We start from the raw sequence: 115,343 nt of genomic DNA, 5'->3' as shown, positions 1-115,343 counted from the left end.
TTAGGTGGTTCTCCTGCACGTATGCTGTTTATTCTCAATCGTATTGACGTTTTTCGAGCAGATAGAAACTGGCCAGAAACAGAAAATCGGTTTGTAGCAAAAGCTATACTTAGTATTAAAAAAGAATTGACAGAACAACTAAAAGAATACTCACAAGAAATTGAGAATTTAGAAGTAGTAAAACTGAGTACATGGCCTGCGTTATTATCGCTTCAAATTCAAAATTACGATGATAACTACAGTTTTGATGTTTGTAAAAAAGTACGTAACCATTTTTATGGATTAATTGAAGATATATTAGATGAACTGTCAGGTAAACCAGAAAAATGGTCTAGACACGACAGAAACAGAGTTGCTGAAGCATTATGGCAAAAATCCTATGCTGATGAATTTCAGAATAATTTAAGAAATCATATTAATCAACATTTTCCCCGGTTAGTAATTCCTCAAGCAATAGAACGTTTTAATATTGCTGCTGGTAATGCTATTACGGAGTGGGCTTTACAGACCACAAGTGCGATTTTGAATAGTTCAGAAGAAAAATATCAAGAGGAATGTGAAAAGATATCATCGATTCGGTCACAATTAGAACGTTTTCTACAGATCAGCAATACTAAATTAAGAGAGCCTTTTGAAAAAATAGATAAGAAAATTAAAGAAGCTATAGCTGATGAATCAGAAGATGATCTAGTACTATATTTAGAAAACATTATAGCAAGTCTTAATAAGATTGAGCCATACAATGAATTACAAGAAAAATTATATCCACTTTTTGGATGGCGAAATGGTATAGGCCGAGGAATCAACCAAGTATTAGAACCAGTCGCAAAGTCTTTAGATACTGGAAAAATCAGTCTAGATTCTCCCAATTTAAAAAAAGCAAATGTTTTAAATGTAAATTTGTTGGCAAATTGTTTAAGAAGACTAGTTAATTTAGGATACACAGGTTCTGTTGCTAAGGCAGGCAAAATAATGGAAGCTAGGACTGAAGATGAGAAACAAAGACTTAAACAATTAAATGAAGAATTAAACGAACTTGCAATTCACTTAAATCTAGTTATGGAAGATGTACTGAAGCAAATAGTTAATCAAGAATTAGATAGAATGTACCAGGCAGTAGTTGAGCTTTTTAAATGCCATTTATCTCATCTTGAAAAAGGTACAAATAATATTGCACCTAATATTGCTATCAAATTTCCTGATTCTAAACTTATAAAAGTTGATAGCAAACCAAAATTTAATTTAAGTTTTAAAGCTGGATTTGCAATTACACCAGGAACTTGGGAAGAAGAAATAGAAGTTTCAAAAACAAAAAGAACTTGGTATACATTGTGGATTTTTAAAAAAACATATTACGAAATTGAATATAAAACTCGTTCTAGTAATAATGCAGAAATCCCTAGCACAGAAAAGTTACTTGAGAATTGGCAATTTCAGCTTAAGCAAGAAGATAAATCAATAGTAAAAGAACTTTTACGATGGCTACTAGAACAAATTGATAGGTTAACAAAAAATGTAGATGAGGTTCAGGAAGAAGTTATTAATCGATATCAAGAAAGACTTGATACTGCAAACAGAGAGATTAGCATAGATTATGAGATGCAAAAAAATGTCTGGCAACCTATGCAAAAAAAATCTCAAAGCCTTGCACAAGAATTTTTTAAGTTGGAAGATTTTCTGAATTATGAATAACAAATTCAGACATTAAGCTTATTAACTAAATGTCTGAATTCATCGCAATCTATCTACCATAGTCCTTTAACTTTATTTTAATATTATTAGTTATGCTAATAATATTATGTTTTTTACTTAGCCTTATTAAGAGGAAAAATAGATGCCAGGAATTTTTGAAAATATAGGTCGTCAGCTTGACAATATAGGTCGTCAGATTATTAATAATGTTGTCACCCCAAAAGAACAAAAAATACAACCAAAGCCAGTAAATATGGCAACAAGTTCACAGCCTACAGTTATTTCCTCAAAACCTTTAGATAATTCTCCACAGAAATTGACTGTAGCTTTACATCTCGTTGTACCAGCCTTTGTAGTTAATAATATAAGAGAAAATGATTTAATCACAGCCTCTGATCTAGAGAAACTAATAGATAATGCACGATATTTCTTATGTACCAAATCTGCTGTTTCAGACTTAATAGAGGAGTCTTTGAAATTCACAGACGAGAATATTTTAACTATTCATGAACGAAGAGAAATTTACATCAGAGTTCATATCGCTGATGGACAAGAAATGCTGGATAAAAAAGTTCCATATATTTTAAAGCGAAATCTACCATCTCATGGTCAAGGTGTTGTCAGAAAAATAGCTTGTCTCGAAGATTTATCTGGCTTAGAAAAATTTAACCGTGTATAAGGAGCCTTTAAATGGATTGGAAAACAGCATCTTCTTATTATGAGGCTCGTTTAAGTGAAGCTCTAAACGTACAGCGATACGCGGTTAATTTAGCTAATTTACCTCAAGCCGAAATTCCATCTCAATTAAAAGCAATTCTGTTACAAGAAGCAGAACCAGCCCGTCGTCAACTTGAAAGGCTGAAAAAGCGAGAGTTTCGCATTGCAGTTGTAGGTTTAGAAAAAGCGGGAAAAAGTACTTTTATTAATGCCTGGTTAGAATGCGATTTACTTCCAGCCAAGGGAGGAAGGTGTACATTTACAACAACGCAAATTTATTCGGTTGAAAATGATACCGAGCAAAAGCTGGAAGTACAAGCGAAAACAGAAGAACAATTTATCAATTTATTGAAGGAACTTGAAACAGCAAAAGCCCAAGAAGATATCAAAACTATTCGAGAAAATGAAATTACTTTGCAGCAAGTAATAAGAGAAGGTAATCGTACTTTTCCATTTACTCGTTTAGACGATATTAGAGAATCACTCAAGAAATATGTAGCAGATGAAAAGTATGCTCATGCTGTTTTAGAAGCGAGACTTTATACTAACAAACTTGCCCAAGCTGAAGGTATTGTATTTTATGATGTTCCTGGTTTAGATTCAGGTTTGGCAAAGCACGTTGACGAAGCCAAGGAAATGCTGTCAGATTGCGATGCAGTAATATTAGTACAGCGTTTTACCAGCCTGAGAGAGAAAGAACTAGAAATCATCAGGTTTACAGAACTTGGTGACAAAAACATTACCGTTGCTGATAAACTCTTTGTGTTTTTAAGTCGTATTGACTCGTTAGCTACTCCAGAAGCACTTAAAACTCATATTGAAGAAGCATCTCAAGATTGGTTTAAACGTGCCAAACTTCCACCGGAACGTATTATATATGGTTCGGCGGGAGCATATCTAATTTTGAATGGATTAGCTGGAGAACAGACAAGGTTAGAGATTGGTGATACACACAATATTCAAGTCCAGTTAAAAAGATTAACTGGAATCATCGATGAGGAAACTTTAAATAAGAAAGGTACTGGAATTCCAGAAATAAAAGAAAAAATATTTAATTATATTAATACTGAACGTGTGTTCATCTTAAAAAAGAGATGTGAGGCTTCCATAAATACAATTTTAACTACCTCAGAAGAAATTTATAATTTAGTTAGCAAACGTTATCCTGAAAATCCTGAAGAAGCAAAACGATTTGAAGAAGACCGTAGACGAGTTTTGTTTAGCGAATGGTGGAATTATAAATGGGAAGAGAAGAAAGCTGACCTCCAAAAATTTTATGACTCTTCTGTTGCCAATAACTCTTTCGATAATTTAACCGCAAATTCTGCAACCAGCCTCGCCAAATTTAAAGAGAGATATCTACAAATTGTAGCTAGTGAAATCCAGAAACTTAAAGAAGAAGCATTTAGAAAAAAAGATATTATCTTTGCTGCCAACTCATTTCCACAGTTTGACCGCATGAAAGCTAATTTTGCTTGGCGGGAAGATTTATATGGCGACATTAGCAAGCTTTTATCTTCTATAGCCCGACAACTCGCTCTGGAATTGAAAGATGAGGCATTAAAATTAGTCGAATATATGACAAGCTTATTGTGGGGCAGTAAGCAAGTAAAAGAAAGATTAATTGATAAATCGGAAGAATACTTTTTATCTAAGCTAGAAAATAGCTTAAGTGTTCTATTTTTACGTTTTGCCCGTCCGGTTGCAGAAGTATTAATTCGCGCTCCGCTTAATAGCGATGCCCGCGATAAAATTGCTAAGAGTCTTGGTGTAGACATTGAAATAGTTGATAACTATTACATGGGTGAAGAAGTCGCTTTTCAAGTTCTCAAAAGATATGCAAAATATGGTTATAAATTACTCTATAATCCTGAAACGAGGCAACAAATTTTAGGTTTAACAGGAGTTGCAGCACCTATTATTAATGTTTTTACACAAACTACTATAGATATTTTCAGCGAATTTAAATCTCCCCAAGACGATGTAATATTTGAAGTTGAAAATGATATCAATGCTTTTGAAGAGTATTTGTATGCTGCAATTTTTGAAGCAGCAGGTTTTCAATCGTACTGCATTCAAGAACTAAAAGGATTGATTGATAGTTTTAGAGAAAAGCAAGGTACATGGACGGGGATTGCCCATAATGAATGGTTGCAAGAAAATCCACTTCTGTTAGCAGAGATACCACCAGAATTACGATCGCAAGAGTCTAACTTAGAAGTTAGCGATCGCTTGCGCCAATTATCTACTGCATTAAAAAAGACTCGGTTACAGGAAGTGCGTAGCCCGTCGTAGATATCGGATTCTGTGCTTGTTGAAATTTAACAGATCACATTGTTCGTTCCATCTCCAATCGCATCTAAAATTCACTTATCTTACGAGCTACTCTAATTCCTTCATCGCTAAGTCGTGGATGCGCTTCGAGTATTTGCTGAGGAGTTTCACCCGCAGCAAGTTTTTCGAGAATTAATTCAACTGTAATACGAGTTCCTGAAATGACAGGTTTGCCCATCATTATTTTTGGATCGGATACGATTTTTTGCATGAATTAGAATTATTTGGATGGATTAATATGAGGACATAAGAACGCAAGAACCAAGAAACACACTATGCGGATTACACCTGACGGTCAGATTACCATCCCTCCTGAAATCCGAGAGGTGCTAAACATTTCTGCTGACGTAGAATTAGCATTTGAAATCGAAGGCGATCGCCTCTACCTCAAGAAAATACAACCTACCGATAAAATCTCAACCTGGATTGACACCATGCGGGGTTGCGCTGCTGGAAACCTCACCACTGAGCAAATTATGACCCTCACCCGCAGCGACGAAAATTCATGACCGTCTTGGTAGACAGCAACGTTATCCTCGACATTCTTACCAACGATCCCAACTGGTTTGATTGGTCAGCTTTTCAACTGACAACCTATGCCCGTCAAGACCAACTTGCCATCAATCCCATCATCTACGCTGAGATTGCCATCGGCTTTCCCAGAGAACAGGAACTCATCACTGCATTACCGGAAGATATATTTCAACGTCTGCCTTTACCTTGGGATGCGGCATTCCTAGCAGGTCAAAGTTTTCTTAACTACCGTCGTCGTGGTGGCACCAGAACCTCCCCATTGCCTGATTTCTACATTGGTGCCCATGCTAGCACTGCTAATTTGCCTCTCATTACCCGTGATGTCAATCGCTATCGCACCTATTTTCCCAACGTTAGGCTCATTTCACCTGAATAGCCATTAAATTGAATGAGCAAACACATTAGTAGAACAAGGCAAAAGTAAATTCAATAATCAAATAGGCTATCACTTACCAGAACACAAGGCGCGATCGCTATTCATTACCTTTTGATTAGTCTGCAAATAATCATGGAGCAAATGGCAACCTTGCGCCAGTAATTTTTCTAGTTGGATATCTGCTAAATTCTGTAAAATCACCGTACCGTTAGCACTTCCCGCAGCTAAAGTTTTGCCGTCATGGCTAAAAGTGACACTGGTTAATTCATCCTTATAACCTTTCAAAGCAATCAGTAACGTCCCTTCTCGGTTCCAAAGCCTCACGTTGTCATCACTGCTGGCTACCAGAGTCTTGCCATCGGGGCTAAAACTGACACTGATGAAACTATCGCCATCTCCCGTGAGATTATTTAGTAATTCACCGTCTCGGCTCCAAATCTTCACTGTGCTATCAATACTAACTGAAGCAATGCTTTGACTATCAGGCGACCAAGCAACCCCATTTACTCGGCGGATATGACCAGTTAATGTGTATAGCAATTTACCATCTACACTCCAGATTTTCACGGTTTTGTCATCACTGGCTGAGGCTAGCAACTTGCCATCAGGACTAAAGCTGACCCAGTTCACCGCATCTTGATGTCCCTGCAAGGTGTTGAGAAGTTTACCGTCGCGACTCCAAAGTTTGACTGTTTTATCTTTACTAGCTGAAGCTATTACTTGACTATTAGGCGACCAAGCAACACCCAAGACGGCATCATTATGACCCTGTAAGGTGTTGAGTAATTGACCGTCATGACTCCAAAGTTTTACCGTTTTATCTTTACTAGCCGAAGCAATTACTTGACCGTCAGGGCTGAAACTAACGCCCCAAACTTGACCTTTATGCCCTGTGAATGTACGGATAAGTTTACCGTCTCGACTGAAAAGTTTTACAGTTTTATCTCGGCTTGCTGCTGCTAAGGTGCGATCGCCTGGGCTAAAACTAATGCTAGTTACCCAGTCATCATTATCAGCTTTGGGCTTTCGCAATAACACATCGTCCCAATGCCAAAGTTTAATAGTTTTGTCCCGACTGGCGGAAGCCAGGGTGCGACCGTCTGGGCTGAAACTGACGCTATTCACCCAATTATTATGTCCTTTTAGGGTTCCCAGCAACAGACCTTCAGAACTCCAAAGTTTGATTGTCTCATCGGTACTTGCAGAAGCGATCGTTTTGCCATCGGGGCTAAAACTGACGCTGGTAACTCCAGCACTATGCCCCGATAAGGTTCGCAGTAGCTTACCATTCAGATTCCACAGTTTGATTGTCTGGTCTAAACTAGCAGAAGCAATAGTTTGACCATCGGGCGACCAAACTACACTTAGGACTGCATCTTCATGTCCCTGGAAGGTTTTGAGTAATTTACCGTCCCGACTCCATAACTTCACTGTCTTGTCAGCACTCCCGGAAGCTAGGGTTTGACCATCGGTTGACCAAGCGACACCCAAAACTGCACCATTATGTCCCTGCAAGGTTTTGAGTAATTTACCGTCCCGACTCCACAGTTTCACTGTCTTGTCGGTACTTGCCGAAGCGATAATCTGACCATCAGGGTTAAAACTGACACTATTTACTACAGCTTGATGCCCTAATAGAGTCGCAAGCAATTGACCCTCTCGACTCCAAAGCTTCACCGTCTTGTCTTGACTGGCGGAAGCAAGGATTTGACTATCAGGGCTGAAACTGACGCTATTGACTACATCATCATGCCCCGACAAGGTTTTGACCAAGCTACCATCGGGATGCCAGAGTTTGATTGTATTATCCGCACTGGCTGAGGCAATTAAAGAGCGATCGCTGCTAAATGTAACACTATTCACCCCAGATATATGTCCTTCTAAGCGGTTATATTCTCTTACCCCCGAAACTGCTTGATAAAGCGCCGTCTGCACTTGCTCTCTTGTATAGGAATCTACCCAGACTGTTTGTTGTAATTTTATCCCTGCTTTTAAACCTTCCTTTAAGGCATCAATACCTTTTTGTGAGGCAAAGAGAGCTTCACTGGATACACTCAGGGTTTTAATTTCGCTATCTATTGCTGTGACTATGGAAACACTTAATCCTAATATGGCGAGAACAGAAGCAGTCAGGGCAATTTTCAGCGAACGATTTAATTTAGCTTCACTGAGCCTTTGTTGTTCTTGACTTTCTGCAAGTTTAGCTGTTAATTCTTTTTCTTTAAGTTCAGCTCGCAATTGCTCAATTTCTAACTGGCTTAATTCTTCCCGCTTTTGTAACTCCCGCAATTCTGTTAATAAATCTAATCCTTGTTGGGTATGAGGAACTACGAATTTAGAACGCTGTTTATTTTGGAGTTCGCTTTTAAGTCGCTCAATCTCAGCTTTACTTTGTTCTACTTTGTAGCGTAGTTGATTAAGTTGTACCTGTAAGCTCGATTCTTGTTGTTGCAGATAGCGAATCAAGTCTACTAAATAATCGTGAATCAGTTGATAGCGTTCTGGGACATCAGGAAAGAGAACTACTAAACCGGAACGCACTAAAATATCTAACACTAAATCTAATTTGCCAGCATCTTCTAATTCTGCTAGCTGTGTCGCCAACTCAGCACGAGTTTTAAAAGGTCGGTTGTTGCTTTCATCTGTTAATAAATATAAGACAAGTAAGGCGGCTCGTTCGTTTTCTGGGCCGCAATCTTTAATCAGTTCTTTAATATATCGCTCAATGAGTTTATTGGGTCTATATGGCTGATATTCTTCTAGTGTAGTAATGCGTTCATCTTGAATCTGCGCTCCCACAACTTGTAATTCAATGGGGCGGACTTCTCCAAATTCTGTTGATAAATCTTCGATTAAGGTATCAATTAAAGCCGGCTCTAAATTAAACTGCGATCGCTCGGTCAATTTTCGGATAATTGCTTTAGCATATTCTGGCGAAAAATTATTTAACTGGTAGCGGATATGCTTGTCGAGAATATTATTATTAATCGCTTCTAGTGCCGAAAGATGTTTAAAGTCTAATAACCGATGTAAATAATCTTCTCGCAAGGAAAGGATGACTTTAACAAAAGGTATATTGAGGCAATCACTAATAAATTTATCAAATTCTTGCTTTTGATTGCGATCGCTATAACCAAAGAAAAATTCTTCAAACTGGTCAAAAATCAAAACTGTGATCAGATGGTTGTCAGCATTTTCTTTTAGTTGTCGTAAAATTCTGAGGATGGTAATAGGTGTGTCAGAGTAGGGTAAAACTTCTGGTTCAATGGCTGCCTCTGGCTTAAGATCGGCATAAATGGCAAGGGATGCGTCACTAGACATCGCCTCACTTAAAGATTTCCCTAACTCCCGCACCCAATCGGTATAAACTTGCAATACCACAGGCACGGCTATTTGATCGCCAATGGCTCGATTTTGCAGTGCTGGAACTAAACCCGCCGTGACAGTGGAACTCTTACCCACCCCTGACTGTCCGTGAATCACCGTCAATTTTTGATCGGCGCGGCTAATTCTGCCAATTAAGTTATTAATATCACGCTCCCGACCAGAAGCAGCAATTTCTAAAGCAACGGTGCTACTTCCAGAAGGTGCCATCAATGCGGGGTTTGTCGCCTGTCTTTGGGGTTGCAAGCGTCCTGCGCCAATAAAAGCCCGAAAACCATACTGCTGTTCAACAGAACGCCGTTTCTGCCGAATGCAATAGGCTTCTAGATAGCGCCCTTCTTCAAAATATAGCGATCGCAGTGTCCGCAATAAGCGAATATAACGATGGGCATCGTATTGATGGGCACTGTTTTCTAAGGCTGCTGGTAGTTCTTTTGTTGCCTTATCTAAGTATTCATGAGCTACTACTAGTTCACCTAAATTTCGCTGTGCCTTCGCCAACACTAAATAGTAAATTTGCCCCAATAATAATGGAAATAAGCAGTTATAAGGGTCGTTGTGCTTTTGCGCTTCACCTAATTTCAGCAGTGATACATGTGCTAAAATACTCGCCTGTACCCACCGCGACTGCTGCACAGCCACTTGTGCTAGAAAACCGTAGTCACAAGCTAATTGGATTTGACTACCATAAGTTTGATGTAACTCCAAAGAATTTTGAGCAACTGTCTGCAACTCTTCCCACTCTTGGAGATATTGCAAAACCTCTGCAAGTTGATTAATAAATCCAGCCACTATATCTAAACGCCCAGCCACCTGCAAGATATTTAAGCACTGCTGAAAATAAGATTTAGCCGTATACCAATGGCGACGGTTTTCTGTTTGATTTTGCTCTGCAAAACGGCAATAACACAGCCCAATATAAAAGAGCAAAATTCCCTGTCGCAGCAGTAGGGGAGATGGAGGCGATGGAGGAGATGGGGAAGTAAAGGGAGCAGGGGGAGTCAACTCCTCATCTTCTCCAGTCTTTTTATTCAATTTTGAATTTTGAATTTTGAATTTTGAATTGATTTCCTCTATCTCCGCCAACTTTTGCCAAACTTGTAAGCTTTGCTGAAAATGGCTTAAAGCTTTATTAATGCGATCGCTAATATAATTATCTAGACCAAAAACAAATTCTAAACTAGCGTATAATTCTGGCTCTAAGGTAATACCACGATTGTGCAACTCTTTAATGGCAAAGTGGAGTTCATAGCTATGTTCCCAGACTTGCTCCACAGTGGAATAATGCTTTGCAACTTGCAGATTTTGATGTTGTGCAGCATCACTTAGTAACACCGTAGCAAATAAAGAGTCCGTTTCCTGTTGCAGAAATTGCAGCAGTGATTGAGTTGTCATTTCAAACCGAATCGGTGTCGCCGCCCAACTAGCAAAATCTGGTGCTAAACGGACTACCTTTTGCAATATTTCTTCATTCACCCACAAAATCATCGGAAATGGGTGACGTTTGCGAAATTCATCCCGAATATGATTAATAGACCTCAGTAAATCATCGATTCCATCTACTGACTCTAAACCCAAAATCATCAACGCCGATGGCGGATTAGCTTCGGTTAGCAATTCTAAATGAATACTTGTGTAAAGACTTCTAGCATTATGCGGCAGAACGACCTTTAAAATTTGGTGTACTCCTGAAGAGAGTTCTTCGAGTCGTTGCAGCATTCGCTCTTGCAAAGCTCGATAATTGCAGCACACCAAAACCAGAGAAAATTGACCACTAGAAAGGGTAATTGCTCTCCCTAAACTCCGCAAAGCCCGCTCATTAGCTGCTCTGACATCTACTTGTGGGTATCGTTCAACCATGATTTAAATTTTTCCGTCTCTGCTAAAACTGGGTTGACGGCAAACCAAGCTCCCTGATGATCGCGGTATTCAAATACAAATAGACTTCGCAATAGAGTGTAGTATTCTATATCACCTCTAACTCTCTGCTGCTGCACCACCTGAAAGATTAATTCCCACTCCTGGGGATCGATGGCGTTAGCTCGGTAATCTCGCTGTCTTTGAATCACCAATTCGACACACTCCCGCTCAAAGGGTGGATCTTGTTCTCGCAGACAGTCAAACAGCAACCCTAGTAAGTCGCGTACATGACCACCACTAATCAAGCACAATCGATCTAAGGTTTCTAGACTATCAAACACTTCTGTAATTAAGCCTAACCGATCGCTAGCTAAAATGTCTGGAAAAGCTCTAGCTAGTACCATTTGCCGTAACATTGTTAGCCCTTGCGGAAAAATCTCGCCAGAGCGCAGACGTACAGGTATCATCGGCAAAACTTTTGGTGCAACTCCACCCCCCAAACGATGTTGAAGTTCGGCGCTATCGTTGGAAAAAGTCAAGGCTAGGGGAATAGTGTAGACTACATGACAATTCAGTTTGCGTAATTGTTCACCACGCTGAATAAATAAATATTCTGGCAGCGATCGCCCCGATGGTAAAGGTCGAATTGCGACTCGATCCAAGTTATCAACAATCACTACCAGTCCTTTTTTCCCCCTGGCTTTCAGTTGCTTGATGGCAGGTTCTAGCAATTCTTGATTAATTGACTGTAAAATATTTGCTGTTCGCGGTTCTAGATAATCCCTTAGCCGCCGCCGCAATTGGGGACTTTCTTTAGTTTTAGCTGTAATTTTGGCAATTCCTACAGATAACTCTGCTTCTACCCCAAGTTCAATTGGTGTTTGCAGAAAATCGACAATTTCACCAAACAACTTGGTAAAATAGGTAGGTTTGAGCCTGATTTTCATCGCTTCTAAGCTTTCACTCACCTGTCCTGCGATCGCTAACAAAATATCAGTCACATCCACATCAGCCATTTCTAAGACGTGGGTAGACTCAAAGTAAACTACATGAAATTGCTCCACTTCTAATTCAGCTTGCAGCCGCAACAACTCCGTTGATTTTCCACAGCCGAGATGTCCGGTAAATAGCTGACAAGTTGGAGAATTGGGCGAGATTCGAGCGATCGTGCGCTGCAAAGCCTCGATGATTTTGCCACCACGCACCGCAGCAAAATCGATATAGTACCTGCGATCGCTAGAGTTTCCTATAATTAGAGGTCTGCTCGGATTGCAAGCCTGATAAAATCTTTCTAAATCTAGGAGCATAACTAATCAAGTTCACTCAGGAATGGGGATGAAAAAATTTACTAGATAAATATATTGATTTTAGGTAATTTATGCCTTATTTTAATCAAACTACTAACTAAACTAGCAGCATTCTGGATAATTGTTTATATCTATAGGAATCCGATAGCGAAGCGGTAGCGAGTCATCGAGCGTCTTTGATTACTGAACTTACTTGTATAGGGAGGAAACTCTTAACTGGGAAGAAGGGAATAGACGTGTACTGAGTTTTTTCACGTAATCAAATACTAGTCTTATCTGTTCGATATAGCATATATTAATGGTGATGTTTGAATTAAAGTAAGCAAAAATACTACTATAGCGATCCTAAATGAGTTGTGAAAATCGAGAGACTCAGATCCCCGACAACTTTTACGAAGTCGGGGATCTTATTGTTCACGAATGATTTAAGACTGCTATATAAGTATAAATAGCAAAAATATCTATTATCAGATAAGGTACTCTTATGAATATTAAAAATATCCAACACAAAAAAAGGTACTGTTAAGTACAATTTTGTCGCTCTTTTGAAGGGAACTTCTAAACAAAAGCAAATATACTAAGCGATTATAAATCGTGGCTACAAAAACCTACTCCTTTGGAGAACCCGGAGGGTAGACCGCCTACGCAAACTCAAATAATTTGAAACCCACAGAGGTGGGTTTATGTCTCGTATAGCAGCGACTTATAGCCGCCAGGGCTAATAATAATTTAGACTTTTCAAAATGTGGACAACTGCTGGAGAATATTCTGATTCTGGTATGGATTAATATGAGCAAAAATACCAAGAACTGATTCTCAAAAATCTCAGGCTTTTGGTTTGGAACTTATTCCTAAGCTGTTGCGCCTGCAAATTGCATCACAAGCATGATTCAAAACCTGTAAATCCTCTCCCTTGCTCCCTGCACCCCTGCCGCCTCAATGTGCAACTATAATCACAACAGCACATTTCTCACCCTACCGAATGTGTTTCGGGAAAAAACACCGTCAGCATTTTGATCGCACTTTGGAAAAAGAGCAGTGGCGAATTAGTGAGGTTTTGGCAAATACAAAAAATTTGCGATGGGCAAGCTATGAGCCAATCACTTAATGGTAATGGAGAATAGGTAAGAGCGATCGCTAAGTAAGCCACTATTACCGATTACCAGTTACCGATAATCAATTTATAACTCGCCATCGATCTTTGTAACCTTAATACTTCTTGGCAAGAGTTTTAGAGCCTGTATCAGTTTGCATAGATTGCTTGACAAGATCAGCCAGTTCGTCTAGCTGGCTAATTGCCTCCGCACCTTCTAGCTTCATTAATTCGCGGTCATCCCGCATTTCCGTCCAAGTGATCCCGTAATCGGACACTAAAAACCGAATTAGATGGTTATCACCCAAGCTAACCATAAATGATGCACTATTCATTTGGTCGCCACAGGTGTAGCAAGACGCAGGATACCCACGCCGCTCAAGTACAACCGCCAATGCTTGCAGGTTCATTACCAAGTCTTGGACGAATTGTCGATGTTGATGTGCTAGTCTCAGAAACACTTTTGTCCTCCAGACACCACAGTTATTTGAGTCTCTTTTATATTTTCTTTAGATTTTCTCATCCACTGGTATTGTAAACTATTCACTACAATTACCAGACAGATAATATTGAGTCGTTAATTGACTACCTTATTTAGGGTAGCGGATCGGGGTTTTGACGGCCGTATCAAACTATTCAGTTTGCAAATTCAAAATCTCGGACAGAATTGCTAAATTTAACTATATCTTTATACACTTCTGTCAGGGTAGATTCTTACAAGGAGCAATCCGCTTTAAGAGTAACTTAAATTTAGCACTAGTCAAGTACAGAAAAGCTACATATTTCGTTTTTATTGATGACATTTAGCCAAATTGACTGTAAGTAGAAGCCATGACATAGTTTTACGTTACTATAGTGTCTTTTACTCAGATGTTTGGTCTATTCTCTTTCTACCGTAGATTTTGGTATAGACAAATGATGAAGTATACCAAATTTATTCCTCCTGTATATATAAAGTTAAACAGATGACAGTACAAATTTAATATTACGTGATAATAGTAGGCTAACCGTAGCTCTTTACACAAACTTCACGTAATTGATAGACCAATAGGCTTGGGTTAGGGACTTCCAAATAAAAAAATATCCAACTATTTTTTGTGGGGTAGGCGTCTCGCCATTGGTGTCAAATTAACGTGAAAGCAAGCCTAGAACTAGCTTTTAGATTGCCTCGTTCCCAGTCTCCGACTGGGAATGCTTGTCTTTGAGGCTCCGCCTCTCTTTACTGGCAGCAGAGCCGCTTTTGAGTTGCATTTCCAGCCTCCGGCTGGAAACGAGGTTTGAAAAGGGTTTTAGCTTAAGTGTATTGATTGATAGACAAAACAAATCAACCCAACACTGACAATACCTAAACTCAGGAGAGCAATATTGTCATTTAGGCAATATTTTTAGCTATTTTGGGAATATAAACCGCCAATTTGACGATTTGGTGCAATCTTTCACCAAGAATTACTAATTACGTAGCTTGCTTCTTGTTGGAGGCGAGTATTACGAATTAGTAGACTACTTGCCACCAACCGAAAGCTGGGCCGATAAAACGTATAGTTGCCCATCCTACAACCATAATACCAATGCCTATCCAGGCACCACGAGTAGTCCAAGTGACAAATTGTTCGCCTTGAGTTTTTGTGATGGGAACCCAAGGCAAGATGCGAGCCTCTTGACCGTATGTTTCCTTCTGTGTGGTTTTACGACGTTTTGCTTCACCCATAATCAGCAACTCAAATTCTACTTAGGTTCTAAATTTATTTAGCCAGGAATCATCGCTACAGAGAAGCGATGAATCGCATATCTTCTATAAGCTGATAATAGTGCTTGCTTTGAAGCGATCGCATTTTGGTTGACAAAATTTAAATTGAGTATGGGGCCATTACTCAGCACTCATTACTCAGCACTCCTGAAGAGCATTGGTAACTGGACTTTAGGCAGAATTTTCCTCATCGGTATTAGAAAACAGACTGGGATCGAGATAGTTGATGCGTGCCAGAGGACTTAAAGCAGCGAGAATTTGAGCGCCGTAGCTGCGGTTAACTACACGACTATCAAGTAAAGCTACGATTCCTTGACTTTCTCGGACTGGAGCGATCGCACGTTGTAATTCATTTAAAGCTGCTGGCAACAAGTATAAACGGAACCAATCTTGATGCGATCGCTTATAAAGAGCTACCCTACCAGCTACCAGGGGATTTTCTAAAGATGGTAAGGGTAAAGTCGCAATGATTAACAGATGAGGCGCTGGCAAGACTCGTTGATGTTCTCGCCAAAATTCCCAACCGCTAATCAAAATACCATTTTCATCCAAACAAGTTTTTTCTACTTGCACCCGCGAACCAAACTCTGAAGCCAGAATTGTCGCAACTTGAGATTTTAGTGGTACATCCCCCACCAAGATAACCGTCAATCCTGGTACTGTCGCACTTAGACAAACCAGTGTGCGGACTTTGTGAATAAATGCCGCTTGAAACTCTGGTGTGTTGGGTAGAGGCAATTTATAAGGTACATAAAGTTGAATTGCTTCCGCTTGACTCTCCGAAGAGAACTTCAGGCAAGTTAAATCTTCCAAACCCAGGCGTTGCCGGAAAAGGGGAGCCTCAGTTTCCGGTTCGATGGCGCTACCAACTAAAACGACTGGTTGTCGCTGCCAAATTGGCGAGAGTATTTCGCCTAATTCCATTGGGGCGTAGTGCAAAGAAAATAAACCTTGTCGATGGGCAATAGTCGCCCAGAAGAGAGCAGGAGGGGCAGGGGAAGCAGGGGAAGCAGCTGGGGAAAGATTTTCTAGTTGTTGCCAGAATTGTTTCCAAGGTTCTGGCAGTGATTGTACTGACTCTAAAGCCAAATATAGACGACTCAAAATTTCTATTTCTGGCTGGGAAATTAGATAGCACTGATATGGATTAGCCGGATGCTGGAAAAGTTCGTGTGTTAGTTGTATCCGTGCTTCGCGAATTGCCTCAGCTTGGTTTGGGCAAGCCAGCATCAGTTGATCCCAATCATGGGGTTGAATATCTTGGGTAAGTTGATCGCGCACCCAATCTTCGAGATCGTCTACCCCATCAATAATTGTGGGAATACCTTGGGGAAAGCGATCGCCACCAGCCAATTGTCCTCTTAACCAAGCTTCTGGGGAGGTTAACAGTAGCCCTTGAAACTGGGCATCAGGCCAAGCGTCACCTGTTCTAATCGATTTATTGGTTGGTAGCCACTGCTGTAGGCGAGGAATTTCCACACGCAGCAGAAGTTGTTGCACTGCTTCTTGAGCAACAATAATTACAGGGCCATGCCACATTAGGGCTGATGCTACGAAACTAGTACGATACCGCCCTTGATAACCACAAACCGCCCCGACTTGAATTAGGGCGCTACGTCCCAGGCGCAAGGCGCGTGCTACCAACCGTGCCATCGTCAAATGATGGGGCCAGGAAGGGAACCCCGCTTGCGATCGCAAAAAGTTATGTAGTGACAAATGAACTTCTGCCTCAATCACACGCTTTCAATTCCATACAAAGTGACTTTTACTTCCAATTGCCCCATTTCTATTATCTTGTCATTTGTCCTTTGTCATTTGTGATCCAAAAATAATGACCAATGACCAATGACTAATGACAAATCACCCAATACCCTGAATTATGCCAACTTACACAGGAATTTCCAGCGAAGCCTTTAGGCATCCACTAGATCGCCAAGCCGAGCAAGCTTTACGAAATTTACCAGGATTTGATTTAATCGCTCGTAAATTTGTGGAATTTATCTACGAACGCCCTCAATTAGTCTATCTAATGGGTAACACCATCCAAGTCGGGCCGCGTCAATATTCCACTATTTACCAGATGTTTCGCGAATGCGTTCGGGATTTAGATATTTACCCAGAACCAGCACTGTTTGTCTCGCAAAATCCCGAAGCAAATAGCTATGCGTTGGGGCAAGAGAATCCTTACATAGTTATAAATACAGGGATATTAGACTTACTAGACGAAACCGAGATTCGGACGGTGCTAGCACATGAACTGGGGCATATTAAATGTGGTCATACTATTTTAATTCAAATGGCGATGTGGGCGATGAATGCTGCCTCTGCCTTGGGAGAAATGACCTTCGGCATCGGTAATATTGTCACCCAAGGCTTGATTTACGCCTTTTTTGAGTGGCGGCGCAAAGCCGAGTTATCGTCAGATCGTGCAGCGCTACTAGTGGTGGATGACTTGAATCCGGTGATGTCAACGATGATGAAACTCTCTGGCGGTAGTCACAAATATGCCAATGAGTGTAGTTTACAAGAGTTCATCAAGCAGTCAGAAAATTATCAGGCGTTAGATGAAGATGGACTGAATCAGATATATAAATTCTTGATCTACAATGGCGCTCAGGGTACGATGTTGAGCCATCCTTTCCCTGTTGAACGCTTACATTACTTACGGGCGTGGGCAGTATCCGAAGAATACCAGCAAATTCGCCGAGGAAATTATCAGCGATCGCCTGCTTCTGGATCGGTAAATGTTTCAGCGGAATCTTCCGAAAATCAAACAGAAACTTTACGCCGTCAAATTGAAGAATTACAACGGGAAATCGACAGAATCAGAAGGAATGAGTAGTTTTTAGTACTAAAGATGAATTTAGATCCCCGACAAATTTTACGAAGTCGGGGATCTGGGTGGCAACTTTTTACAGGAAATTAAAATCCTTAAGAGTTTAACCAAATAATTACTCCAGTTCCCAGTACACAAATAATTCCCGCCAAGCCAGCTAGGGGTTTTTTATTTTTACCAGTGAACCAGTCAGAGACAATACCAGTGTAAGTAATTAGCTCTGCTGTATCTATGGTAGCGATCGCCCATACCCATCCCGCGTGCAGTCCCCAAGCTAAACCCAAATTACCACTTGCGGCAAAGCGTGCCAACACCAGCACCATTCCCATCAGCCACAATCCAGGCAGTTGGGGTAAAGTTTCGCGTTGCTCCCAAACCAGATGTAACAAGGCAAAAATCAAGCTAGAAATTACTACTGCTACCCAAACTGGATAATCTTGTACTAATTCTGTGAACAGGAAACCGCGAAAAATTAACTCTTCTATCCCACCGACTAACAACGCTATCAAGAAAATCGGTAGCAATATGGGTAGTACTAACTTGAAATTCGTTTTTTCAAAAGAACACAAACCTAACCCTAATTGTCCACCAAATACAATAGCTAGGCTCCCGACTCCCAAAGCAAAACCTAGTGCTAAATAGCCAAGAGTTGAAAGATTGCCAACAAAGCCGTAATCTGAAAAAGATTTATTAGTCAGCCAAACAACTCCCCAAAGAATCAGAGGAGCTAATAGATAAAGTGACACCAATAATGGCATCTTCTGCTCTGGCTGCAAAGGTTTAAGGGGTTGCCAATTTAGCAATATTGCTGATACTGTTGCTACTGGCAACCAGCAAACTATCCAGCAAACAAAAAATGCCACTACTATAACTAGTGCTGGTGCATTTTCTATAAACGCCAGTAAGGCATTGACCGAAGACTCAAAGAAAGTTATCAAAATAAATAAAAAAAACACGATAGACTTCTTGCATTATAGATTTCTTGCTGATTAATCAAGACTCTACTAAATTTGGTTAATTCTGCAAGGGGTCTAATCGTATTTTTTACCTGGTTATCAGTTTGCTTTTGGGTTAGGGACAAGTTATCATCACCTGAAACTTATCCCTACCATCAGCAAATTTACTCTTCGTCTTCCAAATCTTCGTCTGATTCGTCAGAATCTATATCTTGTGAGGTTAGTTTTTTATCACTTTCACCGAGTTGAATCAGGTGAATATGTTTGTATCCCAGTCTAATTTCAAACTCATCTCCAGCCTTTAAGCCCATTGCTTTGGTATATGTAGCACCAATTACAATCTGGCCATTTTGATGGACACTAACCCGGTATGTCGGTTCGCGACCACGACCATCTTTCGGTGCTTCTGGACTTAGAGGAATTCCTCTAGCAGATAGCAAAGCGTCATAAAAATCAGTGAGATTGACACGAACCTGGTTATTCTTAGTAACAGTGTAATAGCCGCACTGTTTAGCTCTTTCTCGGCGTGGTAATGTGGAAAGTTCTTTTACTTTAGCAAGTAGTGCTTTTCCGGTTAATGGCGCGGTTGCAGTTTCAGTCATTATGCTCAAATTTTCCTTACTCTCTCCAAGCTGATAAACGATGTAGTCTTATGCCAGCATTTGACTTTTTAGCATTTGCATAGAGCTACTGAAGACCCTAGTGTAACGGGTGAATTCCTGCCGATAGGAGCCAAAAGCACTTCTATATATGGTTGTCCACAACCAACTAGAGGCTATAGTTGCCATAGACATTAATTTTGGTCATGTTACGGCACTTTTAACCATTATTCGCCATCAGAAAGAAAACTATTTTTTCCTTTGGCGCTACTGTAGCGGTGTAACTTTCAGCCACCTTTACAAATGGGGTAGGTTCTACTGCAAATAAGTCGTAGACCCAAAAAATTGCAGGTTTTTCACTTTCAGTGCTTGCCTTTCTTGCCAATAAACAAGTAGAGTTTTCTCTACTCGTCCTCTCAAGCTTAGGACAGCATAGTATTTCAATAGAGTCCTACGGGCATACACCCTTTTGTCCTGCCAGTAGAGACGCGAATTCTCTTGTCTCTACATTACGAATCAACAAAGCAGTAGTAACCGCGCTGATACGGCTATTGATTCTGGTTTTGTCACTTCGTAATTTTATATTAAATACTAGCATGGACTAATAATAGCAAAATAGTTGTTTAATTTTGAATTAAAGTTGCTGGTAAATTTTTATTTAAATTTCTGGACTTGAAAGTTGAAAAAGCAGTGACGATTTTCTTAACCCTTTATTGCAAGCCTGAGCATTGCCATCTAGATTTTATAAAAATTTATATAATTGAGACGAGCAGTTTTGACCAATGAGTTCAATCCAATATTTCTTGATTGAGAGCAAGCCAAAAACCAAAAAGTCTCGCGTATCAGGGTTTCGCGGTTCTCTAACTTTTCTTTGAAAGTGGTGAGGATTTTTTCTTGGTTTATTATCTTCAGGTCAAAAGTGGTAAGAGGATTTTGCACGTCTGTCTATGGGAAGAACAAATCTCTTAACATCTGCCTAGTGATTGATTGCCAGTACTATATATTAAACATGGGCTTTCACACTTCTATATAATCAAAAAATTCTGCCTTCGCTACCGCTTGGCAGAATTTTAGAGTCAGGACTGCTTGACTCTAGTTGACGTCAAGATGTGTTGCTCACCTGACATGCATTTCATTTGGATATGCTCGCTAGGTCAAAAATTAACCTAAGTTCCTTTTTAAGCAAACCCCTTTCCTTTATATTCCCAAACAGGTAAATTCAATGCACAGCGGCGATTACATTTTTGGCGTTTTAACTCAGAATTTGACAAAATTCTTGCTTAGAGGGCTGCTACAAGTAAAATTTTAATGGTTATCCTTAAACTAGAATCAGTTACCCTTTAATCGTCAGCCTATTAACATCAGAGTTTGAATTAAGGGCAAAAAAGTATAGCTTACTTTTTGCAACTACCTGCTTGACTCATGATTTTTGAGGCTGGCAAAGCAATTTTAAAATTTTGGTTAGTGGTTATGAAAGTTATTTTTAAGGTCATTCGACAGCAACAAAATTCCTCCCCTGTTGTACAAACCTACCTGCTAGAGGCAGAACCAGGTAATACAATCTTGGATTGCCTCAATCAGATTAAGTGGGAGCAAGATGGAACTTTGGCATTTCGCAAAAATTGCCGCAATACCATTTGTGGTAGCTGTGCTATCCGAATTAATGGGCGTTCGGCTTTAGCTTGTAAGGAAAATGTTGGCAGTGAACTTACCAGATTACAACAAATACCATCATCCCCAAGTAAAGTAAATGCGATTCCTGAAATCACGATCGCGCCTCTTGGCAATATGCCCGTGATTAAAGATTTGGTTGTAGATATGAGTAGTTTCTGGAATAATCTTGAGGCAGTTGCCCCTTATGTGAGTACAGCAGCACGACAAGTACCTGAAAGAGAGTTTTTGCAAACACCACAAGAGCGATCGCGCCTCGATCAAACTGGTAACTGTATTATGTGTGGTGCTTGTTATTCTGAATGCAACGCCCGTGAAGTTAATCCCGACTTTGTAGGGCCTCATGCCCTTGCCAAAGCTTACCGGATGGTAGCAGATTCCCGTGATAGCGATACCGAAAATCGTTTAGAAAGCTACAACGAAGGTACTAAAGGCGTATGGGGTTGCACCCGTTGTTTGTACTGCGATTCTGTTTGTCCAATGGAAGTTGCACCATTAGAACAAATCACCAAAGTTAAACAAGAAATTCTCACCCAGAAACAAAAGAGTGATAGTCGCTCAATTCGTCACCGAAAAGTATTGGTAGATTTAGTTAAAGAAGGTGGTTGGATTGATGAACGTCAATTTGGTGTACAAGTAGTCGGTAATTATTTTCGGGATTTAAAAGGATTACTCAGTCTTGCACCTCTAGGTTTGCGGATGATTCTCCGAGGTAAGTTTCCCCGATCATTTGAACCTTCAGAGGGGACAGAACAAGTGCGATCGCTCATTGAATCTGTGCAACAACAAGAGGGACTGGGTATTAGGGATTAGGGATTAGGGATTGAGGATTAGGGATTGGTATTAAAAGAATTCTTCCCAGTCCCCAATCTTCAACGCGGCTCTTGAGGTATATTCAACGGCTGTCCATAACGGTCATATACTAAAATATCCCACTGCCCATTATTACTAGACTCAAAGGCAATCCTGCTACCATCAGCGCTAATTGTAGGGTTGCGGACTTCCGCTTGCAGGTTATTAGTCAAATTCCGCGATTGACGTGTTTCCCGATCGTAGAGAAAAATAGCCGATCGCCCCTGACGGCTAGCACCAAAAACAATATAACGACCATCTTGGGAAACACTAGGATGATTTGCGATCGCATCAAAGGAATTTAAACCTGGTAAATCAACCAAATCACGAGTCACCGTATCAAACATATAAACATCTTGGCTACCCCGTCGGTCAGTAATAAAAACAATGTATCTCCCAGAAATTTGGGGGTTTAATTCCGACGATAAACTATTGAGACTCCGACCCCCCGGATCAAAGGGATAACTCAAAATTCGAGGGTAGCCAAAACACCCAGTCAATAAACTTAAACAGAAAAATACAGGTATAAAAAAAACACGTTTCATATAATTTAGTCATTAGTCATTAGTCAATAGTCTCACAACTCCTAACTCCTAACTCCTACGGAGGTGAACCTACGGTTGCACCGTTGGGAATATCTAACTCAATATTTGGCCCCCGATCTAGGACTTCAATATCCCACTGTCCACGGGTAGCGGTTTCAAAGACAATATAACGTCCATCTGGGCTGATATTTGGTTTTCTGACCCAGCCGCGATAAATTGGTGTGACAATTTGCGACTGTTGCGTAGCGCGATCGTAAAGTGCTACCACTGGTCTACCTTGGTCACTAGTAAGATAAGAAATATAACGCCCGGTGTAGCTCAAGCTAGGACTTTCGGCAATTGTCTCCTGTCGGTTTATTCCCGGTGTACTAATAAACAGCTGCCTCTCCAAATCGTACACTAGTAGTTGCTGATTACCATTCCGATTAGATACAAACGCTAAAAAGCGCCCATTTCCACTCAAAGCAGGTTGCTCCTCGGTGTAGCGACTGTTGAGGGAAGTAGGCCCTATAGAGATATCATTAGAACCACAAGATACAAGTAAACTTGTTAAACCAAAAACCAGGCTCCAATGAATTGGTCTTTGGAGCCAAAATGTCGGCGTAAATTTTTCCACCTCAACTGTTTTCCGTCGCCTCTAAATCTACTTCCACACCAAATGTTTTAAACATCGTCATCAAAATCGGTCAAATTATCTGGCCGCTCATTTGGTTTTTCAATTGGATTGTATGGCACATAATCAGTTGGGATCGCATCATCATCTTCGCGCGGTCTTCGAGGAGTTGAGTCAGTGGATGGACGACGCTTTCTCGGTCTGGGAGAAACATCATCTTCACGAATTTCGGGACGCTGGGGGCTATTATTACCGCGGCGAGAAGGTTTTCTGACTTCCCCACTCGAACTTTCCCAATCATCAACTTGCCTAGATGAAGAACCCCAATTTTCTTCTTCAGAACTTTCAGAAGGGCGATTCACAGGACGACCAGAAGTCCGCCGACGTGTTCTATCAGTTGGAGCCTGTCTTTCACTACTACTGCTGCTGCTGTTGCGGCGTTCTGTACGACGGGGGGGCTGCTCCTGGTAATAGTCATCACGTGTTGAAATCTCATCCCTACTACCCCGAATTCGGGGACGCACAGGGCGATCCTCTTCTTCATAAGGCAGTGGATCTAAGTCTGCATCCATTTCAGCTTGATACTTTCTGCGATCGTTGTATGAATAGCGATCGCTAACTGGTCGGTCTTCATCCACAATTGGAGTGTTGCGCTTTGCTTGTTGGGTGGCTATACTCCGCAGGCGAATACTTTCAACTGCAAAAAATACAGTTGTGCCAACTAAAAGTAATTGACCAAATTGTAGAATTGGGTCTAGCCGCCATCCTTGAAACACGAGAATAAAGCCACAAAGCAAGCCGACTGCCGCAAAAAAGATATCTTGATCCCGTGACAATTCTGGACGCACAGTGCGGAGAAAATACAGTGCTGCCCCAGCCACAGCCAGGAAAATTCCTAGAATACTGGCTGAGTTTGCTCCAAAATTTACCTGAGCCAGAAAACTGGCTGAGTTCAGCCCAAAATTTATCATTGCTGTTTTCCCAATATCAAATCTATGTTAGCGAGTCACAATTAAAATCACTACTGTAATTAGTCACGAAATATTGAAGCTTCAAAGCCTCTGGCAAAGAAGCTCTGAAGCTATTCACCGAAAAGTAAAAACACATACTTCTGTCATCTACAACCGCCACCAGCAGCATAAATTGCTGCTTTTAGTGCAATTAAGTAGATAGCTGACAGACAATCGATTATGAGAGTTAAATTAACTCTCATAAGCATTATGAACGCTGAATTTTATCCTTTTGGCTAACGAAAATTAGACCGACTGTAGCAGGTATTACCACAATTGCAGCACCCCAAGCCAGACTCCAAAGAAAATTTGCTAAAGAAGGCGTCATACTTCTAAACCTTTTTTTACACACTTCATCTTAATTTTAATAGTGTATTACTTTCTTGAGAAGCCTCTAACTCCGAACTGCCAAACTTGGTAACTGCTGTGAGGGAGTTTACTTTTCTATTCCAGAAGGAAGTGGCAGCATTTGGTTAAAATGATGATGAGAGTGCTTTACAAAGCTTCAAATTTTGTGGCGATGTCTACGACGGGCTACGTTTATGCAAAACGCAGCTTGCCGTTGCTCAAGTTTTTTCTTTCTTTACAGATAGATAGTAGCTGAAACCGATGACTGGTGTTAACCTGACTGCTTGGATTCTTGGCCCTGTGTTAGGGGTGATGACATTTTTATTTATATTTCGTATCATTCTCACTTGGTATCCGCAAGTGGATCTGAATCGTTTGCCTTTTAATTTAATATCTTGGCCCACTGAGCCATTTTTAATCCCGCTGCGAAAGCTAGTGCAACCTATAGGAGGTGTAGACATTACACCGATTATTTGGGTTGCTATCTTTAGCCTCCTGCGAGAAATCCTACTAGGTCAACAAGGATTGCTGACTATGCTATCTCGTGTGAATTAGGGATAGGGCATTGGGCAAAACAGTTCCAAGTTCCGAGTGCTGAGTAAAGAAGTGAGATTCCTAACTCAGCACTCTTGAAGGACATGGGGCATTAGTTACACCTCATCTCCCCCCACTTCCCAATCCCTACTCCCCAATCCCCTAACCGTTCATTTCCTGCACAAAATTTGTATAGACATTACCTTGCAAAAACTGTGGAGTTTCCATAATTTTTTGATGAAACCCGATGGTAGTGGGTAGTCCAGTGATGGCACATTCCCGCAGTGCGCGTTTCATCCGGTTAATAGCAGTGGGTCGGTCTGGGGCCCAAACAATTAACTTGCCAATCAAGGAATCATAGTAGGGCGGAATTTGGTAATCAGTGTAAACGTGAGAATCAATCCGAACACCAGGGCCTCCGGGGGGAAGATAGCCGCTGATCCGTCCAGGAGAAGGGCGAAAATCATGATCGGGGTCTTCAGCGTTGATTCGGCATTCGATCGAATGACCTCGTAATACTACTTGGTCTTGGGTGAGCTTGAGTCTTTCCCCTTGGGCAATACGGATTTGTTCAGCAACTAAATCTATCCCAGTAATCATCTCTGTTACAGGGTGTTCTACTTGAATCCGGGTGTTCATTTCCATAAAGTAGAATTTACCGGATCTATCCAAGAGAAACTCGATAGTACCCGCTCCACTGTAATTAATGAATTGGGCAGCTTTAACAGCAGCTTGTCCCATTTTCTCACGTAGGTCTTGGTCGAGAGCCGGACTTGGTGCTTCTTCTAGTAGCTTTTGATTCCGGCGCTGAATTGAGCAATCGCGTTCACCCAAGTGAATGACATTACCGTAGTTATCCGCCAAAATTTGAAATTCGATGTGGCGGGGACGTTCAATAAATTTTTCGATGTAAACGCCAGAATTACCAAAAGCTGCTCCTGCTTCCCCTTGGGCTGCGAGGAAAAGTTTGACAAACTCATCTTCAGAACGCACTAGGCGCATACCTCGTCCACCGCCACCGGCTGTAGCTTTAATCATCACTGGATAGCCGATATCCTTGGCGAATCCTAATCCTTCTTTCTCGGATTCTACCAATCCCTCACTACCTGGTACCGTAGGTACTCCAGCTTTTTGCATGGTTTCTTTGGCAGTGGATTTATCGCCCATCCGTCTCATAGCTTCTGGAGTTGGACCGATAAAAGCAATATGATGGTCGGCACAGATTTCTGCAAACCGGGCATTTTCTGCCAAAAAGCCATAGCCTGGATGAATGGCAGTCGCATTGCGCGTCAGTGCAGCGGCAATGATATTGGGAATATTCAAATAACTTTTACTGCTAGCAGGTTCGCCAATGCAAACCGCTTCATCAGCAAGTTGGACGTGGAGAGCATTACGGTCAACGGTGGAGTGAACCGCAACTGTGGCAATCCCCATTTCTTCACAGGCGCGGAGAATGCGAAGGGCGATTTCTCCCCGATTGGCAATTAATATTTTGTCAAACTTCATTTTTTAGTTTCGATATCATTACCAGTAGATTGACATTTTCTCTGATCCAACTTGAAACAACGCTTCCGCATTATTTCAAATTATTGCAGGAGATTCGCCACCCTGATTTTAAGCAAACGTAAGATTGCAGGCTTGTTGCCTTTAAGGGTCTTACTACACTAACAACATTGCTGCTGTAAGTCTTGGCTAGACTACCAAGCTGGGCTTTTGCAATTGCTGACGGCGGGCAGGTACGCGATGGCTACGCCCGCCGCAGGCATCGCACCGCCGCGAACACAGTCGCTCTACCCTTTTTAATATCACTTGTGCAGCTGCTAGATTTCTGTCAGTCTGATACCGCCTTGAAAAAATTTATATTTTTGAGCAACTGAATTTAGATATCACCTTACTATAATTATTTTCTTATGCTATAGTCTATCTTTAGACAAACCATGCGGATGTGGCGGAATTGGTATACGCGCACGCTTGAGGTGCGTGTGGCTTTGCCTTGCGAGTTCGAGTCTCGCCATCCGCATTTTAGCTTGTCTAACCATAGGGTCAATAGTCAAGGATCAAAAAACCTCAGACTATTGACCCTTAAATATAAGTTTTAGTTAGTACTGTAGTGATTGCCTGAAGCAATGAAGTGTTACTAGATACTAGTCAAGTTTACATTGTCAAAGTACTAGTTTTTTATAAGAAGAATTCAGGGTTGAATTCTGTACGACTGGATAATGAATATTGGTTAAAAGCGAGTGGAATAGTGGGCGTGTCGCCCGCCCAGTCTATAGGGCGGGCGACACGCCCACCCTACAATATTGGATAATTTATTTCTTGGAGTTCCCTTAAAACTCTATCCCTTTATAGGTGGAGTATTCTGAATTCTGAATTCTGTATTCTGACTCCTGATTTATGCTTTTATAGAGATACGTGAAGTTTTGTAAAAAGCATTGACTATTACTTTTACGCCCACAAACAACTTAACAGTGCCACCAGCTTGGCATCGCCTCGCTCCAATTTGGCAAGGAGGAGAGGAAATAATTCAACAAAGTTTACCTCACACTCAGCTAGCACCTGCTTGGCAACTAATGCTTTTGGGTGACGGCTCCCCAACACGTCACTTAGAATTGCTCACGGGTGAGCCTGTAGAAGTAGATGTTATTGATATGTCATTGATTGGTATGGACTTGGATGATGCTCCTGAGTTAATCCAAGCTGTCCCAGGGCCTCGACTGCGACGACAAGTATGGCTACGTACTGTTTCTGGTCAGCGATTAGCCTATGCTACTTCGTGGTGGGAAGCCAGTCATATCGATGAGTATTTGCAAAACCGTTCATTACCAATTTGGGCAAGTTTAGCTCGTCTTCGCACAGAGTTGTATCGGGATGTTCGAGGGATTTACTACGGTGATTCATCAGCACTACAGTCGGGTTTTGATGTAACTGGGCCTTTTTGGGGCCGCCACTACTTGTTTTGGCATCATGGACAGCCATTGACTTTAATTTATGAAGTTTTTTCGCCTTATTTAACCAAATATTTGGGGCCTATGCAGTTGAGTGCTGTTAATGCTGAGGCCTAGTATTATTTAAAAGTTTTTCATCCTTGGCAGTGTGCCCCAGGGCATGAGAACTTTGCACCAATTTCAATAACACTATTGTTGTAGGGTAGGCACTGTCTACAGTATTTAATTGATTTTTAATTTTTTATTTCTCAACAAATTACCAGTTGCTTCTCAGCAAAAATAACATCCATTCTGTATCATTTTGATGCCAATTCCCAAAAATGATCGTTTAACAACATATCTGACTTGGAAGATTGGTAATCGATGCGAAATCTCGAACACTGAATTGATATTGGTTAGATAAAGTTAATACAACGGGTGGAAGCTCTGTAAATAGAAGGTGGTGTGGATATAACTAACTTGCAGCAATGCCCAAGTTAGTTATATCCTCGAAGTGCTTGAAATGACGGATGTGAACTTTGGGAGACTTGCCGATAGAGGCAACCGTTTAAAGGAAGTATCCTGCGAAATTCAAGAAAGCGTGTTAAAAAAGGTAACTAACCACGAAAGAACTGCCTTTGAAACATTCGGGAAGGTTGATTACGGAAATATCATCAATTTTTAGGATGGAAAAATTTATGCAGTTAACTGCCCTAGATAACGAGAAATTTATTGGTTAATTTAACTAATCAAGTAAGTAATGAGTTTGCAAGTATGAGGTATAGGTTTCAATGGCACTACCTCTTGTGTCTGTTCGGATGAAAAAAAATAAGAAACCATCTCTGGTGCTGACGCTCTCGGCTGCTGGGTTATTGATTGGTGTGGGGAGTGCAGCATACTGGTTGTTAGCTCAGAGACGGCTATCTTCTAGCGATTTGCTAGTAGGGGCAAATATTATTCCTGGTGATGCCCTGTTTGCGGTTTCTTTAACAACAGATCCCCAGCAGTGGCAGAAGTTGCGGCAGTTTGGGACAAGAGAAACCCAAGTAGAACTGGACAAAAATTTAGTCCACTTACGCGATCGCTTTCTGACTAATAATGGTTATGACTTCCAAAAAGATATTGCTCCTTGGGTAGGCAATGACGTTACCATCGCAATCCTTGCCCCGGCAATCGGGAGCAAACCTACACCCAAGCCAGTTACTACCAATGAAGATGCTGGTAGCGATCAGCAGTCGATGGTAATGGTATTGCCAGTAAAAAACCCAGAAATCGCCAAAAGCATTTTGGCACAACCCAAAACCCTTAAACAAGGTAAATGGATTGACCGTACTTATCAAGGGTTCGCCATCAAACAAAGTGAGGGACAAGTAGGGGAAAACTTCTCAGCCGCATTACTAGATGGGCGTTTTTTAGTTATAACTGATAATCCTAAAGCTACAGAAAGAGCGATCGATGCCTACAAAAATAAAACATCCTTAGCGACAACAGGGGGCTTTGCCGAGAATTTCCCGAAAATTGCTGATTACCAACCCTTTGCCCAGTTTTATGTAAATGTGCCGACAGCAGCCAAAATAGCCGCAGCCTCTCCAAATCGCCCTTTACCTGCTCAAGTTTTGGCTCAACTGCAAAATAACCAAGGTTTAGCAGGGACAATTACCTTAGAGTCAGAAGGAATCCGCTTCAAGGGCGTTTCTTGGCTAAATCCAAATAGTCAAAGAGTGCTGGCGGTGGAAAACAAAGCTGGCAAAATGCAAAGCCGCCTACCAGCCGAAACCTTAATGATGCTTTCGGGGGGCAACTTACAGCAGTTGTGGGGAGACTATGTTTTAACATCCCAGGGAAATCCCCTCTCACCGATCACACCAGAACAGCTACGAGGTGGTGTAAAATCTCTTACCAATCTTGATTTAGATAAGGATTTACTCAGTTGGATGAAAGGTGAATTTTCTCTATCAGTGATTCCGACTACCCCAAAAGCAGGTTCACCAGATGATTTTCGTGCTGGCTTAGTGTTTATGGTAGAGGGGAGAAATCGCAACTCAGCTGAAGCATCCTTAAAACAGCTTGATGATGTGATGAGAAATCAATACCAGTTCCAAGTTCAACCGGGGAAAGTCGCTGGACAACCTGTTGTTAACTGGATTTCACCCTACGGTACTTTAACTGCTACCCACGGTTGGTTAGATGGAGATGTCGCCTTCTTGGTAGTGGGCGCTCCGATTACGGATAAAATTGTTCCTAAACCCAACAACACACTAGCTAACACTCTTCCCTTCCAACAAACAGTTCCTACAGAACCAAATCCGACAAATGGTCAATTTTTTCTGGATGTGGAAAAAACTGTGAAAAATTTTCCATTACCAACTCTAATTCCCAATCAACAAAGTTTGCTAGATGCAACACGCTCAATTGGGATGACATCTGCTGTCAGCGACAGTCGCAGTAGCACCTACGACATTTTTATCGCACTCAAAAAAGTTACTAATGCGACTGCTTTGCCTACTCCAGAAAGTAGATAAGGGACTGGGGACTGGGGATTGGGAAAGAAATTCTTTTAAGATTGGTTGGGATATGAATCCAGATACTTATCTTCGCCAGTCTCCAATGCCCAATGCCCCATTCTCTATTTCCCTTTAAACATATAGGATCAAAACAGTCAGAATCGATATTTTAAATTATCCACGGAGAGAAGACTTTATGAATCTGGTTGTACTCCAGAATTGGCTGGACAATGCCTCCTTTGCCATATTATTCCTGACAATGCTGGTGTATTGGGGAGGAGCGGCTTTTCCGAATCTGCCTTATTTAGCCGCTTTGGGGACAGCTGGGATGGCGATCGCTAATTTGTGTATAGCTACTCTATTAGGTGCAAGATGGATCGAAGCTGGTTACTTTCCCTTAAGTAATCTCTATGAATCTCTGTTTTTCTTAACTTGGGGAATTACCGCAGTCCATCTGATTGCCGAAAATAGTAGCCGTAGCCGCTTAGTAGGGGTTGCTACATCTCCGGTGGCAATGGCGATCGCAGCTTTTGCTACCATGACACTACCATCCCAGATGCAAGCGTCAGAACCTCTAGTACCTGCCTTAAAGTCAAATTGGCTGATGATGCATGTCAGCGTCATGATGTTGAGTTATTCTGCTTTAATGGTGGGTTCATTATTAGCGATCGCTTTTTTAATTGTCACTCGCGGTCAAAACATCCAACTACAAGGCAGTTCTGTTGGTACTGGCGGCTATCGCAGCAATGGCTACCGCTTGCACAAAGCCACTGAACTAATTTCTCAACCATCAGCCCCCGCTATCGAAAATAACGGCTTTGCTCGTTTTGAAAGTAGTAGCAACGGCAACGCGAACACCGCTGTTTTGGGTTTAGTCACAACAACCCCAATCCAAAATCCGAAATCCGAAATTCAAAATTCTGAACCCCTTTCACCCCAACGCCTTAGCCTTGCTGAAACCCTCGACAACATCAGCTATCGCATCATCGGACTAGGATTTCCTCTGCTGACAATTGGCATCATTGCTGGTGGTGTTTGGGCTAACGAAGCCTGGGGTTCTTACTGGAGTTGGGACCCGAAAGAAACTTGGGCATTAATCACCTGGTTAGTGTTCGCCGCCTACCTTCACGCCAGAATTACTCGCGGCTGGCAAGGGCGCAGTCCTGCAATTTTAGCCTCCGCCGGCTTGCTTGTCGTTTGGGTTTGCTATCTCGGTGTGAATCTTTTGGGTAAAGGTTTGCATTCTTACGGTTGGTTTTTCTAATCTAGCGGTTCCATACACTCTGACCTTACTTTCCTTTTAGGAGAGAGGCTTTCAATCTTACCCCCTTTTCCCTTGTACGGAAGGGAAAAGGGGGTTAATTCTGTATTGGACTCAACAGAAAACTGCCATAACCTTAAAATCATTATTTTATTTCGGATGAACTGTTAGATCTCTGGAAAATATAGATTTAGTGACAGGAGATTTTTATGGAAGATGGATTTGAGAGACTAAATCATGATGAAGTTGTGTCTATAGAACCAGACACTTTTAATAAGTTAAATATTGCTAAAACTTTTAAAGTTCGTGATTTGATTACAGCAATTAAGGAATATATTGGAGCAGAAGAGACAGATGAAGTAAATTTGTATACCCAAGGATTAAATTGTGAAGTTTTGCAATTTAGCACTCAGGGATGGAAAAAAGGAAAAGTTAGACTTGCTTTAGAATTTTGTTCTGATGAATCTGAGTCGCCACTTGATGAAATTTTTCAAAAACTCAAACAAGTGGAAAACTAATACTCAATGAGGATTTCTAAGTTCATTGATGAAACTAAGTTAACAGGATATTAACTTCAGAAAATATTTATGCTTCGAGGGTGGGTGTCTTACTCGCCCTTTTTTACTGGTATTGCTATAGTAACGGATAACACATTTAACTAAGTGCGATCGCATCTACTATCAACATGGATAAAGAGTCTCAAAATCGCTTAAAACACTTTGCTGCTTTAAAGTCCAAGTACCAGGCAACTCAATATCAAGATTCATCACCCGCTAGTCTCCTGTATCTCATACTGCGTAAAGTTGATTTAGGTATTGAACTCAGTGACTTAGAACTTAATTGGTTACAAGAGCATCAACTTTTTGAAACTATTGAAATTATCTGGCTACAACAATTTAAAATGGGAGAATTCAAAAGACTAGAAGCTGAATTTTCTCATCTTAAAGCTAAGTATAAAGTTGCCAAAAACTGGGAATCATCAGTAGGTAATGTTTTGTATCCGATACTTTGGAAACTTGACTCAGAAAATAGTTTGACTGATTCAGAAGTCAAATTATTGCAAGATAATAATCTTACTCAAACAGTTGCAATTGTTCAAGATATAAAACGCTTTGCTGATCTAAAAAATAAATATCAAGCCACCAAGTATCAAGATTCATCTCCTGACAGCCCACTGTATAAAATACTAAAAGAGCTAGACACAGAAATGAGTTTAAGTGATCATGAATATGAGTGGTTGCTAAATCATGAACTTTTTGAAGTTATAGAAATTTTTGAAAAACAAGAGTCTGCAAGACGGGCTAAAGTTACCCAGCTAAAGAATAAATATCAAGCAAGCCAACATCCAGATACGTCCTTATCAGGTCAACTATATCAAATACTCCAAAAAATTGATGCGGACAAAAAATTAATTTATTCAGAAATTTACTGGCTAGAACAGCAAGGACTTACCAATACAATTGCTATTGCTGAGGAACTTGAACGAAAACGAGAATTTATCGCATTCAAGGCAAAGTATAAAGCTAGCCAATATCAAGATTCATCACCTACTAGTTATTTATATACTATTCTTAAAAAACTTGATTCAGAAACTCATTTAAATGAGCAGGATATTAATTTTTTAAGACAGTCTCAACTACCTGAAACAATTGAAATTGCTAATGATAAATATGCTTCTATTTTGAAGTCAAAGATAATATCAGGAGTAGTTCTGAGCGATTTAGAAGTTGACTGGCTAAGAAATAATGAATATGAAGATATCATTATTTTAGCCCAGCACAAGCACTTTGCTGCACTCAAAAGAAAATATAGATTGGCAGCTCCTTCACTTCCATTAGAGCCATTTTACACGATCATGGTCAAGCTAGAGAAAAAAGAACGGCTAGATCCTAAGTTAGTTTTACAGCTTATGGAAGAGAATGAACTATATCGTGGTGGTGAAATTGCTCTTGCGTATTACAGACTAGAAGCAGAGTTTTACGAACAAGAACTTGGACGTACTGGACACAAGTGGAATATCCCCACAGCCAGTGGTTATTGGCGCAAAGCAAATGAACCTGAACAGGCTTTAAAACTTACTAACCTAGACTTAAATAGAATTAACGACAGTAATCTAAAATCAGCTATTTTAGTCACTAGAGGGGCAGCATTCCGAGATATACATAACTTAGATGATGCAGAAGCTTGTGCAAAGAAAGCTATGGAATATCAGCCTGATAGTCATCAACCTTACACCTTAATGGGTGCTATATGTTATGACCAACATAACTATGAAGAAGGGGATTATTGGTTTGAACAGGCCATTCAACGTGGGGCTGAAACTGAAGATATAGATGCTGAAAGAAAACGAGTAATTAAGACTACAAAAGATGAGAATAAACGACATGAAGCAGCAGAGTACTTGTTAAAAAAAGATTCACAACGATATGCTTGGGCTAAGTCTTATCTCAAAAAATCGTCAGACAATGGTAAATAAACTGGTTTGCATCACCAAACTACCAACATGACCAGATTTATTCACGACCAATTTGCCAAAGACTACCTCGAACAATTACTCACTCCTTACGGTGAAGTCCAAGCAGCTAGACGAGTCGCAGGAGAAGTTAGACAGATTGATGTTTATTTCATTCCCAAACCACAACCAAGGGACATACCAGAAACACTCGGATTATTAGGTCAAATTGTCACTACCCCTTCTCTACTTGAACCCTTTCGTAACGCAGCTTCAGCTACAGAAATTTGCGATTGTCTCTTAAAATTATTAGAGGTGCGTGGCGATTTACAACGACAAGCAAATCGGAATAAAACTCGTATTCTAGAATCTGATTTACCAAAGTTATGGATTCTTACCCCTACAGCATCAGCGCAACTCTTATCAGGATTTGGTGCTAACCCAAAAGATGACTACCTGCCTGGAATATACTTCATGCCAGAATATTTGCGTACCGCGATAGTAACAATTCATCAGTTGCCATCTATCTCAGAAACCTTATGGCTGAGAATCATCGGTAGGGGAAACGTTCAAAAGCAAGCAATTGACGAACTAGAAGCACTTACTCCTGATAATACTTTCCGAAAAGCAGCGTTAGAATTGCTGTACAACTTGCAACAAAACTTACAAGTCACTCAAAATAAAGACGAGGAAGATAGGGAATTACTTATGCGATTAGCACCACTTTACCAACAAGACCGCGAACAGGCTAAACAACAAGGAATTCAGCAGGGGGAACGCTTAGTGGTGGAAAACTTGCTTAAAGTTCGCTTTGGTGAAATAGATAATGAGCTTCAAGCAATTATTGAACCTTTATTATCGTTACCGCCAGAAGAGTTTACGCCTTTACTGTTGCAGTTGTCTCGTGAAGAATTAATTCATCGGTTTTGCTAGTGTTTATCACATATCCTTAAATGAGTTTTTATTTTGTCATGCTAATTGCATTTATAATCGGTCTTTTTTGATGCTTAATATAGATAAATTACAATTTTCACCGATTATTCTTGCTAAGACCGTGATACATTTTTAGATTCCCGACTGATTAAATAAGTCGGGAATCTTGTTGTTAAGCTGTTGTAGCGATCGCTCAACAGTGTAAAATGTCTCATGTAGAGTTGGATTAAACAGATAAGGGCGATCGCTGATGTATGATATGGCAACTTAATATGAATAATTAAACATGGATTTTCTGACAATTCTAGGATTAGCTGCCGCAACAATAACCACAATCTCTTTTTTGCCACAGATGTTTAAAACTTGGCAAACAAAATCAGCAAAAGATGTTTCTTTAGTGACGCTAATTACATTCATAACTGGTATCTTTTTGTGGTTAATTTATGGAATTTATCTACAATCTTTACCGATTATTCTTGCCAACAGCGTAACATTGGTTTTTAACTTAATTATTCTATGGCTTAAAATTAAATATAGATAAACTTGCATCTATAAACACCTGTGACATCATCTGTATTTGACTCTGAACGCCTTCTATTTAAACCCACCACCCCAGATATCAACGCAATTCCCATAATCTTCGCCTTTCCCAACGAGTACAGCGTAGGTATAACTAGTCTCGGCTATCAGGTGGTGTGGGCTACTTTTGCAATGCGTGATGATGTGCAGGTGAGTCGCCTGTTTACTGATATTCACGAACAAATCCCTAGAAAGCCGGAAATTGTGGGATTTTCGATTTCGTGGGAACTGGATTATGTGAATATTTTAAATTTGCTGGAATCTTTAGAAATTCCCATTCGAGGAACCTCTCGTGATGATTCTCATCCAATAGTTTTTGGTGGTGGCCCCGTTCTCACTGCTAACCCCGAACCTTTTGCAGATTTTTTTGATGTCATCTTACTGGGGGATGGCGAAAGCCTGTTAGGGAATTTTATTGAGGCTTACAAAGAAGTCAGAAATACCTCGAGACCAACTCAACTAAAAAGACTTGCACAAATACCAGGAATTTATGTACCCAGTTTGTATGAGGTGGAATATCACACAAGAGATGGTGAAGTAAAGTCAATTAAACCAATTTCTCCCGAAATTCCCGCAGTCGTGCAAAAGCAAACTTATCGGGGAAATACGCTATCAGCGTCAACTGTAGTCACCGAAAAAGCGGCATGGGAAAATATTTACATGGTGGAAGTGGTGAGAAGTTGTCCAGAAATGTGCCGCTTTTGTTTGGCGAGTTATCTCACACTGCCTTTTAGAACAGCGAGTCTGGAAGATTCATTAATTCCAGCGATCGCCAAAGGTTTAGAAGTCACAAATCGGTTAGGATTATTGGGGGCTTCTGTAACTCAACATCCAGAGTTTGAGGCGTTGCTAGATTATATTAGTCAGCCAAAATATGATGATGTCCGTCTCAGTATTGCCTCAGTGCGAACTAATACTGTAACAGTCCAGTTAGCAGAAACTTTGACCAAACGAGACACGCGATCGCTTACCATTGCAGTAGAGAGTGGTTCTGAGAAAATCCGCCAAATCGTCAACAAAAAGCTGCATAACGATGAAATTATTCAAGCGGCGATAAATGCCAAAGCTGGCGGATTAAAAAGCTTGAAACTCTACGGAATGGCAGGAATTCCTGGTGAAGAAGCAGAAGATTTAGAGCAAACCGTGGCGATGATGCGTAATATCAAAAAAGCTGCGCCGGGATTGCGCTTAACATTTGGATGCAGCACCTTTGTACCCAAAGCACACACACCGTTTCAATGGTTTGGGGTGAATCGCCAAGCCGAAAAGCGGTTGCAGTTTTTGCAAAAACAGCTAAAACCACAGGGGATAGAGTTTCGCCCAGAAAGTTATAATTGGTCGATTATACAGGCTTTGTTATCGAGAGGCGATCGCAGACTCTCCCAACTTCTTGAACTTACTCGTGACTTTGGCGATTCCTTGGGTAGCTACAAACGTGCTTTCAAGCAACTCAAAGGACAAATCCCAGACTTAGATTTCTACGTCCACGCCGAATGGTCAAGAGAACAAGTATTACCCTGGAGCCACTTGCAAGGGCCTCTGCCACAGTCTACACTACTAAAGCATTTGGCTGATGCTAAAAGTTATATCAATCCATCCCCAAAAGAATTACAGCCAGTATTGGGGACTAGGGACTGGGGACTGGGAACTGGGGAATAAAAACTAGGAATTAAAAGTTAATACCCAATACCCAATACCCAATACCCAATACCCAATACCCAATACCCAACACCCATGAATTGATGCAAAACACAGCCGAGTATTACTGCGCCTATTGCGGCGAACCGAACTTAACTTTTATTGATTTGAGTGCTGGAGGACAGCAATCTTACGTTGAAGATTGTCAAGTTTGTTGTAACCCAAATATTTTGTATGTGCGGGTTGATGAAGATACCCTAGATATCGAAATTGATACTGAATCCGAAAGTTGAATTTTAGGTTTTTCTTTCCATGCTGCACTTTAAACATTCCTCAATAATTAATGCCTCACCAGAAGTAGTTTGGAAATTTCACGAAAGGCCAGATATTCTACAACTGTTAAATCCACCTTGGCAGCCAGTCCAAGTAGTTCGTCGTGAGGGGGGATTGAAAGTAGGCGCTATCACCGAATTTCGCTTGTTTCTCGGCCCATTGCCCTTAACTTGGTTAGCGCGTCATACTGAATGTGAAAAATATCGTCTGTTTACCGACGAACAAATATCTGGCCCTTTCGAGTATTGGGTACATCGACATGAATTTGAACCAGAAAATGGCAAAACTAGACTAACTGATGCTATCTCCTTCTCTATGCCTGGTGGAGGAACAGTTGAATTTATCAGTGGTTGGCTAGTACAAGCGCAATTAGAAGCGATGTTTCGCTATCGGCACTACGTAACTAAACGTGAGTGTTAAAGTAATTGCCATTCATTCGTCCAGAATCATTCTCTTATAGTAAGCTACACCCGTAGGGGCAATACCCTGCGGGAGGCCACTATGTGTCTACATGAATTGCCCCTATACCTTGCGATATAATTTTGTACCGCATTTGAGTGTGAACCGCTATATAAGTTTGAAAAATACTATTATTTGCTCTTTTTTAGTTTGAGCAATAACACTCAGAAAATATTCTAACTTTCGTTAGATTTTTTTGACATTTGAAATACCATTTTGCTAATTTCAAAATATTTTCTTAAAATCTTGGAAATCTCATCCTTTAGAGGTTGTTTGAAAAGTCTAATTTATTACTCACCAGGCGACTGGAAGTCGCGGCTATACAAACAAAACCCACCTCCGTGGGTTAAAAACCCTTGATTTTCTCTTAGTCCACGTTCGCGTAGGGTTCCGCAGGAAAGGTGGACTAAGTTTTGTGTAGTAGCGAATTCTATTCGCCTAATATTTTTCTTTAATACTACAGATAGTCCTAATTTATAGGTTAAATCAGTAAAATAAGAAATGAATTTTACCTAAGTGACGCTTTAGAGTTGGGGTTTAATCCTCAGTCTGAACCTTAGACGCTTGGCGATGATTCAGTTTCTAGACTACATTAGTTTGGGATCTCAACGGCTACAGCATCATACAGGAATTACTCCACTTCATTACCTACTCTTGCTGCTAATGATGTTACCACCTTTTTCCCCGACCTCGGCTCTTTAAAAAGCCCCATATTACAAACACTAGTTTTTATAATTACCAACACTATCAGTACTATAACTTATATAATCAAACCGCCATACCAAAAAAAGTTGTTGGTATGGCGGTTGTATGTGTAATAATAGTTAAAGTATCTTAATATTTCTAAATATCTTAAAGTTTTGGCACTATCCAATGCAAAACACTGACCACTAATAGAGTTTTCTGACTGGTGGTTAGTGCTTTTTATGGTGACTATATTTTAGGAATTTTTACCTGAATACTAGGCGGAGTAATAGCGTGATTCAATTAGAACAACCACCCAGTCATCAAACAAAACTGACTCCAGTAGTGAAAAGTCAATCCCAGTTTAAAGGACTTTTCATTGCTATTGTCATTGTTAGTGTATGGGTTATTAGCTTGAGTTTATTACTTCCCCTTGACATCTCCAAGTCAAAACTTTGGATGCTATTGCCTAGCATAGCTTGGCAAACATTTTTATATACGGGATTATTTATTACATCTCATGATGCTATGCATGGGGTAGTGTTTCCCCAAAACAGCAAAATTAATCATATTATTGGGACATTAACCCTATCTCTTTATGGTCTTCTACCATATAAAAAATTATTAAAAAAGCATTGGTTACACCACCAAAATCCAGCAACTCAAAAAGACCCAGATTTTCATAATGGTAAATACAAAAACTTCCTCGCTTGGTATTTATATTTTATGAAAGGTTATTGGAGTTGGGGACAAATAATTGCCCTCATCATTATTTATAATTTTGTTAAAAATATACTCCATATCCCCAGTGATAATCTAAATTACTTTTGGGTGTATCCTTCACTTTTAAGTTCATTCCAATTATTTTATTTTGGTACTTTCCTCCCACATAGCGAACCAAAAGGAGGCTATATTCAGCCTCATTGTGCCCAAACGATTAGCCGTCCAATTTGGTGGTCATTTATTACGTGCTATCATTTCGGCTATCACGAGGAACATCATGAATATCCCCATATTCCTTGGTGGCAGTTACCAGAAATTTATAAAGGGACTTCCAAATAAAAAATATCCAATTAACTCTTTCTTATGGGGTGGGCGTCTCGCCCGCCATACAAACTGGGCGGGCAAGATGCCCACGATATTGGATAATTTATTTCTTGGAGTTCCCAAAGTAAAATAGCTCTTGTTTCTCTAATAAATAAGTGGGCGTGAATAATTAAAGGTTTCAGCCCTTAAAATAAATCTTGGGCTGCTTACTAAAAGCAAATTTATTCTGCTTATGCCAATTAATGATTCTCGTCTTGTCACCTATAGCCCTGCTTATACAATCGTTCCCACTTACGAATGCTTTAATCGCTGTAGTTACTGCAATTTTCGCAGTGAACCAGGTAAAAGTCCCTGGATGAGTCTTTCAGATGCAGAAAATATTTTCAAACCACTTCAAAACGAAAAAGTCTGTGAAATTCTCATACTTAGTGGTGAAGTGCATCCACATTCACCAAAGCGTCAGATGTGGTTTGAGCGGATTTATAATTTGTGTGAATTAGCGCTTTCAATGGGATTTTTACCTCATACAAATGCGGGGCCACTGAGTTTTGAGGAAATGCAAAAGCTCAAGCGTGTAAATGTTTCGATGGGGCTGATGTTGGAACAGTTAACGCCAACATTGTTAAATAGTGTACATCGCCACGCACCGAGTAAATTACCAGAAGTTCGTTTACAGCAATTGCAATGGGCGGGAGAGTTACAGATTCCTTTTACAACTGGGTTACTGTTGGGAATTGGGGAAACTGTAGATGATTGGTGGGAAACCTTGGAAGCTATATCTGATATGCACCAACGTTACCATCACATTCAAGAAGTTATCCTGCAACCTCATAGTCCAGGATATCAGCAAACTTTTGATGCACCACCTTTTGATCCCCATCAATTACCAGAAGTAATTTGTAGGGCGCGTCAGATTTTACCGCCAGATATTACGATTCAAATTCCGCCAAATTTAATTCCAGATGATCGATGGTTAATCGCTTGTATCGAAGCTGGTGCAAGAGATTTGGGTGGAATTGGGCCAAAAGATGAAGTCAATCCCGATTATCCTTATGTTCAGGAACAGGCATTAAGAAAAATTTTACAGCCTGCGGGGTGGGAATTAGTACCGCGATCGCCAGTTTATCCGCAATTTGATAGCTGGTTGTCGGGGGAATTACAAACAGCGGTGAAGCGATCGCGGAATGCTATGTTATTGGTTTAATAATTTGCTACGAACTTGTGCAAAGCTGTACTTAGTTTGGCTTTTAAAGTTGCTCAAGAAGGCGCGATCGCGTCAAAATAAGAGTTAAGACGCTGTAATCTAACTTAACGATGACCATAACGCAGCTTGAGCAAATTTCCCCTCAACCAACACCGCCAAATGAGCGGGGATATGAATATGATTTGGTAATTGTCGGCGGTGGGATTATTGGGTTAACTCTAGCCTCTGCTTTAAAAGATTCTGGCTTGAGTGTCTTGCTAATTGAAGCGAAAGTGGCATCAGCAGCAGTAGCCAAGGGACAAGCCTATGCAATTCACAAGCTTTCGTCGCTAATTTATGAAGGTATTGGCGTTTGGGAGAAAATGTTGCCGCAAATCGCTAAATATTGCCGAGTTCGTCTTTCTGATGCCGATTATCCCGATGTGGTGGAATTTACCACAGATGATATAAATACAGCAGAGTTGGGTTATGTAGCGGAACACCAAGCGCTGTTGCAGCCGTTGCAAGATTTTGTCCAAGATTGCCCAAATGTGACTTATCTCTGTCCGGCAGAAGTGGTAAATACGCAATATCAGCAGAATATAGTCGCCATTGATATAAAAGTTGCCGATCAGCTAAGGACAGTTCGCAGCAAATTAGTTGTCGCAGCAGATGGATCGCGATCGCCAATTCGCCAAGCAGCTGGCATCAAAACTTCCGGCTGGAAATATTGGCAATCTTGCATCGTCGCCTTTGTCAAACCAGAAAAATCCCACAATAACACCGCTTACGAAAGATTTTGGTCTAGCGGGCCCTTTGCGATTTTACCTTTACCGGGGAACCGTTGCCGCATCGTCTGGACAGCGCCCCATGAAGAAGCAAAAGCTTTGTGTGCTTTAAACAATGAGCAATTTTTGGCAGAACTAAGCCGTCGCTATGGCGATCAGATGGGGAAACTGGAATTACTAGGCGATCGCTTTGTTTTTCAAGTACAACTCATGCAAAGCGATCGCTACGTTCTCCCCCGACTAGCGTTAATTGGTGATGCGGCGCACAATTGCCATCCCGTCGGCGGACAAGGTTTAAATTTAGGTATCCGGGATGCAGCAGCTTTGGCGCAAGTAATTCAAGCCGCGCACAAAGCGGGTAAAGATATTGGCGATATTCAGATTCTCAAAGGTTATGAACGCTGGCGCAAGTTAGAAAATCTGACGATTTTAGGTTTCACCGACTTGTTAGATCGGATGTTCTCTAATAATTTCTTCCCTGTGGTAGTAGTTCGTCGTTTGGGTTTATGGTTTTTGCAGCGAGTACCTGTATTAAAAGTATTTATGCTCAAATTGATGATTGGCTTGAAGGGGCGGACTCCAGAATTAGCAAAACGATAAACTCCTGTGGGGAATTCAAATTTGCTTTCGTTTAAATCAAAAGACTTAGATACCCGACTTCTCTAAGAGGGTGTTTGAAAAGTAGCATATTACGTCTAATGGCAGTTTAATCAGGGTAAAAATCTTTAAATGGGATGATTTTGTAGTGATTGAAGTAACGGATACTGGCATTGGGATTATACCTGAAGATTTATCCTTAGTGTTTAATCGCTTTTGGCGAGCCGAAAAAGCCCGTTCTCGTCGTCAAGGTGGTTCGGGTTTAGGTTTAGCTATTGTCCAAGCTATTACTAATGCTATGGTTGTGAGATTTCTGTAACGAGTAAAGTCGGTGTAGGTAGCTATTTTCGGGTGAAGTTACCGATAGTTGAGTAATAACCGTAATTTCTTTACCAGTTCCTTACTTTCTTTGTTTTACTCTGTGGGTTGTGGAGAGGTAAATCGATTTTCCCTAATAACTCGGTATATCTAACCCTGTTGTTAGTTATGGCGATCGCAAGTATCGCCTAAATAAATACCTCTACACACCTAATTTTACTTCTGCACATATACTTTTGTTGGGTTGTGGTGTTATTTACTTGTTTCTGGGTGATGTTCAGGAATCGTGGTAGAAACACTGGGTTCGCTTTTTGTTTTGATGGAATTAGGTAACAGGTTTTGATGTTTTTTGTGTTTAGGTATTGCACTTGTAGGTAATTCTGAATTCGTTCAGGAAGTGAGAGTCTTCTCAATGCGACGATCTGGGATAAGCCAGATGATTGCAACTAAAACGTAAAATGCACAGGCCAACCATGAGTTCACAAAGGCAATTGGAATTGCCACAGCATAGAAAACTACTGATAGTTTCCCTTTGAAGTCATCACCGATTGCGATCGCGAGAGTTGAATCCTTTCCGTGGTGAGAAACGAGGGCACGGCTAAGAATGTAGTAGGCGATCGCAGTCAACAACAATACCGTCCCATAAAGGGCAACTGGCACGGCGGCAAAGTGATTCTCGCCCATCCAGCCAGTGACGAAGGGGACTAGCGACAACCAAAAGAGCAGATGCAGATTAGCCCAAAGTATACGCCCATTAACCTGTCGGACTGCTTGTAATAGGTGATGGTGATTGTTCCAGTAGATGCCAATATAAATAAAACTCAGCACATAGCTGAGAAATACCGGGATTAGCGGACGCAGCGCAGCTAAATCGAACCCATGCGGCACTTTGATTTCCAGCACCATAATAGTGATGATGATGGCAATCACCCCATCGCTGAATGCTTCTAATCTCCCTTTTCCCATGTACGCATTCCTTTTGTGTTTACTTGAGAGTAAGTTGTGACACTCTGTACTTTATCGTACCAAGTAGTTGTCATTGATAAAGATTCTCTGCACTATGGGCGCACTTTTTTAGGCTACTCCATACCCTGTATACGGACGCTTATACGGCGGATGTAAACCTAAAATAATATCCTCTTTCGGAACACCAATTTCTACTAATTCCCGCGCAACATCTACATCAGTCATATTGCGCTGAATCCAAATCTTTCCATCTTTAATATCTAAATGGATAATACAATTGTAGACTCGCTTCAGTCCCTCCCAGCCAACTTCTAAAAGCTGATAGTGGTCATGTTCTTGATCAAACACAAGTTGAGACTCAATGCCTGAACTGCCAACCTCAAAAGTAACGTGAGACGTTAATAATTGGCAGATGCTTTGGCGATAATGTTCTACTCTTTCCATTCGACAATCACCTCCTGGAGTGGAATAGGTCTTTGGCAGCCATTTTTCCTTATATTGAAGCGATCGCAAAATCAAAATCTTTAATTCTCACTCGCCAATTTCCGCCGTAATTCTCGAATAGCAGCGCTAGTATTGCGCTCGTAGGCAATAATTTTTAAACATTCTGTAACTAGCTATACTTCGAGGATAATAACTGTTAAGCGCTGCAACAAAAGCTTTATGGGAATTATAGGTGAGATTAAGCAGATTTCGGCATCAACGCTTGAATTATTGAAAGAAGATCCACTTCTTGTTGAGGTATTTCGTGATGCTCAATGGTTACCAGAATCCGCTCTTTGGCAACGAGAAACTTATGGGTTAGGATATGAAACAATCAAAAAAGAAGCGAGGGCGCGGTTTGATAAATTGCCTAAAAGTCAGGGTTTAAGTAGATTTATTCCTGGGAATCGCCGACAGTAGAAGAAGAATTATGATTGGCATCCCCAGGTGATGAAGTTGGAGAAATTCTTGATGGGTTATTAGAACTTTCACAAGAGGGGTTCCAGAATCGTTTCATCCGAGAATCACAGAAATCAGAACCAGTACCCTGGATTGACTGGTCTGAAGAAGAAATGTTGGATTGGATGACAGATTACTACAACCAGATTTTTGATTACTACCAGAGTGCTGTCAGGCAGCACAAGGCTCTCCTACTTTACCTTACTTAGTACATTCTATTACAGTAAAATATCTTACTTAAAATTATCAACCTGTATTTCGTCTTTCCCCGTCTCCAGTTGCCCCCGTTGCTTGCCATACTCTCGCAGCTGCTTCAAAAGTCCTTCTTGGGATGAGTTAGGGATAGATGGAATGGGACTTGGTTGAAGGTTGATGTCACTACTTGCAAAATTAGCAGGTGAGGGATTTGTTACGTAAACGGGTAGCGACTTGTCATTAAACATCGCCTGTTGGGTTGGTACTGGGGTAGGAATTAGATTCTTTGGTTTCCTCACAGCAGCTTTTACCGAATCTAGAGTAGTCGCAACCTGTACTTGTTGCTGCATCTGTTGTGTAGAAGAGACTAAACCACTTAAACCATTCACCAATTGCAGCAGATTTTTACGGAATTTAGGATCTCCTGTCAATTCATCTAAATCAGATGTAATTTTTTGGGTATTTTCAAAGGTTACTCGTGCTGAATCTAAAGTTTGTTGCAGCAGCACCACATTTTTTGGATCGTTTAAAGTTTTAGAAGCATCGCGTAAATTAGCTGAGGCTTGGGCTGCATTTGCGGATAGAGTTTCTAAATTGTTGAGTAATTCCCCTTGAGTCAATCGGTTGACAGATGGTGATAAGCTACTGACTGTAACACGCAGTTGGTTACTGGTTTCAGTGATATTGTTCAAAGCACCAACTAGCGTCGAACGATTTGTTGTCAACAAATTATCTAAGTTCTTTAGCAACTGATTAGCTTGAGTTGCAGTTGCACCGAATTTATTTACTGTTTGATTTGCGGATGTATTAAGTTGGTTTGTCGCCCGTTGCACAGAATTAGCCGTGGCGGAAAAAGTAGTAAGTTGTTGTTGTAAGCTTTTAGTTAAACCTCGGAGATCCTGGCTTAATTCTGTAAAACTGGATGCTGCGCCTGTTGTACTTTCTAGAACCCGATTGACATTTCTATAAAATTTTGGGTTATTGTATGCAGCAGCGAGGTCAGTTGAACTGCGAATTAGTTCATCAACACTGATGCCAACCTGACCTTGTAACCGAGAACCATTACAGACTATGAGACTATTATCACAACTTTTATCTAGGGGTTTAGCAAGCACAACCCCAGTAGGTAAGGTTGATTTTGGTTTGATGTCGATAATACTTTCGCTAATTAATCCGCTTTGATTAGCTTCCACCACTACATTCCGGGGGATAATTAGGTCAGTTTGGGCAATTTCAATCTCTACATCAATGGCATTTGGCCCTGGTCGAACCTGAGAAATAGTTCCTACCTTAACGCCACGATAGCGGACTGCTGCTCCCTTTTGCATGCCGCCAGCGTTGGCAAATTCCACAATAATTTTGTATGAACGGCCAGCAGCGGTGAATCTATTTAACCACAGAAAAAGTAATCCAAATACCCCTAGTCCTAGCAAGAGTAATAACCCTACAGAACCTTCTCTAAATGTTCGCATAGAAGCGAAGCGGCTTGTCATAAGACCTCGCATTTTTTTGCCTCCACCAACAACCAACAACTAATTAGGAGTTAGGAGTTAGGAGTTAAGAGTTAAGAGTTAGGAGTTAAGAGTTAGGAGTTGAATTTAACTTCTCACTCCCCATTTATTACTCATCACTTCTCATTACTCATTACTCATTACTCCTCATTACTCCTCACTTCTCACTTCTCACTTTTAAGTTTCTAGCCGGCAACTTTAATCGGGCCTTGAACACTTCCACTGATAAATTGTTTGATCAAAGGATTTTCTGTGTTGTATATTTCACTAACTGTACCCTGCCACTGCACTCTACCTTCATAGAGAAATATAAGTCTATCAGCTGTACGGCGGATAGTACTATCTTGGTGGGTAACAACGGCATAAGTACTACAAACTCCATGTAAACATTGCAAATGGCGGATTAAGTCTTCGATTACTGTTGAGGCGATGGGATCGAGTCCGGCTGTTGGTTCGTCGTACAATAGAACTTCTGGGCCTTCGGAGGGATTATCGGGGTTAGACATAATTGCACGAGCAAAACTTACCCGTTTTCGCATTCCCCCGGAAAGTTCGGCTGGGTAGAGGTGGCCTATTGCTGGCAAACCTACCATCTCTAGTTTTTCTTCTACCAAATTTCGGATGCGCGATCGCGGCAGCTTTGAATTTTGATAAAGTAGAAACCCTATATTCTCCTCCACCGTCAGCGAATCAAATAGTGCCGCCTGCTGAAACACCATACCAATGCCAACCTGCTGACCACCATCCTCAATCAAACCGTCTCGCCGCACTCCTTGGACATAAATTTCTCCTTCATCGGGACTAAGTAACCCCGCCATTACACGTAAAATTGTTGATTTCCCAGTCCCTGATGGGCCAATAATCCCCAGTGCTTCTCCTCGGTAAATGGTCAAGTCTACATTATCTAGAACTTTATGGCTACCAAAGGATTTAGAAACACCTTTCAGTTCAATCAATGGTTCACTCATTAGTTATTAGTCATTGGTCATTGGTCATTGGTCAGTAGAAAATAAACAAATGACTACTGAGAACTAACAAAGGATAAGTATGCCCAATAGTGATGTCATAGTTATTGGTAGGGCTTTGTATCTTACATTATAAGTACATGATTAGCATTCTGATCAGCAAACTTTATTTTTTTAGCATAATATTTAGTTCTTTGCGATATTTAACGTCCCAAAATACCTCAACACAAGCCTGATGAATACACCGTAGTAACTAAACATCTCAGTGATATGCAAATAATATTCCATCTATAGACATCAGCAAAGTCATTTAATCGTATCGATATACTACTTCATGTTAAAAATAATCAGATAAAAGCTACTATATAGAAAGCTAGTTAACAGGTTAATACAAGGCATAATAATCAAATTAAATTTGTGAATTTAGTCTTTATAAATTTTTAGTTTTAAGTCAACGTATGTGTTTTCACTAATGATTAACTATAACTAAAAAATAATTATTACTAACTAAATTTCTGAGAATATCAAGTTAAAAAAGACTACGGTATACTAAATGATATATAGAAGAAGATTCCTAACCTAAAATATAAAATAGTGTGTGTAATTGACAGAGTTATTAGATAATTTGAGAATTTGATAGCATTTACGTCAATATTTAGAATTGGCAAAATCTAAATTATTCACTAGTATTGTAATAATTGCTTTTAAAAATAATTATGAGTAGCCAATTAGAACAGTTTGCAAGCGATAATTCTTCTGGTATTTGTCCTGAAGCCCTGGAATATATGATTAGGGCAAATCAAGGTAGTGTTCCAGCTTATGGAAATGATGAATGGACTCAAAAAGCATCAGATTATTTTCGGAAACTCTTTGAAATTGATTGTGAAGTATTTTTTACCTTTAATGGTACAGCCGCAAATTCTTTATCTTTAGCTGCTCTTTGCCAGTCATATCACAGCGTCATTTGTCATGAGACATCTCACATAGAAACAGATGAATGTGGCGCACCTGAATTTGCATCTAATGGCTCTAAGCTGCTACTAGCTCAAGGTAAATATGGCAAATTAACATCAGAATCTATAGAGTCAATTGTCACGAGGCGCACTGATATTCATTATCCTAAACCTAAAGTTATTAGCATTACACAAGCAACTGAATTAGGAACTTTATATTCTATTGAAGAACTTTTAAGTATTAAAGAAGTTGCGAATAAGTATAACTTAAAAATTCACATGGATGGCGCTCGTTTCGCAAATGCAGTTGCCGCTATGAATAAAAGCCCTGCTGAAATTACCTGGAAAGCTGGAGTGGATGTATTGTGTTTTTGTGGCACAAAGAATGGAATGGCATTAGGTGAAGCTATTCTTTTTTTCAACAAAGCGCTAGCAGAGGATTTTGATTATCGATGTAAGCAAGCAGGTCAGTTAGCCTCAAAAATGCGGTTTATTTCTGCTCCCTGGTTGGGTTTATTAGAAACTGGTGCTTGGCTAAAAAATGCTAGACATGCTAATCAATCTGCTGAATATTTAGAAAATCAACTATTAAACATAGAAGGCGTTGATTTGATGTTTCCTAGAGAAGCCAACGCCGTATTTGTGAAATTACCTGAAGAAGTTATTCACAGTTTAAAAGCCAAGAATTGGCAGTTTTATACATTTATTGGTGTGGGAGGAGTACGTTTTATGTGTTCTTGGAACACTACTCAATCAAGGATTGATGAATTGATTGGTGATATTAAAAATGCAACTAAGTAAGTGAGCGCGAATAACTAAGGAACGAAACCCAACATTTTCATAGCTTTGTTGGGTTGCGCTTTGCTTCACCCAACCTACAATTTTTCATAAAGCCAAGCGTATTGAGTAATGTTTTTGAAACACTACTTAATAATCTCAATATTTTTACTTTGATTTACTCTTGTCCACTTATGTATTGACAAAACGAAATATAGAAAATCTAAAATAATGAAACAAGTACAGCAATCCCAAAACTGTCCCAACTTAAGCGGATGCAATTAGTCATAACTGACAATGCACCAATCCACCTACTTACTTGGCATAGAATTTCAACTGTAATTTTGATTGCTGCCACAATCCCAAATGCTTATTTTTAGCATTAGCTTCTGCAATTAAAAATTGGGTTTTACTCTCGTAGCAATTTTGTAAAGATTCTTGGTCAACGACGGCATTACCTGACTCTACCAAAAGGAGATTTACTGACCGATTATCCACAAACACTTCACCAGCCGGACGACCATTTTTGACTTGTTCTGTGCTTCTAATTACGATAGGGGTTTGAGATGGTAGTAGCTGTTTTAGCTTTTGTGTTGCTGCTAAACCATAGCGCTTGTCAGTTGCCTCTGGTGCATTAATACACGCTAGCTTGATTGTAGTTGTTTGTCCTGCTTCATCTTTAACCAAAATTGTGTTACCGTCTGCAACACCAACTACTGTACCTAACACCAACATTAGTTGAAGTAATTCCATCATTTTGTATGAAATATTTTATGCACAAATATAATTTTATTTCAGTATTTAGGTTGATGGTGTGATTTAACTCACAAGTTGTAAATAAAAATGAATGAATGAATGAATGAATGAATGAATGAATGAATGAATTAAAGTAATAAATATTATCATAAATACCTGGTATTTATATTAATCAAAACCTCATTGAATAACTACAGGTAATTGAACACTCACATTAGTTCCTGTCAAGAGGTCAGAAGAGATTAACAGTTTTCCATTATGAGCATTGACAATGCGTTTGGAAATAGCAAGTCCTAGTCCAGTGCCACAAGATTTTGTAGAAAAGAATGGTTGAAAAAGCTTGGTAAGAATTTCTGATGGAATTGGCTCACCGCTATTTTGGACATTAATGCAAACTTTATCTATATCCGAAAAATCTACTTTCCATTTAACGATATCTCCTGCTGTAACTGCTTCAAAAGCATTGCGGAGAATGTTGATAAATACTTGTTTAAGTTTATCCTTATCTCCTAAAATTTTTACCTTAGGCAATGCTGGAATAAATTCAATTTGACGTTCTAGAGCTTCTGGCATTTCACGAATGCCTACAAGTAACTCATCAATGAATTCATTCACATCTAATTCACAAAGTTGCAAAACTTGAGGCTTTGCATAAAGCAAGATTTCACTCAATAGACGTTCTAAACGACTAGCTTCGCCAAGCGCCAACTCTAATCGTTCTTGAGCAGATTCAGTCAAAATATTTTTTTGGAAATATTTTAATCCCATGATCATTGTAGTCAAGGGATTACGAATTTCATGCACAATCATAGCAGCAAATTCACCAATGGCTACAAGTCTTTCTTGTTCTAAAATCTTGGCTTGTGCTGTTTGTAATTCTGCGGTGCGTTTTTCTACCTCAGCCTCTAGAATATGATTAAATTGGCACTGTTGTTGATAGAGATGATAGTTATCAATTGCCGTTGCCGCTCGTTCAGCAAACAATTCTACAACTTGGATATCTTCTTTTGTAAAATCGCGTGGTAGATGATTAAAAGAACAGATAGTACCAATCACTTTATTTTCAGCAGTCCGCAATGGTGTTCCTAAATATGCACAATAACCTTCTGGAGCCTGTCCATACTCTGGGTGTTTCTGAGCATCTTTTACTGCTAACGATTGACCCATTTGGATAACAGTACCAGTTAATAAACCATGTAGTGAATAAATATGTTCGCCTTCGCCCATATCGAGACTACTAGCTAGAACAGTTTCAAATCCCTCTTGGCAAAAGGTAACAACTGTCCAATCAACTCCAATAAGTTCGCTGACTCCGCAGGCAATGTTGTGCAAATAGCTAACCAGTTCGCCAGTTCGATAGTTCAAAGAAGACAAACGTGCTATGATTTGGCGCTCACGCTGCCAAGTTTGCTTGTGTAACAACATTTCTTCATTACTGGTTTTGCTCATGGATGGATGCCTATTGCATGGGTTCTAAAAATAATTTCAAAAATCAACTAGATAGTTATTTAGTTACGCTTCAGAGGTTGTTTGAAAAGTCTAATTTATTACTAGCCCTGCCGATTATAAATCGCGGCTATACAGATAAAACCCTTGATTTTTCAAGCTTTCCACGGAGGTGGACTTGGTTTGTGTAGTAGCAAATTCTATCGCCTAATACTTTTCAAACATCCTCTCACTAGTTTGATAGAAAGATTCTACTAGAGACATATACGATTTGCCTACAGCAAAACTAAGAAATTTCACTTAACTAAAAAATGAATCATGGGGAGGAATATAGTAAAATTACTTGAAAAGTGCTGTATTGATTATGAATTAGTAACTCTTCGGTTGGCTAATGAGCGACAAATTATCTAATTCCTAAAAAACATCTCACAAGGAAATCACTATGACGGTCAATTTACAAGGAATATTACAGCAACCAGGACAAGGTTCTTCATACTGGGTACTTGGGGATTTGTATACCTTTAAGGCGGTAGGTGAAGAAACTGGCCAAGCTTATGCGCTAATTGAGATTACTGTTCAGCCACAAAACGGTACACCTGCCCACATTCATAGTCACGAAGATGAAGCTTTTTATATTCAAGAGGGAGAATTGGAATTTCAGCTTGATGAAAAGATTATCTTAGCAATTCCTGGAACCTTTCTTCACTCTCCTAAAGGTCAACTCCACAGGTTTACAAATATTGGTACAAAGCCAGCAAAATTACTTTGCTGGTTCACACCAGCAGGTTTAGAGAAGTTTTTTTTGGAAATAGGTGTGCCAGCTTCAGAGAGGACACAATTACCTAGCATTAATCCCGCAGACATCGAAAACGCTTTGGCTGCTGCTGCAAAATATGGTCTGGAAATTATTCCGCCATCTGCTGGCTGAATCTTTGCAGATATAAGCTGTTCCATATTGAAATTGCATCAGTTGGGCACTCATGTTGCCCACCCCACAAGAGTTAGTTTGATTCGATTATGTAATTTCTGACTTTTCATGTTATCTGGAAAAGTCCACCAAAAACCTAACCCCCTAACCCCCAACTCGTCGCGAGAAGGGGGAAAATTCAAAGTCTTTCTCCTTTTAGGAGAGAGAAATAGAAGTGAGGTTTTCCAGATTATCTAATTTAGATGTTTTTTACCTTAGTAATTCGATTTGATTCTTGAATCTACTTGTGGAGGGAGTGAGGAATGGAAAAGAAGGAGTCTTGTAGTACGATGATATTTAAGTCATAAGATTTTAGTTACTTGACTTTATAGAGATATTTAAAATTTTGTGTCAGCAATCTTCAATACTTTAAGACACTCTCGTATTTTAAGAGTTTTAACTCCAATTTCTAACTCCTAACTTTCTTTATATGTCAGAACAACAGCAGTGGACTATAACAGCAACCGAACAACCTCCAGAGTGGTTTATCGAAGCAGTGAAACAACATACACCTGCATCAAGTGGACTATATGCAGCACAGTTGTTGTGGCAACGGGGTATTAAAGATCGTCAACAATTAACAGCTTTTATCAACTATAAAGCTTATCAGCCAGCAAGTCCCTTTGAGTTTGGGCAAGAAATGCATTTAGCGATCGCACGCTTGCAACAAGCATATAATACGAAAGAAAAAATCGCCATTTGGGGAGACTTCGATGCCGATGGTATTACCGCCACATCGGTACTTTGGGATGGATTGGGGCAGTTTTTCGCTCAAAATACTCAGTTAATTTACTACATTCCCAATCGTCTGAAAGAATCCCACGGACTTAATAATCAAGGCATTGATAATTTAGCAAAACAAGGTTGCAAATTAATTGTGACTTGCGATACGGGTAGCACAAACCTTGAGGAAATTATCTATGGCAAACAGTTAGGTATAGATGTAATAGTTACAGATCATCACACCTTACCCACCGAACGCCCACCCGTCGCAGCGATTATCAATCCCCGCTATTTACCCAAGGAACATCAGTTATTTAATCTTTCTGGGGTGGCAGTAGCTTATAAGTTGGTGGAAGCAATATATCAAAGCTTGCCCAATGTTGCCAAATATCCCTTAGAAGATTTATTAGATTTAGTAGCAGTTGGATTAATTGCCGATTTAGTGCAGTTAAGTGGAGATTGCCGCTACTTGGCACAGATAGGAATTCAACGACTGCAAGAAGATTTTAAACAGCCAGCAGCCGCGCGGCGGCGGCCAGGGGTAGGGCGATTATTAGAATTGTGTCAGAAAAGTGGCGATCGCCCCACAGATATTTCTTTTGGTTTGGGCCCAAGAATTAATGCTGTTAGTCGTATCCAAGGTGATGCTAGTTTCTGCGTGGAATTATTAACTAGTCGGGATGTCAAACGTTGTAACGAACTAGCCGAAGTTACAGAACTCGCCAACGCCCGCCGTAAATCTTTACAAAAAGACGTGCAAGCACAAGTAGCGCAAAAACTCACCCAATTAGACTTATCAACCACCAGCGTCATTGTCCTAGAAGATGCCCAATGGCCTGCGGGTGTATTGGGCTTAGTTGCCGGACAGATAGCACAAGAAACAGGTCGCCCCACAATTTTGTTAAGTACAGAAGGGAGTGGGGAATCGGGAGTGGGGAGTGGGGAAGAAAATTCCGCCCCTACTCCCTACTCCCTACTCCCTACTCCCTTAGCAAGGGGTTCTGCCCGTTCGGTGAATTCTGTCGATTTATACCAACTGGTGAAAGACCAAGCACATTTGTTACACCGTTTTGGGGGACATCCCTTTGCAGCAGGTTTAAGTTTGTTGGTGGAGAACATTCCTTTATTTACAGCAGCGATTAATCAGCAGTTGCGGCAATCATTAGGGAGTACAACCCTAACGCCAACTGTGCAAGCAGACTTGACGGTAACAGTTGCAGACTTGGGGAAAGAGTTATTTTTAGAACTGAAACTGCTAGAACCTTGTGGAATGGGTAATCCTGTTCCGAAATTGCTAATTCAAAACTGCTGGTTTGAAAATGCTTGGCATCGCAATCAGCAAGATTGGCAAGGGAAAAAAGTACAGTACATTAAAGCTGAGTTTGATATTCGGGATGATTCTAGCAGAAGTGCTTTTCCTGGCTTATGGTGGGGACATTACAAAGATGAATTACCCATCGGAAGATGTGATTGCATAGCAGAACTAGACTACAACACCTTCAAAAAACGTTATGAAATTAGATTAATTGCCGTGCGTCCTTCTGCTAACTCAGCACTCAACGCTTCGCGATCGCTAACACCCTTGATCTTAGACTTGCGGAATCAGGAACACTCAGCACTTAGTACTCAGCACTCGCTCAACCCTAGCTATCCGCTGATTGAAGATTGTCCCACAAATTGGGATGATTTACGCATCTGGTTGCGGCGATGTTTGGCGATAAGCCGCTCTACGCCTGGGTTTGACAATCAGCAACAATTAGCGATCGCTTGGTCTAAACCAAACCACCAACCACCCAATCAAATTTGGCTGACTCTCGTAGGAATCGCCAAATATCTCAGTCGCACAAATCAACTAGTTACCCGCGTACAACTTTTAAAGAAAATCGGCATCAGCGACCAAACCTTACTTGTCGGCATCAAAGCTTTAAAATATTTCGGGTTCACAGTTAAACGACAAGACCATTATTTGCAAATCACTTGGCATCCAAGCGATAGTACCAAAAATCTTGCTGATGAAGCAGTTGCCCGATTTTTAGCTGCTGTCCGAGAAGAACAATTTCAGCAACAGTATTTTGCGGAAGTGCCTTTATCTACTATTGTTGCGATCGCCAGCTACGAGAATTAATCAGCTAAACCACATGTAGTAGTCTGCCAACCCAAAAATGCTGGGTGAGGGCTGGGGAAAGGGCAAAGGGCAAAGGATTTAAACCCTTTCCGCCTTCTCCCTTACCCTTTACCCCGCCAAGTTCACTTGGCGAACTTCTAGTTTGTACATCTGGAAGTCCCTTAGAACTCAGCACACTTCATGGCAATTCCAACGGGATGAGAAATTATTTTGTAAGACTTAATGTTTGAAAAGCTAATAATTAGTGTATCATGTTAACTGTAATTTGCCGTATACTTTCTTTGTATATATTATGCAAACCCTTAAGGTGCTGGCTTTGTTTATGCAATGACATACAGTAGTTTTCTTTTGCGTGAAATTCAAAGCTATAGGTTTGCAAGCAGGAAGCAGGAGACAGAGTAGAAACTGTTTATATCCGAAATTGGAGTCCTGCATTTTGTACCTCATTTACTTGCAAACTGCTATGAGAAGGAGTCAGAAGACAGAATTCAGAATACCCTATGCCTGGAGTCAGGGATAACAGCTACGGAAAGAATTTTTCTTCTCCACGATAGTTAGACGCTAACGCGAACGAGAGGCTGCACCAATGCAGCGAGTCTTACCTACGGCACACTTCTGGATTCTGGCTCCTGAATTCTGAATTCTTCTTCGGTAAATAATTCTGTATGCCCACTGAAAATTGCTTCCACAACCTGAGAAGTTTGACACGAGTATCTAAAAGCTTGATGGGATATCTGTAAAAACCGCTCACAGTAGCAAAGTATGAAGTTGACTGCGCCAAAAAGGAGGACAATTAATTGCTAACAACACATAGCGAAAATGAACTACAGTTGACTGCTGACGTGCTGGTAATTGGTGGTGGCCCTGCCGCTGCATGGGCAGCATGGGCAGCCGCATCCCAAGGTGTCAAAGTAATTATTGTTGATAAAGGTTTTCTCGGTACGAGTGGTGCTGCTGCTGCTAGTGGCAATGGTATCATGGCTCCTTCTCCAGAGAATTGGGATAAAGTTGTATCGGAGCGTTATCGCTCAGGAAAAAACCTAGCTAACTTACGTTGGATTGAGCGTGTTGTTGAAAAAACTTGGCTCAGTTTGCCCCTAGTGGAAGATTGGGGCTATCGTTTCCCTAAAGAAAATGGGGAATCTGTGCGCCAGAGTTATTATGGCCCTGAATATATGCGGGTACTTCGCAAAAATCTCTTGCGTGTTGGTGTTCAGATTCTCGACCAAAGTCCGGCGCTAGAGCTTTTATTGGCTGACGATGGCTCAGTAGCCGGAGCAAGAGGTGTACAACGGCAACATCATCGTACTTATACCGTTCGCGCTGGTGCAGTAGTCTTGGCGAATGGCGGTTGTGCATTCTTGAGTAAAGCATTAGGTTGCAATACCAATACAGGTGATGGATTGCTGATGGCGGTAGAAGCTGGCGGCGAACTCTCCAGTATGGAAGCTTCTAATCACTATGCCATCTCGACGGCTTTCAATGCCACAGTGACACGGGGGGTTCCCTTTGGTTGGGCTAGCTTTAGTGATGAAGCGGGTAACGATCTTGGTGGTTATGTCAATGGTCGTCGCGATCCATCGTTCCTTCCCAATGCACTCTTAAAAGGGCCCGTTTATGCTCGTTTGGATCGAGCTACACCTGAAGTCAAGGCAGTGATTGAGAAGTCCCATTTCATCTCTTATCTACCTTATAAAAAAGCTGATATTGATCCCTATACAGAACGAGTCCCTGTGACGCTGGTTTTAGAAGGTACTGTTCGTGGTACAGGTGGAATCCGTTTGACTGATGATAGTTGCGGTACGAAAGTACCCGGACTCTATGCCGCAGGGGATGCAGCCTCACGCGAGTTTTTAGCCGGTTTAGCTTCTGGTGGTGGTGGCCCCAATGCTGCTTGGGCGATTTCTACAGGTCAATGGGCTGGAGTCGGTGCAGCAGCTTTTGCCAAGAGTCTCGGCGCTCATGCAAATGAAAGGGTTGCACGTCCTACCGGTCAAGCCGGATTGCGATCGCCCCAGGTGGACAAAACGCCGTCTTCTGCTTCATTCGATAGCGAAGCGATCGTCCGTGGTGTTCAAAATGAGATGTTACCTCTAGAGAAAAATCACTTCCGTTCTGAACAGCAGCTTTTGGATTCTCTTTCTAAATTAGAAAAACTATGGGAGCAGGTACAGGCGAACCCGAAACAAGATACAGTGCGCGATGTGGAATTTTCTCGTCGAGCAGCGGCTCTAACAGCTGTAGCCCGATGGGGATATTTTAGCGCTTTACATCGCACGGAAACGCGTAGCGAACATATTCGCGTGGACTACCCCGAAACCGATCCAAATCAGCGTTATTACCAGGCAACAGGTGGCTTAGAAAAGCTATGGGTGAGGCGTGATTGGATTGCAGATGAAATTGCTACACCCCCAGTGCTAACCACTCAAACCACACCCTCTGTATCAAAATTGTAGTCGGAGCATTATCATGATTGAGCTTGTCAGCCATAAACTCTGTATAAATTGCAATATATGCGTCCAAGTTTGTCCTACCAATGTCTTTGACTCTGTACCTAACCAACCACCTGCGATCGCTAGGCAAGAAGACTGTCAAACTTGTTTTATGTGTGAAGCTTATTGTCCTGCCGATGCGCTCTATGTTGCGCCTGAATCTCATACCAATGTTGCAGTCAATGAGGATGATTTAATTGAACGTGGCATCATGGGTGAATATCGTCGCACCTTAGGTTGGGGATATGGCAGAAAAAACAATAGTGAATTGGATACTGCCCATAAACTGCGCCTACTGCCGCGCCCCTATCAAGCGTAGGCGCAACCCTTCGTAGACGCGGGCGACCAAAAAATCAAAAGAGACTGACAAATAAAAAATATCCAATTAACCCTTGTAGAGTGGGCGCTCGTGTTGCCCACCCCACAATATTGGATAATTTAACGTGAGTTCGACAGACCTCTCCCTGCCTTAAACTAAAGTTCAAGTCTGTCCCTCTCCGAGTCGGAGAGGGACAGGTTTTGCGTAGTAAAACCAGGGAGAGGTCTTTTGGGTGGACATGATATGACCAGTCGAACTCACATTAATTTATTTCTTGGAGTTCCCCAAGAATTACCTTAAACAGCAACTCTGGTGGTGTACGATCAGTTCTTTATGAATGCCAAGTAATCGATTGAACAACTGAATTTGCAAGCCTCTGTACACACCCCTTGACCGACGGTTCAGGAATAGTAATGTCGCAAACTTGCTTGTGAACTACTTCTGCAATGGTTTCCCAAGTAGTCCAACAAACCACTTCATGAACCTGTTGTAGAAGTACTGATTTTTCAAAATTATGGTTTTCGGTACGGTTTAACACAGATTCAAGATAAAGCTCAATCGCATCTATAGGATTTAACCGCCCATGCCGTTGAACTGATACAGGAGGTTCTGAACCTAGAACAAGCCATAGTATTGGCTCTTGGTTTCGATTTAACGCCTCTTGCATTACCAGTACAAACTCGCGGGAGAGTTGTTCTGGCTGAAACGAACTTGGTTTAATACGTTTTGCCTCAATCAGCCCAAAACAACTTGGTGTTTTGATTATTCCATCGGGCTGTACTGCAAGTTCTTTTTGATGCACTCTACCACTTGGGGTTAGGTAGAAGTTGCCTGGTAAAAGAGTAAACTCAGCTTGTTCAATCTCTCGCTGAAGTAGAGTACGCACTTTTGTAGCACCATACGATGCTTCAAGTACAGCACCCAAGAAAAATTGACGAGGAAGAAAGTCTAATGCAAGAAATACTTCAGCAGTGAGAATGTTTTCAAACCCTCGTCCACCATCTCGATATTTTTTAATCGTATTACCAACCCATGATAGTTCCTGTAAAAGCCGCCCCAGAACCCTAGAATTGCTAGTAAAATTCATTGCACCAACATGCCATCAATAGCCTTATGGCTTTGCATTTTAGGGTTCCCAAGCAGTAACATTTTCTAACATGACCGATGGGAGATGATTTTTAGGCGTTGCATAATAGAGGGATGAATCAATTCAAAATTCAAAATGACGTGAATGCTCTAAATCTTCTTACTTCCTATACATATCAGGGAATTTTGCTTGAAGTTTAGCCAGTTTCGGCAAGTCATTCACTACCACATAGCGATCGCTCGGATGATGCACTATATAATTCTGATGGTATGCCGCCGCCTGATAAAAACCTTTCAAAGGATCTAATTCCGTCACAATCGGCTTGTCGAAGACTCGCGATTTGTTGAGTTGAGCAATATATTCTTGTGCAGCCTGTTTCTGCTCATCGTTAGCAAAAAAGATCGCCGAACGATATTGCTTACCTGAGTCGGGGCCTTGTCGATTCAACTCTGTTGGGTCATGAGCTACCAAAAAGTAGACTTTTAGAAGCTGATTATATGATATTTTTGATGGGTCGTAGGTAATTTTCACCGATTCAGCATGATTGGTTAATCCAGCACTCACAATCGCGTAGTCTGCGGTTTTTGCATCACCCCCAGAAAAGCCAGAAACGACATCAGAAACACCTTTGAGATGCTCAAAAACTGCTTCCATTCCCCAGTAGCACCCACCAGCGAAAACTGCTACTTGCTTTCCCTTCGGTGCAACAGTCGAAATATCAGTGGCGGGAGCAGGAAGTATCACACGAGATGCACCGTATAAGAGTACAACAGTCAGCGAAAAGATGGAAAAATTGCGTAATAACTGGCGGGAGAGAGTAAAGTTATGAATTGACATGAGGTTGTGAACTACTTGATTTAATTGATGAAGTTAGGGTTTATTCAGCTATTTTGTCATTTAGATAGCGATCGCTTAAATATGGCCCCATCTGTGCCAATGGGCTATGTGATTTTGGGCTTCTGCTAATCTGATTTCTTCTAGGGTTGGAGTTGTCATCATCTCACCCTCTGGATATCTGCACTTTATTTTAATTAATTTGCTATATTGAGTATCACCTTTTTATCAAAGATGAGGCTGATATTTTGATTAAAATTTGCTAGGTAAATTGATAAATAAAAATTTAGGATAAACTCAGGAAAAATTTATATTAATTTTTACGTTCAAAATAAATGATTATTTTGATATTTTGACCCTGAAGAGTTTGAGGAAATATTTGATTTAAGGGTTCGTGACTTTGAACCTGGAAACGCGAACAGATCGTTAAGCGACAATAAATTATTTAAAGTAATATTTAAGACTGATATCTTTGTGAAAATTTGATGTTGGTATTCTGGCAAATCGAAAGGGGAATAATAAAGTGGTTAAATATGGTGAACGTTATATTTTTTCAGAAGAAGAATATCTAGAGGCGTTCCACTCAATTTATGAGGAATTAACTCTAGGACATAAAGCTATCTTGGATAAATTGTATCAGCATTGTTACTTTATGAAAGATAATCGCAGATTACGTACTTGGGAGTTATCTGAAGCTGCTGGATATAGTGGTGATTCTCCTGGGCAAATTGGTCATTTAGGTGCAATTTTTTGCAACTTTTTTGGAGTAAGAGATGATGAGTTTGCTCAACCAGCACTTGCAATAGTTAATTGGTTTGCAGATGAAACAAATGGGTATTGGTACATTGAGCTAATTCCTGAAGCAGCTAGGGCATTTAAGCGTTTTCGCCTCGAAACTATCTTATAAAACAGAATTCAGAATTCAGAATACTCTAACCATAAAGGGATAGACTTTTAAGGCGAGAAAATTAAAATAATTAAATTCATTTTTTAAAGTTTTCGATTTGCTGCTGAAAGTAGTCTCGCCAACTTGTAGGTAAAGCCTCAACTTGTACGGCGCGGTGTAAGAGTTCTAAGTCGTGTGTTTCCCGTGCATAAAGTCGGGTAATATCAGCAACAGTGACATTATTTAAGTCTCGACTGATTAACGACAAAGTATCACCATTTCCGACTTGACCCTCTTGCAGCACCGAAAAGTAGAAGCCCGTTAGGCGGCTATCTAAAAACTGTTTAACTATATCTCCCCGTCCAAACTTGATTAAGAGTTTATAACAAGGCATTCGAGGTTGAGTCACCATTACCTCTGCGCTACCAATCCGAAAGCGATCGCCAATATTAATCTCATCCTCTAACAGCCCAACTGTGGTAAGATTTTCACCAAACATTCCCCAGGGCAAATCCATATCGGGTAACTTGCGCCGCCAATAGTCGTAATGCTCCAATGGATAAGCGTAAACTGCTTTGTCTTTCCCCCCGTGGACACTCAAATCAGCTTGTCTATCCCCATCTAAGTTGAGCGTTCGCATCATCACTCGTCCCTCAACTGGTTCTTTAAAAATACCAGTTGTAACTGTTTTGCCCTTCCAAACTACTTCACGGGGAAGTCCTAAGTTGACTGAGATAACTTGCACAATTTAATATCTCCTCTATTGAAGAATTCAGAAGTCAGCCTAATTTTCCCTTTTTCTCTATTTATATTAAGTTAAATTTTGTCAAAATAAATTAGATGCGTTTCCTCTGAGTATATTTTGATTTGCCATTCTTAGGAATGGTACTATTTAACGTAAGTTCAACGGTATTAATTGACTGTGGTAACAGGTTAGGGGTTCAATTCAAAAATAGGCGATCGCGATCAAAACAACAACTATGAAATTTGCCCAAAATCTCATCCCTCACCAAGGCTTACTGAAAGCCTTGACTTTAGCTTTCCTCCTATTAGCATCTGTAATGCCACCAACTGTTTTAGCCAACGAGAGCGAAAAAACGACACTCAACAGCACAACCACACTCCAAACCATACTCAAAAGCAGTCATCGCTCAGAACAGAATCGCCTCCGAGACAAGTACCGCCACCCAGCCCAGACTCTCGAATTTTTCGGTCTGCGCCCAAATATGACCGTAGTTGAATTGTGGCCAGGGAACGGCTGGTATACTGAAATATTAGCCCCATTTCTAGTGCCCAAAGGACAACTCATAGTTACTAACTTGGCTAATAGCGCCAGTAAACCTGCTTTGGCTTTCCAAGAAAAACTAGCAGCTAATCCAGAGATTTTTGGTAAGGTCAAAGTAGCTCAAATCAATCCCCCAAATGAACTTACTCTAGCCCCAGACGACTCTGTGGACATAGTTGTTACCTTCCGCAATATTCACAACTGGGTTAAAGCTGGCTATGCCGAGCAGGTTTACGCGGCGGCTTATAAAGCACTTAAACCAGGGGGCATCTTGGGAGTGGAAGAACACCGCGCCCTTGCAGGGACTTCTTTAGAAGAGAGTGTTAAAACTGGCTATATGTCTGAAGATGGGGTAATTGCTGCTGTGGAGAAAGCCGGCTTCAAATTGGTGGGTAAATCAGAGATTAACGCCAACCCAAAAGATACCAAAGACTATCCAGGCGGAGTTTGGACACTACCTCCAACCTTGAGCCAAGGGCAAAAGGATAGACAACGCTTCCTCAACATTGGAGAGAGCGATCGCATGACTCTCAAGTTTATCAAACCCAAATGACAACCCTGTTAATAAAGGACTTCCAGAAATTAAATTATTCAATTTTGGGAGAGAAGATGATCGTTAGATTCTTCCTCCTCTGCGTCCCCTGCTCACCGAAACGATGGGATATTTTTTTAGTTGGAAGTCCCTAATTGCGTTCCTCACCACCATTCCATTAGATCAACGGTTAACAGTACTCATATCAGGGTAGCGTTCACCTGCGGCCACATTTTTTGGTGCAACTGCTTCAAGTCGATTCAAATCTTGTTCCGTCAGAGTAATTTCGGTAGCTGCAATATTCTCCTCTAAGTAAGTACGGCGCTTTGTACCCGGAATTGGTACTATATCTTCGCCTTGAGCCAAAAGCCATGCTAGTGCAAGCTGGCTAGAAGTTACTCCTTTTTCGGTGGCGATCGCCTTGACTTGCTCCACTAATTGCAAGTTCTTAGAGAAATTTTCGCCTTGAAAGCGGGGTGAATTTCTTCGATAGTCATCAGGTGCAAGATCGTCAGGACTGGTGATTGCACCTGATAAAAACCCTCTTCCTAATGGGCTATAGGAAACAAACCCAATTCCTAATTCCCGCACAGTAGGTAAAATTTCATCCTCTGGCTCTCGACTCCAAAGAGAGTATTCTGTTTGTAGTGCAGTAATGGGGTGAACTGCTTGCGCTCGTCGAATTGTAGCCGGCGCAGCTTCCGAAAGTCCTAAATAGCGCACTTTACCAAGCTTGACTAACTCTGCCATTGCCCCAACAGTATCTTCAATGGGTACAGTTGAATCTACCCGATGTTGATAATAGAGGTCAATAACTTCAACTCCCAAACGTTTTAGTGAGGCATCGCAAGCTTGATGGACATATTCTGGTCTGCCATTAACCCCTTTAAAACCACCATCTTCAGTGCGGACATTGCCAAACTTAGTTGCTAATACTACTTGATCTCGGCGATCTTTAATTGCTTTGCCTACTAATTGCTCGTTGGTAAAGGGCCCATACATATCAGCAGTGTCGAGGAAATTTACCCCAAGTTCTAATGCCCGATGAATTGTGGCGATCGCCTCAATTTCATCACGACCACTATAAAATTCAGACATTCCCATGCAACCAAGTCCAATGGTTGAAACTTCTAACCCTTGTTTGCCTAGTTTCCTGGTTGTCATAAAATAATACCCTAGTCAGTAATAGTTCTGTAGAATATTAGGTTTTTTCTATTCACCAAGTCATCTATTCTTAGAAGTATTTACTGAGAGACTTTATCCAATCTTGTGGGGTGGACATCTTGTCCGCCCTTGGCTATGGGCGGACAAGATGTCTACCACACAAGAAGTAATTGAGTATTTTATATTTCCCAGTCTCTAATCCCCAGTCCCTTTTTCAATACCATTAAAGCTAGCGGAGTCCACCTGCGATGTACAGTGTTTCGCCAGTAATCCAGGCGGAATCGGAAGACGCGAGGAAAACAACAGCAGGTGCAATGTCTTGTGGCTGTCCAATGCGACCAAGTGGGGTTTGCGCTTCAATCTGTTGGCGGCCTGGACTATCGGCTGTGGATATTCCTGCTGTGTGCGTACCCTCCGTTTCCACCATGCCAGGATTGATGGAATTGACGCGGATGTGGTGCGAACCCAATTCCTTGGCGAGAGACTTTGTTACAGCATCGACAGCAGCTTTAGTAGCGCTGTAGACCGAGGCATTTGCAGGCGTGAGGGTACTAACAACCGAACTGATGTTGATAATGCTGCCACCCTCTGAACCGAAGTGCTTGATGGCTTGTTGTGAGGTGAGAATTAATCCCAGCACATTGAGATCAAACTGCTTGTGGAAATGTTCTTCGGTGATGCTTTCGAGCGGGGAAAACTCGTAAATGCCAGCGTTATTGACCAAGATATCAAGCCTACCGAATGTCTCCTGCGTCTTTGCAAACAGACGTTCGATTTCTGTCTTTTGGCTAACATTTGCTTGCACTGCGATCGCCTTACCGCCATCACTGAGAATCTTGTCAACCAAGCGATCTGCTCCCTCTTTACTAGAGGCGTAGTTGACAACAACGGCTGCACCTTCAGCTGCTAGATCCAAGGCGATCGCAGCACCAATTCCTTTGGAAGCACCTGTGACAATTGCGACTTTTCCTTCTAGTTTTTTCATGGTTATGAGTTTCCTATGGTTGTTGAATTTGAAAAGCCATCCGTGGGCATCATCTCGAATGAGCAAAGATAAGGTAGTCCCAATGAAACGAGTTTCAATGGTAGGCTAGTCATGGTTATCCTCCTAGATAGCGATTACGCATCACTAATAGTCAGTTTGGCAACGAAATTTTTGGTGGATACTTGCACATTTTTCAGCAAGGGTGCAGTCCAAGAGGACAAATTCAGCTTGGAGACTGGAAATCGCTTGCTAATTTAATCTACCTGAAAATGAAGACCCCTTTTGACAAAGTTTTTCTGTCGTTACCAGGACTTACCTTAAAAGGGCTAGTCCTAGAGTCCTAATCCCCAGTCCCTAGCCCCCAGTCCCCAGTCCCTAATCTGTGAGAAATCTGGATATCTCCGCATGTGCCAACACCGCACCAGGTTCGCGCTGGAGAGCATTGTAATACTTTCTCTCGAAGGTATTGCCAGTCTCTAACGGTACAATCAATGTGCGGACATCAGCAATCAATTTTTGGAAATCGTCTAGCAATATTGGTTCATCTGCTTGGAGCATTTCATCAACTTGCACAACTATCTCAGAAATCTGATGTAGCCAAGCAAACTGTTCATGAGCGATAACTAGCTGAAGGAGTTCTCCGCTTGATACTCGTCCACTAACCTGTTCGTAGGCAATGCGTTCTGTCTCCAGCAACATCTTATGAAGGTGGAGTAGTTTGTTTCGTAAATCACGCAGATATTGATGTTGATGTATTCTTTGTAGAAGTGTGTTAGAAGTCAATTTTACCCATCCTCTCGTTACAATAGTCTTCAATGGCTTAAATAATTTCTAAGCATTGGGCATTGTTAACTCTTCTCCATACGCCATGCCCTTGGGAGCGGAGTTTTTTACCTATTTGGTTTCCTTGCTAAGAAGCATTATAGTCAACATATCTTTTTTAGCCGTTTTATCTTATATTAGATTAATCATATATTAGCATAAACTTATAAGAAGTACATAGTGCAGAACCAATCGAGAAAGTATCAATTATGGGAAAACCGTCTTCATGTCGCTAGCAAATGTAATTTTAGGTCTTCTTCAGCAGCAAGAAATGACGGGCTACGACCTCAAAACGAGCTGCTTTGATCAATGCATTGCCCATTTGTGGCCAGCAGATCAGGCACAAATTTACAGAACTCTCGATAAGCTAGTTGAGCAAGGCTGGATTACCTGTACCATTGAAATTCAGCACGATCGCCCCAACCGCAAAGTCTACAGTGTGACGGAGCCAGGAAAAGCCGAATTTAGCCGATGGCTGGGGATTCATCAGCCCTTACCGACTGTACGAGAACCAATGCTAGTCCAGTTACATTTTGCAGATCAGTTGTCGAATGAAACCATCATTCATCTACTTGAGGAACAATTAGCGGCTCGAAGCAAAAAGCTGGCTGAATGTGAAACCATCGATTTGCCATCACTTGATGATGAATCTGCCAACCGCGAACAGTTAATGCAAAGGCTGGTGCTGGAGTTGGTGATCCGAAGAGAAGAGACTTATATTGATTGGTTGAAGACAGCGATCGCACTTATCAGTCAGCAAAAGCCGTATCAAACCGCTTCGCAAAGTCATTAGTCCTTGGAGAACTAAAGTGCTTATTACAAACCCTCAAAATTAGCTTGACAAAGTACTACTTTGTTCTATCTTATTTCAGCAATCTTAGTCCACTGAGGGTAACTAACACTGTGGAACCTTCATGGCCAATAACGCCGATGGGTAGGTTAATATTTCCTAGAAAGTTGCCGACTAAAAGCAACAGAATGAAACCCAATGCCACTACTATATTTTGTTTGACGATGAGTTGCGATCGCCTACCCAAATGTATCGCTACAGCAATTTTTTCTAACTTGTCTGCCATCAGTACTATATCTGCGGTTTCCAATGCTACATCACTACCAGATATTCCCATCGCTATACCCACAGATGCTTGGGCTAAAGCTGGTGCATCATTAATTCCATCGCCCACCATTGCCACTGTTTGATATTGTTGCTGTAGACGGCGGATCACATCTAGCTTATCTTCTGGTAAAAGTTGGGCATAAACCCGATCGATTCCTACGGCTTTGGCGACACTATGAGCAGTTTCCTGATTATCGCCAGTTAACATAACAATTTGCTCAACTCCCAGTTTCTTCAATCGGCTAATGGTTGCCGCTGCTTGCGATCTGACTTGATCTGCGATCGCAATTACACCCATCACCTCTACTCCCTGTGCAACCCAAACCACAGTTTTACCCTGTTGCTCCCAAGATTGAGCGATTTCTTGCAATTCTTCAGGTAAATTTGTGACATATAGTTGCACAAAAACAGCATTCCCGACAATTACCTGTTGTTCTTGAGCAATTCCGACAATTCCCTGTCCAGGTAAGGCTTGCACTTTGATTGCACCAACCCAATTTAAATCACTAGCCGCCTGTACGATTGCCTTACCGATGGGATGTTCGGAAGATGATTCTACACTAGCAGCAGTTTTTAATACATCATCTCTAGTGTATTCACTAGCTGAAACTACCTGAAATACCTGCAACTGTCCTGTTGTGAGAGTACCAGTTTTATCAAATGCGATCGCTCGGACTTTGCCAATCTTCTCCAACTGCGCCCCATTTTTAAACAAAATCCCCTGTCTTGCACCATTGGCAATTCCCGAAAGCAGGGTGGGCATAATTGCAGCCATCAGCGCACAGGGAGAAGCCACCACCAGAAAAGTAAGGGCGCGATAAATTGTTGTTTCCCAATCCCAACCCCAAATAAATGGCGGTAAAGTTGCTAGTAATATCCCGACTACTACAATGACTTTGGCATATCTTTTCTCAAAGCGATCGATAAACTCTTGGGAAGGAGGTGCTTCTGTCTGCGCTTGTTCTACCAAGCGAATCACACGCTGAATCAAACTGCTTTGGGCTGGTTTGTGTACTTTAATCTGCAATGCGCCATAGCCGTTGAGTGTACCGGCAAATACTTCTGCACCGACTGTTTTCTCTACAGGTAAAGACTCGCCTGTGATTGCAGCTTGATTGAGAGTGCTGTAACCAGATAAAATTATTCCATCAGTAGGAATTAGCTCTCCAGGTTTGACAACAATTTCATCACCCACTTTTAGCTGACTGATAGGAATTTCCTCTTCCCTTCCTTGAAGTAAAACCCTTGCTGTATCTGGTGTCAAACTCATTAAACTGCGGATACTCCGCTCAGTTCGCGCCATCGCATAGCCTTCTAATGCGCCACTGATGGCAAAGATCAGAATCAAAATTGCCCCATCAATAATTAGATGATATTCTCTTCGCCATAAGCCGAGGCTAGCAGCACCAATAGCGGCGACAATCATCAGCAAATCTACATCGAGTTCTTTTTCTTTGAAGAGGGTGGTTAATCCTTCCCGCGCACTTTCGTAACCACCAATTACATAAGCAGCAGGTAGCAGCAGGAATGCCAATCCTAACCAACCGAGATGCAAGGCGAACCATCCGAGAAATAACAATAAGCCACACAAAAGGGCAGCTACGGTATCTGCGTGTTCTTTGGTGAATTGGCCCAAACGTTGGGGGTAGAGCATGAGAGGTGAATTAACAGGGACTCTCTCACGCTAAACCTTGACATCAATGTTAAGGTCAAGGCTTAACTTGAAAAATGCTCTAATAATGGGTAAGCAAAAGTTTAGTCTGTATCTAAAGCTCTAACAAGCAAAGTTGATGATCAAGCCCAAGATATTTCTAGAGATGTTGATATGGTTGCAGATAACTTAAGGATCGTACTTGATGAATCTATACGTAGAGTACTTGAAAATTTTCCCAACAGAGAACAATGAAGGATATGTCAATGTAGGCGATAATATTCTATATAAACCTCGTCTAAGTTGAGAACTGTAGTTTTTTACCAAAATTTTGCGATTGCTTCCTCCGTCGCAATGACACAACAGAATAATTCAAAACTCCAGGTTTCAACATGGACGAGGTTTAATAACAAACGTACTAATTTTATAGGAACCTTAATTAATATCGTACTTCGCTGTGATGAATCTTACTACTGCCTAGCAACTGAAGCTCTTCAACTTAAGAAGCGGTTATTTTAAAGAGGGAGATAGAGGAATGGCATACAAAATTTTTGATCTTGTTGGGAAATACGCCATCAGCGCTGAGAGTGGGCAGAAGGTATACGATCAGATTCATCCAGTTATGATTGCTGGCAACCCTGTAGAATTAGATTTTACTGGAGTTGAGGTCTTTGCTTCTCCTTTTTTCAACTTTGCGATCGGTCATCTTTTGAAGGATATTCCAGCAGATAAACTTAATCAGCTGGTTGAGTTTACCGCTATCAATTCTGAGGGGTGGAATGTTCTTGAGCGTGTGATTGCCAATGCGAAGCATTACTATTCTAATGAGCAATTTCGGAATGCGGTTGATGCAGTAATTACAGAGCAGGCTGCAACTTTTTAAAGCATGGTGGTCAATCTTAACATCCAAGCTGATATCATCGACATAAAAACTGATAATCCCCAACAGGGTGATATTTTTCTTGTAGATACCAACGTCTGGTTTTGGCAGACTTATACAAATGCTGGATTTGGTACTAAAACCTCCAAATTCAGCAATTACCTTAAATATATCAACCAAGCTCTTTTAAATGGAGCCACACTTACATATTCTGGGCTAATTTTGGCTGAACTGGCTCATATCATTGAAAAAACTGAATATGAGATTTATAAAAAATTGTATGGGTTTTTGCCACTTAAAGAATACCGCCATAATTATCCAAATGAACGAATGAATGTTGTTGCCGAAGTTCAGTCAGCTTGGAGTCAGGTTAAGGCGCTTGCTGTTCCTATTGATCTGACAGTAGATGATGCAACAACTGATGCAGCACTAAACAGATTCCAAACTCAAGCTGTTGATGGCTATGACTTACTACTTCTCGAAGCTATTAGCAGAGCAGGAGCAGGAAAAATTAAAATTATTACAGATGATATGGATTATGCTGTTGTTCCAGATATTCAGGTATTTACGACCAACAGCAACGTTATCCAAGAAGCTAATGTACAGAAAAAATTATTGGTTAGCAGATAGTTTAACTAAGCTAGGTTAAAAGTGTAGATACGCAGTGGCTTGTCGTCAGACATCGCCTTTCCTAAAAGCCCCCTCGACAATAATTAACTTTTATTAAGACGTAATTTGTGGAAATCAAAAGTAGCGAACTGACAATTAAGCAGTTAACGCACTTGGTAGGCGGTGGTTTAACTCCGCGGATGGTGCGACATTACCATCAATTGGGGCTGCTACCGCAACCAGTACGATCGCGTAGCAATTACCGTCTCTACAACCAAAAAGATGTCCTCCGGTTGCAACGGATTGTCGCACTGAAGCAGCAAGGGTTTCAGCTAAACCATATCCGCAATATTTTGGAAGTGGAGCCAGAAGCCGACACAACGGTTAACTTGATGGGACAACTCCAGCAGCAATATCGCGCGGTGATGCAACAAATTTCTCAACTGCGACAAACTGCATCAGCATTAGAAGGATTATTGGGGCGCGATCGCCATTGTCAAATTATCCAAGCAGAAGTTTTGGCACAACTGAAGTTACTCGATGTCGAAACTCAAGCCGGATTAGGGGGATTGGAAAATCTCTGGAGTGGGTTAGATGGCGAAATTCATACCCATTCAGAAGCTTTTACCGAATCGCTACAACGTTTACTACCTGATTTGTCTCAGCGTTCGGAAATTGAACAACATTTAATTTCTCAGATGGTTTTGGCTTGTGGCGATGTCAGTTTAGTGTCCTTTATTAAATTGAGTCGAGATGCGATCGCAGCTAGTCGAGAAGCCCTATCTTCAAGCTGTGAAATTGTTGTCGATACCCAAACGGTTGCTGCTGCTTTAGATCAAACCCGATTACTTCACTTGGGATGCCGCACCGAAATCTTAATTGATAACCCCCATATTACCACTGCCACAGAGGCAGAACTCGCCTTTTGGCAACATCAAGAATGGCGAGAAAAATTGCAGCAAGTAAGTAATGGTTGTGTGCTGGTAATTGGTTATGCTCCCTCAGTACTTCTGGAAGCTTGTGAAGCGATGTCTAACCAAAAAATTCAGCCTGCATTAGTAATTGGAATGCCCATTGGCTTTAGCCATGCTCCCGCTGCCAAGCGACAACTGATGCAACAACATATACCTTATATTACAGTTGCGGGGACTTTAGGAGGTGGCGCATTAGCCGCAACTGCCCTAAATGCCTTGGTTGAGTCACTAATTGATAAGCCAGATTGTCATTGTTATCTCAAATAAGTATTCATTTAAGATAGTCTCAATGAAACGAGTTTCAAAAGCCTTGCATGGAAATGTTCTAGGAACTAGAATTTTTACTCAGCACGGGCTAAACGCCCCGCTAACGCTAACAGCACTCATAACTCAGCACTACTGAAAATAATATTGTTAAATAATATTGAATTTGTTACACTTTACCAGTTTTAGTAATTCAATAATTCATAACTGTGGCCATAAGCTACCAAGTTGGTATAAGTTGCAATATAACTTAGAAAAATTTATAGTAAACAGACTTTGGCAATTAGAGTATAAATTATCATGCTATACAAGCTACAGCGAAGTATAAATCAGTACGAGTGCTTTGAAGTAATTAGAACTAAAGATAAGTCAGATGTATAATTAGCGCGTCTCCTCCATAATTCCTAACAAGATCGCGATTTAGGAATGGCAGGCTTTCTATTTTTTACTTTAATTAAGGGCTTATGTGGCAACAAGAAAAAAAAGATACTTCGATAGTCAGGCTGGTATTATGGGTTGCCTTAGCTACAACCCCGATGGCAGCAACTCTGGTATTATCAGCGCCAATACTGGCACAATCTACACCGCAAGCGACCTCTTTTCCACTGCCAAAAGCAGTGCAGAATGGCTCAAAAGTAAAGATTGACGGTTCTAGTAGCTTGAGTGCAATCAACCAAAGTCTGAAAAAAAGTTTTGAAAAACAGTTTGTCGGCACAAAGGTTGAAGTTGCTGCTAATGGTACTAGTACGGCACTGAAAAATTTGCTAGATGGCAAAATCGACATAGTAGCAATGGGGCGCGGCTTGACACCAGCCGAAAAAGCCCAAGGACTAGAACAAGTTCGCTTGCGCCGTGAGAAAATTGCGATCGTGGTTAGCGCAGATAATCCTTTCAAAGGAAGCTTGACTAGTAGGCAATTCGCCCGGATTTTCCGGGGACAAATTACCAATTGGTCACAACTGGGAGGGACTTCAGAGAAGATTCGGTTAATCGATCACCCGAACACAAGTGAAACTCGCAATACTTTTCGTACTTATCCAGCCTTCAAAACTGGTGAATTTGCAACAGGGGCTAATGCTACCCAACTAACTGAGGATAATACCGCAGAAATCATCAAACAACTGGGCAAAGACGGTATCAGCTATGTGTTAGCTAATCAGGTATCGAAGTTGAAAGGTGTGCGAGTTCTGCAATTACATCAAGCCTTACCAGAAGATGCGAAATATCCCTTCTCGCAACCTTTAGTCTACGTTTACAAAAAAAATCCCAGCTTAACTATAGTTGATTTTCTCGGCTATACTCTGGCTCCCCCAGGACAGCAGGCTATAGAACAAGCTAGAGTTTCTGAAGCAGAAGCGATCGCAGCCAGGGTATTACAACCTACTGCGTTCACAGCTTTACCCAATGCCCAGACGACACCAGCAGCTACGCCTTCCCCTAGTGCCACTACTTCTGTATTTGCCCAAAAGCCCTTTGTAGCTGCTCCAGCACAAAATAGTCCAAGTGTAAGCAAAGAAACACCCTTGTGGTTGCTGCTACCTTTGTTTTTTGTAACCGCCGCTGGAGGATTATTCTGGTGGGTTTTGGGGAGACGCCCATCCCCTACAGAGAAAACAGACAACTCGCCAGAATCAAATCCTGATTTACCGAACACAGAAAATGGAGAAGTGGCGGTGCTAAATGCCAGCACAACTTCCTCCCTCAATGGAGCGATACTTGAAGAACAGTCAGTGTCGCACTTTCAAGAGCAAGAAACCCCCGATCGCACTCCTTTCAACATCTATGCCCAAACACAATCTGAACTGACCCAGAATGCTACTCAGGGGACATCAAATTTAGTGCAAGAGGTAACTAATGGTACCTCAAACCATTACGAAGGCACATCGGGCAAAACTAATGTATCGGAAAATAACAACTTGGGAGCCGCAGCTTTAGGCGGTGGTGCGGCTCTGGCAACAGGTATCGGGGCAGCTACCTGGTCTACCTTTAACAACAGAGACACAGAAGCAGACTCTATCAATGAGACAATTGAAGTAAATAATTATACGGGGACAAATCATCATGAATCTGATGAAATTGAATGGGACATAGAAGCCCCCGCAGCTGTAGTAAATACTCCATATCCTCACCTGGCTAATATTCCAGAAGATACTTCTGATGTGGAACTGCCTTCATCGGAGGTGACAGCCTCACTCCCAGAATTACCAAATCTGCCAGAAATAACATCTGATTTTGGATATTGGGACACAGCAATTGAAGATGGAGGAGATGAGGAACTTCAAGCAGAGTTGAACTGGCTAGAGAGTATCACCTCAAATGAAGAAGATACAGCCCCAGTAGATGAATTGCCCTTACCAGAGTCTAGCGAAGCGACAACCGATGTCGAACCATCAGCGACACAAACATCTTCACTGTTAAATTTACCAGAAATACCAGAAGAAGATGCCTTTAACGTGGTGGCGGACGCGGCCGAACCGACTGTCGATTTACCAGAAGAAACATCTCCAGCAGAACCGACTGCTGGGGAAAATGTTGCAGAAGCGAACTCCACAGATTTTGCTACTGCTGCGGCTTTAGCAGCAGGCGTAGGGGTTGGAACCTGGGCTAGTACTTTGGCATTAGATGGCCAAGCCGAAATTGATACTCCGGTTGACAATGAGCCAATTGCGGCCGAAACAGCTATTGGTTTGGTAGATGCAGATGACGAGAGCAGTATTGTGCTGACCCCACATACTTATACATTGGCTCATGTCTCTTGGGAGATTTCCGAAGCCAAGAAAGCCTCGCTGCAACAACAGGGTGGCTCTCAATTGGTAGTGCGGCTTTACGATGTGACTGGCATTGACCTGAGTTATCAAAGTCCCAACCTTGTAAAGCAATACGAATCTGAAGAGACAGTATACGAAGGACTGGTGGATATTCCTGTCACCGATCGCGACTACATAGCTGAAATTGGCTATATCGCTTATGGCGAGTACTGGTTACTCATTGCTCGTTCCGCAGTTGTTCGTGTCTTCAATCCGATCCATCCAGATCCCATCGTTGCTGATGTGCCGATTCCTGATGAAACAGATATTGGCTTGGTAGATGTAGACGTAGATGAAGAGAGCAGTATTGTCCTCACACCCCGCACTCACCAATGGGCTGATGTCTCTTGGGAAATATCCGAAACCAAAAAAGCAGCACTACAACAACAGGGCGGCTCTCAATTGGTAGTGCGGCTTTATGATGTGACTGGAATAGACCTGAGTTATCAAAATCCTCAGTTTGTCCAGCAGTATGAATGTGAAGAGACAGCACAGGATCGCTTTGTGGAAATTCCCATCAGCGATCGCGATTACATAGCTGAAATTGGCTATGTCGCTGATGGCAATCGCTGGTTATTCATTGCTCGTTCTGCGATCGTTCGTGTTTTCAATCCTGTCCATCCAGATCCCACAACAGATTCTACAGTTTCTCCAGTTGAAAATGTCGCCTTAATAAGCGAAACCGCTATTGGCTGGGCAAATGTAGAAGCAGAGATCCCTAAAGAAGAGATCCCGGAAGAAGAGATCCCTGAAGAAGAAAGCAGTATTGTCCTCACACCCCGCACTCCCAAATGGGCTTATGTCTCTTGGCACATTTCCAAAACTCAGTCCGAAGCGCTGCAACAACAGGGTGCTTCACAATTGGTAGTGCGACTCTACGATGTAACTGGCATTGACTTGAGTTATCAAAGTCCCCAGTTGATACAGCAGTATGAATCTGAAGAGGTAGCACACGATCGCTTTGTGGCTATTCCCGTGAGCGATCGCGATTATATGGTTGAAATTGGCTATATTACTGATGGCGATCTTTGGTTACTCATCGCCCGTTCTGCTAATGTTCGGGTCTTCAGTCATCCCCACGGAGATTTCTGGTTTGTGGCTGATGCTGAGTTGATTATTCACGGAGCAACCCAACCAAATACAACCGTCAACATTGGTGGTCATACCATCAAAATCAAACCCGATGGTACTTTCCACTTACGTCTCCCCTTTTCAGATGGTTTAATGGACTATCTGATCACGGTAGCTGCTGATGGAGAATCCACAAAAACTATTCATAAGAAGTTCTCTCAGGAAACTTCTGAAAGCTAACAATTCGTGGGGAGCATATCTGTGTATTGGTGTCAACTTAAGCCCAAATTCTTTTAAAACCTCGTTTCCAGCCTCGTGGCTGGAAATGCTACTCCTAGCAGCTCTGCCGCGAGCCTTGAGGCGGAGCCTCTAGGACGACATTCCCAGTCGGAGACTGGGAACGAGATAAAGGGTTTGAAACCCAGGATCGGTAGTTTTTGTTTATATAGACGCGGTTTCTAACCGCCCGTTCCACTTGTAATGTCTGTATTCCACGCAATTGCAAAGCACCATAGTGTCATTTTAAGAGGAAATAGAGAGAGGGAATTTTATTGAGGAGGGTAGTTCTTGCTAAAGGCTAATGGGAACTCCTGCCTCCTGCAACTATTTTTTGACTGCAAAAATCTTCTCAATCACATCTTCTACTACCTTATCTGGCGTGGAAGCACCAGAAGTAATTCCCACAGAAATTTCTCCCTTTGGCAACCAGTTTTCTGTAGTTATTAATTGCCCATTTAATTGTCGATGTTCAATGGAATTTCCTGATTTCAAGCGTTCAACAGTATCAATGTGATAGGAAGGAATTTTCCGCTCAAAAGCAATTTGTTGCAACTGAGTAGTATTCGATGAATTAAACCCACCAATTACTACCATTAAATCTAAATTATCTTCCACTAACTCCAACATGGCATCTTGACGTTCTTGGGTAGCGTCACAAATGGTGTTGAAACTTTGGAAATGCTGATTTAACTCAATAGGGCCATATTTCTGCAACATAGTCCGCTCAAAAAGTTTACCGATTTCCTCAGTTTCACCTTTAAGCATAGTAGTTTGGTTGGCAATGCCAACTCTTGCTAAATCTTGATCGGGGTCAAATCCTGCTGAACAAGCTTTAGCAAATTTGGTCAAAAATTCTTCACGGTTCCCGCCATTGATAATATAGCTAGCAACATATTCTGCTTCTGGCAAATTTAACACTATTAAATACTTGCCAGCAAAGGAACTAGTCGCAACTGTTTCTTCATGTTTATATTTACCGTGAATAATGGAAGTATAATCAATTTTTTTGTGCTTTTCTACTGTATTCCAAACTTTAGATACCCAAGGACAAGTAGTATCAACAATTTTGCAGCCTTTATCGTGAAGTATCTGCATTTCTTGAACGCTAGCCCCAAAGGCGGGTAAGATGACGACATCACCAGTTCCAACAACAGAAAAGTCTTTATTCTTTCCTTCAACAGGGATGAATTTTACTTCCATTTCCTGCATCCGCTGATTTACAGAAGGGTTGTGGATAATCTCGTTAGTAATCCAAATTTGTTCTGTGGGGAAGTGCTGACGGGTTTCGTAAGCCATTGCTACAGCCCGTTCTACACCCCAGCAAAAGCCAAAGGCTTTTGCTAGTCGGATTGTCACATTGCCCCGTTGTAGAGTGTAATTGCGATCGCGAATTTCCTGAATCAAGTTACTCTGATACTCTGACTGCAACTGAGTAGCAACTTCTGCTTGATGACCAAAGCCCTTGCGATTGTAATTTTCTGAATGTTGGAGGCTGCGCTTAAAAGCTTTTGTATCCATGAGATTTGTCTATTTAAACCACTATTTCTTATTTTCTCGTGCCCAGACGCGATTTATACAGAGTTGTATTCAAAGATATTATCAGAGAGCGGGAAAGGCTTAAGGGGAGGGAGCTAAGGGATTTAATGCCCTTACCATTTTCACTTTAACCTTTTACCCTCTTTTTCTTGCTGGGGTTTTAATTCGATCTCGCTATAAATCTGCAATGCAGAACGCCAAACTATATAACCTTCAGGACTTAAGTGCAAGCCATCAGTAGTAAATTCGCGGCGGAGATTTCCTTGTTTGTTGGTAAACAGGGGATGTAAATCGAGATATTTGACACCTTTTTTGGTACAGATGCTTTGTAGTTGCTGATTCAACTCACGAATGCGACTATTGGCAACAGCCAACAGGTTTCCTCGTCCCTTCCAGGTTGCGTCCTCTGCCCCATGTGGCAAAATCGACTGAACAACAATTTGTGCTGTGGGATGCGTCTTTCGTAGGTAATTGATAATTTGCCGTTGATTATCTAAAATTTCTCCATCACTTATCCCCCGAATGAGGTCATTAATGCCAATCATCACAAAAATCACCTCTGGCTGGGTGCGATTAAATATTGTTAATCTTTTCAAGAGACCATTGCTGGTTTCGCCAGAAATTCCTTGATTGAGCCAACTTTTACCCTCAGGTAATAACTCAGGAGGAAACCACAAACTCAAAGAATCTCCCACCAGGATGCTTAAATGCGGAGGACGTTGGTCAGCAGCGACCTTGGCTTCTTGCTTGAGAATATCTACCCACTCCTGGTAAGTGAGTTGGTGACGGCGACCTAAATCAGGTGTAGCAATTGAGCGATCGCTATTTAGGTTGATTGGCTCTGGGGATGTTATTATCCCAAAAAAAGCGGCCAATCTCTGCTGTTGCCAAATTAGCAGAATGACCGCCAACACTAGGATGCCGTTGGTTAACAGCGAGAAAAATGCCCAGAGAGGAAAGGTTTTAAAAGAAGTAGACACGACTAGCGAAATTTACCAATTATTTGAATCAAATTTTAACGCTAGCGATCGCAAATTAGCCCAATTTTGGATTTTGAATTTTGGATTTTGGATTGAAAGAAAAATCTAAAATCTAAAATCCAAAATTGAATGACTCCCTACTGAGTCGGACGGTCGCCAAACTCGGAGTTGTAACCTTCTTCGCCGTGTTCGTTGATATCTAAACCTTGCAATTCTGCTTCCTCTTTAACTCGCAGCCCGACTGTAGCATCGATAACCTTGAGAATAATCCACGTACCAACACCTGCGATCACATAAGCAACGGCAATTGCTACTAGTTCAACTCCCAATTCACCCAAGTTACCACGCAGTACTCCTTCTTTACCTCCACCGTTAACTTGAGTCGTGGCAAAGACTGCGGTTAAAATTGCCCCCACTGTACCACCAACCCCATGCACGGGATAGGTATCTAAAGCATCGTCAATTTCTAGCTTGTGCTTGAAACTAATGGCATAGAAGCAAACAAAGGCGGTGATGAAACCAATTAAAATCGCTGATAGCGGTGTGACAAATCCAGCGGCAGGAGTGATGCCCACCAAACCAGCAACGGCTCCTGTTGCTGCTCCCACGGCGGTTGGTTTACCCCGCAAAGCTGCTTCCAAAATTAACCACATTAAAGCCGCTGCTGCCGCCGCCGCATTGGTGGCGACAAAGGCTGTGGTTGCCACATTTGTAACTACAGTGCCAGAAGTTCCACTAGCCGCTGATAGGGCACTACCGGCGTTGAAGCCGAACCAACCAAACCACAACAAACCAGCACCTAACAAAATAAATGGAACGTTGTGCGGCGGGCTAAGGCGATCGGGATGGGTTTTTCGTGGACCAAGGACGATCGCTGCTACTAGAGCTGAAACACCGGAACTAATATGAACTACTGTGCCACCTGCAAAGTCGAGGGCACCCAATCCACCATACAAACCTAAAAATCCACCTTTCGCCCATACCATGTGAGCTAGAGGGGCGTAAACAAAGGTTGACCACAGTAGGACAAACAGTGAATAGGCGCGGAAACTCATCCGTTCTGCGATCGCTCCAGAAATTAAGGCTGGGGTGATAATCGCAAACATGGCTTGATAGATCATGAATGCCTGGTGGGGTATCGTTCCGGCATAAGAGACGACTTCCGGCGGATTTGACCCTTTAAGATAATCGGTTATCTCTAATCCGACACCATTCAACCCAAGCCACTGTAATCCACCGATAAACGGTAAACCTGGCGCAAAAGAAAGACTATAGCCCCAGAGAATCCAGGTAACTCCCACAATCGCCATTAACACAAAGCTCATCATCAATGTGTTTAAGACGTTGCGCGATCGCACAAATCCACCATAGAAAAACGCCAATCCTGGTGTCATTAGTAGTACGAGCGCTGCTGAAATCAGCATAAACGCCGTATCTCCAGTATCAGCAGTAGGTGGAGCCGCAGCAGCAGCAGGGGCTTGGGCGAAAGCATCGCCCATCAACGGCCCTGCCAAAAACAGTAGGGTCATAGCCCCAATCATCACAAATTTCTTCAACACTTCTTTCTCTTCCTAAGCACCGATGATTTGTATACTTAACTACATTTGATTACTTTTAGTTACACATTTTTGTCTTTAAAGTTACTTAACCTGAATTTTCTGGAAATGTTAACAAAAATATAATCCTGATTGTAGTTGCCAAGCTCGAAATAAGGGTGTATCGATGCAATGATTGCATCTTTTTTTGAAGAATAGCATTTTATTCAAGCGCTACAAAATTCCAAATTTTTAGTTACTTATAGTTACTTACTGTTACAAACCAAAATAATTCTGAGAATTGACAAATATTGGAAATTATCGCCAGTATTTTCCGAAAATTTGCCCAAAAAATATCTCATAAGTTCTCTTCCTATCTCCCGTATAAACGCGTAGATATCTACTTGCCTGATTCTCATCGCTTAGTTACTAAAAAAACTTTTGCAATTTTGCGTGAGATGATCATCTGTTTTAAAGGGAACAATATAAAAGCTATTGGTCAAAAATAATATAGAAAATTTACTTAAGTTCTCGGAGCAAACATGATAATTAATACACTCCCTAAAGCTAGACATACTCCGATTAAGTCGTAACGGTCTGGAGTTACGCCGTCTACCTTCCAGCCCCAAAGCGTTGCCATTGCAATAAACACGCCACCGTAGGCCGCATATACTCTGCCAAAATTTGCCGGTTGGAGAGTTGCAAGAACCCCGTAGAAAGCCAAAGCAATTCCTCCCAATAGACCCCACCAAAAAGGCTTATCTTCGCGCAACCACAACCAGATCAGGTAGCCACCCCCAATTTCAAAGAAACCAGCCCACAAAAAATACAGTAGTGACTTAATCATTTGACCGATTTATTTAATAAGTCGAACTCAGTGAAATTACGCTAACGCTTTTAACTAAACTATTGTCATTAATTAAAGTAAGTTTGTTGACCAAATAGGGACTGGGGACTGGGGACTGGGGACTGGGTACTAAAGATTGGAAGAAATAAGATAAGGGTTCTTTTTTAAGAATTCCCCCCAATTCCAATCCTCATATACCCAATTCCCAATCCCTAATCCCCAGTCCCTAATCCCCAATCCCTAATCCCCAATACCCAATCCCCAGTCCCCAATCCCCAATTCCAATCCTCATATACCCAATCTCCAATCCCCAGTCCCCATCCCCAATCCCCAATCCCCAGTCCCCAATCCCCAGTCCCCAGTCCCCAGTCCCCAGTCCCCAATACCCAATCCCCAGAATGTAGATAAGGCTCACGGATGAAAGCACCATTACCTGATAACGAAGCAGAGAGAATTGAGACGCTTTTACAATATAAGATTCTGGATACGCCATCTGAAGCCGCCTTTGACGATCTTACCCGTTTAGCTTCGTATATTTGTCAGACTCCTATTGCCTTAATTAGTTTAATTGATACAAATCGCCAGTGGTTCAAGTCAAAAGTTGGAATGGATGCCCTAGAAACACACCGAGATTTGGCATTCTGTGCCCATGCCATACTCCAGCCTGACATTTTGGTTGTGCCTGATGCAACAGATGACGAACGATTCGCTACAAACCCACTGGTAATATCTGACCCAAATATTCGGTTTTATGCTGGTGTACCTCTGACTAACCCTGAGGGATACGCGCTAGGAACCCTGTGTGTAATTGACTACGTACCACGAGAACTTAATCCAGAACAACTGGAGGCATTGCGAACCTTAGGTCGTCATGTCATCAAGCAACTAGAATTACGCCGAAATTTAGCAAGTTTGGTACTTGTTACCAAGAAAGGCAAACAGGCGCAGAGGGTACGCAAGCAATTTTTCAAAAAGATTGCAGCCGGTTTGGCTTTGGCGTCGGCAATGGTAGTTATGATTGGCGTGGTTTCTTATCAAAATACAAGAGTATCTACTAATAATCGCAGTCTAATAAAAAAGACTTATACAAAAATCAACAGCCTAGAAAAACTACTGTCCCAGATCAAAGATGCCGAGACGGGACAAAGTAGTTATATCTTCACTGGGCAACAAATTTATCTAAAACCTTATCAAACAGCACTCGCTAACGTCGATCGAGAAATTGCCAACCTGAAGGATTTAACAGCAGATCAACCGAACCAACAAAAGCAGATTGCAACCCTTGAATTTCTCATCACGGCTAAACTTGCTGAACTAAAACAGACTATCAACTTGCGCCAGAACAAGGGATTAGAGACGGCGTTACTAGTACTACAGAAAAATAATCAGCAAAATCTCATGGACGATATCCGCAAGGCAATCAATGAGATGGTGGACGAGCAAAGGGGACAGCTTCAGCAGCAATTACAAACAGCAAAGGCTCGAATTCGCAACACAATTCTGATACTTGCGATCGCAATCTGCCTAAGTTTTATTGTTCTCGTTGTAGTGTATTACTTCATCTATCGTGAGGTTACAGAGCGGAAAAAAACAGAAGAAACCTTAAATCAAGAACGCAATTTTATCTCAACAGTCCTTGATACAGTCGGTATGTTGGTAATAGTTCTCGACACTCAAGGACAAATCGTTCGTTTCAATCAAGCTTGTGAGCAAATAACCGGTTACTCCTTCGATGAGGTGAGGGGTAGGTATTTCTGGAACTTATTCCTAATTCCTGAAGAGTTGGAGGCAGTCAAAGCAGTTTTTAAGCAATTGCTAACTGGTGAAGGCTTCCTGAAGTACGAAAACTATTGGGTAATGAAGGATGGTAGTCGGCGACTGATTGCCTGGTCGAATACCTTCTTAAAAGACTATGAAGGATCAGTGGAATATATTATTAGCACTGGCACTGACATCACCGATCGCAAACGCGCAGAACAGCATCTAACTGCCCAATATGCTACAACCCGCGTCTTAGCAGAGTCAGCCACGATGGGCGAAGCTACTCGCCAAATCTTGCAAGGAATCTGTGAGAGTTTGGCATGGGATTTGGGTGAAATTTGGATGGTCGATGAACAAGCAAACGTGCTGCGTTTTCTCGATATCTGGCATAAAGCATCCCTGGAAATGCAGGAGTTTGAATCACTGAAGCGGCAAACCACCTTTTCGCCAGGAGTGGGACTACCTGGCCAGGTTTGGGCTAGTTCTGAACCTGTTTGGATTGCTGATATTGTTAAAGATATTAACTTCCCTAACTTCAAAATCGCTGCTCAAGTAGGACTGCACGCAGCTTTTGGTTTTCCAATCCGCAGCGACCATAAAATCCTCGGTGTCATTACCTGCTTCAACCGTGAAATCCATCAGCCTGACCAAGATTTGGTCAAAACGATGAATTATATCGGTGAACAAGTGGGGCAATTTATCCAGCGTAAACTGGCTGAAGAAGAAATACAACGCCAAAATTTGCGATCGCAACTATTTACCGAAATTACCCTCAAAATTCGCCAGTCTTTGAAAATCGAAGAAATTCTCCAAATCACTGTCGAGGAGGTACAAAAGATTCTCCAGACTGACCGAGTTTTGATCTATCAGTTTTTACCAGATGAGTCTGGAACCACCGTTACTGAAGCAGTAGTTTCTGGCTTACCAGCGATCAAAGATCAAAACATTACTCCCCTTTATTTACAAGCGGAATATCTACAACAGTATTATCTACAGCAGTACCGTCAAGGACAGATTTTAGAGCTAAATAACTTGGATCTGCCGGAAGTTGAACAAAGCCATCTAGAACTCATACAACAGTTTGGGGTCAAAATCAATTTGGTTGTGCCCATTCTTGTCAAAGAAGAACTGCGCGGTTTGCTCATAGTTCATCAGTGTGACGATTCCCACCACTGGTCTAGCTTTGAAACTCATCTTTTGCGGCAAATAGCTGACCAAGTAGGTATTGCCTTAGTTCAAGCCCAACTATTAGCAGTAGAAACTCGTCAGCGCCAAGAACTGGAAATTGCCCGTCGTCAAGCAGAATTAGCTTCTCAGATGAAAAGTGCCTTTTTGGCAAATATCAGTCATGAAATTCGGACTCCGATGAATGCTGTATTGGGGATGACCAGCTTGGTATTAGATACTCCCTTAGATGCAGAACAGCGAGATTTTATTGAAACAATTCGCAGTAGTGGAGACGCACTTTTAAGTTTAATCAACGAAATTTTGGATCTTTCCAAACTTGAAGCTGGAGAGATGGCTCTCGAAACTCTAGATTTTGACCTATCCACTTGTGTAGAAGAAGTAGTGGAATTATTGGCTCCCTCAGCCCATAACAAGGGATTAGAAATTGCCGCACTGATTGAGCATAACGTCCCCACCCACCTCAAAGGAGATACGGGTAGGCTGCGGCAAATTCTGATGAACTTAATCAGCAATGCGATTAAGTTTACCAGTGCTGGCGAAGTATTAGTACAAGCCGAATTGCGTTCTTTTTCCTCGACTACAGCCACCATCCATTTTGACATCACAGATACAGGTCTTGGCATTAGCCCTGAAGACCAACGCAAACTCTTTACGCCATTTACTCAAGTGGATGCTTCTACCACTCGCAAATATGGGGGTACTGGTTTGGGATTAGCCATCTGTAAACAACTTGTAACCTTGATGGGAGGAGTGATTGGGGTAGAAAGTCAGGTAGGAAAAGGATCTAATTTTTGGTTTGAGGTACTTTTTACCAAGCAAGTTGAACCTGTTTTGCCAAAATACGAACGCCCACGTTTACACAATCGCCGCTTGTTAATAATAGATAACAACGCTACTAATTACAAAGTTATCTCCCATCAAGCTACTCATTGGGGAATGCAGGTAGATCATGTTGACAATATTTCTGCGGCCTTGAAAGTTATTCAACAAGCTGATGATCAAAGGAAACCATATCATATCGCCTTGATTGATATGCAAAAAACCCAAACTTATGGCATGAAAATCAAAGAACAAATTCAAGCTAATTCTGCACTTGCTGAGATCCCTTTGATTATGCTTGCCTCTACTAATCAACGGGATGAAATGCAGCAGGCACTCAAAATCGGATTTGCGGCTTATTTGGTCAAACCCATTAGAGCATCACGACTTCTCGATACCATCATGACTATTTTAGGAGTGCAGTCGGAATCAGAACAAGAGGCTACTAAAAAAATCCAGAGTACAGAAACTTTAGACATTCTTGCTTCCTCTTTCCCTAACCCTTCTACGAAATCCAAGTTAAGAATTCTCCTAGCGGAAGATAATTTGGTGAATCAGAAAGTAGCCTTGAAGCAGCTCCAGAGTTTGGGCTATAAAGCCGATGTCGTTGCCAATGGCAAGGAAGTTTTGCAGCTATTAGAAAAAATTCCTTACGATTTGATTCTTATGGATTGCCAAATGCCAATTCTTGATGGTTTGGAAACCACAAAAGAAATTCATCGTTGGCAAGAGGACGCCTTTGCCCTGGGTCATCGTCCTGTGGTGATTGCGATGACGGCGAATGTGATGAAAGAAGACGAACAAACGTGTCTCAATGCCGGAATGGACGACTATCTGAGTAAGCCAGTGTTTAAAGAAAAATTGGCTGCAACCTTAGAGCATTGGATAGGCGTGATTGCTTCCCAACAAGAGACAATTGTGGATGGACAAGTAGTTTCCAGCACAAACAACGGCATAGATGAGCTAGCAATTGATTGGGAACAGTTGCATCAGATATCGGGAAATGATCAAGAATTTGAACTAAATCTATTGCAATTATGCGTTGAAGATATTAAACCACGTTTAGAGATCATTGAAATAGCGATCGCACATCATGACTTTGAGCAAATAGCACGAGAAGCCCATCACCTTAAAGGTGCTAGTGCCAATATTGGAGCCACAGCTATGTATCTAGCCGCTAACAAACTAGAACAACTAGCTAACGATCAAGACCTGAGAGGCACTACCAACTTAATTTCAGAATTAAATGAATTTGTCAACCGCATTCAAGAATTTTTAACAAAATAGAATAAAGGCGTCATTTTAGGCGTTGATTAATGGTTGCTTTGATGGTAAGCAGATTGGCGCGGTACGGGGTTGGTCATTTATAAACCTTGCTACGATGTCCAATATCTACAATTTTTACCAATAAAACATCATCGAAAATATCGTATATAACTCGATAATCGCCTACTCTAACTCATCTAGGGTACTGTCATAAGCTTGATCTAACAGTACGTTGATTGTATTGATTAACTGTTCCCGTTCGTGTTTGGTTTTCATTTTTATACCTCTTCCAAATTTTCCAACAGTTTACTTATTTATTCCTTTAGTAGTGGTAGCAACAATGACGCTAGCTCAGAATTAGTTTTAAGAATAGTTCTTAAAGCTTGAATTTCTATGATTCATTATGACCATCTCAGCTTGCGAGATTTTTGAGCAGCGCCATCTTTCTCCCCACTCCCTACTCCCCAATATTCAACAATTTCGCCATCGCCAACCGTTGTAGTTTCCCGGTAGCACCACGAGGTAGTTGATCTAAAATGTGAACTTGTTTAGGAACCTTGAAGTCTGCCAGCATGGTTGAACAGTGAGTTAAAAGTTCTTTTTCGCTAACTTCTGCTTTCAGAACTACAGCAGCGTGGATATCTTCTCCTAAAGATTTGTGGGGGACAGCAAAAGCTAAGGCTTCGGCGACAGCGGGATGACGCAGTAAGACATCATCCACTTCTAACGGAGAAATTTTTTCCCCACCTCGGTTAATCAATTCTTTAATGCGTCCAGTCAGGCGGAGATAGCTGTCTTCGTCCACAGTACCCTGATCTCCTGTGCGGAACCAACCGTTTACAAAAGCAGTGGCATTAGCTTCTGGATTGTTTTCGTAGCCATCTATAACATTAGGTGCTTTTACCACCACTTCACCCAAGCTTCCCTGAGATAATAGGTTGCCTTCAGAGTCCATAATCCCTACTTCCACACCGAAGCCATAACCCACAGTACCCGGTTTCCTGACTTTTGGCGGTAGGGGATTAGTGGTCATTAAGTGAGATGCTTCAGTCATGCTATAAGCTTCTACCACCGGAGCATTCAGAGTAGCCTCTAGCTGTTCAATGATAACCGGGGGCAAGGAAGCGCTACTAGAGCGAATGAAACGAAAGCGATTAGCTTTGACAATTTCTATGTTGCGGCTAGCGCGTGCCAAAATTGTCTGATGCATAGTTGGCGCTGCGGAGTACCAGGTGGGTTTGTAGGTATCTACCAGTTTCCAAAACTCCAGGGCATTAAAACCATTGGGACAAACTAATGTACCGCCCGATGCCAGAGTTGCCAGCAAACAGCCCACCAATCCGTGAATATGGAACAGGGGCATTAGACAAAGTGTCGTATCTGCGGCTGTGAGTGAGTAAGCACCAATGAAGTTGTTGGCTGAAGCGATTAAGTTGCGATGACGAATTGGCACACGCTTGGGACGACTCGTAGTGCCGCTAGTATGGAGAATCATCGCTATATCATCAGACTGAGGCAAGGGAGCAGGGGGCGGGGAGCAGGGGGGAAGTTTCTCTTTGACTAATTCAAAGCTTAATGTGCCGTCAGTGTTTACCTTGGCATTAATCAGCATCATATCGGGTGTGACAGCAGCAATGGCTGTTTCTGGCTCCTCAGATAACGTAATCAGTGCTTTTGCTTGGGTATCTTGGTAATAAAAGGCAAATTCTTCTTGCTTGTATTTGGGATTTAAGGGTGCAGCAGTGCCACATAAAGCAGCAGCCAAAAAGGTAATCGCCATTGGTGAACCGTTACTCATCGCAATGGCAATACGTTCTCCCCGTTTCAATCTAAAGCTGTTGAGTTGGGATACTAGTCCAAGAACATTGTCGCGCAATTGCTGATAAGTTAGCGATCGCCCCTCAGGCGTAACTAGCGCTGGATGATTGTCTTCCCCTGCTAAAAGCTCAAATAAATTCATTTAAAACCTCCAGATTAATAAAATTGGGCATGGAGTAAAGAAATGAGATTCCCCACTCAGCACTCAACACTCAGCACTCTTGAGGGGCATTGGGCATTGGTAAAGAAACTCTTTTCTTATTTTTGAATTTTGAATTTTGAATTGTTAACCTCCTTATCCTCATTGTCCCACTTGTCCACATTTCTCATACCCCATGCCCAATTCCCAATTCAAATAAGTTGACGGCAAAAAACAAGAGCTAAAATTAAGTCAATAGTGTGGAGTGTGGCTGTCGTGACTAGAAATCAGAAAAATCTTTTTCAGCAACTAAACCCCATAGATAAAATATGGATCGTCGGAATTTTCTAAAGAATCTCACTTTAGCAGGATCTAGCTTTGCCTTAACTAGTTGTATTCAAGGCAGAAATTCCACCAAATCGCAGGGTGAGGCGTCTCCCTTAGCGTCGCCAGTGGCAGTAAATGAACCTCTCAAGGTGGGATTTGTCTATGTGGACTCTGTGGGTGATTTTGGCTGGACTTATGCCCATGATTTAGGTCGCAGAGACATGGAAGCCAATCTTCAAGATAAGGTAAAAACTACTTTTGTTGAAAATGTCAAAGAAGGTGCTGACGCTGAAAGGGTAATTCGCCAATTAGCATTAGATGGTAACAAGTTAATTTTTACAACTTCCTTTGGGTACATGAACCCAACAATTAAAGTTGCCAAAGACTTTAATGATGTTGTCTTTGAACACTGTACAGGATACAAACGTGCTAGCAATGTTGGCACTTATCTGGGACGCTTTGAAGAACCCCGTTACTTAACCGGTATGATTGCTGGCAAGATGACAAAATCAAATGTAGTTGGTTTTATTGGCGCATACCCAATTCCAGAAGTAATCCGGGGAATCAGTGCATTCACTCAAGGAGTACGGTTAACAAATCCCCAAGCAAAAGTTAAGGTACTTTGGGTGCAAAGTTGGTACGATCCAACGAAAGAAAGAGATGCGGCTCAAGCTTTGGTCAATTTAGGTGCAGATATATTAACACAACATACCGACTCTAGTGCTGTTGTCCAATTGGCTGAGGAAAAAGGTATTTATGCTTTTGGCTACAACACTGATATGAGTAAGTTTGGTCAAAAAGCCCACCTGACATCAGCTATTAATAAATGGGGCAAATTCTATACAGATAAAGCTTTAGCTGTAATGAGTAATACTTGGAAGTCTCAAAATATTTGGGATGGTATTGGTCAAGGAATGGTGGATATTTCCCCAATGAATGAGGCGATTCCGGCTGATGTGCAACAACTAGTGTATGCGAAGCGCGATGAGTTTATTGAGGGTACTGCACACCCTTTTAATGGCCCGGTGAAAGACCAAAAAGGGGTAGTGCGAGTGCCAAAGGGTAAGGTGTTGGATGATCGGGGACAATTAGCGATGGATTGGTATGTTGAGGGAATTGAAGGGTCAATTCCGAAAGGGAAATCTTAGCACTGCTACATAACAGGTTGAAGTAGCTGATTTTTTCTTGCGGGGGCGATCGCTCTACGTCATTACACAACCACATAATAGCGTAGGCGTAGCCCGTCGTAGACATCGCTTGCAATTTACACTTCTTTTCTAGAGCGATCTCCAGCTTGTGGTGAATCTGTTTGCGATCGTTCCCAGTGGTAAATGCGATCCGTCCCCCATCTCGCTTTTCGTATCGAAACATTAAGGAATATTGCATTTGTGCAGAAACCTGAAGGAAAAGCGCCAAATCAGTAGAAAGACCGTGGTAGTATGCTCTGGGTAAATGTGAAGATTGGGAGAAAGACCTTTGACACTACGGGTTGCTGTTATTGGGTCAGGCCCAGCTGGTTCATCTGCCGCTGAAACACTGGCCGCCTCTGGGATTGAAACCTACTTGTTTGAGCGGAAGCTAGACAATGCAAAGCCTTGTGGGGGCGCAATTCCCCTGTGTATGGTGAGTGAATTTGACTTACCACCAGAGATTATTGATCGCCGGGTACGGAAGATGAAAATGATTTCGCCTTCCAACCGCGAGGTTGATATCAATCTGGTAAATGAAGATGAATATATAGGAATGTGCCGCCGGGAAGTGCTGGATGGCTTTTTGCGCGATCGCGCGGCCAAACTAGGCGCAAATTTAATTAATGCCACTGTTCATAAACTCGATATACCAGGAAACAATACTGACCCTTATACCATTCATTACATTGACCATACAGAAGGGATATCACAGGGTATTGCTAAAACCCTGAAAGTGGATTTAATTATTGGGGCGGATGGGGCTAATTCTCGCGTTGCTAAAGAAATGGACGCTGGGGATTACAATTATGCGATCGCTTTCCAAGAGCGAATTCGCTTACCCGAAGACAAAATGGCCTACTATAACGACCTCGCCGAAATGTATGTCGGTAATGACGTTTCTACCGACTTCTACGCTTGGGTTTTCCCCAAATATGACCACGTAGCTGTCGGTACTGGCACGATGCATATTAATAAAGCCAGCATCAAACAGTTACAAGCTGGTATCCGCGCCCGTGCTTCCGAGAAGCTAGCTGGCGGTAAAATCATCAAAGTCGAAGCCCACCCCATTCCTGAACATCCTCGTCCCCGTCGTGTTGTTGGTCGCATCGCCTTGGTGGGAGATGCTGCTGGTTATGTTACCAAGTCTTCTGGTGAAGGTATTTATTTTGCCGCTAAATCTGGGCGAATGTGTGCCGAAACCATTGTGGAAACATCTAATGGTGGTAGCCGGATTCCTACAGAAGGTGACCTCAAGGTTTACCTGAAGCGTTGGGATAAAAGATACGGACTCACCTACAAGGTGCTGGACATTCTACAAACCGTATTCTATCGTTCCGATGCCACCCGCGAGGCATTTGTGGAAATGTGTGATGACCTTGATGTACAACGGCTAACATTCGATAGCTATTTGTATAAAACGGTTGTCCCAGCTAATCCCATCACCCAATTGAAGATTACTGCCAAAACTATTGGTAGTCTAATTCGGGGTAATGCCCTTGCACCTTAATTGAGGGCAAAGGACTGGGAATTTCAACAAATACATTACTCAATTTTGTGGGGTGGACATCCTGCACGCTCATGAATCAGGGCGGGCAAGATGCCCACCCCACAATATATATTTTTATCATTTGATAGTAATGGTTAGTGAGGAAGGCTAATCATGCAACTAAATCGATTCGACAACATTCAGGAATTCTGGCACTGCACTCAGGCTTACTTACTCCAGCATCAGGTAGAAAATAATGTTTTGCTCAGTATTTTGCATACCTTGTTGCATAACCCAGAACGTTATCTAAGTAAGCCTTATTTAGCAATTGTCCAAACAAGTGGCGAGATTCTGGCTGTTGCCATCCGCACCCCACCCCGAAAATTGATCCTATCCAAAGCCCAGAATATGGATGCTTTGCAGTTGATTGCTCAAGATTTGCGTCAAGAGCAACTGCCAGGAAGCATGGGACTGGCAACTGAAGCAGAAATATTCTCGCAGACTTGGCAAAGGCTGACAGGACAATTCTATCAACGGTCGGTGGTAATGAAAATTTACCAATTAACGGCAGTGCAAAGAGTCTCAACGGCCAGGGGATATCTCAGATTGGCAACAAAAAGCGATCGCTCTCTTTTGATCGAGTGGCTTTCTGCATTTTTATCTGAGATAGATCAGGCGGTGAGCGAAGATGTCGAACACCAAGTAGATAATCAGTTGAAAGAGCAGAATACTTATTTTTGGGTTGATAGCACGCCAGTTTCAGTTGCATCTAGCAAACAATTGTTAGCTACAATTGGTCGGATCAATTTAGCTTATACGCCACCAGAGTATCGTCGCCAAGGATATGCCACTGCCTGTGTCGCAGCGTTAAGCCAAAAACTGCTAGATCAGGGATGCCGCCATTGTTTCGTCATAGCAAATTTAGCCAATCCTACAGCTAATCATATTTATCGAGCGATTGGGTATTGCCCCATTTGCGATTGGCACGGATACTCATTCACCTCAAAGGAGTAAGGATAATAAAGCGATGCCTACGGCGGGCTACGCCTACGCTCCAGACTGTTAAAGTCAGAGTTTTGGCAAACCTCCTCTAATATCATGTCCGGTTGAACACTTGTCATGCTTGGGTGGAGGTTATACAAATTCACGAAATTATTGATACAAATCACTTCCTCTGCTTCCTCTGCTTGCCCATGTGTATCATTTTTTAAGTGAAATGGTATTAGGTATGCTGTATTCTGAACTTCAGCGATAAATTGCTTTTTGAATAAATGCTTAATTTTATTTCCTATTTGTTTTTGGCTCAAGCATCGCCTTCTCCTGCACCACAGGAAATTTTTATTCCCCAACAAACAAGACCTTTAACAGGACATCTTGACGAAGTACCAGTATTTAACAGTAATAACCCAGAAGTAGTTCAGAGTGAAGGAATTCTGCTATCTACATTTCCTCCTCAAGGCAAAAAAGTACCCAGCGCTCACCTGAACTTTCCATTTCAGGGACGGTTTGATTTATTTTCTCACCATATTGCTAGAGCGATTGAGACTCCCAATGATTTGCGGACTCTTTATTTGGGAGTGATTGTTTACAATCCTAGCGATCGCCCTGCAACTGTAAATATCTTGCAAGCAGCTAGTTATGTCAGTCAACCTGATGCACCTTTTGTCAAGCTTCCCCCCATGCAATCAAATAATTCGGGAGACATTTATGCTGGGCCAGGCGATCGCGTGATGAATGATGTGCTGCGAGTTAGACGGCAGTCAGGATGGCCAACCCAGTTGGTAATTCCAGCAAAACAAAGCCGGATGTTAATGAATCATCCCATTCCAGTGCGGACTTTAACGCCGCCATTGAATGGACGTTCTACTTTGTTACGTTTGTATAGCGATAATCCAGTTTATCTGGCCAACCTGGCCATGTTTGCTAAACCCAATCCCGATGGTAGTGAGCGATCGCCAACCTTAGAAGAATGGGAGAATTTATTAGAAAATGGTGATTTTGCAGGGCCCCGTGAATCTGCCCCCAGTCCTCCAGATAAACTTGCAGGGGCAACAGAAATTTACGGACGGGTAGCGGGGGTAGCTGTTGGCTCTCGTTGGCAAGCACAAGTTACCGACTCTAATAGTTTATACCTGACAATTCCCAAATCAGGACAGGCTTTTTCCTACGGTTTAAGCACCCTTTTAGCAGGCAAAATGGGTACTGGACAAAACCAAACTGCGAAACTAGTGGCGCGTTATCCTGGTACTGCTTACGAAGCTCATGGCAACTACGGCATTGAATACAATATCTCTCTACCATTATTCAACAATACGGATAAGCCGCAAACTGTAAATGTGCTTTTCCAAACGCCTATTAAAGAAGATGAGTTAAGTAAACCAGGACTGCGCTTTTTTTCACCACCTGAACCATCTGTCTTTTTCCGTGGTACTGTTCGTATTCGCTACAATGACGATAATGGTTTACCCAGAACCCAATACTGGCACTTAGTTCAACAACGAGGACAGATGGGAGAACCGCTTGCTCAATTAAAAATATCTCCTAGTCAGCGCCGACTCGTAGAAGTGGATTTTCTCTACCCACCTGATGCTACGCCCCCTCAAATGTTGACAATTCAAACTTTAGACCAAACTTAACAATTTAAAATTCCTAATGATGATCTTTGAGAGACGCTGCGCGTAGCTTAGGGACTGACAAATAAAAGGGAAAAGGTTAAAGGGGAAAGGAATGAACAAATCGCGCCACTTGCGGGCGAGGTTTTTACCTTCCTCATAAAATTTGGATTATTTCGCTTGACTTCGGGCAAGGTTTTTACCTTTCCCCCTTCCCCTTTCCCCCTTCCCCTTCTTCATAAACTGGGCGGGCAAGATGCCCACCCCACAATATTGGATAATTATTTCTTAGAGTTCTCTAATTCAAGCCGACGCATTCACAATGTAAACTGACGCATTCACAATGTAAGCTGACGCATTCACAATGCAAGCTGACGCATTCACAATGCAAGCTAACGCATTCACAATGTAAGCCGACGCATTCACAATGCAAGCCAATGCATTCACAATGCAAGCCGACGCATTCACAATGCAAGCCGACGCATTCACATTGTCGGGTATTGCTAAATTTAATTCGCTACGAATTAATCAAATGCTGTACTAAATATATAGGACTCATATTTGATTTTTTAACAAAACTCAGTACACCTTTATTCCTTCTTCCCAGTCCCTTACCTCTATGATTGATTCAGAAATCAAAGACGCTCGATAGCGCAGCGTTAGCGACGCAGGAGCGTCTGACTCGCTACCGCTTCGCTATCGGATTGCTATAGCTTTGCGTTCTTAGTCTTATGGAATACAGGTCTTTAGTTTAGTGCAATTTCTGATAAAACAGATGTTGTTCTTAATCTACTGGGGCAAAATAGAAAACATGACGATTGAATCCAATTCCTCTAATCTACCAACCCCAGAACCAGACCCCGAAAACGATTCGCAACCAAATGACTTTGACGGTAGTGCAACTGAGAAAAACCTTAATTCAGAAGTACTAGCGTCACAACAAGCACTAGCGGCGATCGCGTCTTTAAAATCTCCCCAATATACAACTGCGTTACAACAAGCTCGTTCTGAAGTCAAGCACCCCACTACCAAACAATTCACAGTTAAGCCCAGGGCATTGCTGATTACTCTAATTGCGATCGCCATCACCTTCATTGGAATTATCCTTAATAACTGGATCGTCGGCATTATCGGAACGCTGATCACTTTGCTGTTATCCGTGGCGATATTATTACCTTGGTTCCAAGAAGTTTTAGACGAGTGGTTTTCACTCCAAGAACGCACCCTGTTTGTAGCCTTTTTGGGACTATTAGTAGCCATCATCGGCTTGATCAGATTCACAGGTGTAGGCGATCGCTTACTTGTTTTAGGACGCCAAATTAACTGGGACATTTCTGGAACCCTAGCAGAATGGTTTGGCGCATTGGGGCAAATTCTGATTGCCATCATCGCCGTTTACGTGGCGTGGCGACAATATGTCATTTCCAAAGACTTGACAATTCAGCAAAACCTACTGACAGTTCAGCAAAATATTATCACCCAGCAACAGACCATTGATTCCTATTTTCAAGGCGTTTCCGACTTAGTATTAGACGAAGAAGGATTATTAGAAGATTGGCCCCAAGAAAGAGCGATCGCTGAAGGACGTACAGCAGCAATTTTAAGTAGTGTTGATGGGAGTGGGAAAGCGAAAATTCTCCGCTTTCTCTCACGTTCCAAGTTGTTATCACCTCTAAAACGCGATGGCCGATTAGGTCGAGCCATTCTTGACGGGAGTGGCGGATATGCAGAAGACCGTCTTGAAGGTGTGCGCGTCATCGATTTAGGCGTAATGCTAGCCGCAGCAGACCTTTCTGGCACTGATTTGCGTTGGACTGATTTGAGCGAAGCTAATCTTGTCCGCGCTAATCTGGCCGGTTGTGACTTAGTAAAAGCCAATCTCTCCCGCACAATTTTATATAATGCTAATCTCAGTGGTGCTGACCTGAACGGGATTCGCCTATTCTACGGTGTACTGGAAAAAGCATCACCCCGCAGTCGCACTGAACCACCAGATTATGAAATCGGCGAACACACTGGCGCTGTAGTGGAAAATGCCGATTTGACGAATGTACAACGGATGTCTGAGTCAGCACGTTGTTATTGTTGCACTTGGGGTGGTGAAAAAACCAGAGGTACTATTCCTGGTGGTTGTGAAGGTATTCCTAATAAGTTGGGAAGATAGTTATACCAAATTCAATACAGTTCAGAATGCAATACTTGTCGGTTAACGGGAAAAGGGGAATGGGAAAGGGGAAAGAAAAGTTTAGTAATTCTCGCCTTCAGGTAGAGTGAGGATTTCAACGCCATCTTCAGTTACAGCTAAGGTATGCTCACATTGAGCAGAAAGCTTGCGATCGCGCGTGACAGCAGTCCACTTATCGCTGAGAACTTCGACTTCGTAAGTACCTTCATTAATCATTGGCTCAATGGTAAAAACCATCCCTGGTCTGAGGCGTTTGCCCTTACCGCGTGTGCCATAGTGGGGAACATCGGGTGCAGTATGGAAAATGTTACTGATGCCGTGTCCAACGAAATCTCGCACCACAGAAAAGCCTTCTCCTTCAGCATATTCTTGAATGGCTGCACCAATGTCGCCAATGCGTGCCCCAGGTTTAACTTCAGCAATACCCAAGCGCAAACATTCTTCTGTCACCTCTACCAACTTCCTCGTTTTTGGAGAAGGAGTACCAACAAAAAATGTCTTAGATGTATCGCCGTGATAACCTTCAACAATCGGCGTGACATCAATATTAATGATGTCACCTTCTTTCAGGATTTGCTTGGCGTTGGGAATGCCATGACAAATTACCTCATTTACACTGGTGCAGATCGATTTCGGATAACCCTTATAGCCAAGGGGTGCGCTTTTTGCTCCATGCGCTTGTGTCCAGCGTTCGGCTTCATCATTTAGTTCAAGAGTGCTAACGCCTGGCTTCACAAATGGTTCGAGATGCTGGAGGAGTTTAGCTGCTAAACGCCCAGCTTGACGCATTTTCTCTATTTCTCGTTGGGATAAAATAACAATTAGTTCAGTTTTCATTAACTTTTATCTAGAAATCTTTCATAAACATAGTTAACCCTGTCTGTGCAGCTCTTTGGGCAGCATCAGCAACCTTTAGAGTATATAAGCTCTCCTCTGGGGTAACGTACAAAGGAGTGCCATCAAAAAGATGATCTAACACCATACTCGTGTCTTTGGCGAATAAACCCCGGCGAGGCCCAACCTCTATAGATGTTGTTTCTCCTGGCTGGATGAAAATTCCGGTGTCGCCATCAAAAATTAAACCACCTTTTTCACCGTGAACTTCAAACTTGCGTTCTGATTGCCAAAGACTTTCACCTTTGCCATAGACTACTTGGGCTAAAAGTCCACTGTTAAAGCACAGTTCACTAGTGCAGAAACAGGTTTGGTAATATTCCGGTTCTATTTCCCAATATCGCTGGTGACAGTTAACTGTAAATACTTTACCAAATAAATCTGTGAGACGATGTAGGCGAGACAAAGCACCAATTAAGGGAAAGCCGAAAAACTCGTGGTTATAAGTCCATTTGCGGGGTGCAGGATTTTGAGGATTGATGGTGCTGTAGCGAACATAAAACACTTCACCAATTTTGGCTAAGTTTTGCTTCAAGGCTTGATGCAAACCACCTAAAAGTTCCAGGTGTTCCACGTGCAGGAGTTTTTGTTGTGCTTTGGCTAAAGCAATCAGTTCTTCAGCTTCGACTACATCCAACGAAAGAGGATACTCTACAATCACATGTTTGTCGTTGATTAGTGCTGCACGAGCGATCGCACCATGATCTCGATTAATCGTAGAGATTGCCACTAGGTCTATATCTTCACGTTCTACTAGCTCTTGCCAAGAACTCAATGTTTCAATCTGGTACTCTTTAGCAAAGGCTTCGGTTTTTTCGCTTGTATGACCAACAACTGCGACTAAGTGCGATCGCTCATCGTGGAGCAATGCCTCAGCCCGAAACTTTGCCGCATACCCAGTACCGATCAAACCTACACGCACTTTTGCTTTTTCCGAAGCAGCTTTTGAATTATACATGATCCTCACTAGTTCTGTTTTTGATCGTCTCACGCTTCTAGTGGTAAGATTCTCTCTTCATGGGGTTCACCAGTCTAGACTCTACAACATTCGTCCGAACCCCTCAAGCAGGTATGAGACTTTATTTTCAAAAGAAAGCCCCCTTTTGAGAGCAGAGCTAACTTGATGCACAATACACAATATTTGTCAAATAATGAACAGAAAAATTTTGGAAAAAGTTACCGCGTCAGCTTGCTTTCGTCGGGGTATGCGATCGTGGTCTAAGGGACTGACAAATAACAAAATATCCAATTAACTCTTATGGGGTGGGCATCTTGCCCGCCCAGTTTATATGGCGGGCAAGATGCCCACTCCACAATATTGGATAATTACAATTTAGATAATTTATTTCTTGGAGTTCCCTAATTTCAGATTAGAAAATGAAACAGCCCCGCTTTTTACAGGAGTTACGGGATCTGTTCTGCGTAAGTCCGACAAAATCCAGGTAGCATTAATATTGCTCATGTCTTTTATATATAAAATAAATTTTTCTTATTGCAACCTGACTAAGGTCGAAAGTAACATAAATAAAACTTATCAGGATTAAGTAACTAAATTTCATTACTAATCGGGTTCAATTTCCAGTCACATCGTTTAATTTTTCTCGTAGTATCAGAATTGAAGCAAATTTAAACCAACGGCTAATCCCACAGAACAGCCGTGACCTTTGCCTTAAGATAACTTATACTGCCGTTTGCAAAAGAGAGGATTACTCAATGCCAAGTTATAAAGTCACACTAATCAACGAAGCCGAAGGACTGAACCAAACACTTGATGTTGATGATGATGTCTATATTCTAGACGCGGCTGAAGAAGCTGGTCTTGACCTGCCCTACTCTTGCCGCGCTGGTGCTTGCTCTACCTGTGCAGGTAAAATCATCAAAGGTACTGTCGATCAAGGCGATCAGTCATTCTTAGACGATGAGCAAATCGAAAAAGGATATGTACTGACTTGTGTCGCTTACCCAACCTCTGACGTAACAATCGAAACTCACAAAGAAGAAGACCTTTACTAAGAACTAAGCAACTCAACCATAAACCTCTTGCAAGAGTTACCAATGTTGACAAAATATAAGTATGGCATCTAGGGCCAACACACTTGCAATGCTGTGTGTATCTCTAAAAGCGACTTTGATAAAAAGCCTAGTTCAGTGTTGGGCAGGAACACAATGAAGAGTGCTGAGTAAAAAGACCACGCCAATTGCGGGTGGGGTATCAACCTCCTCCTGAAAAGAAAAGATTCCGCTTGACTTCGGGCGGGGCAAAAACCCAAGTGCAAAAGTACTGAGTACTTCTTAATTTACTCAGCACTCAGCACTCAGTACTCAGTAAGGAAATGTTGTGTTCCTGCTTAATTTTTTACAATCAGTATACTATGGGATTCCCTTGTACTTAGTGCTGAAACTCAGTGCGGATAGTTCACAGCTTAATTTCTTTACTGAGAATTTTAATCTGAGTACCAGGATAGTAGAATTGGAGAATTTTTGGACTTGTCCAACCTAGTTTTGCTAAATTTTGAGCGCCAGTTTGACTCAAGCCGACTCCATGTCCTAACCCACCACCAATAAAAGCATATCCCCAGAGTTCTGCCTTGCCTTTGTTTAGGGGTTCTATGTAAAAAAGCGTACTTACCGGAGCGGCAAAGGCGCTGCGAACTTCATCTTTATGCAGAACAAAGGTGCTGCGATCGGTTTTAACCGCAAGTTCAAGGATACGTCCACTCTGACTTCGCTTCACGACTGCCATAGCCTGAATGGTCTTAAATTTGGCATGGGGACTGTTTTTCACCTGCAAAAATTTCTGCAAATCCTTGATAATATCCTGTAAAGGGGTTTCCTTATGCCAACGAAACATATCCCACTTGCTTTCATTAAATCCTTGTTGCATATTGATAAATTTTTGGAAGTTCTTTTCATCTGCTAAACTCTGCTTAGATAAGTCCCAAAAATTAGTCGGAGCATCCAGTACAGGGCGGAGATAGGGACGATTGTCACCATTCCAGATATCGCTGAAGGAGGCGGTGACACCACCAGTAGTGGAAGAATACAAGGCGTCTACTAGTTCATTTTTATAAGTTAATACTTTACCCCTGGTTGAGGCGATCGCTTGGTCTGTTTTGGCAGCGGCTCCCTTCAGCCCATAATAAACTTGGCAGTGAGTATCAGCACACAACTGATAATTATCTGCGGCAAACCTGCGTAAATTTCTCAAGGCATAAGTCCGGGCGAGAATTGCTTGGGCTTCTAACGCCGCTGTTGGTGCATCCGTACCTATTTCATAAGGTACAACCCCACGCAAATAAGTTTCTAAGGGTACTTGATTAACTAGAGTGTATGTGCCATAAGCATTTGGCTGCAAATTCAATCGACCGGCATAAAGACGAGCAAACTCTTGTTTTTCGCTTTTATTCACCCTAATCAAGTTTTGCTCGGTGCTAATTTCCAAGTCATTTGGGCTATAGCGATTACCATCCACTACCCAACTGACTCGCGGCACTTGTTTTAAAACTTTAGTATCAAGATATACTTTCTCTTTGCTAGAAGCTTGAATGTTCTGCAATAACAAGCGTCGCAATAAAGGAGTGCTGTAAACATCTCGTTTCGCCCAAACCTGCCAGCGTTCTGGCTGGGCTATTTCCACTTCCATTCCCAGAGAACGCCATTTATTAGCACTGTCTTCCGCAGTTTCAAAAGTGCGGTATGTGCCCAAAACTACCACTTCTTCTACTGCTGACTGGGGCAAAGCTTCCATGACTGTTTCCAGCTTTACAGGGTTCTTAGTAAACAGGATTTGCTGCTTGTTGCCCACTTGAAATTTTAGCTTTAAGCGATCGCCTTTTATCGGTTCCAGTTGCAGCTTGGCTGTGGCTTCGGCGCCAAATCGCTGCACAATCCCAATTTTCAGTTCTATATCCTGGATATTGCTCTCAGGCCCTGATGCCGCAGTCAGTCCTAATAGACAAAATGTTGTCAGCAAAGTGTAGGGAAAACACCAAAATGAAAATTTCATGACCACCTGATAGCGTTCGCGCAGTGTCTCCAAGAGTTGCGATCGCGAGTAATCGTTCGCGTTGGCGGAGCCTCTTGTAGAGGGCATCTTCTGCCCCTTAATGTGTCGTTGGAGCTTATTTTCCAATTGCTTTGTAGCGCGGTTTTTTTGTCGCATGAATGCTCCAATGATACCATTACCAATTTTGCCCTAGATACTAGTTGCAAAACGAAGTCATAATGACTATGATTTATTTAGAGACAAAAAACAGAACTAGTTGGATAAACTCTTTATGGTTAGAGTCCAAGAAATTCCATTAAATCAGATAAAACGGCCATTGCCCCGTACAAACGATCCAAATAAAGTGCAAGCCTTAATGGAATCGATTGCGGAGATTGGGCAGCAAGAACCTATTGATGTCCTAGAAGTAGATGGACAATATTATGGCTTTTCTGGTTGCCATCGGTATGAAGCTTGCCAGCGTTTAGGCAAAGAAACCGTTTTAGCGAGAGTTCGTAAAGCACCCCGTAGCGTTTTGAAGATGCACTTGGCATAGACAATGGGGATTGGGGACTGGGGACTGGGGACTAGGAATCAAGGGCTTAATTTTCTTGCCAATTCCCAATCCCCAATTACATATAACCTAATTAGGAGAAAATTATGTCATCGAAAGTAACAGTTAAAAATGTAAATATCGGCATTGACGAGGCGAGTAGGGCTAAAATTGCTGACGGTTTATCTCATCTGTTGGCTGATACTTATACACTGTATCTGAAAACTCATAATTTTCATTGGAATGTAACGGGGCCGATGTTTCAAACGTTGCATCTGATGTTTGAGGCTCAGTATACAGAATTAGCCTTAGCAGTGGATTTAATAGCCGAGAGAATTAGAGCGCTTGGCTATCCCGCACCAGGAACCTACAGCGAATACGCCAAACTGAGTTCGATTCCAGAAACTCCTGGAGTTCCTAAAGCTGTGGAAATGATTCGCTTGCTAGTGGAAGGACAAGAAGCCGTAGTCAGAACTGCACGGTCTATTTTCCCTGTGCTAGAAGAAGTTAACGACGAACCTACCGCCGATTTATTGACTCAGCGGATGCAGGTACACGAAAAGACAGCTTGGATGTTGAGAAGTTTACTGGAAGAATAGGAATTAGGGGCTGGGGACTAGGGACTGGGTACTAGGGATTGGGTACTAACAAATAAAGACTTAATTTTTTTGCCAATCCCCAGTCCCCAGTCCCCAGTCACCAGTCCCCAATCCCCAATCCCCAATCCCCAATCCCCAATGCCCCATTCCCAAAAGTTGCAAGATTTAATGCAACAGGTAGGTATTTCTAGTTTTAAAGCGCTGAGTCGCGCTGCTGGTGTCTCAGAGCGTCAAATTTTGCGATTACGTCAGGGAAAACTAGAGCAGATGCGGGTAGATGTGCTGCTCAAGCTGTCGTCAGTGCTACAGATGTCATTAAGTGAATTAATCACAACTTTTTCAACCGTAGAGTTGTTACAAGAGAAAACAGCACCTACCCAGGAATTGTTACAAGAAATTACAGATTTAAGAAGAGAGTACGATCGCTCTCAACTTCAATTAGAACAACAGCGAGAAATATTACTACAAGAACTCCAGCAGTCGACCTTGCAACTGCTGGAGTCTTTATTATTGCAATGGCCAACAGCAGCACAGAAAGCGCAGGAGAATCCACAGCTAGCAGCAGTTAAAATAGTCCCATTGGTACAGAAACCCCTGGAAAAGCTTTTGCAAGCGTGGGGAGTGGAAGCGATCGCGCCCGTAGGAGCAGAATTACCTTATAACCCTCAACTTCACCAATTGATGGAGGGAACTGCACAACCTGGAGAAACAGTCAAAGTACGCTACACTGGCTACCTTCAAGGTCAGAAGTTGCTTTACAGAGCTAAAGTGAGTCCTGTTTGAGGTAGTTATAGATCGCGATTAATCGCGTCTCTACAGGATTTGTGTTATCTGTTGAGAAATATATAGATATTGGGAATACTAAAAACAGCAGGGGCGATCGCCTTAGAGAACTTCTGTTAGACAGATGGTGTAGATTCAAGCTTGCTTGGCGCTGTTGAAATCAAAGCTATTGGCTCTAGAGGGGTAATCCAGAGGTAAATTATTTCAATAATGTAAGTAATTGGACATAAATAAACGTAGATCCTAGTTACTATCATAAATACTCAGTAGTCAACAAAGGATTATATCTACATAATGATTATGATGTGAAACCTTGATAGTTGAGTATTTTTGCTTATAGTTTGAATTGGGCGATCGGGACTGGAAAAATTTTGTGGGTGATGCAGTTCCGTTTACCCAAGCAAAGGAACACTGCTGCTAGAATCGGTTTAACTGCGCGTAGGCGTAGCTCAAACTAGGCATTGCTCCAACTCATTGAATTTTGAATTGTTTAATGACGGCTATCATCATGAGATTTATTGGAAAATTTTACTTTTAGCAAAAATATTTAGTAAATAATCTGAAAAGCAGCAACCTCAGCTTGTAGATACAGTATATATTTACATCCATGATATGCGGGTAAGTTGGTGTTAAAAATTAACATAGTATGCCGAAAAATAAAATCAGCAAACAGCTTACAAATCTGTCGTTCCAACCGTTATACAAAACTAAATATACATGAATTTTACTATGCTGACTTACTTGTATAGTCTATTCATAACTAGTATATTCCTAGTAAAAAAGCGATATTGAATGTAAAACAATATTATTTTTAGTATTATAAAAAAGTAGATTAAAATACTTATATTTAATCTTTATCTACTGCTGATTAGTTATCAATGATTACTCAATATGTAATCTTATATTTTATTTTACAAGCATTTTTAAATGTTCTATAATGGCGAAATCAGAGAATTATTTACACAAATCAGAGTGACATAATTATGAGAGAACATGTAAAAGTTATTAAGCTAAGTGGTAATTTGAACGCCACAACTTCACAAGAATTTCGACAAAACATCACTGATATTCTAGAGAAGGGTGCGAAAATCGTGTTAGTTGATTTTAAAGACGTAACGTTTATGGATAGTTCAGGTTTGGGAGCTTTAGTATTAGCTTTTAAAACCTTGCGTGCAGCAGATACTAAACTTGTTCTCTGCTCAATTAATGAGCAAGTCAGGATATTATTTGAACTGACTAATATGGATAAAGTATTTGAAATATTCCCTAGTCAAGATGCCTTTAATCAAGTTTTAGTTTCCAATACTTAATTAATCGAACTTCATTTGCAAAATAGATAAATCATCATCAAAAGCATCTTTGGAGTTTAGAGCAATTAAATAACTCAGTACGCGATCGAGTTGGCTATCAAATGGGTCTTGTAAGCTAACTAATAGCTGAATAAAAGCATCCAAACTCCAAAGTGTGCCATCTGATTTAGTGATTTCATAAGCACCATCACTAAAAATATAAAGGGTACTAAAGTTTTCAATATTGCAAGAGGCATCAACATATTTTGCCTCTGGAAACATCCCAACTGGCATACCGGGAGTTTTCAAGAGTTTAACTTCAGATATCCTTGGAGATGTGCCGGTTACTAAAACTGCTGGTGGATGACCTGCACTAGCATAAATTAACTGGCGGTTGATTCGGTTGTAAACTCCATACCAAATCGTAAAGTATTTATCATTTTGATAATTCATTTGAAAAGTATCATTCAAAGCCTTTAATACATCACTAGGCTGATAGTAATTCAGACCTTTGAGCGCACGGGAACGCAGCAAATTCAGCACTGAAACAGAGGGAAGAGTAGCTTTCAATCCATGTCCGGCGGTATCGAGTAAGTAAATTGCCAGATAATCATCATCGAGCCAATAGTAATCGAAACAGTCACCGCCGAGTTGTCGCGAGGGAATGAACCGGAAATTTATCTTAAAGGGTTCGGTCATGGAAAAAGGTAGCAGCGATCGCACATAGTCTGCTGCTTCTGACATTTCTGATTCTAAAAGCAACTTTTGATCCTGCAAATCTCTACTCAACTGATGTAGGCGTAATCCTGCTCTTACCCGTGCTTGTAATTCATTATGCTCAATAGGTTTGGAAATAAAATCATCAGCACCAGCATCTAGACCTTTGACGCAATCAGCAACAGAATCTAAGGATGTTAATAAAATAAAGAATGTGGTGGAAAATTTTGGGTCTGTCTTAATGCGCTGACAAACTTCCAGTCCAGTCAAACCCGGCATGATCCAATCACAAATAATTAGTGCTGGACGATAAGCTAGTGCTTTTTCTATTCCTTCATCGCCGCTACTGGCAGTCACTACCTCATAACCTTGTTTTTCCAAAATCCTTTTTAGGAGTATTTTTATTGAATAGTCGTCATCAATTATTAGTATTTGAAACATATAAAATTGCAGGAAACACTCATTAATAATTTGCTGTCGAAATAGAAAATAAAAATATGCTATGAGCTAATAAGCTAGTAATATCAATATGGGAATGCTACTATAGCACTTATTGTTTGTATGCAATAGACTTTAACCTCACTTCCATTCCTCTCTCTTAAAAGCATAGAGGCTTTGAATCTTTATCCCCAACCCTAGTAAGGAGTTGGGGGTTATGTTTCTATTAAACTCAAGCCAGAAGTATTGGAAATAGTTTTTATTTACCTATAGCAATCCGATAGCGAAGCGGTAGCGAGTCAGACGCTCCTGCGTCGCTAACGCTGCGCTATCGAGGTTCAAAAATCAAATATGAGTCCTATATAGAATTTATGACTGTCAAACAGTCATAAATTCTATGGTGCTGCCAAAGGATTTAGCCATAAGAGGATGTTGCTTTTTAGCTGGTTTAAGTCGCGGTATGCTTCTTGCTTAAACCATTGTCCTAAAGCGTCAAAGGGGGTGAAAGATGTTCCAGTTTGCCATTTAATATCTTGACCTAGAGGTGTTGTGTGAGTTCCTGGTAACGTTTGTGCTGTCACCATCTCATCAAAACGTTCTTGTAAGATTTTGGTTAAGGCTGCCGATTGATCAATGTTGTCATTACTAAATTTTATTAATAAATTGCGCCGGATATTGTAACGCTCTTGGACAAGCTTGTTAGTTTCTAACGGTGAGGGAGTAAACTCGATGGCAAAAGTAGAATTAAATTGTTCTACTAGAGGGATAGCTTCTTTAGCGGCGTAGTTGTTGAAGGATATTAAAATATTGCCTGCGCGTTCTACTTTAAAGAGGCTACCAATCAACAAGTGGAGTTTACAGCCCATACTGTGTCCAACGCCGTAGATGGGGAAGTAAAGCTTACGTAATGCCCCAGAATCCTGTAAGCGTTCGAGGGTACGGTCAAAGTTTAACAGTACGGATTTGGCGATCGCAGTATGATCCAATGTATTCACGAAGGGCGTAGCAATTACAACATAACCTTTACTTGCCAGTTGTTCGAGTAACCAGCGATAAGTAATGTGCGGTGCAGTGGCGACAAATGCACCTCCTAAAAAATGAACGATACCTATGGGATTTCGGGGAATGATTACCCAGTTCCCTCTAATTTCTTTCCAGTCCATGTAGATAAGCGATCGCTTTATGAATATTCTTTATGTTAGATCGGTGATTGCAACCCTGGGAAGGATTCTGGTAAAAGCCATTGATCATGTCTGGTGAGTAGGTTGGAAACTAACCCACCTGAGTGCTTTCTGAATTTCCATTACAAAACCTAATTACGTTAGCGAGTATTCGTACCCCTACGGAGAAGCAAGCTACGTGCAGCGTCTCTTAGAGAGCCTGATTACGAATTATCTTAACGCTGAGTCTCTAATCTTTTCATTTCGTGTTGCACATCTAATGCAATTTGTAATGCTTCATTGAGTAACCTTCCATGTTCAGTAGCTTGTTCAGTTACTTGCATAGCTGTTAAAGTCGCTAAATTGTTGACGAATAGTTCTGTATTACTCAGAATAAAGTTCTTATTTTCCCTCAAAATTCTTTCTGTCTTCAAAGCGCGAACTAAATCAGCTTTGGTGAGTTTAAGCGCTTCAATCACACCTTCTCTTTCCTTTATAACCACTTCTGGATTACCAGCTTCTTCGATTTGGTCATTGATATCTATTACTCTAATAATAGTATTATATCTATTAACCTCATTTAACAGGATGTGAAGAGATTTTGTCATATTCTTTTTGACAACTTTACTTCTGCTTTTCCAGATTAAATATAAGATACTTTGTGTAAATCCGCCAACCCAAAGACCTAAGATAATTAATAATACCCAAGATGGAATTGTTATCCACGTCACAAAAATTTTAACAATTAAATCAAATAAAATATATACAAAAACAAATGTAGAAAATCCGATAAAAACTACAGTTGCCCCCTCAGAGCTTTTCAGCTTTTGTATATATATACTTGCGAATCTATTTAGAGTTTTTGTAATGATTAAAAGTTCCTCATTAACAGGTAAATTAGTCAGTTTTTGCAAATCATCTTGACTAATTTCCAAGCCCTTTAAATCATCCTGCACAGCTTTTTAACCCTTGCCAGAATAGTTATTTAGTCTAATATAGCAATCAAATTTCTAGAATGCTGGCATTTTGTCCGAACTTTTTCACGCGAGTTAATAACTGGTAGGCAATATCAAGATTTTTTGTACAATATGATACTTTTTTGCTAAGACAACTATTTATAACATAGCAATCTTGAATCATTTGTGATAAATAAGATCCCCGACTTCTTAAAGAAGTCGGGGATCTGCAAGTTGCAATTATGACAAATCAAATAGTATTACTATGTAATAGTAAGGAGGAAATTTATTTAGTGATAAATAATTATGCCTCACTTGTTACACTAATCTTTGCTTGGAAGAAGATTGTTTATGTTTGGAAATACCACGCTGAGGATTTAAAAATGGGGGGATGGGACAGTCTAACGTCATAGCGATCGCTCTGAGTAAATCTGCCTCTGAGGGAGTAACTTTATTATCTAATAGTACCGTGTGGGCACAAGCATCAACAATAGCTTGCTTGAGTTTAGGAGTAGCAAGACGGAGATCCCCCTGCCCCTTTTCCTCTTGCTGACTCAATCCACCTTCTGGAGTCGATAATTATGCAATCATTTTGCAGTAAAATTAATCGTCAAGATAGAGGAGGGCTTTGAGATGACTCGTGTCATCATTGTGCGCCACGGTCAAAGTGGTTATAATACCGAGCGGCGTATCCAAGGACGCACTGATGCGTCAACATTAACCGAAAAAGGTCGTAACGATGCCAGTAAAGTAGGCAAAGCCCTCAGCAATATCTTATTTAATGCAATTTATAGCAGTCCTTTGCAACGAGCAAAGCACACGGCAGATATTATCCATAGTGAGTTAGCTAATCATGCTGAACAATCTGCTGCAATCCAAGTTTCTAATTTACTGTTAGAAATCGACCTGCCTTTATGGGAAGCACTGCTGACTTCTGAAGTCAAGCAGAAATTTGCCGAAGACTACCGCACTTGGCATCAACGCCCAGACGAACTGCGGATGCTGCTTAATGATGCCCAAGGGACAAGAGAACATTTTCCCGTTCTTGCTTTATACGAACAAGCAAAGCAGTTTTGGCAAGAAACTTTGTCTCACCATCAAGGCGAAACTATTCTGATTGTGGGACATAACGGAATTAATCGCGCCCTGATTAGCACAGCACTAGGAATTTCTCCCAGTCGCTATCACTCAATACAGCAATCTAACTGTGGCATCACTGTATTAAACTTTGCTGGAGGGTTGGGCGAACCAGTCCAGCTAGAATCCTTAAATCAGACGCAACACACCGGGGAATCTTTACCCTCATTGCGACCAGATCATCAAGGAGTACGATTGTTGCTGGTGCGTCACGGCGAAACCGACTGGAATCGCCAAACTAGGTTTCAAGGACAAATTGATGTCCCTCTCAACGACAACGGTAGACAACAGTCGCAAAAAGCAGGCGAATTTCTCCAAGAGGTAGCAATTGATTTTGCGGTAAGTAGCACAATGTTACGCCCTAAAGAAACAGCAGAGATTATTTTAAAACAACATCCGAATGTAAAGTTAGAGTTGCAAGATGGTTTAAGAGAAATCAGTCATGGACTTTGGGAAGGAAAATTAGAAACAGAGATAGAGCAAGAGTTTCCAGGAGAGTTGCAACGTTGGCGGTTAGTACCAGCCGAAGTGCAAATGCCCGAAGGAGAAAATTTGCAACAGGTGTGGGAACGCAGTGTTGTTGCTTGGCAATCAATTGTACAAGCCGCATTAAATAATGAATTCAAAACTGTTTTAGTAGTAGCTCATGACGCTACTAACAAAACTTTGCTTTGTCATATTCTGGGCTTATCGCTGGAAAATTTCTGGAATTTTCGCCAGGGTAATGGCGCAGTCAGCGTTATTGACTATCCTTCTGGAATCGATGGTTTACCAGTCTTGCAAGCGATGAACATCACCACTCACTTGGGTGGAGGCGTACTAGATAAAACAGCGGCGGGGGCGTTGTGATTGAGTGCTGAGTGAGGAGTGCTGAGTGCTGAGTGAGGAGTGAGGAGTTAGGAGTTAGGAGTGAGGAGTTAAGTTAAAAGTGAAAATTTATGAGTTATGAATAAAGTTAAAAATGATGGGTAAGGAACAAATAACTGGTAAACCTTAACTCATAACTTGTAAGGGAACTCCAAGAAATAAATTATCCAATATTGTGGGGTGGGCGACACGAGAGCCATACAAACTGGGCAGGCAAGATGCCCACCCCACAAGAGTTAATTGAATACTTTTTTATTTGGAAGTCCCTAACTTCTAACTCCTAACTTTATTTTTAACTCTTAACTAAAAAAAATTATGATGGAACTGCTGCAAAAAGTACGGGTGATTGATCCGATTTCTGAAATCGATGAACTTTTTGATGTACTGATTACTAATGGTTATATCAAAGCAGTAGCTTCACACATTTCTGATATTAGTTCCGATACTAAAATTAGAGACTGTCAGGGATTAGTTCTTGGCCCTGGGTTGGTGGATTTGTACAGCCACTCAGGTGAACCTGGTTTTGAAGAACGGGAAACTATTTCGTCTTTTTTACAAGCTGCTGCTGCTGGGGGCTTTACCAGAGTTAGCATTTTACCCGATACATCCCCAGCTATTGATAACCCTGCACTTGTGGCACAGTTGCAGCAGAAGAGAGCAGAGGAGCGGAGGGGCAGAGGGGCAGAGGGGAATTTATCTCCCCTGCACCCCGGCTCCCCTGCTCCCCTACTTCATATCTGGGGTGCTATCACCCTAGATGTTGCTGGGAAGCAAATGACGGAATTGGCAGATTTAGCGGCGGCTGGTGTTGTTGGTTTTACAGATGGTAAGCCGTTAGAAAATTTGGCGTTGGTGCGAGGAGTGTTAGAGTATCTCCAGCCGTTGGGGAAACCAGTAGCGTTTTGGCCTAGCGATCGCCAATTAACAGCAAATGGTGTAATGAGAGAAGGCTCAAATGCTCTCCGTTTCGGTTTACCTCCAATACCCGCCAGCGCTGAAACAACTGCGATCGCAGCTTTGTTAGAATTAGTTGCAGCAATCGGTACACCAATCCATATTATGCGCGTTTCCACCGCTCGCAGCGTGGAATTAATCGCCTCAGCGAAGGCGGCTGGTTTACCAATTACCGCCAGCACCACCTGGATGCACCTTTTACTAGATACAAAAGCAGTTAAGAGTTATCACACTAGCTTGCATTTAGACCCGCCTTTAGGTAATCCTGGTGATGTGGTGGCGTTGCGTGCCGGAGTACGTACAGGTGTGATTGATGCGATCGCTATTGACCACACACCCTACAGTTACGAAGAAAAAGTCCAAGCCTTTGCCGAAGCACCAGCCGGGGCGATTGGTTTGGAGTTAGCATTACCTTTGCTGTGGCAATATCTCGTTGAAACTGAAGAATTTACAGCTTTAGAATTATGGCGGGCATTGAGTACCAGTCCAGCAGAGTGTTTAGGGCAGAAAGTAAGTGCGATTCTACCTCATCAACCAGCAGAACTTACTTTATTTAATCCCCAGCAAACCTGGAAAGTCGAACGGAAAAGTCTTTATACACTTTCACAAAATACACCTTGGTTAGGACAACAGTTAAAGGGTCATGTTGTGCAAACTTGGTGCTGAAATAATTTGTAATTCGTAATGACGCCCTAAAAGCGTAGCTTGCTTCCCTGTAAGGGTACGCGGACTCGCTTTGTGCGTCGCTAACGTAATTTGTAATTCGTAATTTTACTTTTATGACTCCAGTAGAATAGAAATAAAGCTTATAATACATTACGCTGATTAAGCAGAATTGCCCATGACCACTTCTAAACGCCAATATCACATCACTACTTTCGGTTGTCAGATGAATAAAGCTGACTCAGAGCGCATGGCTGGCGTTTTGGAAGATATGGGCTTTGAATGGTCTGAAGACCCGAATCATGCAGATGTGATTCTCTACAATACCTGCACAATTCGGGATAACGCGGAACAAAAGGTATATTCTTACCTGGGCAGACAAGCAAAGCGCAAACATGAACAGCCAGATTTAACCCTCATTGTGGCTGGTTGTGTTGCCCAGCAAGAAGGAGAAGCGCTGTTACGACGAGTGCCAGAATTAGATTTGGTAATGGGGCCACAACATGCCAACCGTCTGAAAGATTTGTTGGAGTCGGTGTTTGAAGGCAACCAAGTTGTCGCAACTGAGCCAGTTCACATTATTGAAGATATTACCCAGCCGCGACGAGATAGCAAAGTAACTGCTTGGGTAAATGTGATTTACGGCTGTAATGAACGCTGTACCTATTGCGTAGTTCCCAATGTGCGCGGTGTCGAACAATCTCGCACACCGTCAGCTATCCGGGCTGAAATGGCAGAATTGGGACGGCAAGGTTATAAAGAAATTACTCTACTCGGTCAAAATATTGATGCTTACGGCAGAGATTTACCCGGAGTGACAGCAGAAGGTAGGCATCTGAACAACTTTACAGATTTGCTTTATTACGTCCATGATGTGCCAGGGATTGAAAGGCTAAGATTTGCGACTAGTCACCCCCGTTATTTTACTGAGAGATTAATTCAGGCTTGTGCTGAATTGCCCAAGGTGTGTAAACACTTCCACATTCCCTTTCAATCTGGGGATAATGAACTTTTAAAGGCGATGGCACGGGGTTATACCCATGAGAAATATCGCCGGATTATCGATACCATTCGGCGGTATATGCCAGATGCTTCCATTAGTGCCGATGCCATTGTTGGTTTTCCTGGGGAGACAGAAGCACAGTTTGAAAATACCCTCAAACTGGTGGAAGATATTGGCTTTGATATGTTGAATACGGCAGCATATTCGCCGCGTCCAGGGACACCAGCCGCTTTCTGGGACAATCAGCTGAGTGAAGAAATAAAAAGCGATCGCCTCCAACGCCTCAATCATTTAGGAAACTTGAAAGTAGCAGAGCGATCGCAACGTTACTTTGGACGCATTGAAGAAGTTTTAGTAGAAGACCAAAATCCTAAAGATCAAACCCAGGTGATGGGACGCACTGGTGGTAATCGTTTGACCTTTTTTAGCGGCAACATCAAAGAACTCCAAGGGCAATTAGTGAAGGTAAAAATTACCGAAGTTCGCCCTTTTAGTTTGACGGGTGAACCAGTTGAAGTGAGGCAAACCGTTTTGCAGCCATAACTAGTTGTTAAGATTGGCAAATATCCCTAGTACAACACGGCGTTAATAAACCACCGATTTAAAATAGCCAGAAAGCTCACAAAATAAGCATTCTTTCTTTTTACTTTTGCCTTTTTACTTTTGCCTTCTTGTACTAGTAGTCTGTCAAATTCATTTTGACGGTTAGAGAGACGCGATAAATCGCCGTCTCTACAAGGAATTTATCGATCAATTATTTGTTGATAGACTACTAGATTTACCAGCATCAACATTAATACTCCAATTGTAAAAGGCGATCGCCTACGACGGGCTATGCTGACGCACCTTCGTTGATGAGAGAAAAACGATGTCTGATAACAAGCTGCTTCTCTACGAGATACTTTGCAGGAGTATGCATCTACGCGGATAATCAGGTCATCACCACAAGATTGAAAAATGCAATTATAGCTAGTGTTATCCTAAGAAATATTAGGAATTAACAATTACTTAGGCAAATGAGTATCACCGTTAATGTTTCTGAAGTAACTGCCAAGTTTTCTGAATTGCTGAGTCAGGTATTACTTGGTGAAGAGGTGGTGATCGCACAGAAGGGTATTCCAGTTGCACGCCTAGTTGCTCTCACAGATACAGCCTCACCTCGAATTCCCGGATTGGATAAAGGTAAAGTTATTATTGCACCAGATTTTGACGAGCCTTTACCAGAAGATATCCTAAATGATTTTGACAGTTCTAATCTAGTTTAGCGATGAGAGCTTTACTGGATACCCATGCATTTCTTTGGTGGGTAACAGATGACCCTCAGTTATCTTCCACCAGTCGCAGTATAATTGCTGATTCAGGTAATATTTTATTTCTGAGCGTGGCAAGTGTTTGGGAAATTGTCATCAAGACTAAATCGGGTAAGTTAACTTTACCTGAACCGGTAGAAGAATATATTCCCAACCGACTAGCACTGAACCGCTTCGAGAGTCTAGACATTCAAATGACACACACTCTACAGGTTGCCACTTTGCCAAACATTCACCGAGATCCGTTTGACCGGATTCTGATTGCCCAAAGTCAAGTAGAGAATTTGCCAATTGTGACCATAGACCAGAAAATTGTACAGTATTCTATCGAGACTATCTGGTAATCAAAGCTTAGAAATAGCGATCGCACCTTTGTTGATGAGAGAATAGTGATGTTGAACGACAAGCTAAAGAAGTATCTACGTATCTACTCAGGGATTTGCACAATACGAGCGATAGCAGCTTGAATTTTAGAAAAGCAAACAGAATGTTGTGGGTGATTGACAATTAATGCCGGAACTAAGACAAAAGTATCAAACAAGACTTTCATCAAGCTATTTGACCTTGAATGCGTTCTTCTCTCAACTCATCTATAAAGGCATTAACATCAAAGTTTTCTGGTAATTCTGCTTCTATAACTAAAATCCCTTCTTTTCGATAAATGTTTGGTTGGTTAAGGGGCGGTACATTAGCTATCTCAGAGTTTTGTTGAGTATGTTCTTCAGTGACTTGTTGACTCAGCGTATCAATTTTTTCTGCAATAGCTTGCAAAACAAACTGCTCAGTCGAAATTCCCTGACTACTTGCCCATTTTTCAATCTTTTGTTGGAGTTGGGGAGGAAAGTTCATAGACGTAAATACAATTAATACTCCAATTGTAAAAGGCGATGTCTACAACGTGTTATACTTAAACACCTTTGTTGATGAGAGAATAGCGATCGCAGACAAATACCTAATTTTGCCTATTTTTTGCTAATTAGTCTATTAATTCTCCTGTTTGTCGTAAGACTTGTTCATAAAGACTGCGACTCACCCAATATTGAGCAGTATTAATCATGGCATCTAGTAGGGGTTGCACTTGTGTAATTATCTTTCTATTTTTTGCTAATAAGAGAATACCTAGAGTCCCAATGGCTTGTAATCCTAAACTTTGAGCTACTTGGCGTGCTTCACGTTCATCTAACAAAATTTGCCATTCTTCAGTTTCTAGTGCTAAGGCAATTGCTTCACGTTCACCGTTATCTAATTCTGACGGTATATTGAGTGTTATTGTTGAAACTGAGACAACTTGCAGCCATCTGTCAGCAACCGCTTGCAATACAAATTCCGATCCTGGGAAACCTGCAACAGTCGTTTCATCATAGACAGCTTGAGGAATAACAATGTGCCTAAATGCAGCCTGCAAGATATCAAGGCGATTAATAGCTGCAAAATTTATCAAAGGCGTAGCGTTACAAACAACGGTCACAATTTCTAAAAACCTGCTTCAATTATCTCAATATCTTGAATTAAATCTGCTTCATTGTAATGACGCTCAATTTTGTTTTGTCCTAATAGTTTCTGAAATTCCCATGCAGATAAGTTAGCTAGGTGACGTGCTTGACTAAAGGTAAAAATATTCTGTGCGTACAGTTGTAAAGCTAATTCTTGGAGGATAGCTTCTTCACCTTGATTTAATGAATCGGGCGATATTTGCAACTTGATGGGTTGGATAAATTGGCTCATTACCAACTCGCCTTAAGTAGGGTTTACTAGTCTGATCGTAAAAGTCACAGTCAAGCGATCGCACTGGTCATACTTGCAGTATTTTTCTTAGAGTAGCACAGGACTGATTTAACAGCGATCGCTCCACTAATGCAATCATACAAGCGATCGCTAATCTATATTATTCCTGTTCTAAAATCCTTTCTATATATTTCCCTGCATACAGAATCCGCACAACTTCAATGCTTTCATCTCGCTCAAAGTAAAAAATTAGGTACTTTTTAAATCCTTTAACAGCCCATTTACGTAAACCTTGTAAACGAAGATTCTCTAGGGGATAACGGCTACCCATTCCAAGCATTCTTGCTAACTGTGCAACAGTTTCTCTTACAGAGTCAAAAAATAAAAGTGCCGTGTCGGGGTTTTCTTGGGCAATGTAAGCAAAATACTCATCAATATCTAAACTGGCTTTGGGTGTAATGACTATCCGCTTTGTCATTATTTCTCTTAATGCATCTGGTCGATCAAATGTGTGCGTTTTTGCTGCCACCATTCATCATTAACTTCTATTGCCTCTCCACTTTCAAGTCCTGCAATTAAAAGTTCTTCTATATGTTCTTGCATCTTGCGTTTTTGGTCTTGAGCGATCAATTCTTGTAGATATTCGCTAACTGAACCGTAGCCACCTTGAGCCACTTGTTCTTCAATAAAGGCTTTCATCGACTCAGGCAAGAAAATATTAATGTTACTCATAACCTTGGCAGCGAGGTTAAACTATTTTTTCCATGTTATCAAGATTGTTAGGCGTTGTCTTTGCGGAAACGTTTAGCGATCGCACCTTGGTTGATGAGAGAATAGCGATACCTTTGGCAACGTCTTCTCTACGAGACGCTGCGCGTAGCTTGCTTGCACGAAAGTGGTACGACAATCGCTCTAAACTACTAAATTGCAATCTCTATCGCCTGGACTCGCTCTTTTAATTACGAATTAATTTTTTAGCCAATCGCCACAATAGATAAAAAGGTAAAATAAATATTGCTAACAAGATTTGCACAAACTGACCGAACCGACGTTTCCAGATAGCACGGGGAGTAGACTGGCGTTGCAGGATTGCTAGATTTTTACGAATTGTCGCTGTAGTGGGATGATTAACGCCTAAAATGCGATCGCACATTGCCAAAGCATCACTGTATAGTGGTTCGGCATCGCTGTACCTACCTTGGCTTTTGTAGAGGAAAGCTAAATTGTTCAAGCTACTAGCCACATCAGGATGGTCGCCAGCAAACAGGCGCTTTCTCATTGCCAAAGCATCACTGTATAGTGGTTCGGCATCGCTGTACCTCCCTTGGCTTTTGTAGAGTAAAGCTAAATTGTTCAAGCTAGTAGCCACATTGGGATGGTCGCCAGCAAACAGGCGCTTTGTCATTACCAAAGCATCACTGTATAGTAGTTCGGCATCGCTGTACCTCCCTTGGCTTTTGTAGAGTAAAGCTAAATTGTTCAAGCTAGTAGCCACATCAGGATGGTCGCCAGCAAACAGGCGCTTT

Annotated in this window: 102 protein-coding genes and 1 tRNA gene (1 of these 103 running past the window's edge); 54 read left to right on the top strand and 49 right to left on the bottom strand. The window is 41.5% G+C overall.

From position 1 onward, the window contains the following. The 3 genes from V7L07_RS06530 to V7L07_RS06520 form a co-directional block, all read left to right on the top strand. On the top strand, positions 1-1,692 hold the 3' portion of the coding sequence (locus V7L07_RS06530; RefSeq protein WP_335056105.1) for a dynamin family protein. It extends 714 nt beyond the left edge of the window; the window shows 1,692 of its 2,406 coding nt (coding positions 715-2,406); its start codon lies beyond the left edge, outside the window; the stop codon is at positions 1,690-1,692. A gap of 142 nt (positions 1,693-1,834) precedes the next feature. Beyond that, positions 1,835-2,371 carry a hypothetical protein gene (locus V7L07_RS06525; RefSeq protein WP_335056103.1) on the top strand — a complete coding sequence of 179 codons (537 nt, stop codon included), beginning with the start codon at positions 1,835-1,837 and terminating at the stop codon, positions 2,369-2,371. Positions 2,372-2,382: 11 nt separating this feature from the next. Continuing rightward, on the top strand, positions 2,383-4,704 hold the full coding sequence (locus tag V7L07_RS06520) for a dynamin family protein (protein WP_335056101.1): 2,322 nt from the start codon (positions 2,383-2,385) through the stop codon (positions 4,702-4,704). Between the two features lie 64 nt (positions 4,705-4,768). Here the strand turns inward: V7L07_RS06520 and V7L07_RS06515 are convergent, their stop codons facing one another. After that, complete coding sequence (locus V7L07_RS06515) at positions 4,769-4,954, bottom strand: DUF433 domain-containing protein (RefSeq protein WP_334708290.1); 186 nt, start codon at positions 4,952-4,954, stop codon at positions 4,769-4,771. Positions 4,955-5,018: 64 nt separating this feature from the next. On the opposite strand from V7L07_RS06515, the gene V7L07_RS06510 reads away from it, so the two are divergent. After that, on the top strand, positions 5,019-5,252 hold the full coding sequence (locus V7L07_RS06510; RefSeq protein WP_335056099.1) for an AbrB/MazE/SpoVT family DNA-binding domain-containing protein: 234 nt from the start codon (positions 5,019-5,021) through the stop codon (positions 5,250-5,252). After that, complete coding sequence (locus V7L07_RS06505; RefSeq protein ID WP_335056097.1) at positions 5,249-5,653, top strand: type II toxin-antitoxin system VapC family toxin; 405 nt, start codon at positions 5,249-5,251, stop codon at positions 5,651-5,653. Before V7L07_RS06510 ends, V7L07_RS06505 begins: the two co-directional genes overlap by 4 nt. Positions 5,654-5,722: 69 nt before the next feature. On the opposite strand, the gene V7L07_RS06500 is transcribed toward V7L07_RS06505, so the two are convergent. The 6 genes from V7L07_RS06500 to V7L07_RS06475 form a co-directional block, all read right to left on the bottom strand. Then, positions 5,723-10,897 (bottom strand): nSTAND1 domain-containing NTPase, encoded by a 5,175-nt coding sequence (locus tag V7L07_RS06500; RefSeq protein ID WP_335056095.1) that lies wholly within the window; start codon positions 10,895-10,897, stop codon positions 5,723-5,725. Then, entirely contained in the window at positions 10,873-12,204 is a 1,332-nt protein-coding gene (locus tag V7L07_RS06495) for a P-loop NTPase fold protein (protein ID WP_335056093.1), read from the bottom strand. Before V7L07_RS06495 ends, V7L07_RS06500 begins: the two co-directional genes overlap by 25 nt. A 1,209-nt stretch (positions 12,205-13,413) precedes the next feature. Next, positions 13,414-13,758 (bottom strand): DUF1815 family protein, encoded by a 345-nt coding sequence (locus tag V7L07_RS06490; RefSeq protein WP_118162512.1) that lies wholly within the window; start codon positions 13,756-13,758, stop codon positions 13,414-13,416. Positions 13,759-14,789: 1,031 nt separating this feature from the next. Next, positions 14,790-15,005, bottom strand: coding sequence for a DUF2839 domain-containing protein (locus tag V7L07_RS06485; RefSeq protein ID WP_179066914.1), 216 nt, complete (start codon positions 15,003-15,005; stop codon positions 14,790-14,792). 38 nt (positions 15,006-15,043) lie between these two features. Continuing rightward, positions 15,044-15,175, bottom strand: a complete 132-nt coding sequence (locus V7L07_RS06480) for a hypothetical protein (protein ID WP_335056090.1) — start codon at positions 15,173-15,175, stop codon at positions 15,044-15,046. Between the two features lie 40 nt (positions 15,176-15,215). After that, positions 15,216-16,781, bottom strand: coding sequence for an ATP-dependent DNA helicase (locus V7L07_RS06475; RefSeq protein WP_335056088.1), 1,566 nt, complete (start codon positions 16,779-16,781; stop codon positions 15,216-15,218). Positions 16,782-16,923: 142 nt separating this feature from the next. On the opposite strand from V7L07_RS06475, the gene V7L07_RS06470 reads away from it, so the two are divergent. Next, on the top strand, positions 16,924-17,886 hold the full coding sequence (locus V7L07_RS06470; protein ID WP_335056086.1) for a M48 family metallopeptidase: 963 nt from the start codon (positions 16,924-16,926) through the stop codon (positions 17,884-17,886). Between the two features lie 89 nt (positions 17,887-17,975). Here V7L07_RS06470 and V7L07_RS06465 read toward each other — a convergent pair whose 3' ends face one another. Next, the gene (locus V7L07_RS06465) at positions 17,976-18,836 is read right to left on the bottom strand and encodes a CPBP family intramembrane glutamic endopeptidase (protein ID WP_335056085.1); all 861 of its coding nucleotides are present in this window, start codon (positions 18,834-18,836) and stop codon (positions 17,976-17,978) included. Positions 18,837-19,000: 164 nt separating this feature from the next. Next, on the bottom strand, positions 19,001-19,438 hold the full coding sequence (locus V7L07_RS06460; RefSeq protein WP_094350106.1) for an AbrB family transcriptional regulator: 438 nt from the start codon (positions 19,436-19,438) through the stop codon (positions 19,001-19,003). A 1,467-nt stretch (positions 19,439-20,905) separates the two neighbouring features. On the opposite strand from V7L07_RS06460, the gene V7L07_RS06455 reads away from it, so the two are divergent. Continuing rightward, entirely contained in the window at positions 20,906-21,919 is a 1,014-nt protein-coding gene (locus V7L07_RS06455) for a succinate dehydrogenase/fumarate reductase iron-sulfur subunit (RefSeq protein WP_335056083.1), read from the top strand. A gap of 59 nt (positions 21,920-21,978) precedes the next feature. Here the strand turns inward: V7L07_RS06455 and V7L07_RS06450 are convergent, their stop codons facing one another. From V7L07_RS06450 to psbX, 4 genes are all read right to left on the bottom strand, one after another. Further along, positions 21,979-22,503, bottom strand: coding sequence for a TolB family protein (locus V7L07_RS06450; protein ID WP_334696049.1), 525 nt, complete (start codon positions 22,501-22,503; stop codon positions 21,979-21,981). Positions 22,504-22,558: 55 nt separating this feature from the next. Beyond that, positions 22,559-23,119, bottom strand: coding sequence for a TolB family protein (locus V7L07_RS06445; protein WP_335056080.1), 561 nt, complete (start codon positions 23,117-23,119; stop codon positions 22,559-22,561). Positions 23,120-23,166: 47 nt separating this feature from the next. Further along, positions 23,167-24,087 carry a Ycf66 family protein gene (locus tag V7L07_RS06440; RefSeq protein WP_335056078.1) on the bottom strand — a complete coding sequence of 307 codons (921 nt, stop codon included), beginning with the start codon at positions 24,085-24,087 and terminating at the stop codon, positions 23,167-23,169. A 247-nt stretch (positions 24,088-24,334) separates the two neighbouring features. Further along, positions 24,335-24,454: a photosystem II reaction center X protein gene (gene psbX, locus V7L07_RS06435; RefSeq protein WP_087543624.1), complete on the bottom strand. Its 120-nt coding sequence runs from the start codon at positions 24,452-24,454 to the stop codon at positions 24,335-24,337. A 281-nt stretch (positions 24,455-24,735) separates the two neighbouring features. On the opposite strand from psbX, the gene V7L07_RS06430 reads away from it, so the two are divergent. Beyond that, positions 24,736-25,029 (top strand): YggT family protein, encoded by a 294-nt coding sequence (locus tag V7L07_RS06430; protein WP_335056074.1) that lies wholly within the window; start codon positions 24,736-24,738, stop codon positions 25,027-25,029. A gap of 141 nt (positions 25,030-25,170) precedes the next feature. Here the strand turns inward: V7L07_RS06430 and accC are convergent, their stop codons facing one another. Then, positions 25,171-26,514 carry an acetyl-CoA carboxylase biotin carboxylase subunit gene (gene accC / locus V7L07_RS06425; RefSeq protein WP_335056072.1) on the bottom strand — a complete coding sequence of 448 codons (1,344 nt, stop codon included), beginning with the start codon at positions 26,512-26,514 and terminating at the stop codon, positions 25,171-25,173. Positions 26,515-26,947: 433 nt separating this feature from the next. On the opposite strand from accC, the gene V7L07_RS06420 reads away from it, so the two are divergent. The 7 genes from V7L07_RS06420 (at position 26,948) to V7L07_RS06390 (ending at position 35,085) form a co-directional block, all read left to right on the top strand. Then, positions 26,948-27,028 (top strand) — tRNA-Leu (locus tag V7L07_RS06420). A gap of 415 nt (positions 27,029-27,443) precedes the next feature. Further along, entirely contained in the window at positions 27,444-28,073 is a 630-nt protein-coding gene (locus V7L07_RS06415; protein WP_335056070.1) for a chorismate lyase, read from the top strand. 653 nt (positions 28,074-28,726) lie between these two features. Further along, positions 28,727-30,457: a DUF3352 domain-containing protein gene (locus V7L07_RS06410; RefSeq protein WP_335056068.1), complete on the top strand. Its 1,731-nt coding sequence runs from the start codon at positions 28,727-28,729 to the stop codon at positions 30,455-30,457. Positions 30,458-30,635: 178 nt separating this feature from the next. Beyond that, on the top strand, positions 30,636-31,703 hold the full coding sequence (gene ccsB / locus V7L07_RS06405) for a c-type cytochrome biogenesis protein CcsB (protein WP_335056066.1): 1,068 nt from the start codon (positions 30,636-30,638) through the stop codon (positions 31,701-31,703). Between the two features lie 206 nt (positions 31,704-31,909). Beyond that, entirely contained in the window at positions 31,910-32,218 is a 309-nt protein-coding gene (locus tag V7L07_RS06400; RefSeq protein WP_179066929.1) for a KGK domain-containing protein, read from the top strand. 167 nt (positions 32,219-32,385) lie between these two features. Continuing rightward, positions 32,386-34,176, top strand: a complete 1,791-nt coding sequence (locus V7L07_RS06395; protein ID WP_335056064.1) for a hypothetical protein — start codon at positions 32,386-32,388, stop codon at positions 34,174-34,176. 27 nt (positions 34,177-34,203) lie between these two features. Beyond that, positions 34,204-35,085, top strand: coding sequence for a hypothetical protein (locus V7L07_RS06390; RefSeq protein WP_335056062.1), 882 nt, complete (start codon positions 34,204-34,206; stop codon positions 35,083-35,085). Between the two features lie 113 nt (positions 35,086-35,198). On the opposite strand, the gene V7L07_RS06385 is transcribed toward V7L07_RS06390, so the two are convergent. Next, the gene (locus tag V7L07_RS06385; RefSeq protein ID WP_179063518.1) at positions 35,199-35,435 is read right to left on the bottom strand and encodes a hypothetical protein; all 237 of its coding nucleotides are present in this window, start codon (positions 35,433-35,435) and stop codon (positions 35,199-35,201) included. Between V7L07_RS06385 and V7L07_RS06380 the strand changes: the two genes are divergently transcribed. The 8 genes from V7L07_RS06380 (at position 35,372) to V7L07_RS06345 (ending at position 42,712) form a co-directional block, all read left to right on the top strand. Beyond that, positions 35,372-35,626: a SemiSWEET transporter gene (locus V7L07_RS06380; protein ID WP_179066932.1), complete on the top strand. Its 255-nt coding sequence runs from the start codon at positions 35,372-35,374 to the stop codon at positions 35,624-35,626. The genes V7L07_RS06385 and V7L07_RS06380 overlap by 64 nt on opposite strands. A 20-nt stretch (positions 35,627-35,646) precedes the next feature. Continuing rightward, entirely contained in the window at positions 35,647-37,323 is a 1,677-nt protein-coding gene (locus tag V7L07_RS06375) for a B12-binding domain-containing radical SAM protein (RefSeq protein ID WP_335056059.1), read from the top strand. 83 nt (positions 37,324-37,406) lie between these two features. Beyond that, entirely contained in the window at positions 37,407-37,595 is a 189-nt protein-coding gene (locus V7L07_RS06370) for a CPXCG motif-containing cysteine-rich protein (protein WP_012411100.1), read from the top strand. A 19-nt stretch (positions 37,596-37,614) separates the two neighbouring features. Then, positions 37,615-38,055 (top strand): SRPBCC family protein, encoded by a 441-nt coding sequence (locus V7L07_RS06365; protein ID WP_335056057.1) that lies wholly within the window; start codon positions 37,615-37,617, stop codon positions 38,053-38,055. 1,017 nt (positions 38,056-39,072) lie between these two features. Then, positions 39,073-39,840, top strand: a complete 768-nt coding sequence (gene crtW / locus V7L07_RS06360) for a beta-carotene ketolase CrtW (protein WP_335056055.1) — start codon at positions 39,073-39,075, stop codon at positions 39,838-39,840. Between the two features lie 217 nt (positions 39,841-40,057). Further along, a complete protein-coding gene (cofG, locus tag V7L07_RS06355; RefSeq protein WP_335056053.1) occupies positions 40,058-41,029 on the top strand; it encodes a 7,8-didemethyl-8-hydroxy-5-deazariboflavin synthase subunit CofG in 972 nt (323 codons plus the stop codon). A gap of 110 nt (positions 41,030-41,139) precedes the next feature. After that, a complete protein-coding gene (locus tag V7L07_RS06350; protein ID WP_335056051.1) occupies positions 41,140-42,396 on the top strand; it encodes an FAD-dependent hydroxylase in 1,257 nt (418 codons plus the stop codon). Between the two features lie 145 nt (positions 42,397-42,541). Further along, positions 42,542-42,712, top strand: coding sequence for an ATP-binding protein (locus V7L07_RS06345; RefSeq protein ID WP_335056049.1), 171 nt, complete (start codon positions 42,542-42,544; stop codon positions 42,710-42,712). Between the two features lie 389 nt (positions 42,713-43,101). Here V7L07_RS06345 and V7L07_RS06340 read toward each other — a convergent pair whose 3' ends face one another. Both V7L07_RS06340 and V7L07_RS06335 read right to left on the bottom strand, forming a co-directional pair. Then, a complete protein-coding gene (locus V7L07_RS06340; RefSeq protein ID WP_335056047.1) occupies positions 43,102-43,677 on the bottom strand; it encodes a TMEM175 family protein in 576 nt (191 codons plus the stop codon). 108 nt (positions 43,678-43,785) lie between these two features. Then, positions 43,786-44,121 carry a XisI protein gene (locus V7L07_RS06335; protein WP_335056045.1) on the bottom strand — a complete coding sequence of 112 codons (336 nt, stop codon included), beginning with the start codon at positions 44,119-44,121 and terminating at the stop codon, positions 43,786-43,788. 219 nt (positions 44,122-44,340) lie between these two features. Between V7L07_RS06335 and V7L07_RS06330 the strand changes: the two genes are divergently transcribed. After that, positions 44,341-44,580 (top strand): hypothetical protein, encoded by a 240-nt coding sequence (locus V7L07_RS06330; protein ID WP_335056043.1) that lies wholly within the window; start codon positions 44,341-44,343, stop codon positions 44,578-44,580. 14 nt (positions 44,581-44,594) lie between these two features. Further along, on the top strand, positions 44,595-44,828 hold the full coding sequence (locus tag V7L07_RS06325; protein WP_335056041.1) for a hypothetical protein: 234 nt from the start codon (positions 44,595-44,597) through the stop codon (positions 44,826-44,828). A 24-nt stretch (positions 44,829-44,852) separates the two neighbouring features. Here V7L07_RS06325 and V7L07_RS06320 read toward each other — a convergent pair whose 3' ends face one another. Both V7L07_RS06320 and V7L07_RS06315 read right to left on the bottom strand, forming a co-directional pair. Further along, complete coding sequence (locus tag V7L07_RS06320; RefSeq protein ID WP_335056039.1) at positions 44,853-46,319, bottom strand: MlaD family protein; 1,467 nt, start codon at positions 46,317-46,319, stop codon at positions 44,853-44,855. Between the two features lie 191 nt (positions 46,320-46,510). Next, positions 46,511-47,293 (bottom strand): ABC transporter ATP-binding protein, encoded by a 783-nt coding sequence (locus V7L07_RS06315; protein ID WP_335056037.1) that lies wholly within the window; start codon positions 47,291-47,293, stop codon positions 46,511-46,513. Between the two features lie 713 nt (positions 47,294-48,006). On the opposite strand from V7L07_RS06315, the gene V7L07_RS06310 reads away from it, so the two are divergent. After that, a complete protein-coding gene (locus V7L07_RS06310) occupies positions 48,007-49,044 on the top strand; it encodes a threonine aldolase family protein (RefSeq protein WP_335056035.1) in 1,038 nt (345 codons plus the stop codon). 291 nt (positions 49,045-49,335) lie between these two features. On the opposite strand, the gene V7L07_RS06305 is transcribed toward V7L07_RS06310, so the two are convergent. Together V7L07_RS06305 and V7L07_RS06300 are read right to left on the bottom strand one after the other, a co-directional pair. Further along, entirely contained in the window at positions 49,336-49,776 is a 441-nt protein-coding gene (locus tag V7L07_RS06305; protein ID WP_335056033.1) for a thermonuclease family protein, read from the bottom strand. A gap of 180 nt (positions 49,777-49,956) precedes the next feature. Then, positions 49,957-51,225, bottom strand: coding sequence for a GAF domain-containing sensor histidine kinase (locus V7L07_RS06300; protein WP_335056031.1), 1,269 nt, complete (start codon positions 51,223-51,225; stop codon positions 49,957-49,959). Positions 51,226-51,664: 439 nt separating this feature from the next. Between V7L07_RS06300 and V7L07_RS06295 the strand changes: the two genes are divergently transcribed. From V7L07_RS06295 to V7L07_RS06280, 4 genes are all read left to right on the top strand, one after another. Continuing rightward, positions 51,665-52,150, top strand: coding sequence for a cupin domain-containing protein (locus V7L07_RS06295; RefSeq protein WP_335056029.1), 486 nt, complete (start codon positions 51,665-51,667; stop codon positions 52,148-52,150). Positions 52,151-52,619: 469 nt separating this feature from the next. Then, entirely contained in the window at positions 52,620-55,037 is a 2,418-nt protein-coding gene (locus V7L07_RS06290; protein ID WP_335056027.1) for a single-stranded-DNA-specific exonuclease RecJ, read from the top strand. A gap of 797 nt (positions 55,038-55,834) precedes the next feature. Next, positions 55,835-57,493, top strand: coding sequence for an FAD-binding protein (locus tag V7L07_RS06285; RefSeq protein WP_335056025.1), 1,659 nt, complete (start codon positions 55,835-55,837; stop codon positions 57,491-57,493). A 13-nt stretch (positions 57,494-57,506) separates the two neighbouring features. After that, positions 57,507-57,848: a 4Fe-4S binding protein gene (locus tag V7L07_RS06280; RefSeq protein ID WP_335056023.1), complete on the top strand. Its 342-nt coding sequence runs from the start codon at positions 57,507-57,509 to the stop codon at positions 57,846-57,848. Positions 57,849-58,179: 331 nt separating this feature from the next. On the opposite strand, the gene V7L07_RS06275 is transcribed toward V7L07_RS06280, so the two are convergent. Next, the gene (locus V7L07_RS06275) at positions 58,180-58,935 is read right to left on the bottom strand and encodes a hypothetical protein (RefSeq protein WP_335056021.1); all 756 of its coding nucleotides are present in this window, start codon (positions 58,933-58,935) and stop codon (positions 58,180-58,182) included. A gap of 159 nt (positions 58,936-59,094) precedes the next feature. Beyond that, positions 59,095-59,772, bottom strand: coding sequence for a peptide-methionine (S)-S-oxide reductase MsrA (gene msrA / locus V7L07_RS06270; RefSeq protein ID WP_335056020.1), 678 nt, complete (start codon positions 59,770-59,772; stop codon positions 59,095-59,097). Between the two features lie 520 nt (positions 59,773-60,292). Here msrA and V7L07_RS06265 point away from each other — a divergent pair. Next, positions 60,293-60,676 (top strand): hypothetical protein, encoded by a 384-nt coding sequence (locus tag V7L07_RS06265; RefSeq protein WP_335056018.1) that lies wholly within the window; start codon positions 60,293-60,295, stop codon positions 60,674-60,676. A 76-nt stretch (positions 60,677-60,752) separates the two neighbouring features. Here V7L07_RS06265 and V7L07_RS06260 read toward each other — a convergent pair whose 3' ends face one another. Next, positions 60,753-61,400, bottom strand: coding sequence for an MOSC domain-containing protein (locus tag V7L07_RS06260; protein WP_335056016.1), 648 nt, complete (start codon positions 61,398-61,400; stop codon positions 60,753-60,755). Positions 61,401-61,635: 235 nt separating this feature from the next. Between V7L07_RS06260 and V7L07_RS06255 the strand changes: the two genes are divergently transcribed. Beyond that, positions 61,636-62,493, top strand: a complete 858-nt coding sequence (locus V7L07_RS06255) for a class I SAM-dependent methyltransferase (protein ID WP_335056014.1) — start codon at positions 61,636-61,638, stop codon at positions 62,491-62,493. A 162-nt stretch (positions 62,494-62,655) separates the two neighbouring features. Here the strand turns inward: V7L07_RS06255 and V7L07_RS06250 are convergent, their stop codons facing one another. The 3 genes from V7L07_RS06250 to V7L07_RS06240 all read right to left on the bottom strand — a co-directional run bounded on the left by V7L07_RS06250 (position 62,656) and on the right by V7L07_RS06240 (position 65,320). After that, positions 62,656-63,636 carry an aldo/keto reductase gene (locus V7L07_RS06250; RefSeq protein ID WP_335056012.1) on the bottom strand — a complete coding sequence of 327 codons (981 nt, stop codon included), beginning with the start codon at positions 63,634-63,636 and terminating at the stop codon, positions 62,656-62,658. A 229-nt stretch (positions 63,637-63,865) separates the two neighbouring features. Beyond that, positions 63,866-64,621: an SDR family NAD(P)-dependent oxidoreductase gene (locus V7L07_RS06245; protein ID WP_335056010.1), complete on the bottom strand. Its 756-nt coding sequence runs from the start codon at positions 64,619-64,621 to the stop codon at positions 63,866-63,868. Positions 64,622-64,996: 375 nt separating this feature from the next. Beyond that, the gene (locus V7L07_RS06240; RefSeq protein WP_218651831.1) at positions 64,997-65,320 is read right to left on the bottom strand and encodes a hypothetical protein; all 324 of its coding nucleotides are present in this window, start codon (positions 65,318-65,320) and stop codon (positions 64,997-64,999) included. A gap of 349 nt (positions 65,321-65,669) precedes the next feature. Between V7L07_RS06240 and V7L07_RS06235 the strand changes: the two genes are divergently transcribed. Continuing rightward, the gene (locus V7L07_RS06235) at positions 65,670-66,236 is read left to right on the top strand and encodes a PadR family transcriptional regulator (protein WP_335056008.1); all 567 of its coding nucleotides are present in this window, start codon (positions 65,670-65,672) and stop codon (positions 66,234-66,236) included. A gap of 70 nt (positions 66,237-66,306) precedes the next feature. Here V7L07_RS06235 and V7L07_RS06230 read toward each other — a convergent pair whose 3' ends face one another. Beyond that, positions 66,307-68,214 carry a heavy metal translocating P-type ATPase gene (locus tag V7L07_RS06230; protein WP_335056006.1) on the bottom strand — a complete coding sequence of 636 codons (1,908 nt, stop codon included), beginning with the start codon at positions 68,212-68,214 and terminating at the stop codon, positions 66,307-66,309. Positions 68,215-68,746: 532 nt separating this feature from the next. Here V7L07_RS06230 and V7L07_RS06225 point away from each other — a divergent pair. The 4 genes from V7L07_RS06225 (at position 68,747) to V7L07_RS06210 (ending at position 75,056) form a co-directional block, all read left to right on the top strand. After that, positions 68,747-69,094 carry an STAS-like domain-containing protein gene (locus V7L07_RS06225; RefSeq protein ID WP_335056004.1) on the top strand — a complete coding sequence of 116 codons (348 nt, stop codon included), beginning with the start codon at positions 68,747-68,749 and terminating at the stop codon, positions 69,092-69,094. Positions 69,095-69,097: 3 nt separating this feature from the next. Beyond that, entirely contained in the window at positions 69,098-69,721 is a 624-nt protein-coding gene (locus tag V7L07_RS06220; RefSeq protein WP_335056002.1) for a hypothetical protein, read from the top strand. A gap of 113 nt (positions 69,722-69,834) precedes the next feature. Further along, positions 69,835-70,941, top strand: coding sequence for a precorrin-8X methylmutase (locus V7L07_RS06215; RefSeq protein ID WP_335056415.1), 1,107 nt, complete (start codon positions 69,835-69,837; stop codon positions 70,939-70,941). 461 nt (positions 70,942-71,402) lie between these two features. Further along, complete coding sequence (locus V7L07_RS06210) at positions 71,403-75,056, top strand: DUF4912 domain-containing protein (protein ID WP_335056000.1); 3,654 nt, start codon at positions 71,403-71,405, stop codon at positions 75,054-75,056. A 363-nt stretch (positions 75,057-75,419) separates the two neighbouring features. Here V7L07_RS06210 and V7L07_RS06205 read toward each other — a convergent pair whose 3' ends face one another. The 5 genes from V7L07_RS06205 to V7L07_RS06185 form a co-directional block, all read right to left on the bottom strand. Next, on the bottom strand, positions 75,420-76,613 hold the full coding sequence (locus tag V7L07_RS06205) for a 4-hydroxy-3-methylbut-2-enyl diphosphate reductase (protein WP_335055998.1): 1,194 nt from the start codon (positions 76,611-76,613) through the stop codon (positions 75,420-75,422). Positions 76,614-76,753: 140 nt separating this feature from the next. Further along, a complete protein-coding gene (locus V7L07_RS06200; RefSeq protein ID WP_335055996.1) occupies positions 76,754-77,611 on the bottom strand; it encodes an SGNH/GDSL hydrolase family protein in 858 nt (285 codons plus the stop codon). A 137-nt stretch (positions 77,612-77,748) separates the two neighbouring features. Continuing rightward, entirely contained in the window at positions 77,749-79,140 is a 1,392-nt protein-coding gene (locus tag V7L07_RS06195) for an ammonium transporter (RefSeq protein ID WP_442936017.1), read from the bottom strand. Between the two features lie 529 nt (positions 79,141-79,669). Further along, a complete protein-coding gene (locus V7L07_RS06190; RefSeq protein WP_335055992.1) occupies positions 79,670-79,993 on the bottom strand; it encodes a YnfA family protein in 324 nt (107 codons plus the stop codon). 226 nt (positions 79,994-80,219) lie between these two features. After that, entirely contained in the window at positions 80,220-80,408 is a 189-nt protein-coding gene (locus V7L07_RS06185) for a hypothetical protein (RefSeq protein WP_335055990.1), read from the bottom strand. Positions 80,409-80,410: 2 nt separating this feature from the next. Between V7L07_RS06185 and V7L07_RS06180 the strand changes: the two genes are divergently transcribed. Next, complete coding sequence (locus V7L07_RS06180; RefSeq protein WP_335055988.1) at positions 80,411-85,048, top strand: GAF domain-containing protein; 4,638 nt, start codon at positions 80,411-80,413, stop codon at positions 85,046-85,048. A 73-nt stretch (positions 85,049-85,121) separates the two neighbouring features. Here V7L07_RS06180 and V7L07_RS06175 read toward each other — a convergent pair whose 3' ends face one another. Together V7L07_RS06175 and V7L07_RS06170 are read right to left on the bottom strand one after the other, a co-directional pair. Further along, a complete protein-coding gene (locus tag V7L07_RS06175) occupies positions 85,122-85,187 on the bottom strand; it encodes a hypothetical protein (protein WP_335056413.1) in 66 nt (21 codons plus the stop codon). 297 nt (positions 85,188-85,484) lie between these two features. Then, the gene (locus V7L07_RS06170; RefSeq protein WP_335055986.1) at positions 85,485-86,987 is read right to left on the bottom strand and encodes an acyl--CoA ligase; all 1,503 of its coding nucleotides are present in this window, start codon (positions 86,985-86,987) and stop codon (positions 85,485-85,487) included. A 326-nt stretch (positions 86,988-87,313) separates the two neighbouring features. Here V7L07_RS06170 and V7L07_RS06165 point away from each other — a divergent pair, with 326 nt between their 5' ends. The 5 genes from V7L07_RS06165 to V7L07_RS06145 all read left to right on the top strand — a co-directional run bounded on the left by V7L07_RS06165 (position 87,314) and on the right by V7L07_RS06145 (position 94,763). Continuing rightward, complete coding sequence (locus V7L07_RS06165) at positions 87,314-88,459, top strand: BMP family ABC transporter substrate-binding protein (protein ID WP_335055984.1); 1,146 nt, start codon at positions 87,314-87,316, stop codon at positions 88,457-88,459. Between the two features lie 328 nt (positions 88,460-88,787). Continuing rightward, a complete protein-coding gene (gene chlP, locus V7L07_RS06160; RefSeq protein WP_335055982.1) occupies positions 88,788-90,008 on the top strand; it encodes a geranylgeranyl reductase in 1,221 nt (406 codons plus the stop codon). A 153-nt stretch (positions 90,009-90,161) separates the two neighbouring features. Next, positions 90,162-91,001, top strand: coding sequence for a GNAT family N-acetyltransferase (locus tag V7L07_RS06155; protein ID WP_335055980.1), 840 nt, complete (start codon positions 90,162-90,164; stop codon positions 90,999-91,001). 257 nt (positions 91,002-91,258) lie between these two features. Further along, positions 91,259-92,623 (top strand): DUF3370 domain-containing protein, encoded by a 1,365-nt coding sequence (locus V7L07_RS06150; protein WP_335055979.1) that lies wholly within the window; start codon positions 91,259-91,261, stop codon positions 92,621-92,623. A 787-nt stretch (positions 92,624-93,410) separates the two neighbouring features. Next, complete coding sequence (locus tag V7L07_RS06145; RefSeq protein ID WP_335055977.1) at positions 93,411-94,763, top strand: pentapeptide repeat-containing protein; 1,353 nt, start codon at positions 93,411-93,413, stop codon at positions 94,761-94,763. Positions 94,764-94,844: 81 nt separating this feature from the next. On the opposite strand, the gene map is transcribed toward V7L07_RS06145, so the two are convergent. Together map and V7L07_RS06135 are read right to left on the bottom strand one after the other, a co-directional pair. After that, positions 94,845-95,621: a type I methionyl aminopeptidase gene (gene map, locus V7L07_RS06140; protein WP_335055975.1), complete on the bottom strand. Its 777-nt coding sequence runs from the start codon at positions 95,619-95,621 to the stop codon at positions 94,845-94,847. Between the two features lie 10 nt (positions 95,622-95,631). Further along, the gene (locus tag V7L07_RS06135; protein WP_335055973.1) at positions 95,632-96,636 is read right to left on the bottom strand and encodes a Gfo/Idh/MocA family protein; all 1,005 of its coding nucleotides are present in this window, start codon (positions 96,634-96,636) and stop codon (positions 95,632-95,634) included. A 755-nt stretch (positions 96,637-97,391) separates the two neighbouring features. Here V7L07_RS06135 and V7L07_RS06130 point away from each other — a divergent pair. After that, positions 97,392-97,691, top strand: a complete 300-nt coding sequence (locus tag V7L07_RS06130) for a ferredoxin (protein WP_334776259.1) — start codon at positions 97,392-97,394, stop codon at positions 97,689-97,691. 403 nt (positions 97,692-98,094) lie between these two features. On the opposite strand, the gene V7L07_RS06125 is transcribed toward V7L07_RS06130, so the two are convergent. Continuing rightward, positions 98,095-99,684, bottom strand: a complete 1,590-nt coding sequence (locus tag V7L07_RS06125) for a SpoIID/LytB domain-containing protein (RefSeq protein WP_335056411.1) — start codon at positions 99,682-99,684, stop codon at positions 98,095-98,097. A 271-nt stretch (positions 99,685-99,955) separates the two neighbouring features. Between V7L07_RS06125 and V7L07_RS06120 the strand changes: the two genes are divergently transcribed. The 4 genes from V7L07_RS06120 to V7L07_RS06105 all read left to right on the top strand — a co-directional run bounded on the left by V7L07_RS06120 (position 99,956) and on the right by V7L07_RS06105 (position 102,908). After that, positions 99,956-100,219, top strand: a complete 264-nt coding sequence (locus V7L07_RS06120) for a ParB N-terminal domain-containing protein (RefSeq protein ID WP_194043156.1) — start codon at positions 99,956-99,958, stop codon at positions 100,217-100,219. A 104-nt stretch (positions 100,220-100,323) separates the two neighbouring features. After that, positions 100,324-100,815 (top strand): Dps family protein, encoded by a 492-nt coding sequence (locus V7L07_RS06115; RefSeq protein ID WP_335055971.1) that lies wholly within the window; start codon positions 100,324-100,326, stop codon positions 100,813-100,815. 138 nt (positions 100,816-100,953) lie between these two features. Further along, positions 100,954-101,598: a nucleotide exchange factor GrpE gene (gene grpE, locus V7L07_RS06110; protein ID WP_335055969.1), complete on the top strand. Its 645-nt coding sequence runs from the start codon at positions 100,954-100,956 to the stop codon at positions 101,596-101,598. Positions 101,599-102,581: 983 nt separating this feature from the next. Further along, entirely contained in the window at positions 102,582-102,908 is a 327-nt protein-coding gene (locus tag V7L07_RS06105) for an STAS domain-containing protein (protein ID WP_335055967.1), read from the top strand. Here the strand turns inward: V7L07_RS06105 and V7L07_RS06100 are convergent, their stop codons facing one another. The 4 genes from V7L07_RS06100 to V7L07_RS06085 all read right to left on the bottom strand — a co-directional run bounded on the left by V7L07_RS06100 (position 102,909) and on the right by V7L07_RS06085 (position 106,716). Further along, a complete protein-coding gene (locus V7L07_RS06100; protein WP_335055965.1) occupies positions 102,909-104,045 on the bottom strand; it encodes a PP2C family protein-serine/threonine phosphatase in 1,137 nt (378 codons plus the stop codon). Positions 104,046-104,437: 392 nt separating this feature from the next. Then, positions 104,438-105,205 (bottom strand): DUF1350 family protein, encoded by a 768-nt coding sequence (locus V7L07_RS06095; protein ID WP_335055963.1) that lies wholly within the window; start codon positions 105,203-105,205, stop codon positions 104,438-104,440. A gap of 233 nt (positions 105,206-105,438) precedes the next feature. Continuing rightward, on the bottom strand, positions 105,439-106,158 hold the full coding sequence (locus tag V7L07_RS06090) for a hypothetical protein (protein ID WP_335055961.1): 720 nt from the start codon (positions 106,156-106,158) through the stop codon (positions 105,439-105,441). 318 nt (positions 106,159-106,476) lie between these two features. Continuing rightward, on the bottom strand, positions 106,477-106,716 hold the full coding sequence (locus V7L07_RS06085) for a hypothetical protein (RefSeq protein ID WP_335055959.1): 240 nt from the start codon (positions 106,714-106,716) through the stop codon (positions 106,477-106,479). A gap of 75 nt (positions 106,717-106,791) precedes the next feature. On the opposite strand from V7L07_RS06085, the gene V7L07_RS06080 reads away from it, so the two are divergent. The 5 genes from V7L07_RS06080 (at position 106,792) to V7L07_RS06060 (ending at position 112,436) form a co-directional block, all read left to right on the top strand. Continuing rightward, positions 106,792-108,144 (top strand): histidine phosphatase family protein, encoded by a 1,353-nt coding sequence (locus V7L07_RS06080; RefSeq protein WP_335055957.1) that lies wholly within the window; start codon positions 106,792-106,794, stop codon positions 108,142-108,144. A 330-nt stretch (positions 108,145-108,474) separates the two neighbouring features. Continuing rightward, positions 108,475-109,782, top strand: coding sequence for a dihydroorotase (locus tag V7L07_RS06075; protein ID WP_335056409.1), 1,308 nt, complete (start codon positions 108,475-108,477; stop codon positions 109,780-109,782). Positions 109,783-109,957: 175 nt separating this feature from the next. After that, entirely contained in the window at positions 109,958-111,325 is a 1,368-nt protein-coding gene (gene miaB, locus V7L07_RS06070) for a tRNA (N6-isopentenyl adenosine(37)-C2)-methylthiotransferase MiaB (protein ID WP_335055955.1), read from the top strand. A gap of 473 nt (positions 111,326-111,798) precedes the next feature. Continuing rightward, the gene (locus tag V7L07_RS06065) at positions 111,799-112,047 is read left to right on the top strand and encodes a type II toxin-antitoxin system Phd/YefM family antitoxin (RefSeq protein WP_069074142.1); all 249 of its coding nucleotides are present in this window, start codon (positions 111,799-111,801) and stop codon (positions 112,045-112,047) included. A gap of 2 nt (positions 112,048-112,049) precedes the next feature. Further along, positions 112,050-112,436 carry a type II toxin-antitoxin system VapC family toxin gene (locus V7L07_RS06060; RefSeq protein ID WP_335055953.1) on the top strand — a complete coding sequence of 129 codons (387 nt, stop codon included), beginning with the start codon at positions 112,050-112,052 and terminating at the stop codon, positions 112,434-112,436. An 83-nt stretch (positions 112,437-112,519) separates the two neighbouring features. Here V7L07_RS06060 and V7L07_RS06055 read toward each other — a convergent pair whose 3' ends face one another. The 6 genes from V7L07_RS06055 to V7L07_RS06030 form a co-directional block, all read right to left on the bottom strand. After that, positions 112,520-112,642: a hypothetical protein gene (locus V7L07_RS06055; RefSeq protein ID WP_335055951.1), complete on the bottom strand. Its 123-nt coding sequence runs from the start codon at positions 112,640-112,642 to the stop codon at positions 112,520-112,522. Next, a complete protein-coding gene (locus V7L07_RS06050; RefSeq protein ID WP_335055949.1) occupies positions 112,642-112,941 on the bottom strand; it encodes a hypothetical protein in 300 nt (99 codons plus the stop codon). The genes V7L07_RS06055 and V7L07_RS06050 overlap by 1 nt, the downstream gene beginning before the upstream one ends. Positions 112,942-113,068: 127 nt before the next feature. Continuing rightward, positions 113,069-113,560, bottom strand: a complete 492-nt coding sequence (locus V7L07_RS06045; protein WP_335055947.1) for a DUF3368 domain-containing protein — start codon at positions 113,558-113,560, stop codon at positions 113,069-113,071. A 5-nt stretch (positions 113,561-113,565) separates the two neighbouring features. Next, positions 113,566-113,817 carry a UPF0175 family protein gene (locus tag V7L07_RS06040; protein ID WP_335055945.1) on the bottom strand — a complete coding sequence of 84 codons (252 nt, stop codon included), beginning with the start codon at positions 113,815-113,817 and terminating at the stop codon, positions 113,566-113,568. Between the two features lie 160 nt (positions 113,818-113,977). Continuing rightward, on the bottom strand, positions 113,978-114,295 hold the full coding sequence (locus V7L07_RS06035; RefSeq protein WP_335055943.1) for a type II toxin-antitoxin system RelE/ParE family toxin: 318 nt from the start codon (positions 114,293-114,295) through the stop codon (positions 113,978-113,980). An 8-nt stretch (positions 114,296-114,303) separates the two neighbouring features. Next, complete coding sequence (locus V7L07_RS06030; protein WP_335055942.1) at positions 114,304-114,549, bottom strand: type II toxin-antitoxin system ParD family antitoxin; 246 nt, start codon at positions 114,547-114,549, stop codon at positions 114,304-114,306. Between the two features lie 32 nt (positions 114,550-114,581). On the opposite strand from V7L07_RS06030, the gene V7L07_RS06025 reads away from it, so the two are divergent. Continuing rightward, positions 114,582-114,776 (top strand): hypothetical protein, encoded by a 195-nt coding sequence (locus tag V7L07_RS06025; RefSeq protein ID WP_335055940.1) that lies wholly within the window; start codon positions 114,582-114,584, stop codon positions 114,774-114,776. Here the strand turns inward: V7L07_RS06025 and V7L07_RS06020 are convergent. Further along, positions 114,773-115,343, bottom strand: a 571-nt coding sequence (locus tag V7L07_RS06020) for a tetratricopeptide repeat protein (RefSeq protein ID WP_335055938.1), incomplete at its 5' end; no start/stop codon positions are given. The genes V7L07_RS06025 and V7L07_RS06020 overlap by 4 nt on opposite strands.

This window comes from Nostoc sp., assembly GCF_036916985.1.
Taxonomy (GTDB): Bacteria; Cyanobacteriota; Cyanobacteriia; order Cyanobacteriales; family Nostocaceae; genus Nostoc.
Note: the sequence above shows the minus strand (reverse complement) of the source record. Positions and strands in the feature narration are given on the sequence as shown.

Bases quoted from the DNA above. Each gene is read 5' to 3' on its own strand.
- V7L07_RS06150 (WP_335055979.1), top strand. From the start codon at position 91,259: ATGCTTAATTTTATTTCCTATTTGTTTTTGGCTCAAGCATCGCCTTCT.
- V7L07_RS06180 (WP_335055988.1), top strand. From the start codon at position 80,411: ATGAAAGCACCATTACCTGATAACGAAGCAGAGAGAATTGAGACGCTT.
- V7L07_RS06170 (WP_335055986.1), bottom strand. From the start codon at position 86,987: ATGAATTTATTTGAGCTTTTAGCAGGGGAAGACAATCATCCAGCGCTA.
- V7L07_RS06025 (WP_335055940.1), top strand. From the start codon at position 114,582: ATGTTATCAAGATTGTTAGGCGTTGTCTTTGCGGAAACGTTTAGCGAT.
- V7L07_RS06300 (WP_335056031.1), bottom strand. From the start codon at position 51,225: ATGAGCAAAACCAGTAATGAAGAAATGTTGTTACACAAGCAAACTTGG.
- V7L07_RS06035 (WP_335055943.1), bottom strand. From the start codon at position 114,295: ATGACAAAGCGGATAGTCATTACACCCAAAGCCAGTTTAGATATTGAT.
- V7L07_RS06410 (WP_335056068.1), top strand. From the start codon at position 28,727: ATGGCACTACCTCTTGTGTCTGTTCGGATGAAAAAAAATAAGAAACCA.
- V7L07_RS06350 (WP_335056051.1), top strand. From the start codon at position 41,140: ATGACCATAACGCAGCTTGAGCAAATTTCCCCTCAACCAACACCGCCA.
- V7L07_RS06115 (WP_335055971.1), top strand. From the start codon at position 100,324: ATGTCATCGAAAGTAACAGTTAAAAATGTAAATATCGGCATTGACGAG.
- V7L07_RS06275 (WP_335056021.1), bottom strand. From the start codon at position 58,935: ATGAATTTTACTAGCAATTCTAGGGTTCTGGGGCGGCTTTTACAGGAA.
- V7L07_RS06220 (WP_335056002.1), top strand. From the start codon at position 69,098: ATGGTGGTCAATCTTAACATCCAAGCTGATATCATCGACATAAAAACT.
- V7L07_RS06060 (WP_335055953.1), top strand. From the start codon at position 112,050: ATGAGAGCTTTACTGGATACCCATGCATTTCTTTGGTGGGTAACAGAT.
- V7L07_RS06370 (WP_012411100.1), top strand. From the start codon at position 37,407: ATGCAAAACACAGCCGAGTATTACTGCGCCTATTGCGGCGAACCGAAC.
- V7L07_RS06230 (WP_335056006.1), bottom strand. From the start codon at position 68,214: ATGCTCTACCCCCAACGTTTGGGCCAATTCACCAAAGAACACGCAGAT.
- V7L07_RS06500 (WP_335056095.1), bottom strand. From the start codon at position 10,897: ATGGTTGAACGATACCCACAAGTAGATGTCAGAGCAGCTAATGAGCGG.
- V7L07_RS06395 (WP_335056064.1), top strand. From the start codon at position 32,386: ATGGATAAAGAGTCTCAAAATCGCTTAAAACACTTTGCTGCTTTAAAG.
- cofG (WP_335056053.1), top strand. From the start codon at position 40,058: ATGCCAATTAATGATTCTCGTCTTGTCACCTATAGCCCTGCTTATACA.
- V7L07_RS06335 (WP_335056045.1), bottom strand. From the start codon at position 44,121: ATGGAAAGAGTAGAACATTATCGCCAAAGCATCTGCCAATTATTAACG.
- V7L07_RS06145 (WP_335055977.1), top strand. From the start codon at position 93,411: ATGACGATTGAATCCAATTCCTCTAATCTACCAACCCCAGAACCAGAC.
- V7L07_RS06095 (WP_335055963.1), bottom strand. From the start codon at position 105,205: ATGGACTGGAAAGAAATTAGAGGGAACTGGGTAATCATTCCCCGAAAT.
- V7L07_RS06055 (WP_335055951.1), bottom strand. From the start codon at position 112,642: ATGAAAGTCTTGTTTGATACTTTTGTCTTAGTTCCGGCATTAATTGTC.
- V7L07_RS06030 (WP_335055942.1), bottom strand. From the start codon at position 114,549: ATGAGTAACATTAATATTTTCTTGCCTGAGTCGATGAAAGCCTTTATT.
- V7L07_RS06400 (WP_179066929.1), top strand. From the start codon at position 31,910: ATGGAAGATGGATTTGAGAGACTAAATCATGATGAAGTTGTGTCTATA.
- V7L07_RS06390 (WP_335056062.1), top strand. From the start codon at position 34,204: ATGACCAGATTTATTCACGACCAATTTGCCAAAGACTACCTCGAACAA.
- psbX (WP_087543624.1), bottom strand. From the start codon at position 24,454: ATGACGCCTTCTTTAGCAAATTTTCTTTGGAGTCTGGCTTGGGGTGCT.
- V7L07_RS06255 (WP_335056014.1), top strand. From the start codon at position 61,636: ATGAAATTTGCCCAAAATCTCATCCCTCACCAAGGCTTACTGAAAGCC.
- V7L07_RS06105 (WP_335055967.1), top strand. From the start codon at position 102,582: ATGAGAGAACATGTAAAAGTTATTAAGCTAAGTGGTAATTTGAACGCC.
- V7L07_RS06240 (WP_218651831.1), bottom strand. From the start codon at position 65,320: ATGTTGCTGGAGACAGAACGCATTGCCTACGAACAGGTTAGTGGACGA.
- miaB (WP_335055955.1), top strand. From the start codon at position 109,958: ATGACCACTTCTAAACGCCAATATCACATCACTACTTTCGGTTGTCAG.
- V7L07_RS06470 (WP_335056086.1), top strand. From the start codon at position 16,924: ATGCCAACTTACACAGGAATTTCCAGCGAAGCCTTTAGGCATCCACTA.
- V7L07_RS06525 (WP_335056103.1), top strand. From the start codon at position 1,835: ATGCCAGGAATTTTTGAAAATATAGGTCGTCAGCTTGACAATATAGGT.
- V7L07_RS06520 (WP_335056101.1), top strand. From the start codon at position 2,383: ATGGATTGGAAAACAGCATCTTCTTATTATGAGGCTCGTTTAAGTGAA.
- V7L07_RS06250 (WP_335056012.1), bottom strand. From the start codon at position 63,636: ATGACAACCAGGAAACTAGGCAAACAAGGGTTAGAAGTTTCAACCATT.
- V7L07_RS06040 (WP_335055945.1), bottom strand. From the start codon at position 113,817: ATGAGCCAATTTATCCAACCCATCAAGTTGCAAATATCGCCCGATTCA.
- V7L07_RS06280 (WP_335056023.1), top strand. From the start codon at position 57,507: ATGATTGAGCTTGTCAGCCATAAACTCTGTATAAATTGCAATATATGC.
- V7L07_RS06100 (WP_335055965.1), bottom strand. From the start codon at position 104,045: ATGTTTCAAATACTAATAATTGATGACGACTATTCAATAAAAATACTC.
- V7L07_RS06205 (WP_335055998.1), bottom strand. From the start codon at position 76,613: ATGGATACAAAAGCTTTTAAGCGCAGCCTCCAACATTCAGAAAATTAC.
- V7L07_RS06080 (WP_335055957.1), top strand. From the start codon at position 106,792: ATGACTCGTGTCATCATTGTGCGCCACGGTCAAAGTGGTTATAATACC.
- V7L07_RS06340 (WP_335056047.1), bottom strand. From the start codon at position 43,677: ATGGGAAAAGGGAGATTAGAAGCATTCAGCGATGGGGTGATTGCCATC.
- V7L07_RS06050 (WP_335055949.1), bottom strand. From the start codon at position 112,941: ATGAACTTTCCTCCCCAACTCCAACAAAAGATTGAAAAATGGGCAAGT.
- V7L07_RS06130 (WP_334776259.1), top strand. From the start codon at position 97,392: ATGCCAAGTTATAAAGTCACACTAATCAACGAAGCCGAAGGACTGAAC.
- V7L07_RS06195 (WP_442936017.1), bottom strand. From the start codon at position 79,140: ATGACCCTACTGTTTTTGGCAGGGCCGTTGATGGGCGATGCTTTCGCC.
- V7L07_RS06515 (WP_334708290.1), bottom strand. From the start codon at position 4,954: ATGCAAAAAATCGTATCCGATCCAAAAATAATGATGGGCAAACCTGTC.
- V7L07_RS06495 (WP_335056093.1), bottom strand. From the start codon at position 12,204: ATGCTCCTAGATTTAGAAAGATTTTATCAGGCTTGCAATCCGAGCAGA.
- V7L07_RS06485 (WP_179066914.1), bottom strand. From the start codon at position 15,005: ATGGGTGAAGCAAAACGTCGTAAAACCACACAGAAGGAAACATACGGT.
- V7L07_RS06155 (WP_335055980.1), top strand. From the start codon at position 90,162: ATGCAACTAAATCGATTCGACAACATTCAGGAATTCTGGCACTGCACT.
- V7L07_RS06305 (WP_335056033.1), bottom strand. From the start codon at position 49,776: ATGATGGAATTACTTCAACTAATGTTGGTGTTAGGTACAGTAGTTGGT.
- V7L07_RS06320 (WP_335056039.1), bottom strand. From the start codon at position 46,319: ATGCGAGGTCTTATGACAAGCCGCTTCGCTTCTATGCGAACATTTAGA.
- V7L07_RS06165 (WP_335055984.1), top strand. From the start codon at position 87,314: ATGGATCGTCGGAATTTTCTAAAGAATCTCACTTTAGCAGGATCTAGC.
- V7L07_RS06315 (WP_335056037.1), bottom strand. From the start codon at position 47,293: ATGAGTGAACCATTGATTGAACTGAAAGGTGTTTCTAAATCCTTTGGT.
- V7L07_RS06310 (WP_335056035.1), top strand. From the start codon at position 48,007: ATGAGTAGCCAATTAGAACAGTTTGCAAGCGATAATTCTTCTGGTATT.
- V7L07_RS06235 (WP_335056008.1), top strand. From the start codon at position 65,670: ATGTCGCTAGCAAATGTAATTTTAGGTCTTCTTCAGCAGCAAGAAATG.
- V7L07_RS06430 (WP_335056074.1), top strand. From the start codon at position 24,736: ATGACTGGTGTTAACCTGACTGCTTGGATTCTTGGCCCTGTGTTAGGG.
- V7L07_RS06065 (WP_069074142.1), top strand. From the start codon at position 111,799: ATGAGTATCACCGTTAATGTTTCTGAAGTAACTGCCAAGTTTTCTGAA.
- V7L07_RS06365 (WP_335056057.1), top strand. From the start codon at position 37,615: ATGCTGCACTTTAAACATTCCTCAATAATTAATGCCTCACCAGAAGTA.
- V7L07_RS06295 (WP_335056029.1), top strand. From the start codon at position 51,665: ATGACGGTCAATTTACAAGGAATATTACAGCAACCAGGACAAGGTTCT.
- V7L07_RS06380 (WP_179066932.1), top strand. From the start codon at position 35,372: ATGGATTTTCTGACAATTCTAGGATTAGCTGCCGCAACAATAACCACA.
- ccsB (WP_335056066.1), top strand. From the start codon at position 30,636: ATGAATCTGGTTGTACTCCAGAATTGGCTGGACAATGCCTCCTTTGCC.
- V7L07_RS06190 (WP_335055992.1), bottom strand. From the start codon at position 79,993: ATGATTAAGTCACTACTGTATTTTTTGTGGGCTGGTTTCTTTGAAATT.
- V7L07_RS06210 (WP_335056000.1), top strand. From the start codon at position 71,403: ATGTGGCAACAAGAAAAAAAAGATACTTCGATAGTCAGGCTGGTATTA.
- accC (WP_335056072.1), bottom strand. From the start codon at position 26,514: ATGAAGTTTGACAAAATATTAATTGCCAATCGGGGAGAAATCGCCCTT.
- V7L07_RS06290 (WP_335056027.1), top strand. From the start codon at position 52,620: ATGTCAGAACAACAGCAGTGGACTATAACAGCAACCGAACAACCTCCA.
- V7L07_RS06450 (WP_334696049.1), bottom strand. From the start codon at position 22,503: ATGAAACGTGTTTTTTTTATACCTGTATTTTTCTGTTTAAGTTTATTG.
- V7L07_RS06120 (WP_194043156.1), top strand. From the start codon at position 99,956: ATGGTTAGAGTCCAAGAAATTCCATTAAATCAGATAAAACGGCCATTG.
- V7L07_RS06505 (WP_335056097.1), top strand. From the start codon at position 5,249: ATGACCGTCTTGGTAGACAGCAACGTTATCCTCGACATTCTTACCAAC.
- V7L07_RS06510 (WP_335056099.1), top strand. From the start codon at position 5,019: ATGCGGATTACACCTGACGGTCAGATTACCATCCCTCCTGAAATCCGA.
- map (WP_335055975.1), bottom strand. From the start codon at position 95,621: ATGAAAACTGAACTAATTGTTATTTTATCCCAACGAGAAATAGAGAAA.
- V7L07_RS06330 (WP_335056043.1), top strand. From the start codon at position 44,341: ATGGGAATTATAGGTGAGATTAAGCAGATTTCGGCATCAACGCTTGAA.
- V7L07_RS06125 (WP_335056411.1), bottom strand. From the start codon at position 99,684: ATGAAATTTTCATTTTGGTGTTTTCCCTACACTTTGCTGACAACATTT.
- V7L07_RS06225 (WP_335056004.1), top strand. From the start codon at position 68,747: ATGGCATACAAAATTTTTGATCTTGTTGGGAAATACGCCATCAGCGCT.
- V7L07_RS06455 (WP_335056083.1), top strand. From the start codon at position 20,906: ATGAAAGTTATTTTTAAGGTCATTCGACAGCAACAAAATTCCTCCCCT.
- grpE (WP_335055969.1), top strand. From the start codon at position 100,954: ATGCCCCATTCCCAAAAGTTGCAAGATTTAATGCAACAGGTAGGTATT.
- V7L07_RS06135 (WP_335055973.1), bottom strand. From the start codon at position 96,636: ATGTATAATTCAAAAGCTGCTTCGGAAAAAGCAAAAGTGCGTGTAGGT.
- V7L07_RS06460 (WP_094350106.1), bottom strand. From the start codon at position 19,438: ATGACTGAAACTGCAACCGCGCCATTAACCGGAAAAGCACTACTTGCT.
- V7L07_RS06440 (WP_335056078.1), bottom strand. From the start codon at position 24,087: ATGATAAATTTTGGGCTGAACTCAGCCAGTTTTCTGGCTCAGGTAAAT.
- msrA (WP_335056020.1), bottom strand. From the start codon at position 59,772: ATGTCAATTCATAACTTTACTCTCTCCCGCCAGTTATTACGCAATTTT.
- V7L07_RS06245 (WP_335056010.1), bottom strand. From the start codon at position 64,621: ATGAAAAAACTAGAAGGAAAAGTCGCAATTGTCACAGGTGCTTCCAAA.